Annotated in this window: 105 protein-coding genes, 6 tRNA genes and 1 other RNA gene (1 of these 112 running past the window's edge); 35 read left to right on the forward strand and 77 right to left on the reverse strand. The window is 50.0% G+C overall.

All coding sequences use genetic code 11. The features are described 5' to 3' along the window. Positions 1–221: 221 nt before the first annotated feature. The 9 genes from cirA to yiaK form a co-directional block, all read right to left on the reverse strand. On the reverse strand, positions 222–2,192 hold the full coding sequence (gene cirA / locus M977_RS04195; RefSeq protein ID WP_064512491.1) for a catecholate siderophore receptor CirA: 1,971 nt from the start codon (positions 2,190–2,192) through the stop codon (positions 222–224). Between the two features lie 221 nt (positions 2,193–2,413). Beyond that, positions 2,414–3,109 (reverse strand): L-ribulose-5-phosphate 4-epimerase, encoded by a 696-nt coding sequence (gene araD, locus M977_RS04200; protein WP_064512492.1) that lies wholly within the window; start codon positions 3,107–3,109, stop codon positions 2,414–2,416. Further along, positions 3,103–3,963: an L-ribulose-5-phosphate 3-epimerase gene (locus M977_RS04205; protein ID WP_064512494.1), complete on the reverse strand. Its 861-nt coding sequence runs from the start codon at positions 3,961–3,963 to the stop codon at positions 3,103–3,105. The genes araD and M977_RS04205 overlap by 7 nt, the downstream gene beginning before the upstream one ends. Next, positions 3,960–4,619, reverse strand: a complete 660-nt coding sequence (gene ulaD, locus M977_RS04210) for a 3-keto-L-gulonate-6-phosphate decarboxylase UlaD (RefSeq protein ID WP_064512496.1) — start codon at positions 4,617–4,619, stop codon at positions 3,960–3,962. Before ulaD ends, M977_RS04205 begins: the two co-directional genes overlap by 4 nt. After that, positions 4,616–6,133, reverse strand: coding sequence for an FGGY-family carbohydrate kinase (locus M977_RS04215; protein ID WP_064512498.1), 1,518 nt, complete (start codon positions 6,131–6,133; stop codon positions 4,616–4,618). Before M977_RS04215 ends, ulaD begins: the two co-directional genes overlap by 4 nt. 98 nt (positions 6,134–6,231) lie before the next feature. Continuing rightward, entirely contained in the window at positions 6,232–7,554 is a 1,323-nt protein-coding gene (locus M977_RS04220; RefSeq protein ID WP_064512501.1) for an MFS transporter, read from the reverse strand. A 95-nt stretch (positions 7,555–7,649) separates the two neighbouring features. Beyond that, positions 7,650–8,573 carry a DUF4862 family protein gene (locus M977_RS04225; RefSeq protein WP_064512503.1) on the reverse strand — a complete coding sequence of 308 codons (924 nt, stop codon included), beginning with the start codon at positions 8,571–8,573 and terminating at the stop codon, positions 7,650–7,652. Between the two features lie 19 nt (positions 8,574–8,592). Further along, positions 8,593–9,057 (reverse strand): NanQ anomerase/TabA/YiaL family protein, encoded by a 465-nt coding sequence (locus tag M977_RS04230; protein WP_064512507.1) that lies wholly within the window; start codon positions 9,055–9,057, stop codon positions 8,593–8,595. An 11-nt stretch (positions 9,058–9,068) separates the two neighbouring features. Continuing rightward, positions 9,069–10,067: a 3-dehydro-L-gulonate 2-dehydrogenase gene (gene yiaK / locus M977_RS04235; RefSeq protein WP_064512510.1), complete on the reverse strand. Its 999-nt coding sequence runs from the start codon at positions 10,065–10,067 to the stop codon at positions 9,069–9,071. Between the two features lie 228 nt (positions 10,068–10,295). Between yiaK and M977_RS04240 the strand changes: the two genes are divergently transcribed. Then, the gene (locus tag M977_RS04240; RefSeq protein WP_064512512.1) at positions 10,296–11,105 is read left to right on the forward strand and encodes an IclR family transcriptional regulator; all 810 of its coding nucleotides are present in this window, start codon (positions 10,296–10,298) and stop codon (positions 11,103–11,105) included. Positions 11,106–11,161: 56 nt separating this feature from the next. Here M977_RS04240 and M977_RS04245 read toward each other — a convergent pair whose 3' ends face one another. The 4 genes from M977_RS04245 to yieE all read right to left on the reverse strand — a co-directional run bounded on the left by M977_RS04245 (position 11,162) and on the right by yieE (position 15,676). Next, positions 11,162–12,631 (reverse strand): amino acid permease, encoded by a 1,470-nt coding sequence (locus tag M977_RS04245; protein WP_064512514.1) that lies wholly within the window; start codon positions 12,629–12,631, stop codon positions 11,162–11,164. Between the two features lie 207 nt (positions 12,632–12,838). Further along, entirely contained in the window at positions 12,839–13,948 is a 1,110-nt protein-coding gene (locus M977_RS04250) for an SDR family oxidoreductase (RefSeq protein WP_064512516.1), read from the reverse strand. 239 nt (positions 13,949–14,187) lie between these two features. Then, complete coding sequence (locus M977_RS04255; protein ID WP_064512518.1) at positions 14,188–14,739, reverse strand: hypothetical protein; 552 nt, start codon at positions 14,737–14,739, stop codon at positions 14,188–14,190. Between the two features lie 70 nt (positions 14,740–14,809). Continuing rightward, a complete protein-coding gene (gene yieE, locus M977_RS04260; RefSeq protein ID WP_064512520.1) occupies positions 14,810–15,676 on the reverse strand; it encodes a DNA-binding transcriptional regulator YeiE in 867 nt (288 codons plus the stop codon). Positions 15,677–15,833: 157 nt separating this feature from the next. Between yieE and M977_RS04265 the strand changes: the two genes are divergently transcribed. From M977_RS04265 to M977_RS04275, 3 genes are all read left to right on the forward strand, one after another. After that, positions 15,834–16,883: a YeiH family protein gene (locus M977_RS04265; RefSeq protein WP_064512522.1), complete on the forward strand. Its 1,050-nt coding sequence runs from the start codon at positions 15,834–15,836 to the stop codon at positions 16,881–16,883. Positions 16,884–16,960: 77 nt separating this feature from the next. After that, the gene (gene nfo / locus M977_RS04270; protein WP_064512821.1) at positions 16,961–17,818 is read left to right on the forward strand and encodes a deoxyribonuclease IV; all 858 of its coding nucleotides are present in this window, start codon (positions 16,961–16,963) and stop codon (positions 17,816–17,818) included. Between the two features lie 2 nt (positions 17,819–17,820). Then, the gene (locus M977_RS04275) at positions 17,821–18,915 is read left to right on the forward strand and encodes a sugar kinase (protein ID WP_064512524.1); all 1,095 of its coding nucleotides are present in this window, start codon (positions 17,821–17,823) and stop codon (positions 18,913–18,915) included. A gap of 35 nt (positions 18,916–18,950) precedes the next feature. Here the strand turns inward: M977_RS04275 and M977_RS04280 are convergent, their stop codons facing one another. The 6 genes from M977_RS04280 to fruB form a co-directional block, all read right to left on the reverse strand. Then, positions 18,951–20,201, reverse strand: a complete 1,251-nt coding sequence (locus M977_RS04280) for a NupC/NupG family nucleoside CNT transporter (RefSeq protein ID WP_064512526.1) — start codon at positions 20,199–20,201, stop codon at positions 18,951–18,953. 94 nt (positions 20,202–20,295) lie between these two features. Next, a complete protein-coding gene (locus M977_RS04285; protein WP_064512528.1) occupies positions 20,296–21,231 on the reverse strand; it encodes a pseudouridine-5'-phosphate glycosidase in 936 nt (311 codons plus the stop codon). Further along, positions 21,219–22,160: a pseudouridine kinase gene (locus M977_RS04290; protein ID WP_064512529.1), complete on the reverse strand. Its 942-nt coding sequence runs from the start codon at positions 22,158–22,160 to the stop codon at positions 21,219–21,221. Before M977_RS04290 ends, M977_RS04285 begins: the two co-directional genes overlap by 13 nt. Positions 22,161–22,445: 285 nt before the next feature. Beyond that, complete coding sequence (gene fruA, locus M977_RS04295; RefSeq protein ID WP_064512531.1) at positions 22,446–24,137, reverse strand: PTS fructose transporter subunit IIBC; 1,692 nt, start codon at positions 24,135–24,137, stop codon at positions 22,446–22,448. A gap of 16 nt (positions 24,138–24,153) precedes the next feature. Beyond that, entirely contained in the window at positions 24,154–25,092 is a 939-nt protein-coding gene (fruK, locus tag M977_RS04300) for a 1-phosphofructokinase (RefSeq protein ID WP_064512533.1), read from the reverse strand. Beyond that, positions 25,089–26,222, reverse strand: coding sequence for a fused PTS fructose transporter subunit IIA/HPr protein (fruB, locus tag M977_RS04305; RefSeq protein ID WP_064512536.1), 1,134 nt, complete (start codon positions 26,220–26,222; stop codon positions 25,089–25,091). The genes fruK and fruB overlap by 4 nt, the downstream gene beginning before the upstream one ends. Positions 26,223–26,593: 371 nt before the next feature. Here fruB and setB point away from each other — a divergent pair, with 371 nt between their 5' ends. Then, positions 26,594–27,775, forward strand: a complete 1,182-nt coding sequence (setB, locus tag M977_RS04310) for a sugar efflux transporter SetB (protein ID WP_064512539.1) — start codon at positions 26,594–26,596, stop codon at positions 27,773–27,775. Here the strand turns inward: setB and M977_RS24215 are convergent. Beyond that, positions 27,772–28,026: a YkgJ family cysteine cluster protein gene (locus tag M977_RS24215; RefSeq protein WP_074391982.1), complete on the reverse strand. Its 255-nt coding sequence runs from the start codon at positions 28,024–28,026 to the stop codon at positions 27,772–27,774. The two genes, setB and M977_RS24215, sit on opposite strands and share 4 nt — an antisense overlap. Positions 28,027–28,193: 167 nt before the next feature. On the opposite strand from M977_RS24215, the gene yeiP reads away from it, so the two are divergent. Further along, positions 28,194–28,766, forward strand: a complete 573-nt coding sequence (gene yeiP / locus M977_RS04315; RefSeq protein WP_064512540.1) for an elongation factor P-like protein YeiP — start codon at positions 28,194–28,196, stop codon at positions 28,764–28,766. Between the two features lie 75 nt (positions 28,767–28,841). Here the strand turns inward: yeiP and M977_RS04320 are convergent, their stop codons facing one another. After that, positions 28,842–29,306, reverse strand: coding sequence for an Lrp/AsnC family transcriptional regulator (locus M977_RS04320; protein ID WP_064512542.1), 465 nt, complete (start codon positions 29,304–29,306; stop codon positions 28,842–28,844). Positions 29,307–29,470: 164 nt separating this feature from the next. On the opposite strand from M977_RS04320, the gene M977_RS04325 reads away from it, so the two are divergent. Further along, positions 29,471–29,893, forward strand: a complete 423-nt coding sequence (locus M977_RS04325; protein WP_064512544.1) for a DUF2000 domain-containing protein — start codon at positions 29,471–29,473, stop codon at positions 29,891–29,893. 77 nt (positions 29,894–29,970) lie between these two features. Here M977_RS04325 and uxuA read toward each other — a convergent pair whose 3' ends face one another. Beyond that, positions 29,971–31,164: a mannonate dehydratase gene (gene uxuA / locus M977_RS04330; protein WP_064512545.1), complete on the reverse strand. Its 1,194-nt coding sequence runs from the start codon at positions 31,162–31,164 to the stop codon at positions 29,971–29,973. A gap of 211 nt (positions 31,165–31,375) precedes the next feature. Here uxuA and M977_RS04335 point away from each other — a divergent pair, with 211 nt between their 5' ends. The 9 genes from M977_RS04335 to yejF all read left to right on the forward strand — a co-directional run bounded on the left by M977_RS04335 (position 31,376) and on the right by yejF (position 43,188). Continuing rightward, complete coding sequence (locus M977_RS04335) at positions 31,376–32,839, forward strand: mannitol dehydrogenase family protein (protein ID WP_064512547.1); 1,464 nt, start codon at positions 31,376–31,378, stop codon at positions 32,837–32,839. Between the two features lie 133 nt (positions 32,840–32,972). Next, complete coding sequence (locus M977_RS04340) at positions 32,973–33,953, forward strand: CobW family GTP-binding protein (protein WP_064512549.1); 981 nt, start codon at positions 32,973–32,975, stop codon at positions 33,951–33,953. Between the two features lie 41 nt (positions 33,954–33,994). Then, on the forward strand, positions 33,995–34,702 hold the full coding sequence (locus tag M977_RS04345) for a phosphatase PAP2 family protein (RefSeq protein ID WP_064512550.1): 708 nt from the start codon (positions 33,995–33,997) through the stop codon (positions 34,700–34,702). Between the two features lie 421 nt (positions 34,703–35,123). Continuing rightward, positions 35,124–35,690 (forward strand): bifunctional murein DD-endopeptidase/murein LD-carboxypeptidase, encoded by a 567-nt coding sequence (gene mepS, locus M977_RS04350; protein ID WP_034458689.1) that lies wholly within the window; start codon positions 35,124–35,126, stop codon positions 35,688–35,690. A 236-nt stretch (positions 35,691–35,926) separates the two neighbouring features. Beyond that, on the forward strand, positions 35,927–37,504 hold the full coding sequence (locus M977_RS04355) for a cyclic di-GMP phosphodiesterase (RefSeq protein ID WP_083962903.1): 1,578 nt from the start codon (positions 35,927–35,929) through the stop codon (positions 37,502–37,504). A gap of 156 nt (positions 37,505–37,660) precedes the next feature. Beyond that, the gene (locus M977_RS04360; RefSeq protein WP_064512551.1) at positions 37,661–39,469 is read left to right on the forward strand and encodes an extracellular solute-binding protein; all 1,809 of its coding nucleotides are present in this window, start codon (positions 37,661–37,663) and stop codon (positions 39,467–39,469) included. An 8-nt stretch (positions 39,470–39,477) separates the two neighbouring features. After that, a complete protein-coding gene (locus tag M977_RS04365) occupies positions 39,478–40,575 on the forward strand; it encodes a microcin C ABC transporter permease YejB (protein WP_064512552.1) in 1,098 nt (365 codons plus the stop codon). Continuing rightward, complete coding sequence (locus tag M977_RS04370; RefSeq protein WP_064512553.1) at positions 40,572–41,597, forward strand: microcin C ABC transporter permease; 1,026 nt, start codon at positions 40,572–40,574, stop codon at positions 41,595–41,597. The genes M977_RS04365 and M977_RS04370 overlap by 4 nt, the downstream gene beginning before the upstream one ends. A gap of 1 nt (position 41,598) precedes the next feature. Beyond that, positions 41,599–43,188: a microcin C ABC transporter ATP-binding protein YejF gene (gene yejF / locus M977_RS04375; RefSeq protein WP_064512555.1), complete on the forward strand. Its 1,590-nt coding sequence runs from the start codon at positions 41,599–41,601 to the stop codon at positions 43,186–43,188. 16 nt (positions 43,189–43,204) lie between these two features. Here yejF and M977_RS04380 read toward each other — a convergent pair whose 3' ends face one another. The 3 genes from M977_RS04380 to rsuA form a co-directional block, all read right to left on the reverse strand. Then, complete coding sequence (locus M977_RS04380) at positions 43,205–43,552, reverse strand: YejG family protein (protein WP_064512557.1); 348 nt, start codon at positions 43,550–43,552, stop codon at positions 43,205–43,207. Between the two features lie 345 nt (positions 43,553–43,897). After that, complete coding sequence (locus M977_RS04385) at positions 43,898–45,094, reverse strand: Bcr/CflA family multidrug efflux MFS transporter (RefSeq protein WP_064512559.1); 1,197 nt, start codon at positions 45,092–45,094, stop codon at positions 43,898–43,900. A gap of 14 nt (positions 45,095–45,108) precedes the next feature. Further along, a complete protein-coding gene (gene rsuA, locus M977_RS04390; RefSeq protein ID WP_064512560.1) occupies positions 45,109–45,816 on the reverse strand; it encodes a 16S rRNA pseudouridine(516) synthase RsuA in 708 nt (235 codons plus the stop codon). Between the two features lie 185 nt (positions 45,817–46,001). Between rsuA and radD the strand changes: the two genes are divergently transcribed. Further along, positions 46,002–47,762, forward strand: coding sequence for a DNA repair helicase RadD (gene radD / locus M977_RS04395; RefSeq protein ID WP_064512562.1), 1,761 nt, complete (start codon positions 46,002–46,004; stop codon positions 47,760–47,762). A 125-nt stretch (positions 47,763–47,887) separates the two neighbouring features. Continuing rightward, entirely contained in the window at positions 47,888–48,172 is a 285-nt protein-coding gene (gene rplY, locus M977_RS04400; protein ID WP_034497069.1) for a 50S ribosomal protein L25, read from the forward strand. Between the two features lie 49 nt (positions 48,173–48,221). On the opposite strand, the gene yejK is transcribed toward rplY, so the two are convergent. Further along, the gene (gene yejK / locus M977_RS04405; RefSeq protein ID WP_064512564.1) at positions 48,222–49,229 is read right to left on the reverse strand and encodes a nucleoid-associated protein YejK; all 1,008 of its coding nucleotides are present in this window, start codon (positions 49,227–49,229) and stop codon (positions 48,222–48,224) included. 200 nt (positions 49,230–49,429) lie between these two features. On the opposite strand from yejK, the gene M977_RS04410 reads away from it, so the two are divergent. The 3 genes from M977_RS04410 to M977_RS04420 all read left to right on the forward strand — a co-directional run bounded on the left by M977_RS04410 (position 49,430) and on the right by M977_RS04420 (position 51,597). Next, complete coding sequence (locus M977_RS04410) at positions 49,430–49,657, forward strand: YejL family protein (RefSeq protein ID WP_034458713.1); 228 nt, start codon at positions 49,430–49,432, stop codon at positions 49,655–49,657. 19 nt (positions 49,658–49,676) lie between these two features. Beyond that, the gene (gene yejM, locus M977_RS04415; RefSeq protein ID WP_064512566.1) at positions 49,677–51,443 is read left to right on the forward strand and encodes an LPS biosynthesis-modulating metalloenzyme YejM; all 1,767 of its coding nucleotides are present in this window, start codon (positions 49,677–49,679) and stop codon (positions 51,441–51,443) included. A gap of 77 nt (positions 51,444–51,520) precedes the next feature. After that, positions 51,521–51,597: transfer RNA gene (locus M977_RS04420), tRNA-Pro, on the forward strand. A 38-nt stretch (positions 51,598–51,635) separates the two neighbouring features. On the opposite strand, the gene M977_RS04425 is transcribed toward M977_RS04420, so the two are convergent. Both M977_RS04425 and umuD read right to left on the reverse strand, forming a co-directional pair. Next, entirely contained in the window at positions 51,636–52,940 is a 1,305-nt protein-coding gene (locus M977_RS04425) for a Y-family DNA polymerase (RefSeq protein WP_064512568.1), read from the reverse strand. 2 nt (positions 52,941–52,942) lie between these two features. Next, positions 52,943–53,296, reverse strand: coding sequence for a translesion error-prone DNA polymerase V autoproteolytic subunit (gene umuD, locus M977_RS04430; RefSeq protein ID WP_245163485.1), 354 nt, complete (start codon positions 53,294–53,296; stop codon positions 52,943–52,945). A gap of 247 nt (positions 53,297–53,543) precedes the next feature. On the opposite strand from umuD, the gene M977_RS04435 reads away from it, so the two are divergent. Next, positions 53,544–54,824 carry a DUF445 domain-containing protein gene (locus M977_RS04435; RefSeq protein WP_064512571.1) on the forward strand — a complete coding sequence of 427 codons (1,281 nt, stop codon included), beginning with the start codon at positions 53,544–53,546 and terminating at the stop codon, positions 54,822–54,824. Positions 54,825–54,856: 32 nt separating this feature from the next. Here M977_RS04435 and M977_RS04440 read toward each other — a convergent pair whose 3' ends face one another. Further along, on the reverse strand, positions 54,857–55,006 hold the full coding sequence (locus M977_RS04440; RefSeq protein WP_064512573.1) for an AcrZ family multidrug efflux pump-associated protein: 150 nt from the start codon (positions 55,004–55,006) through the stop codon (positions 54,857–54,859). A 128-nt stretch (positions 55,007–55,134) separates the two neighbouring features. On the opposite strand from M977_RS04440, the gene modE reads away from it, so the two are divergent. The 7 genes from modE (at position 55,135) to gpmA (ending at position 62,928) form a co-directional block, all read left to right on the forward strand. Beyond that, a complete protein-coding gene (modE, locus tag M977_RS04445; protein WP_064512575.1) occupies positions 55,135–55,926 on the forward strand; it encodes a molybdenum-dependent transcriptional regulator in 792 nt (263 codons plus the stop codon). Between the two features lie 76 nt (positions 55,927–56,002). Next, a complete protein-coding gene (gene modF / locus M977_RS04450; protein WP_064512577.1) occupies positions 56,003–57,472 on the forward strand; it encodes a molybdate ABC transporter ATP-binding protein ModF in 1,470 nt (489 codons plus the stop codon). Positions 57,473–57,707: 235 nt separating this feature from the next. Next, on the forward strand, positions 57,708–58,724 hold the full coding sequence (gene galE, locus M977_RS04455; RefSeq protein WP_064512579.1) for a UDP-glucose 4-epimerase GalE: 1,017 nt from the start codon (positions 57,708–57,710) through the stop codon (positions 58,722–58,724). 9 nt (positions 58,725–58,733) lie between these two features. Beyond that, positions 58,734–59,780, forward strand: a complete 1,047-nt coding sequence (galT, locus tag M977_RS04460) for a galactose-1-phosphate uridylyltransferase (protein ID WP_064512581.1) — start codon at positions 58,734–58,736, stop codon at positions 59,778–59,780. A gap of 3 nt (positions 59,781–59,783) precedes the next feature. Next, entirely contained in the window at positions 59,784–60,932 is a 1,149-nt protein-coding gene (gene galK / locus M977_RS04465) for a galactokinase (protein WP_064512583.1), read from the forward strand. Then, positions 60,926–61,966, forward strand: coding sequence for a galactose-1-epimerase (gene galM, locus M977_RS04470; protein WP_064512585.1), 1,041 nt, complete (start codon positions 60,926–60,928; stop codon positions 61,964–61,966). Before galK ends, galM begins: the two co-directional genes overlap by 7 nt. Before the next feature lie 209 nt (positions 61,967–62,175). Beyond that, positions 62,176–62,928, forward strand: a complete 753-nt coding sequence (gene gpmA, locus M977_RS04475) for a 2,3-diphosphoglycerate-dependent phosphoglycerate mutase (RefSeq protein WP_064512586.1) — start codon at positions 62,176–62,178, stop codon at positions 62,926–62,928. 63 nt (positions 62,929–62,991) lie between these two features. On the opposite strand, the gene aroG is transcribed toward gpmA, so the two are convergent. Further along, positions 62,992–64,044 carry a 3-deoxy-7-phosphoheptulonate synthase AroG gene (aroG, locus tag M977_RS04480; protein WP_064512588.1) on the reverse strand — a complete coding sequence of 351 codons (1,053 nt, stop codon included), beginning with the start codon at positions 64,042–64,044 and terminating at the stop codon, positions 62,992–62,994. A 325-nt stretch (positions 64,045–64,369) separates the two neighbouring features. On the opposite strand from aroG, the gene M977_RS04485 reads away from it, so the two are divergent. Beyond that, positions 64,370–64,741 carry a YbgS-like family protein gene (locus M977_RS04485; protein WP_064512590.1) on the forward strand — a complete coding sequence of 124 codons (372 nt, stop codon included), beginning with the start codon at positions 64,370–64,372 and terminating at the stop codon, positions 64,739–64,741. A gap of 119 nt (positions 64,742–64,860) precedes the next feature. Further along, positions 64,861–65,793, forward strand: coding sequence for a CDF family zinc transporter ZitB (zitB, locus tag M977_RS04490; RefSeq protein ID WP_064512592.1), 933 nt, complete (start codon positions 64,861–64,863; stop codon positions 65,791–65,793). Here zitB and pnuC read toward each other — a convergent pair whose 3' ends face one another. The 27 genes from pnuC to sdhC form a co-directional block, all read right to left on the reverse strand. Further along, on the reverse strand, positions 65,794–66,510 hold the full coding sequence (gene pnuC / locus M977_RS04495; protein WP_064512594.1) for a nicotinamide riboside transporter PnuC: 717 nt from the start codon (positions 66,508–66,510) through the stop codon (positions 65,794–65,796). A 104-nt stretch (positions 66,511–66,614) separates the two neighbouring features. Continuing rightward, entirely contained in the window at positions 66,615–67,676 is a 1,062-nt protein-coding gene (nadA, locus tag M977_RS04500) for a quinolinate synthase NadA (RefSeq protein WP_064512596.1), read from the reverse strand. Between the two features lie 225 nt (positions 67,677–67,901). Then, positions 67,902–67,977: transfer RNA gene (locus tag M977_RS04505), tRNA-Lys, on the reverse strand. A gap of 3 nt (positions 67,978–67,980) precedes the next feature. Then, positions 67,981–68,056: transfer RNA gene (locus M977_RS04510), tRNA-Val, on the reverse strand. A gap of 33 nt (positions 68,057–68,089) precedes the next feature. Beyond that, positions 68,090–68,165 (reverse strand) — tRNA-Lys (locus tag M977_RS04515). Between the two features lie 195 nt (positions 68,166–68,360). After that, positions 68,361–68,436, reverse strand: a tRNA-Lys gene (locus M977_RS04520). A 44-nt stretch (positions 68,437–68,480) separates the two neighbouring features. Beyond that, positions 68,481–68,606, reverse strand: a non-coding RNA gene (locus M977_RS04525) — RtT sRNA. Between the two features lie 15 nt (positions 68,607–68,621). Beyond that, positions 68,622–68,697 (reverse strand) — tRNA-Lys (locus M977_RS04530). 164 nt (positions 68,698–68,861) lie between these two features. Further along, a complete protein-coding gene (gene cpoB / locus M977_RS04535; protein ID WP_064512603.1) occupies positions 68,862–69,659 on the reverse strand; it encodes a cell division protein CpoB in 798 nt (265 codons plus the stop codon). 9 nt (positions 69,660–69,668) lie between these two features. Then, positions 69,669–70,190, reverse strand: coding sequence for a peptidoglycan-associated lipoprotein Pal (gene pal / locus M977_RS04540; protein ID WP_064512605.1), 522 nt, complete (start codon positions 70,188–70,190; stop codon positions 69,669–69,671). A gap of 26 nt (positions 70,191–70,216) precedes the next feature. Continuing rightward, a complete protein-coding gene (tolB, locus tag M977_RS04545) occupies positions 70,217–71,509 on the reverse strand; it encodes a Tol-Pal system beta propeller repeat protein TolB (protein WP_034458746.1) in 1,293 nt (430 codons plus the stop codon). A gap of 126 nt (positions 71,510–71,635) precedes the next feature. Beyond that, positions 71,636–72,925: a cell envelope integrity protein TolA gene (gene tolA, locus M977_RS04550; protein ID WP_064512608.1), complete on the reverse strand. Its 1,290-nt coding sequence runs from the start codon at positions 72,923–72,925 to the stop codon at positions 71,636–71,638. A 28-nt stretch (positions 72,926–72,953) separates the two neighbouring features. After that, complete coding sequence (gene tolR / locus M977_RS04555; RefSeq protein ID WP_034497142.1) at positions 72,954–73,385, reverse strand: colicin uptake protein TolR; 432 nt, start codon at positions 73,383–73,385, stop codon at positions 72,954–72,956. 10 nt (positions 73,386–73,395) lie between these two features. After that, positions 73,396–74,082, reverse strand: a complete 687-nt coding sequence (gene tolQ / locus M977_RS04560; RefSeq protein ID WP_074391983.1) for a Tol-Pal system protein TolQ — start codon at positions 74,080–74,082, stop codon at positions 73,396–73,398. Continuing rightward, the gene (gene ybgC / locus M977_RS04565) at positions 74,079–74,483 is read right to left on the reverse strand and encodes a tol-pal system-associated acyl-CoA thioesterase (RefSeq protein WP_064512612.1); all 405 of its coding nucleotides are present in this window, start codon (positions 74,481–74,483) and stop codon (positions 74,079–74,081) included. Before ybgC ends, tolQ begins: the two co-directional genes overlap by 4 nt. Before the next feature lie 147 nt (positions 74,484–74,630). After that, positions 74,631–74,924, reverse strand: coding sequence for a cyd operon protein YbgE (gene ybgE, locus M977_RS04570; RefSeq protein ID WP_034458756.1), 294 nt, complete (start codon positions 74,922–74,924; stop codon positions 74,631–74,633). Further along, entirely contained in the window at positions 74,924–75,037 is a 114-nt protein-coding gene (gene cydX / locus M977_RS04575; protein ID WP_064512614.1) for a cytochrome bd-I oxidase subunit CydX, read from the reverse strand. Before cydX ends, ybgE begins: the two co-directional genes overlap by 1 nt. Positions 75,038–75,051: 14 nt before the next feature. Next, a complete protein-coding gene (gene cydB, locus M977_RS04580) occupies positions 75,052–76,191 on the reverse strand; it encodes a cytochrome d ubiquinol oxidase subunit II (RefSeq protein ID WP_064512618.1) in 1,140 nt (379 codons plus the stop codon). Between the two features lie 15 nt (positions 76,192–76,206). After that, positions 76,207–77,775, reverse strand: a complete 1,569-nt coding sequence (gene cydA, locus M977_RS04585) for a cytochrome ubiquinol oxidase subunit I (RefSeq protein WP_064512621.1) — start codon at positions 77,773–77,775, stop codon at positions 76,207–76,209. Between the two features lie 1,038 nt (positions 77,776–78,813). Further along, the gene (gene sucD / locus M977_RS04590) at positions 78,814–79,686 is read right to left on the reverse strand and encodes a succinate--CoA ligase subunit alpha (RefSeq protein WP_034458762.1); all 873 of its coding nucleotides are present in this window, start codon (positions 79,684–79,686) and stop codon (positions 78,814–78,816) included. Continuing rightward, entirely contained in the window at positions 79,686–80,852 is a 1,167-nt protein-coding gene (sucC, locus tag M977_RS04595) for an ADP-forming succinate--CoA ligase subunit beta (RefSeq protein WP_064512623.1), read from the reverse strand. The genes sucD and sucC overlap by 1 nt, the downstream gene beginning before the upstream one ends. A 108-nt stretch (positions 80,853–80,960) precedes the next feature. Continuing rightward, the gene (gene odhB, locus M977_RS04600; protein ID WP_064512625.1) at positions 80,961–82,187 is read right to left on the reverse strand and encodes a 2-oxoglutarate dehydrogenase complex dihydrolipoyllysine-residue succinyltransferase; all 1,227 of its coding nucleotides are present in this window, start codon (positions 82,185–82,187) and stop codon (positions 80,961–80,963) included. A 14-nt stretch (positions 82,188–82,201) separates the two neighbouring features. After that, a complete protein-coding gene (sucA, locus tag M977_RS04605; RefSeq protein ID WP_064512627.1) occupies positions 82,202–85,009 on the reverse strand; it encodes a 2-oxoglutarate dehydrogenase E1 component in 2,808 nt (935 codons plus the stop codon). Between the two features lie 205 nt (positions 85,010–85,214). Next, the gene (locus M977_RS04610) at positions 85,215–85,931 is read right to left on the reverse strand and encodes a succinate dehydrogenase iron-sulfur subunit (protein WP_064512632.1); all 717 of its coding nucleotides are present in this window, start codon (positions 85,929–85,931) and stop codon (positions 85,215–85,217) included. 15 nt (positions 85,932–85,946) lie between these two features. Further along, positions 85,947–87,713, reverse strand: coding sequence for a succinate dehydrogenase flavoprotein subunit (gene sdhA, locus M977_RS04615; protein WP_064512634.1), 1,767 nt, complete (start codon positions 87,711–87,713; stop codon positions 85,947–85,949). Next, the gene (gene sdhD, locus M977_RS04620; RefSeq protein WP_034458774.1) at positions 87,713–88,060 is read right to left on the reverse strand and encodes a succinate dehydrogenase membrane anchor subunit; all 348 of its coding nucleotides are present in this window, start codon (positions 88,058–88,060) and stop codon (positions 87,713–87,715) included. The genes sdhA and sdhD overlap by 1 nt, the downstream gene beginning before the upstream one ends. Further along, entirely contained in the window at positions 88,054–88,458 is a 405-nt protein-coding gene (gene sdhC, locus M977_RS04625; protein WP_064512637.1) for a succinate dehydrogenase cytochrome b556 subunit, read from the reverse strand. Before sdhC ends, sdhD begins: the two co-directional genes overlap by 7 nt. A 279-nt stretch (positions 88,459–88,737) precedes the next feature. On the opposite strand from sdhC, the gene M977_RS26075 reads away from it, so the two are divergent. Both M977_RS26075 and M977_RS04630 read left to right on the forward strand, forming a co-directional pair. Then, entirely contained in the window at positions 88,738–88,896 is a 159-nt protein-coding gene (locus tag M977_RS26075) for a hypothetical protein (RefSeq protein WP_422569040.1), read from the forward strand. Positions 88,897–89,234: 338 nt separating this feature from the next. After that, entirely contained in the window at positions 89,235–90,521 is a 1,287-nt protein-coding gene (locus tag M977_RS04630; protein WP_064512639.1) for a citrate synthase, read from the forward strand. 56 nt (positions 90,522–90,577) lie between these two features. Here M977_RS04630 and M977_RS04635 read toward each other — a convergent pair whose 3' ends face one another. The 20 genes from M977_RS04635 to lrhA form a co-directional block, all read right to left on the reverse strand. Beyond that, entirely contained in the window at positions 90,578–91,339 is a 762-nt protein-coding gene (locus M977_RS04635; RefSeq protein WP_064512642.1) for a hypothetical protein, read from the reverse strand. Positions 91,340–91,430: 91 nt separating this feature from the next. Beyond that, positions 91,431–92,222, reverse strand: a complete 792-nt coding sequence (gene nei / locus M977_RS04640; protein WP_064512646.1) for an endonuclease VIII — start codon at positions 92,220–92,222, stop codon at positions 91,431–91,433. Positions 92,223–92,239: 17 nt separating this feature from the next. Next, complete coding sequence (gene pxpC / locus M977_RS04645) at positions 92,240–93,172, reverse strand: 5-oxoprolinase subunit PxpC (RefSeq protein WP_064512647.1); 933 nt, start codon at positions 93,170–93,172, stop codon at positions 92,240–92,242. After that, positions 93,166–93,822, reverse strand: a complete 657-nt coding sequence (pxpB, locus tag M977_RS04650) for a 5-oxoprolinase subunit PxpB (RefSeq protein ID WP_064512649.1) — start codon at positions 93,820–93,822, stop codon at positions 93,166–93,168. The genes pxpC and pxpB overlap by 7 nt, the downstream gene beginning before the upstream one ends. Before the next feature lie 20 nt (positions 93,823–93,842). Continuing rightward, entirely contained in the window at positions 93,843–94,586 is a 744-nt protein-coding gene (locus M977_RS04655) for a type 2 GTP cyclohydrolase I (protein WP_064512651.1), read from the reverse strand. Continuing rightward, positions 94,576–96,015, reverse strand: a complete 1,440-nt coding sequence (phrB, locus tag M977_RS04660; protein ID WP_064512654.1) for a deoxyribodipyrimidine photo-lyase — start codon at positions 96,013–96,015, stop codon at positions 94,576–94,578. The genes M977_RS04655 and phrB overlap by 11 nt, the downstream gene beginning before the upstream one ends. Positions 96,016–96,160: 145 nt before the next feature. Beyond that, positions 96,161–97,618, reverse strand: coding sequence for an NADH-quinone oxidoreductase subunit NuoN (gene nuoN / locus M977_RS04665; protein ID WP_064512655.1), 1,458 nt, complete (start codon positions 97,616–97,618; stop codon positions 96,161–96,163). A gap of 6 nt (positions 97,619–97,624) precedes the next feature. Further along, positions 97,625–99,154, reverse strand: a complete 1,530-nt coding sequence (gene nuoM / locus M977_RS04670) for an NADH-quinone oxidoreductase subunit M (RefSeq protein WP_064512657.1) — start codon at positions 99,152–99,154, stop codon at positions 97,625–97,627. Between the two features lie 79 nt (positions 99,155–99,233). After that, entirely contained in the window at positions 99,234–101,075 is a 1,842-nt protein-coding gene (gene nuoL, locus M977_RS04675) for an NADH-quinone oxidoreductase subunit L (protein ID WP_064512659.1), read from the reverse strand. Beyond that, positions 101,072–101,374, reverse strand: coding sequence for an NADH-quinone oxidoreductase subunit NuoK (nuoK, locus tag M977_RS04680; RefSeq protein ID WP_034458791.1), 303 nt, complete (start codon positions 101,372–101,374; stop codon positions 101,072–101,074). Before nuoK ends, nuoL begins: the two co-directional genes overlap by 4 nt. Then, entirely contained in the window at positions 101,371–101,928 is a 558-nt protein-coding gene (nuoJ, locus tag M977_RS04685) for an NADH-quinone oxidoreductase subunit J (protein ID WP_064512664.1), read from the reverse strand. The genes nuoK and nuoJ overlap by 4 nt, the downstream gene beginning before the upstream one ends. Before the next feature lie 12 nt (positions 101,929–101,940). Beyond that, positions 101,941–102,483 carry an NADH-quinone oxidoreductase subunit NuoI gene (nuoI, locus tag M977_RS04690; protein WP_064512666.1) on the reverse strand — a complete coding sequence of 181 codons (543 nt, stop codon included), beginning with the start codon at positions 102,481–102,483 and terminating at the stop codon, positions 101,941–101,943. A 14-nt stretch (positions 102,484–102,497) separates the two neighbouring features. Then, complete coding sequence (nuoH, locus tag M977_RS04695; protein WP_064512669.1) at positions 102,498–103,475, reverse strand: NADH-quinone oxidoreductase subunit NuoH; 978 nt, start codon at positions 103,473–103,475, stop codon at positions 102,498–102,500. Next, positions 103,472–106,195: an NADH-quinone oxidoreductase subunit NuoG gene (gene nuoG, locus M977_RS04700; RefSeq protein WP_064512671.1), complete on the reverse strand. Its 2,724-nt coding sequence runs from the start codon at positions 106,193–106,195 to the stop codon at positions 103,472–103,474. The genes nuoH and nuoG overlap by 4 nt, the downstream gene beginning before the upstream one ends. Before the next feature lie 59 nt (positions 106,196–106,254). Then, positions 106,255–107,595, reverse strand: coding sequence for an NADH-quinone oxidoreductase subunit NuoF (gene nuoF, locus M977_RS04705; protein WP_064512673.1), 1,341 nt, complete (start codon positions 107,593–107,595; stop codon positions 106,255–106,257). Beyond that, positions 107,592–108,092, reverse strand: a complete 501-nt coding sequence (gene nuoE / locus M977_RS04710; RefSeq protein ID WP_064512676.1) for an NADH-quinone oxidoreductase subunit NuoE — start codon at positions 108,090–108,092, stop codon at positions 107,592–107,594. The genes nuoF and nuoE overlap by 4 nt, the downstream gene beginning before the upstream one ends. Positions 108,093–108,094: 2 nt before the next feature. Then, complete coding sequence (nuoC, locus tag M977_RS04715) at positions 108,095–109,906, reverse strand: NADH-quinone oxidoreductase subunit C/D (RefSeq protein WP_157092035.1); 1,812 nt, start codon at positions 109,904–109,906, stop codon at positions 108,095–108,097. An 89-nt stretch (positions 109,907–109,995) separates the two neighbouring features. Continuing rightward, positions 109,996–110,670 (reverse strand): NuoB/complex I 20 kDa subunit family protein, encoded by a 675-nt coding sequence (locus tag M977_RS04720; protein ID WP_064512680.1) that lies wholly within the window; start codon positions 110,668–110,670, stop codon positions 109,996–109,998. A gap of 96 nt (positions 110,671–110,766) precedes the next feature. Further along, positions 110,767–111,255, reverse strand: a complete 489-nt coding sequence (nuoA, locus tag M977_RS04725) for an NADH-quinone oxidoreductase subunit NuoA (RefSeq protein WP_064512682.1) — start codon at positions 111,253–111,255, stop codon at positions 110,767–110,769. 628 nt (positions 111,256–111,883) lie between these two features. Further along, entirely contained in the window at positions 111,884–112,819 is a 936-nt protein-coding gene (gene lrhA / locus M977_RS04730) for a transcriptional regulator LrhA (RefSeq protein ID WP_064512684.1), read from the reverse strand. Positions 112,820–113,832: 1,013 nt separating this feature from the next. On the opposite strand from lrhA, the gene M977_RS04735 reads away from it, so the two are divergent. Both M977_RS04735 and yfbR read left to right on the forward strand, forming a co-directional pair. After that, positions 113,833–115,047: a pyridoxal phosphate-dependent aminotransferase gene (locus tag M977_RS04735; protein WP_064512686.1), complete on the forward strand. Its 1,215-nt coding sequence runs from the start codon at positions 113,833–113,835 to the stop codon at positions 115,045–115,047. 78 nt (positions 115,048–115,125) lie between these two features. Next, positions 115,126–115,343, forward strand: partial view of a 5'-deoxynucleotidase gene (gene yfbR, locus M977_RS04740; RefSeq protein ID WP_064512688.1) — the beginning only. 382 nt of this gene lie beyond the right edge of the window; only the first 218 of its 600 coding nucleotides appear in the window; it begins with the start codon at positions 115,126–115,128; its stop codon lies off the right edge, out of view.

A 115,343-nucleotide genomic window follows, 5' to 3' on the forward strand; every position in this document is an offset into this window, starting at 1 on the left:
ACGAATCGCGAACGACCCTGAACGTTGGGGATAAGCTGGGGTTTACCGCGCAGCGGCAATTTAATGACCGGGCGCCAGGATTATCAAGGAGAGGGCGTTCTCTCCTTGATACGTTCACCGTTAACAACGGTTACAGAAGCCGTCAGACGTTCGGGTGAACGGAAAAACATCTCATCTTACAGATCTCACCCTGACAAGGGGGCCTGGGTGAGTCCAAACACTCAGAACCCGTAATCCACCGCCATAAAGTAACGACGACCATCTTCGTTGTAACTGTAATCGTCACGACTCAGATCTTTATCACCCAGGTTCATTACCCCGGCACGTAACTTAACGCTCTTCGTCACCTTCCACGCAGCACCGGTATTCCACACCACATAGCCGCCAGGCGTTGGCTCGCTGCTGGTTGTGGCACGCTGCTCGCCGGTATAGTTGGCGGAAACGTAGAATGACCAGTCATCCAGCGGCACCCAGTCCAGGGTACCGTTGGCTGTATGGAATGGCAGAGACGACAGCGGTTTATTGCCGCCGCTACTCAAATCTCGTCCATCGTTATAGGTGTAGTTCAGCGTCAATTTCCACCGATCGCTAAACGGCACCTTCACTTCGGTTTCCACGCCGCGAATACGCGCTTTGTTGACGTTGTAGTATTTGAAGATTGGGTTGCCCGCACTGTCAAAACCCACAAAGTTAGAGTAGGACGGGGCTTGCGCGCGGTTAGACGTCCGGTTGATATCAATCATATCTTCCAGGTTGTTCTGGAAGGTGGTGATACTGCCGCTCACGCCGTCCAGCAGACCTTCGTCGCCCGCGTAGTACAGCCCCAGCTCGAAGCTTTCGCTGGTTTCCGGTTTCAGATCCGGGCTGCCGACAATCTTACACGAGCCACGGCAGGAGTTGCTGGTCCAGTCCGGGCTTAACTGTAATAAAGAAGGCGCTTTAAACGCCGTCGCCCAGCCGCCTTTGACCGTCACGGTATCTGTCGCGCTGTATACCAGATAGGCACGCGGGCTCCAGTGGTCGCCGTAGGTTTCGTGGTCATCCATACGGATGCCGGTAGTCAGCGCCAGCGGTTCGAAAATCCGCCATTCATCTTCGAGGAACAGCGCGTACTGGCTGGCAGAAGTTTCAGAACTGCTGCCGCCGGTCAGGTTAACCGGGTCAGTCAGTTTATCGTGACGCCATTCCCCCCCGAAGGTCAGCAACTGGTTGATTTCGCCTAACGGCAACACCAGTTTGCCGTCGAGGCTGTTATTGCGCGAGGTGATTGGCGAGCTGTTGCCCGGATTGAGGTTATCAATTTTGTCGCCGTAGAAACGCAGTTCGGTATTGCCGTAATCCCAACGTCCATTGTGGGAAATTGCGTAATCCTGGCGCTCCATGCGGTTTTTATTCAGGGAGTCAGAATCTCGGTCCTGGCGGTCAAAACCGTAACCAAACGTCATATCCTGATTTTCAGCTGGCGTGAGAGCAAATTCAGCGCTGCCGCTGCGCGTGGTGAAGCCTTCAATGCGTGGCGTTTCACCCGTGGCGCTGGTACTGGAAGGTTCTTGCTTATCTTTTTCACGCTTGCCGAGGTTACCGTAAACCTTCACCCCAAGCAGATCATCAACGATCGGGCCGCTGACGAAGAAATTGCTGTTGTAAGAATCACCGCGATCGCGTTTTTCCTGAAGGGTGGTATCCGCCGTCACCGTGCCGTGCCAGGCCTTACCGACTTTACGGGTAATAATGTTAACCACGCCGCCCAGGGCATCGGAACCGTAGAGCGAGGACATCGGCCCGCGCACCACTTCGATACGTTCAATGGCATCGACCGGGATCCAGTTAAGATCGAAATCGTTGTGGCGGAAGACGGCATTGCGCGAGTTCACGCGCTTGCCATCCACCAGGATCAGCGTGTAGCTGCTGTCCAGGCCACGAATACTCACGCCCTGGCGGTTATCCCCTTCGTTAGTGAGTTGCACACCAGGGACTTCCTGCAGGACATCTTTCAGGTTCTGGATTGGTTTCTTTTTCAGGTCTTCCTGAGTGATAACGCTAATACTGGCGGGCGCATCTTTGAGGTTCTGCTCACTCGCAGACGCGGTGACAACCACGGTGTCTTCGTACTCAGAGGCGATAGCGGGATACGCAGCACTGATTATTGACGCGCAAAGTCCTCCCCGGACGATGGGATTCAACCTTAACATTCCTTTCTCCATGAGGTGAATGGCAAACAATACTTAACCAATAGATTGCGCTCACATTCCTGATGCGACGCCTGCTGCATTGGCAGGCGACTGCACGTTTACTCGCCGACTTCCAGCCGGGGTAAAACGTGGCGACACCATAAGATAAACGAGAATAGTTATCAATCAAATTGTTAAAAATTGTAATATTCGCCATGCCACTCAGGAGAAAGGTGTTTTATTTATTGACCGTAATAGGCGCTTTTGCCGTGCTTACGCAGATAGTGTTTATCGAGTAATTGCGGCTGCATATTGCCGAGCTGCGGCGTTAATTGAGTTGAAAACAGCCCCATATAAGCGCACTCCTCCAGCACTACCGCGTTATGCACCGCATCTGCCGCATCTTTTCCCCAGGCAAACGGGCCGTGAGCATTCACCAGCACCGCCGGAACCTGTAACGGGTCGATGTCCCGCTCAACAAAGGTCTGAATAATCACTTCGCCGGTCTGATGTTCATATTCCCCGGCGATTTCTTCCTGCGTCATTAAGCGCGTGCACGGAATGGTGCCGTAGAAATAGTCCGCATGCGTGGTGCCCCAGGCGGGCAAATCACGCCCGGCCTGTGCCCAGATAGTCGCGTGACGCGAATGGGTGTGGACGATGCCGCCAATGCCAGGGAAACGGCGATACAGCGCCAGATGGGTTGCGGTATCAGAAGACGGTTTTTTGCGCCCTTCCACCACTTCGCCGCTGTGCAAGTCCACCACCACCATATCTTCAGCGCGCATACCGTCGTATTCCACGCCCGACGGTTTAATCACCACCAGGCCCCGCTCGCGGTCGATGGCGCTGACGTTGCCCCAGGTAAAAGTCACCAGATGATGCGCCGGCAAAGCGAGATTCGCCTCCAGTACCTGCTGTTTTAGCTGCTCTAACATACGAATCCCCCTTCCTGCATACGTTGTTCAATCCAGCGCCGCGCTTCAATAATTTCCAGCACCGGCTCTTTGGCTTTTTCCGTCCACATTTCCACCAAAAACGCGCCGCGATAATTAAGCTGTTTTAACGTGCGGAACACGCCAACAAAATCGACACACCCTTCGCCAAACGGCACATCGCGGAATTGCCCGGCGCAGGTTTCGGTTACGCGCTGCGTGTCTTTGAGATGAATGGCGGCGATGCGGTCGATGCCGAGGGTTAATTCCGCCTGCACGTCATTGCCCCAGGCGCTCAGATTGCCGACATCCGGGTAAACGCTGAACCACGGCGACGACAGCAACTTGTCCCACTTCTTCCATTTGGTTATCGAATTCATAAATTCGGTATCCATAATTTCGACCGCCAGCATCACCTGAGCGCCTGCCGCCTGCTCCACCGCCCACGCCAGACCTTCGGCAAAGCGCTGTTGTGTACCTTCGTCGCGCTCTTCGTAATAGACGTCGTAACCCGCCAGTTGGATGGTGCGAATACCTAAATCCCGCGCCAGTTTGATGGCCTTACTCATCACCTCACGCGCCCGCTCGCGCACGGCTTCATCGTGGCTGCCGAACGGGAAACGGCGATGCGCAGACAGGCACATCGACGGGATCGTGACGCCGCTTTCCAGCATCGCTTCCACCAGCGATGCTCGTTGCGTGGTGCTCCACTCCAGGCGCGCGAGGCGTTCGTCGGTTTCATCAAGCGACATTTCGACAAAATCAAAACCGCAGCTTTTTGCCAGCGCCAGGCGCTCCGGCCAGGAAAGGTGTTTAGGCAACGCTTTTTCGTAAATCCCTAACGGATGAACTCTCATGCTTTTGCTCCCCAGATAGCGCGGATTTGCGTATGGAAATCTTGCGCAACCTGTTGCGGATTAGCCGCGCCAGAAAGTGCGCGCCCGGCGATAAACGCCTTCACGTTGATATCGCGGAACAGCGGTAAATCGGCGGGTGTGATGCCCCCGGTGATGGATAACTCCAGCCCGATATCCGACAGCACTTTCATCCGCGCTAAATCTTCAGCCCCCCAGGTTTGGCCGCTGGCCTGAGCATCGCGCCCACGGTGATAAATCGCCTGGCGGATGCCGGTTTTGTACCAGGCTCGCGCGTCGTCAAACGTCCAGTTGCCAAACAGCTCAATCTGGATTTCACCGCCCCGCGCTACCGCGACCTGGTGAGCTTTTTCCACCGTTGCCAGCGGGGCGGCACAAATTACCGTCATCCAGTTAGCGCCAGCATTAAACGCTTGCTCCGCGAGTGTTTCTCCCGCGTCGGCCACTTTCCAGTCGGCAACAATCAGTTTCTGCGGGCACAGTTTGCGTAGCTGGCGCAACGCCTCCAGCCCTTCGGTCAGACACAAAAGCGTTCCCGCTTCGATAATATCGACGCTATCACTTAGCAAAGCAGCATCGCGCAATGCCGGTTGAAGCTCGCTGTAATCAAGGGCGAGTTGTAATAATGGACGGCTCATAATGGGTATTCCCTGGTGTTATTCAGCAACGCGCAACGGGCATGAAAGCCCTGGAGCGCTTCAATCAGTAACTGATATTGTTGATATTTGGTTTGGTAGACCTGCCAGGCGGCGGGATCGGGATGAATTACCCGCGTGGCATGTGTAAGCTGCTGCTGCGCCTGGGTGAAACTGGCGAACACGCCGGTGCCAACCAGGGCGGCAAGCGCCGCACCCAGACAACCGGTTTCTTCAACCTGCGGCAGTTCCACCGCCAGGCCGCTGACATCCGCCAGCATCTGCATCCAGACGTCGGAATGCGCCGGCCCGCCGGTCACGCGCAGGGTTTTGGCATGGCTAAACCGCTGGCGTATCCGGTTAAGGTGCGTCATGTGGCTGAACACCACGCCCTCATAAACGGCCTGTAACAGGTGCCCGCGATGGTGCGCCGACTGCAAGCCATAAAAGCCGCTGGTCATTTCTAACCCGGCGTTACTGCCGTATAAAAACGGCAGAAACAGGACGTCACTCCCGGCTTTCGGCAAGGCAGAAACCGCGCGGTTGATGTCATCAAAACTCAGATCTCCGCACTGGGCCGTCAGCCATTCGAGGTTGGCCGACGACGTGGGGCTGGCTTCGTGAACAATGAACTGACCGGGTGACACGAAGCGCCCGTAAACATAAGGATGAGGTTCCTGGTCGCTGATTCCATGAGCAATGCCGCTGGTAACGGCCCAGGTTCCCATCACCGCATTGAGCGCCGTGTCATCATGCAGACCCGCGCACAATGCGGTAGAAACCACGTCGAACAGGCCGCCGACAACGGGCGTACCCGCCACCAGACCGGTTATGGCCGCCACGTCCGCCGTGATTTCCCCGCAAATTTGGCTTGAACCGACCACCGGAGGTAGCGCCGGAAAAACCTCTTCAATGCCCAGCCACGACAACAGTTGCGGGTCATACGTCCCCTGATTCATGTTGTAGAGATTGGACTCGGAAATATTGCTCTCTTCGCAGCCTTTCATGCCCGTCAGGCACCAGCGCAGATAGTCATGCGCCATCATCACCGTGCCAATTTGCGAGTAACGTTCCGGCTGGTGCTGCTTTACCCAGCGCAGCAATGAAACCGGATGCCCGGTCCACAAGGTCTGGCGCGTGTGCGGGTAAAGCAGTTCGGGGATCTTGTCCCGCTGCCAGTCACTGACAATATTCAGCGCGCGCCTGTCGGAAGAGAGCATCGCAGGCCCCAAAGGCTGGTCATTTTTATCCAGCAAAAACAGACCCTTGCCCTGAGCTGAAATGCCGATGCCTTTAACCTGATTGCCGCTGATGGCGCAACGCGTGAGCAAAGTGGCAATCGTGTCGGCACACGTTTGCCAAAGCCCTGGCATGTCGCGTTCAGCCCAGCCGGGTTTCTCGCCCACAGTGACTAACGCCTGGCGCTGAATGGCGAACTCCCGGCCCTGCTGGTCGTACAACCCTGCTTTGAGATAGGTGCCGCCGCAGTCGATGCCCAGCCAGAATGGTTGTTTCATTGTTTTCTCTCTTCAGTGCAAACCTGATGGTGGATGACGCTGCGCTTATCCCCCCTACAACTCGCATTCGTAGGGCGGCAGCGTCATCTGACAAACACTCAGTGCGTCGTTAAGCGGCCATCTGGCTCAGGCAGACTGCTGCTGCTCGGCGCATCACATTTCGCCGGTAACATCAGCGCCAGTAACGAGGCAATCGCCAGTGAAACCGCCAGGCAATAAACGCCCGCATCTTTGCTGTAGAAAGTAATCAACAAGCCGACGGCATACGGACCGCAGAACCCGCCGAGATTACCCAGGGCGTTGATCACCCCCCGCGCCCCACCGGCCATTTCCGCGCTAAACAGGCGGGCAGGTATCGTCCAGAACACGCCAGCGGCAGATTGTAAAAAGACTCCGCAACCCACCAGGGCAGCATAAGAAAGCCAGATGTGTTCTTTGAGAACCACGGACATAAACATGCAGAACGCGAAGCCCATCAGCGGCAGAGCGACGAACAATTTGCGCTTGCCTGTGCGGTCAGAAAGCGTGGAGAAAATAAACATGCCCGCCATCGCGCCGACATACGGCAGAATCGCTAACATGCCAACCTGCCCCATGGTGCTGTGGGTCAATTCTTTAAGGATGGTCGGCAGCCAAAGGGTGTAGCCGTAAATGCCGGTCTGGTAGAAGAAGTTGAGCGCGATGAGTTGCCACATGGTGCGGTCAGAAAGCACCGCGCTGAGTGACGCATTCTTCACCGCCGTTTTCGCCAGCTGTTTTTGTTCAGCGTTAAGCGTGTCGATCAGCCACTTTTTCTCACGCTCATCTATCCAGCGAGCTTCTTGCGGGCGGTCACAAACGGTCAGCGACCACAACACCAGGACTACCGCCGAGAGCAAACCTTCGATAATGAACAGCCAGCGCCAGTCCATCGCTGAAATAATCCAGCCGGAAAGCGGCGCCGTGATAATCCCGGCGATGGGCACGAACATGATCACAATTGCGTTAGCGCGCCCACGTTCGGCATCCGGGAACCAGTTGCTGATCATCGTCAGCACCACCGGCAGCATGCCCCCTTCCGCGACACCCAGTGCGAAGCGTAAAAATAACAGTTGGTATTGATTAGTAATCAAGCCGGTGAGGATGGAAATAATCACCCACGCCACCAGCGACCAGCCGATAAACTTTTTGCCGCTGCCGTGAACGGCAATTTTCCCACCGGGAACCTGGAGGAATAAATAACCAATAAAGAAGATGCCGCCCGCAAGGCCCGCCATGGTGGCGGAAATACCTAAATCACTGTCCATCCCACCCGGCATGGCGAAAGCAATATTCACCCGATCCATATAGGAAATAATACAGGTGATTAAAATGGGTGGAATTATCCTCAGCCAACGGCTTCGTGGAATATCATTTGTTTGGGTCACAGAGTTAGCGTTCATAAATTATTCTCGATAATAAAAAATGGGATCTAGCGTGTCCTTCAATAAAAAAGGAACGGTTTTTTCTTAGCTCGTCGAATAATGAATATTTATAATTATGTTAATGCGCTACGTAATGCAGAAATCCCGTCAGCTAAAATAGCCACCCGATGTTCAACAGAGGCTTCTGGGTTTATTTCTAATAATTTAATACCAATGAATTTAAACGATTCCAGCGGAGAAACACTCAACATTTCCCTGGCAATCTCTACCGTCAACAAGCTTTCATCAGTGAATGTGGAGAACGGAGCGTGTGAATCTTGCCATTCGCCGTACGGGCCATTTAGCGCGGTGCCAGAAAACATCAGCCCCGCCAGCTTCCCGGTTTGCTGGCAAAGCCGCGCGTGTTCCAGAGGAAGCGCCGTGTTGCGGCCTTCAATGGCCGATCTGGCCCAGTTCAGGCAAATTCCCAGGTCACTTTTCAGTTCCTGCTCAAGGGGCAAAAAACCCTTGCGTGCATCCGGCTGAGTCATCGCATCGCAATGTTCAATCACCAACTCACAGGGCCAGTCCCAGCTTTGCAGTTCTGTTAAAGATTGCGCAAAACGTTCAGCCGCTTGCGTCACAGACGGATTACCGATAGCGGGCGCCGCCTGTATCTCCAGCGCAATCACTTTTTGTTTAGCAAACCGGTCGTTAGTACGGCTAATTTTTTCCCACACGTGGCGATAGTACTCCACGCAGCTTTTGCGCTGGGCTTCATCGGTTGATGCCAGGCCAAATCCACCGTTAGCCCCTCTGCGGCGCATGGTTTCCATTATGGCTGTCACCACAATTTGCCAGTCATCCGGCGTATGTTTAAACAGATACTCATCGCCATAAGGATGTAAATGCTCAAGGCAAGGTTGTTCCAGCCCGCGAATACCTGGCACATCGGCTAATTTGCGCCAGAATTGTGTTTCCTTTTCTTCCCCTGACTGGTGAAACGAAGGTGCGCAGGGGTACGCGCCAATAATAAAACCGGCGTTATTCTCTTTCATTATGTGTCCCTTAAATGAATTAAAGCTCTTTTAAAGCAACTTTCACGACCACCTTTCTTATTTGCGTTTCTTTATTTTTATTACATGCGGGACGGTGAACATCCTGCGGGAAAAATATGGCATAATTTCCCGGTGACAGGGTTAAAAAAGATTCCCCGGCCATGTTCTGGTAAAAAAGAATATCGCGCTCTTCCTGGTAAGGTACCGCAATAATGTTTTCGCCGTTATCCGCAGCCACACCAATAATCTCTTCCCCCCATGCCAGAAACTGAATATCAATATATCGACGATGAACTTCCGGTAAATTGTCTTGCGCCGGGCAAGTGGTTAAATCCAGTATTTGGGCGTAAATATCACGCCCCTTTATTTCGATAACCCCAGGTTCAACCGCGCGAAAATCCGTGGTACGCAAAAACTCCAGCGCCTGTGTGATAGCGGATGGCAAAACGCAGGGATTTTTATGAGCAATATGTCCAAAAATCATGGTGTTCTCCGCTACAGCGCTTTAATTCTCGCCCAGACGCTGTCATCAATGGTGATGCCATCGCGACGGTTTTCGGCAAGGATGCGGGTAAATTCATGGCCAGGCAAACGTACCGCTTCGTCAGGATTCGCCCGTTCGGCGCTGGTGACGTAATCCACAATGCGTTGCAGTTTGGCATCACGCGTTGGGCCGTCGATGAGTTTATCCACTTCAATGGCGATAAATATCTGCGAAATTCCATATTCGTCGCTGTTGTCTTCGGTGACTTCGGCCACGGATGCGCCGTTGGAAAGCAGCGTGGCAATCATATCGAGCACAATCGACAAACCGGAGCCTTTCCAGTATCCCATCGGTAAGATGCGGCGGTTTTTCTCAACGATTCCCGGCTCGCGCGTGAGGTTGCCTTCGTCATCAAAGCCGCCATCAACCGGAAGCTGGCGCCCTGCCAGACGGTTCACTTCCAGCATGCCGTAGGAGAACATCGACATCGACATATCCACCATGGTGATAGGTTCCCCTGGGATCGCGACAATCAGCGGGTTGGTTCCGATACGGCACTCTTTTGCGCCCCACGGTGGCATGACGGCAATAGAGTTGGTCCAGCAAATTCCAATGTAGCCCTGCTCCGCCGCCTGCCAGCCGTAACTGCCCCCGCGCATCCAGTGGTTTGCATTACGCAGCGCCACCAGGCCAATACCGTGATCGGAGGCCAGCGAAATGGCGCGATCCATCATTTTCTTTGCCGTCAGATTACCAATCGAGCGATGCGCATCCCACTGTTCGATTGCCCCAAGACGGGTCACGCAGGTCGGTTTGGCTTCAGGAATAATATCGCCATTATCCAACTGCTGAATGAAGCGCGGGAAACGGTTAACGCCGTGGGAATAGACGCCCGATTCAGTGGTCTGGGCAAACATCTGCGCGCACTCGGCGGCGGTTTGCGGCTCCACGCCTCGCGCCAGCAATACTCTTTCGAATTCCTGCTTTAACTGCTCAAAGGTCACTTTCATGCCTGACTCCCGGTTTTCTCACCATCAATGTGAGTGATTTTAGATCTGCATATTTCACTATGCGAAATCTGATTTCAAAAATATACAGTTCAATTTTTAACAAGTCAAAGCAGGAGCGTTTTTTAAAAATCATTTAAATCAATGTGTTAATATTTACGTGTTGAGATCGTGAACTGAAACACACTTTGCGCTACCATCAATGCGCGGCGAAATTACGGGAAGGAAGAGATGAGCGATAAAGAAAGCGATGTGAGCAAAGAGAAGGACAGACCGGCTGGCAGCCAGAGTTTATTCCGTGGCCTACAGCTTATTGAGATCCTCAGCAACTACCCCAACGGTTGCCCGCTGGCGCATTTATCTGAGCTGGCTGAGTTGAATAAAAGTACCGTGCATCGACTGTTACAGGGGCTACAGTCCTGCGGATACGTGACGCCAGCGCCTGCAGCAGGAAGTTACCGTCTGACGACAAAATTTATTTCGGTCGGGCAAAAGGCGCTTTCCTCATTAAATATCATTCACGTCGCCGCCCCGCATCTGGAAACGCTGAACATCGTTACCGGTGAAACGGTGAACTTCTCGAGCCGTGAAGACGATCATGCAATTTTGATTTATAAGCTGGAGCCGACTACCGGAATGCTGCGTACCCGGGCATATATCGGCCAGCATATGCCGCTGTACTGCTCGGCAATGGGTAAGATTTATATGGCCTTTGGTCACGCGGAATATGTCGAAAATTACTGGCAAACACATCAGGATGAGATCCAACCCCTGACGCGCAATACCATCACCAGCCTGGAGCGGATGTATCAGGAGTTGGAGCAGATTCGCGAGCAAAAAATGGCGATGGACGCAGAAGAGAATGAGTTGGGCGTTTCGTGCATCGCGGTGCCGGTGTTTGATATTCACCATCGCGTGAGTTATTCGATTTCGATTTCGCTTTCAACGGCCAAACTGCGCCAGGTGGGTGAGAAGAAATTGCTTAAGCCGCTGCAAGAAACCGCCGCAGCGATTTCCCGAGAATTGGGGCTGAATGCCTGACCCTGATTCAGGGATAACACAGAGCAAAAGGGCGCGATCATCGCGCCCTTTGCATATTAATTTTTAAAGGTTTTCGGGAAGGTCATTTCGCTGTATTTCACGAAACGCGTTCCTTTAGTGATTTTGTAACCCAGCCAAATCGCCAGGAACAGCGGGATACCGATGTACGTCGCGGTCACGCCGGCCCAGTCAATTTTGTCTGCCAGGAATGCTTCGTAGTTCTGACCCAAAGTAATAATCAGGCACAGGACGAAAGCAAAGATTGGCCCCAGCGGGAAGAAGCCAGATACATACGGCAGGTCATTAAGATCAAGACCTTGCTTCACATAACCACGGCGGAAACGGTAGTGGCTGATGGCAATCCCCAGCCAGGCAATGAAGCCGGTCATACCGGAAGTATTCAGCAACCACAGGTAAACGGTCTGGTTCCCGAACATTGATGTCAGGAAGCACAGGCCCGCCACCACGGTAGTGGCGTACAGCGCATTACGCGGCACGCCGCCACGGGAAAGCTTAGAGAAAATGCGTGGCGCTTTGCCGTCGCACGCCAGGGTGTAAAGCATGCGCGTTGAGGCGTACATCCCGGAGTTACCCGCCGAAAGCACCGCCGTCAGAATAACCGCATTCATTACAGCCGCCGCAGACAGCAGACCCGCATGCTCGAAGACCAGCGTGAACGGGCTCACGCCGATGTCTTTTACATCGTTACGCAGCAGGCTCGGATCGGTATAAGGAATGATCAGGCTGATAATCAGAATCGCGAACACATAGAACAGCAGGATACGCCAGAACACCTGACGCACAGCACGTGGGATGTTTTTGCCTGGATCTTCAGATTCGCCCGCAGCCACACCGATAAGCTCAGTCCCCTGGAATGAGAATCCGACTATCATCGCGACACCAATCATCGCGGAGAATCCACCAGCAAACGGTGCATCACCAATTGCCCAGTTGCTCCAGCCAGCAGGTTGTGCACCTTTAAAGATGCCGAGGATCATCATCACACCGACAATGATAAAGATGACAACGGTGACAACTTTAATCAGTGAGAACCAATATTCTGCTTCACCAAAACCTTTAACGGAGATGTAGTTCAGCAAGAACATGATGCCGAGGAACAGTGCACTCCAGATCCAGCCAGGGGTATCAGGGAACCAGTAGTTCATCACCAGTTGTGATGCGACCAGGTCAACCGCGATAGTTACCGCCCAGTTGTACCAGTAGTTCCAGCCCAGCGCGAAACCGAAGCCTTCTTCAACGTATTGTTGCCCGTAAGTAGCAAAAGAGCCCGAAACCGGCATATATGCCGCAAGCTCACCCAAACTTGTCATCAGGAAGTACACCATCAGACCAATCAGCATGTAGGAGAGCAACGCGCCGCCAGGGCCCGCTTGAGAAATGGTTGCACCAGAGGCAACAAATAGCCCAGTACCGATGGAACCGCCGATGGCGATCATCGTTAAGTGGCGCGCTTTTAACTCACGGCGTAAGCCAGGCGCTTGTGTTGTTTTATCTTGAGAAACCATAGAAAATTGCGGTCCGTCCAAAAAATGAGGCGAGATTGTAGCAAACCAGAGTCAGACTTATAGTAGAAATACGCTGTTATAAGAGAGCTTCATAATCGGCGGTGGATTATAAGTAACGCACTTATACCAGGGAGTCTGTGAGAGGTTTTTTTCGACATTTGAATGAGATGTGGGAGTCCCTTCCCCTGCAGGTAATAGAAGTTACTGCTATTTAAAATCGACCTTCATTAATTCGGGGATAGTGACATCACGTGTCGTTTCAACACAGCGGTTGATGTAATCGACAAAACGCGGCGGCGGTGACATACCTAAATCCAACAGTTTCTTATTCGAGAAACGCACATTCAGCCTAGAAAATTCACCATATAAACGCATTGCTCTTAGCATCAGCCTTTCATTACAGGGGCCGTAAATTGTTTTGAAATCTCTGCGTTCTTTTACCAACTCGCTGTAATCCACTTGCTGATAAGTAGAATAGATAGGTTTTTGATTGAGTGCCGCGGCCATCGCTTTATCTATTTCGACAAACTGAGTACTACCTGTGTCACCCGCTGATATGTGATAAACCCTTTCGGTTAGCTTTGAGCGTTTTGTTAATAACAAAAGTGCCTCAGCACAGTAATCCACAGGAATAACATCGATTTTATCTTCCATTGAACACATGAACTTCCCAAGCATCAGCACCATGCGGAATACCCAGAAAATGCTGCTGGATGGACGGCAACCTTCTTCACTGTGCCCTACCACAATTGAAGGGCGAGCAATAACTAAAGGCAGTTGCGGGCAATGTTCTACCATCAATTGCTCAATGGTGGATTTAGACCACGTATATTGAACCAAATGCTCTTCTTCAGGCTTGCGCGCCATGCTTTCTGTTACCAGCGTCCCTGCATCCGGTACACATGACATTGCGGTTCCCACATGTACAAAACGGACCAAACCCGACACATCCGCCATCCGTTTGACGAATTTAAGTGTACCTTCAACGTTCACTTTCCAGATCAGCGCATTATCACCAAATGAAGCGACAGCGGCGGAGTTGATCACGTGGGTTACAAAAGAGAGCCTGGCATCATCCAAAAAATCTTCTGAAGCAGCTAAATCACCGAGTAATATGTTTTCTTCATTAATTTTATTAAGTAAGGCTTCACTGCAACCAAACTTAGCAAGGTTATTCCTGACCCTAACGACACCTTCTTTAGGCGAGTTAGCCCTTACTAATAACAAGTATGAGTTAATTGAAGAATCAGAAAGCGCTCGAGCTAATACAGCACCACCCAGAAAACCTGTGGCTCCGGTAATCAATAAATTGCTCATTTTAGAAACTCTGGATTTAAAAACGCCATACTACGTGGCGATTTATAAACAGCGCATCAATAAAAACAATAACAAAAAGCAGGGTTGAATTTTATTTGTAACTTACTGTATTCATGATTAATTTATAAAATCACAAATTAACTCCGTTTAAATACGGTATATTGATTTTATAATTTATTAATGTCTTGCGAGACCAAGCAGGCAACTTTAAATTAACAACAATTGTATAATTTATTTTATTAAAAAATGAGTTTATATATGTAACCGCTAGAAATCATAGCCAAAAGAGTGCCAGTCAAAATAATTAGCATGGTTGGTAGTACACGTGGCTGCGCAAACCAAAATGAATTCAGCCCCTTTTTAATCCGCATAGACTGCACCGATTCAACAAAACCCATGCAGAAAAAGGTGGAGCTGATTAGCGTAAACCAAGGGCTGATATCAAGCCCTTTCCAGGCAAAATAGGCATTAGAAAAGTGAAACTTTGCCAGCAAACAGGCTGAACAAAATCGAGGAAAGTAACGCCTCCCAATCAATAAAATTGTGGTGCCTACTGCGGCCCCCAACATCACCCACTGCATTGCAATGCCGTGTACTGTAACGATATCAAGCAGTAAAAATCCCGTGCCAACAACAATGGTTAAAATTGCGGCACAGTTTGCACAGAGTCGATAAAGATTCAGGTTGTCGGTGTAGCGAGCTGATGCAATTTCTTTAACATCCATTGATTCATAATCTCTGACGTCTATAAGGGTGGTAACAGCCTGTTTGCTGAGCAGCAGGATACCCAAAACAGCAAAGTCTTAATTGATTTTAAACAAGGACGCCTTGTAAACAACACCTGTGAATCCAGCTAGCCTGCTACTCATCGCAATATTTTAAAAAACGCTGTAAGGCATTAGAAATATGTTTCTGACGATGGTGAATCCGATACAAAGTACGCACCAGGCGCGGCAACGGTACTGGCACTTCCACCAGCGAGCCAGTTTCCAGTTGTTCCGCAATCACCCTTCGCGACAGGCAACTGATGCCAAGACCATGGCGCACCGCATGTTTAATGGCTTCCGAATTTCCCAATTCCATACCGAGATGAAATTGCGGCAGATGAGAAAGTAGCAAGTAATCGACAATTTCACGTGTACCAGAACCTTTTTCGCGCAGGATCCACTGCTGCTGTGCAAGACTTTCCAGAGTGACCGGCTGCTGCAATAAAGGTGCGCTTGGTGGCGAAAATACGACGAGCTCATCTTCCAGCCAGGGCTCGGTCACCAATTCTGTCATATGGCTCGGCCCTTCAATCAGACCAATATCAACCCGGAAGTCGGCAACAGCGTTAATCACATCCTGACTGTTGCCAACGCTCATTTCCAGCGGGAGATTTGGAAAATCGCGGCGATAATGAGCAATCATTTCCGGCAGAATATAATTGCCTATAGTGCTGCTGGCATAAACGCGAATGGCACCGTTATCCTCTTTAAACAGTTGTTCGACTTCTATTGCCTGCTCAAGCAAACCCACCACGCGCGGATACAGCAAACGGCCATGTTCATTAACAACCAGGCGTTTGCCTACCCTATCGAACAATTGCACGCCTAACTGCCCTTCAAGATCGGACAGCGCCGCACTTACCGCAGACTGAGACAACGCCAGCATTTGCGATGCCTGTGTAGTAGAGCCGCTTTTGAGAACTTCAGCGAAGACTTCAAGTTGCCGCAGTGTGATATGCATAGTGGACACGCCTTAACACTTATTCAGATTGATTATAAATATATAATCAATTTTATTTTTAAGCCAGCAGGCCTTACTCTTTTGCCAACAGCCAGGACAGTTCGAGTTACAGGAAAGCTGCAGCTTGAACTATGACGGGTACATAAAGGAGAAGGTTATGGCTACGCTATCAATTCCCGATCATCGACATACATTGTGGCATTTTCTGCCAGGTCTTGCTCTTGCTGCCAGTATTACGGCTCTGGCGCTTTGGTTGGGTAACATTCCTTCCGTTGCGGGCCTCGGCCTGGGTGCATTAACACTCGCGATTCTGTGCGGCATGGTGATTGGCAACACGCTTTACCCGAAAATCTGGCAACACTGTGATGGCGGTGTACTGTTTGCCAAGCAACATCTGTTGCGTCTTGGGATCATTTTATATGGCTTTCGACTGACGTTTTCTCAGATTGCGGATGTCGGCGCCAGCGGTGTCATTATTGATGTTCTGACATTAACCAGCACCTTCGCCCTCGCCTGCTGGCTGGGTCAGAAAGTGTTTGGTCTGGATAAACAAACCAGCTGGTTAATTGGCGCCGGTAGCAGTATTTGCGGTGCTGCGGCGATTCTGGCAACCGAGCCGGTTGTGAAAGCCGAAGCCAGCAAAGTAACCGTAGCGGTCGCAACGGTGGTGATTTTTGGCACGCTTGCGATCTTCATTTATCCAATGATTTATCCGTACGTTACACAATGGTTCACGCCAGAAACCTTTGGGATTTATACCGGTTCAACGATGCATGAAGTCGCTCAAGTGGTTGCCGCAGGGCATGCCATCAGCCCTGAAACTGAAAACGCGGCGGTAATTGCGAAAATGCTGCGCGTAATGATGCTGGCTCCATTCCTGATTTTCCTGGCAGCTCGCGTCAAACAACTGGCTCCGGCAGGCCAGGCGCAGAAAAGCAAAATCACCATTCCATGGTTTGCGGTGCTGTTTATTGTGGTTGCGATGTTTAACTCACTGCACTTACTGCCAGCTTGGGCGGTCAATGCTTTGATAACACTGGATACTTTCTTGCTAGCAATGGCGATGGCGGCTCTGGGTTTAACCACTCACTTCAGCGCGCTGAAAAAAGCTGGTGTACGCCCGCTGCTGATGGCTCTAGTGCTATTTCTCTGGCTGATCGTTGGCGGTGGCGCAATTAACCTTGGTATCCATCACCTGATGGCATAAAGAGGTACGGAAAATTCCTGTCTAACCCGCTATCATTGTCCGTTTCCCGATAGCGGGTTTTGACAGGAGTAAGAATGATGAAGTTTATTGGCGCACATGTCAGTGCTGCAGGTGGTCTGGAAAATGCCGCAATTCGCGCGCACGAACTCGAAGCCACTGCTTTTGCCCTGTTCACCAAAAACCAACGCCAGTGGCGTGCAGCTCCGCTTACTGACGAAGTTATCAGCAATTTCAAACGAGCCTGTGAAAAGTATCATTACGGGCCGGGACAAATCCTCCCTCACGACAGCTATCTCATTAACCTTGGCCATCCGGTTGAGGAAGCGCTGGAAAAATCCCGCGAAGCCTTTATTGATGAGATGGAACGTTGCATGCAGCTGGGCTTAACGCTGCTGAACTTCCACCCCGGCAGTCACCTGATGCAAATCCCTGAAGAAGAGTGCCTTGCCCGCATTGCTCAGTCGATAAACATCGCGCTGGATAAAACCGAAGGCGTGACTGCGGTGATTGAAAACACAGCGGGCCAGGGCAGTAATCTCGGTTTTCGTTTCGAGCATCTGGCCGCAATTATTGATGGCGTAGAAGACAAATCCCGAGTCGGTGTGTGTATTGATACCTGCCACGCCTTTGCAGCGGGTTATGACCTGCGAACCGAAGAAGACTGCGAAAATACCTTCGCAGAATTCGAGAGAATTGTTGGGTTCGAATATTTATGTGGCATGCACCTTAATGACGCGAAAAGTGCTTTTGGGAGCCGTGTCGACCGCCATAACAGTCTGGGTGAAGGCAATATTGGCCACACGCCGTTTGCCTGGATCATGCGTGATAACCGTTTCGATGGGATTCCGCTAATTCTGGAGACGACGAACCCAGATATCTGGGCTGAAGAGATAGCCTGGTTGAAAGCTCAACAAACTGAAAAGGCGGTTGCATAACCATGAACGACAGGGAAAAGCAGATACTCAAAATTCTGCGTCGCAATCCGCTTATTCAGCAAAATGAAATTGCTGATATTTTGCAAATCAGCCGTTCACGCGTTGCAGCCCACATTATGGATTTGATGCGTAAAGGGATGATTAAGGGCAAGGGCTATATCCTTACCGAGCAAGCGTATTGCGTAGTCGTCGGCGCGATCAATATGGATATTCGTGGTGTTGCGGATATTCATTATCCGCAGGCGGCCTCCAACCCTGGCAGCATTCACTGCTCGGCAGGTGGCGTGGGCCGCAATATTGCACATAACCTGGCGCTGCTGGGTCGTGATGTCCATTTGATCTCAGCAGTAGGCAGCGATTTTTACGGAGAAACGCTGCTGGAACAGACTCGCCAGGCGGGTGTCAATGTCTCCAGCTGTATCCGCCTGCATGGGCATAACACCTCAACCTATCTGTCCATCGCCAATCAGCAAGAAAAAACGGTGCTGGCGATTAACGACACCCACATTCTGCAACAACTCACGCCGCAATTGCTTAATAGCTCGCGAGATTTGATTCGCCACTCCGGTGTGGTGCTGGCGGATTGCAACCTGACGCCGGAAGCCATTGAGTGGGTCTTTACCATTGCTGATAATATTCCTGTCTTTATCGACACCGTTTCTGAGTTCAAAGCGGCAAAAATCAAGACTTGGTATTCGCGTATTCATACCCTGAAAACCACGCAAAAAGAGCTGGAGATTCTGTGGGGCCAGCCAATAAATTCAGACGCAGACCGCCTACAGGCGGTGAATGCCCTGCATCAGCAAGGTGTGCAGCAAATCTTTGTTTGCCTTGAAGATGAGTCTGTCTTTTGTAGTGAGCACAACGGTGAGCAATTCTTACTTTCCCGTCCTGCACATCCGGTGGTTGACAGCTTTGGTGCCGATGACGGCTTTATGGCAGGTCTGATTTACAGTTTTCTGGAAGGGAGCGATTTTCGCGATAGCGCAAATTTTGCGATGGCCTGCGCGGCATTATCACGCGCCAGCATTAGCATAAATAACCCAACACTTTCCGCCGATAACGCGCTTTACCTGTTACAAACCACGAAAGCATGATGTAGCGTGCCAGTCGCCACTGGCACGCATCGATGTTATGCCAGACCAATAAAGAAACCGGCAATGGTGGCGCTCATCAGGTTAGAGAGCGTAGCTGCGGCCAGTGCTCTCACTCCCAACTGCGCAATTTCTGGCGCACGCTTTGGTGCAATTGCTGAAAACGCACCAACCACCACACCGATAGAGCCAAAGTTTGCAAAGCCACAGAGCGCAAAAGAGATGATTGCGATCGTTTTTACATCCAGGGTACCGGCAGTTTGCAGATACGGAGAGAAGTTGAGATACGCAACAAACTCGTTAATGGCCAGCTTCTGACCAATCAGGCTTCCAGCCAGCGTCGCTTCACTCCAGTCTACGCCCATGAGCCAGGCCAGCGGGGCAAGAAGATAGCCAAAGATTCCTTCAAGTGTGGCATGTCCAAAGCCAAACCAGCCGCCAATGCCGCCGATAATGCCATTGATCATCGCGATAATAGCGACAAAGGCCATGACAACCGTCGCCACACCTGCTGCGATTTTCAGCCCGGTCATCGCCCCACTTGCCGCCGCTTCAATAATGCTTTTTGGCGGTGTTTCAGTGAATGACAGGTTCTCAAAGGTTACCTGAGATGCTTCTGTGGCCGGGCTCAACATTCGGGCGAACAGTATGCCGCCTGGGATTGCCATCAAAGACGCCGCCAGCAGATAATCGATCGGCACGCCCATTCCGGCATAGCCAATCATCATTGAGCCAGCAATAGAGGCCATCCCACTACAGATTGCGGTAAACAGTTCATTGCGGTTAAGGCGATCGATGAAAGGTTTCACGATAGCCGGGATCTCGTTTTGCCCGAGGAAGATGGTGGTGACGGCAACGAATGATTCGATCTTACTGATGTTCAGCGCTTTTTGGAAAATACCGCCAAGCACACGGATTAGCAGCCCCATTACGCCAATGTAGTAGAGCAAACTGATAAGCGCGGTAACAAAAATGATGGCAGGCAATACACGGAAGGCAAAGATAAATCCGGCGCCGTCAAACAGTACATCCATTTTTGGTCCCACCAGTGAACCAAAGATAAATGCGCTACCGGCATCACTGTAGGACATCACTTTGTGCACACCGAGTGCTGCCTGTTCAACAAGCCATTTCCCCGGAGGAAAATAGAGCATGATGCCGCCAATGGCGATTTGCAGTAATAACGCCGCGCCAACGGTACGCAAGCTGATACGTTTTTTATTTACTGACAGCAGAAATGCGATTGCCAGTAATACCGCCATACCCAGAACACTTCTCATTATGTCCATAATGATTTTCCCTTCATGCCAGGAAACCCGACGTTAACGCCAGGTTTTGGTATGTTTGATATTCGCGGGCGACCGCTCTGCCCATGGTTTTTTATCAGGCGAGCCGTTGATATTCTTTGGCAATCTCGCAGGCTAGTACGGCGTTGTTGAACACCAACTGAATGTTGGATTTCAGGCTGTCGCCACCGGTGAGTTCCGCCACACGTGCCAGCAGGAATGGCGTACTCTCTTTTCCTACAACGCCCTGCTCTTCAGCCTCCCTTACCGCCCGGTCGATTGCTGCGTTAATTTTCTCTTCCGCCATCGCAAACTGCTCTGGGATCGGATTCGCGACAACCAGACCACCGCTCAGGCCAGTTTTCCATTTCACCGCCATCGCGCGGGCTATTTCTTGCGCGCTATCCAAACGAATACTGACGTCAAATAAACTGGTGCGGCAGAAAAATGCTGGCAGAGCTTTGGTCTGATACCCAATTAATGGCACACCAAATGTCTCTAAATATTCAGTCGTTAACCCGAGATCGAGAATAGATTTCGCACCTGCACAAACAACCGCGACATTAGTATTTGCCAGTTCTTGTAAATCAGCAGAAATATCAAATGAATGTTCTGCCCCACGATGTACACCACCAATTCCACCTGTCGCAAAGACTTTAATTCCGGCAAGAGCGGCAATAATCATAGTGGAGGCAACGGTCGTGGCACCATTTTTCCCGGCTGCGACAACAAAAGGTAAATCTCGGCGACTGACTTTTGTCACGCTATGGCCTTCACGGCCCAATAATTCAATTTCATCTTTACTTAAGCCGACTTTCATTACGCCGCCAATAATAGCGATTGTGGCTGGAACGGCTCCGTGCTTACGAATAGTCTCTTCTACTTCAATTGCTGTTTGTGCATTTTGAGGGAAAGGCATGCCATGAGAAATAATCGTTGATTCCAGTGCGACAATCGGTTTGTTATTATTTAATGCTTCCTGTACTTCTGGTGAAATTTGCAATAATTCGGATGAGATATTTAATTCAGACATTCTGTGTTCTCCACTAACGATGTAACATTCGCAACAGATAAATCAGGGTTATTGGTATATTCACAGGCAAGTGCCATGGATGAACAACCCTGCGCAAATCGAACTGAATCTATAAATGGCAAACCATCCATCCAGCAGGAAACAAGCCCTGCCATCATGGCGTCACCGGCGCCGGTAACATTAATGACTTTGGTTTTAACGGGCGCAGACCAGCCGCTTTCCCCATTGATATCGCTGTAATAAACACCGTCTCCCCCCATACTGAGCACCAGACGGTTTAAGCCATGCTGATGAAACCAGGAGGCAACTTTTCCGACATCGTCCCGGCCGGAAAGCGTAATTCCGCTGAGGGTTTCCGCCTCAAGTCGATTGGGTTTCAGTGTGTGAATTTGATTGAGCCGCTCGCGAATTTTGACGCACTTCCAGGCTGAAACTGGGTCAACAAACACCGGCACATCGTGTGCATGTTCCAATACCCAAACCAGTGTTTCTTCGCTGAGATTACAATCAACGACGATCACTTTTGCTCTACGAATAAAATCAGCATGTTGTGTTAAAAATTCGGCGGAAATATGATTAGTAATACTCATGTCATTAATGGCGACTAGCATTTCACCGGTATTATCAAGAAGTGATAAATAACTTGATGTATTTTCCCCTGGCACAACAAGACACTTATCAATATGCACTCCAGATTTATTTGTTTGTGCCAACAATGACTGGCCATAAAAATCACCACCCACAGCAGTCAACAACCATGTATTTTTACCAAGAAGCGCCAAATTATGAGAAATATTTCGACCAACGCCGCCTGGCGTGAATTTTATCTTGCCAGGATTTGAGTCAGCATAATTTAAAGATGCATTTGAATACCCGGCAACATCCATATTGGCAGAGCCAATGATTACTATGTATTCCTTTTCACGCATAGCTCGTCCTCTGGCAATAAACTGCCATAAAATGAGTTTACCTGGTAGATAAACCACCATGATTTTATTTATTAGAGCACATGTTCATATTCAAACATGTGTTTATAGTAGGCGTGTTTTGAGCAAAGTAAATACATCACCCAGATCTAAAATGAATAGATATGAACAAAATCACAATTTTTTGTAGGTACAGTTTGCAAGGCAGGGGGAGATTTGAGACGTGGGATACAAAATATGGGCATAAAAAAGGGCAGAGAACTCTCTGCCCCGATTAGACTCGTTTACTTATGCAGCTTTTGCGACAACTTCTGCTTCCGGACGTTTCAGGAAGGCATAAGACAGACCCGCCAGCAATGTTCCTGCAATTATCGCAATCAGGTAACCCACAACCGGGGTAATCGCACCTGGGATTAACAGAACAAACAAGCCGCCATGTGGAGCCATCAGTTTAGCGCCTACTGCCATGGAGATTGCACCAGTCACCGCACCACCAACGATACAGCATGGAAGAACACGCATTGGATCACGTGCTGCAAACGGGATAGCCCCTTCGGTGATAAAGCACAGCCCCAGAACCATCGCTGCTTTGCCGCCTTCCTGCTGAGCTTTGTCGAATTTACGACGCGCAATAAATGTTGCCAGCCCCATCGCCAACGGTGGCACCATACCTGCAGCCATAATGGCGGCCATCGGTGCGTAAGTTTGGGTACTGAGTAACCCGACACCAAATGCGTAAGCCGCTTTGTTCACCGGCCCACCCATATCAGTACACATCATACCGCCAAGGATTGCGCCCAACAGTACCGCATTCGCGGTGCCCATGGTTTGCAACCAGTGAGTCAGACCTTCGAGGATTTTCGAAACCGGCGTACCGATCAGATAAATCATCGCCAGACCCACAATCAGGCTTGAGAACAGTGGAATGATTAGGATTGGTTTCAATGCTTCCATGCTTGGTGGCAGTTTCAGCTTAGTGCTAATCATCTTAGCAACGTAGCCTGCGAGGAAGCCCGCAATAATCCCGCCGATAAAACCAGAACCGGTGCTAACGGCTAACATACCGCCGATAAGACCCGGCGTCAGGCCTGGTCGGTCAGCGATAGAAAAAGCAATGTAACCCGCCAGAACCGGCACCATCAGCGCAAAGGCTGAACCACCACCGATTTGCATCAATGCCGCAGCCAATGTACCAGGCTCTTTAAATGCTTCGATACCAAAAGCGAATGACAGCGCGATACATAGACCGCCCGCGACTACCATTGGTAGCATGAAGGAAACACCGGTTAACAGATGGCGATAAGCACCTACCGACTCTTTTTTTCCTTCATTCGCGCTGGCTGCACTCTGCCCTGTCGCTGCAAAAGGCTTTGCCTCAACAACCGCTTTATCAAGCTCTTGTGCCGTTTTCTTCAGTGCCAGACCTGTTGAGGTGCGGTACATCGGTTTGCCCGCAAATTTTGCCAGGTCAACTTCGATATCGGCCGCAACAATGACCAAATCGGCCTCAGCCACTTCTTCAGGGGTAATTGCATTACCTGCTCCAACCGAGCCGCGTGTTTCAACCTTTACCCACCAGCCACGTTTTTTCGCCTCGGTTTCAATGGCTTCAGCAGCCATAAAGGTATGCGCGACGCCCGTTGGGCAAGCAGTTACTGCAACAATGCGTTTAGGCCCTTTAGCCAGCTCGACCGGTGCAGCACTAGCTGGAGCGGTATAAGGCTTCGCTTTATCTTTCGCTTCACCTAAAAACAGTTCCGGGTGCTGAACTGCACGGTCAATATCACCCAGATATACCTTTTTGCCATTCAGCGAGCTATCGGCAGGAATAGCGGTTCCCACAACGATTGCCATTTCGGCATCGTTCGGATTGTCGATAATCTGCAAGCGCGCTTTTTGCGCGGCTGAACCCAGCAATGTTTTCGCGAGGTACGCACGAGCTTGCCCAAGACCTGGTTCGATAATCAGCAGCGTTTTCATAGTTCCTCTCCTGCTGTCAGTTAAATGGTTTCAGATCAACACGGGCCATCATAGCCGCCAGTTGAGTACGATCTGTAATTCCGACATTGCTCTGACTTACAGCCAGCGCAGCCACTGCCGTCGCTAAACGCAGGGTATGTTCGCTAGATTCACGCATTAACAGGCCGTAGATAAGCCCGCCGACCATAGAATCCCCCGCACCAACGGTACTGACGACTTCGCATACTGGCGGTTTCGCTATCCACTCACCCGATGCGTTAACCCAAAGTGCACCTTCGGCACCCAGAGAAATCACCACATGAGCAATCCCCTGTTCACGCAGTGCGTGAGCCGCTTCAATGATGTCTTTCATTTCCGGTAATTTACGACCGGCCCAAATTTCCAGCTCGCGGCGGTTTGGTTTAACCAACCACGGTGCGGCTTTCAGACCTGCGACTAATGCTTCGCGGCTGCTGTCGAAAATAATGCAAGGGCACTGGCTACGCAGACGCTTCATCCAGTCAGTGAAAGCGTCAGGTGAAACGCCGGCAGGTAAACTGCCACTGACACACACCATGTCAAACTGACCAAGCCAGCTCAGGGAATCAGCAACAAAACGCTCCCAATCTGCAGGAGTTACATCAAAGCCTGAGAAATTAAAGTCGGTCACTTCGCCATCTTTCTCAGTCAGTTTTACGTTGATGCGGGTACGGCCTTGCACCACCTGAAAACGGTTGGCAATACCCAACTCGCTGAACAGTTGCTGAAAACCATCCTGGTTATCTTTACCCAGGAATCCACCTACCGTGACATCGATGCCAAGGTCTTTAAGAACTTTAGCAACGTTAATCCCTTTACCGGCGGCATGCAGACCCGTTGTACGCACGAGGTTTACTTCACCACGTTCAACTTCCGGGGTGTAACCGACCAGATCGTAAGCCGGGTTTAACGTAATTGTTGCGACACGACGACTCATGCTGCCCCCTCACCAAGACCGGCGGCAACCGCTTCACCAATGGCTTGCAGTGCAAGTTCAGCATCCTCACCTACGGCCGTAAAGCGCAGGTGGTGGCCTTTTTTCACGCCCAGTGCGACGACTTTCATCAGGCTGCGACCATTGGCTGGCTTCCCGGTTCCATCAAGGTTTGTCACGGTAATCTCGCTATTAAATTGTTTAATGGTATTCACCAGCACCGTACCAGGACGGGCGTGTAGACCATGTTCATTGCGAATCTGGAAATCAGCACTCAGGCTATTTTGTTCAGTTGGGACATCAGTGGTCAGCAGCATCAGCAACCCAGGTGCATCTGCGTTCAGCAAACGGTCAGCATTGTTGTTTATCAACATGTCGCTCAGGCGATTGAGAACTTGTAAGGGTTGGTCGTCGGCCACTGCAACCGTCATCAACAGCGATACCGGTTGGCCGTCTGCTTCAAAAACTGATGCTGGGCGGCTGATTGCCACAGCACTCGCAAGGTTGCCTTCGGTGCTGTCGTTAAGCCAGATACCCTGCCCGAGATAGAGTGGTTTGCTGGAAACTACATGGCTTACAAAAGCAGAGTTGGCAGCACCCGCCTGTTTAATGCGCCCGGCATTTAATGCCTGAAGCGTCATCAGGTCGGTGGCGGTAACATCCAGCGCTAATAATGAGTTATCAAACAGCAAAGATGCAGATTGTTTTTCGCCCATCAGCAATGCGCGAAGCTCTTCTGCTGAAGTCGCGGTTTTGAGTTGTTCAGCAACTTCGTCATCACTGAGCACATGTGTCAGCTGACGCAGTAAACCAAGGTGTTCGTCAGAACGAGCTGCAATGCCAATTACAATGTAAGCTTTCTGGCCCTCGCCCCATTCGATTCCTTGTGGAAACTGGAACACCTTAACGCCGGTTTTCAATACCAGATCACGGGTATCAGTAGTGCCATGTGGGATAGCAATACCGTTGCCTAAGTAAGTGGAGGTTTGCAGCTCGCGAGCCAGCATACCTTCTACATAGCCAATACTGACGTTCCCTGCCTGCGCGAGCGCAGTGGCAACCAGACGTATGGCTTCTTCTTTATTTCCGGCACTTTCGCCCGGATGAATATCCTGCACAGATAACTGGAACATGGTTCTCCTCTCCTGCTGAATTGAAACGATTCAGCTGCAATGAGAAAAAATGCGCCATCCCACTCCTGAAACTAAATAAGACGACGCTGAAACGTTTCAAGTAGTGTGGAGATCCTCCGCGATTCAGGCAAGATATGTTGTATTTTCGTTACCAGAATTTAGAGGTTACGCACATTTTCACTCCCATCCGAGCCGAAAAAGTGAGCAGTATCACGGTACGTTCAGCAGACAATTTATAAGCATCAGCTTTTGCTGAACATAGCCAGGAACAGCGTTTTAACTTTTCGTGTCGCTTTTGATTTGAACAACTGTTTATTTCCAGGCAAGGCGCGTAAAATCCGCGCGTTCATTGACCAGCCGACACTGAGAGCATGCAAAACTCCCCCATAGCAGCAACACGCAAGCCCCTTGACTTAACTTCTTCCGCCTTTTTGATTGTAGCTTTTTTAACCGGAATTGCGGGGGCATTACAAACCCCAACTCTGAGCCTGTTTTTGACGGAAGAAGTCCATGTTCGTCCTGCGATGGTGGGTTTCTTTTTCACTGGCAGCGCCATCATCGGTATTTTGGTCAGCCAGTTTCTTGCAGGGCGTTCTGACAGGAAAGGCGATCGCAAATCGCTTATTTTTGTCTGCTGCTTATTGGGTGCATTAGCCTGCGTGCTGTTTGCGTGGAACCGTAACTATTTTGTGTTGCTGTTTGTTGGCGTTTTCCTCAGCAGCTTTGGTTCCACTGCTAACCCGCAGATGTTTGCCCTGGCGCGCGAACACGCTGACAGTACGGGCCGTGAAGCGGTGATGTTCAGCTCTATTTTGCGTGCGCAGGTCTCCCTTGCATGGGTGATTGGCCCGCCTATCGCCTACGCGCTGGCTTTAGGTTTTGGTTTTACCACTATGTATCTGAGCGCGGCCTTCGCATTTGTGGTTTGCAGCGTGATGGTACGGCTGCTCCTGCCATCAATGCGTAAAGAGGTGGTAACTAAATCCACCACGCTTGAAGCTCCGCGCCGTAACCGCCGTGATGCCCTACTGCTATTCGTCGCCTGCACCATGATGTGGGGCTGTAACAGTCTCTACATTATTAATATGCCGCTTTACATCATTAATGAATTACATCTGCCGGAGAAGCTGGCGGGAGTGATGATGGGGACAGCCGCCGGGCTTGAGATCCCAACCATGCTTATCGCAGGCTATTACGCCAAACGTTTTGGTAAGCGTTTTCTAATGCGTATTGCGGGAGTCGCAGGTCTGCTGTTCTACATTGGTATGTTGACGTTACATAACGAATTCATGCTGCTGGGCCTGCAACTGCTGAACGCTATTTTCATCGGCATTCTGGCAGGTATTGGGATGTTGTATTTTCAGGATTTAATGCCGGGACAGGCGGGAGCGGCTACCACGCTATATACCAATACGACGCGTGTCGGTTGGATTATTGCCGGCTCGATGGCCGGCGTAGTCGCCGAAATCTGGAACTACCACACGGTGTTTTATATCGCGCTGGGAATGATAGCCATCACCGCTTATTGCATGATGAAAATTAAAGATATCTAGGGCGCAGTCGCAGCTTCCAGATAGATCAGGTAATCCATGGCTTGCTTGCGCGTTGTACCGCACATTTCCCGCGACGGTTGCAAGTTTGCGCAAACCTTTGGTCTTAGCGGTGAAAGAAAGATTTTACAGCGCATATCTGCGCCAAGCTGAACACATGGGGTATCTGCGGGCTTGCCATCTGGCATGCCAGGAATAGGACTTGATACAGAAGGCGCGGTACAACACGCGCCGCAATCGGGACGACAGTCCATCAACAAGACTCCAGTGGGCTGACAAGGATCAGGACTCTAGCAGTAGCAGTGCGGCTTTACTACGTAGATTTATGCACTATCTGCATTGAAATCCGCTTGCCTGAAAGACGCCTCCCGAGTAATTTGACGCAATATTTTCGCTCCTCAATTTTTTACAGGAAACACCGATGCCAAGAGCTAATGAAATCAAAAAGGGTATGGTACTTAATTACAACGGCAAGCTGCTGATTGTTAAAGATATCGATATCCAGGCACCTAGCGCCCGTGGCGCAGCAACGCTTTATAAAATGCGTTTTTCTGATGTCCGTTCTGGCCAGAAAGTTGAAGAGCGCTTCAAAGGTGATGATATTGTCGACACCATCACTCTGACCCGCCGTTACGTTGACTTCTCTTACATTGACGGCAACGAATACGTGTTCATGGATAAAGAAGATTACACGCCGTATATCTTCACCAAAGACCAGATTGAAGAAGAGCTGCAATTCATTCCGGAAGGCGGCATGCCAGACATGCAAGTTCTGACCTGGGATGGCCAGTTGCTGGCGCTTGAACTGCCACAAACTGTGGACCTGGAAATTGTTGAAACCGCACCTGGCATTAAAGGCGCGTCAGCAAGCTCCCGTACTAAGCCTGCAACAATGTCTACTGGCCTGGTCATTCAGGTTCCAGAATATATGGTGACCGGTGAGAAAATCCGCATCCATATCGCTGAAAAGCGTTCTATGGGTCGTGCAGACTAATACGTGTTTTGCGGTTTAACCGACAGACTTCCAAACCCGCTTCGGCGGGTTTTTATTTTGGGAAAAATATTTGTGCTATTTCTTAATGGGATAGCTTACCAGAGGTTTGATCTCCTTTAGCACAAACATACTCTGCATTTCTTTAATCCCCGGCAAACGACGTACCACTGACATGGCAAAGTCCGCATAAGAATCCAGATCGCGCGCGACGACTTGCAATAAGAAATCGGCATCGCCACCGATGCTGTAGCATGCAACCACATCCTCAAGAGCCGCGACCTCCTCTTCAAACTTCTTCGCTTCTGATTCACTGTGGCTGTCTATGGTGACACGAACGAACACCATCACTGCCAGGCCGATCTTGCGACGGTTAAGTACTGCGCGGTAACCCTGAATCACTTCGTCTTCTTCAAGCTTGCGTATTTTTCGCCAGCAAGGTGAGGCTGATAACCCAATTGAATCGGCTACAGACTGGTTCGTCATGCGCGCATCATTTTGTAAGAGAGCCAGAATCTTTACGTCTGTTGTGCTTAAGGTCATCTGGTCAGTTCCTTTTAATTTTAGATAATAAATGGGTCAATCCTGCCCTATTTTGTCCATTTTTCAAGCTATTTAGGCAGCAATTTCCCGTGAGCTTCCTGCATTATATTGTTCACAAAGAGCGACTCCATGAGCCATTTCAGATTCCCCTGCGAGGACAAAATATGAAGTTTGACGCCAGCCAACATCGAAGCACGATTATTATTGATAAAGACCTGAGCCCTGGGCTTGCCATCAACGCAGCCAGCGTTATTAGTATGAGTTTCGGCCATACGGTAGAAAATCTGGTGGGTCCTGACATGCAAAGTGCAGATGCCGTCAATTATCCTGGCGTTATTTATGCCCCTTTGCCGATTCTCCTGGCACCAGGCGCTTATATACAGGAGCTGCTCAACATTGCTGAAACAGACAAAGAGATTTACACGATGCCCTTCAGCGCTTTGGCGCAGTCATGTAAGACATACGATGAATATGGGGAACGTATTTCTGCTGTATCCAGCAATCATATTGAGCTGGTAGCAATAGGGTTAATTGGGCCGAAGAAAAAAATCACCAGGCTCACAGGGAACCTGGGTCTGTATAAATAGGCTTATGTTGCAGCCATAAAAAAACGCGCCAGGAGGCGCGTTTTTTACATCAATTTTTTACATCAATAATGTTCAGCTTACTTCAGCAAATCAGGGAACATAACTTGTTTCAGAGCCAGTTCCACACCGCGAACTTCAGCCAGACCTTTCAAACGACCAATCGCTGAATAACCTGGGTTAGTTTTCTTGTGCAGATCGTCAAGCATCTGGTGGCCATGATCCGGACGCATCGGGATCGGGCGCAGATCGCCGGCGTTTTTACGACGTTGTTCTTCAGTCAGAATCGCTTTCACTACCGCAACCATGTTCACATCACCTTGCAGGTGCGCGCCTTCATGGAAGGTTTTCGGGTTATCTTCGCGGCAAGTTGCGCGCAGATGGGTAAAGTGAATGCGATCGCCGAAGGTTTCAATCATGCGAACAAGGTCGTTGTCGGCACGAACGCCGTAAGAACCGGTACACATGGTGAAGCCGTTATAGATGCTGTCGACAGTTTCTTTCAGCCATTGCATATCTTCAATAGTAGAAACGATACGCGGCAGGCCCAGGATTGGACGCGGTGGATCATCCGGGTGAACTGCAAGGCGAACACCTACTTCTTCCGCTACCGCAACAATGGCGCGCAGGAAGTACGCCATGTTTTCGCGCAGCTGTTCTTTACTGATGCCGTCATATTCAGCAAGACGTGCACGGAACTGGTCAAGGGTGTAACCCTCTTCCGCACCTGGTAAACCAGCAATGATATTGCGGGTCAGTTTTTCTTTTTCGGCATCAGACATATTGTTGAAGTAGCCCAGCGCCTGGCGCTGCTCTTCTTCGCTGTAGTCAGCTTCAGCGCCTTCGCGCTTGAGGATGTGCAGCTCAAATGCTGCAAAAGCAATCTGGTCAAAACGCAGAGCGCGTGAACCATCTGGCAATTCATATTCCAGATCGGTACGTGTCCAGTCCAGAATCGGCATGAAGTTGTAGCACACGGTGTCGATGCCACATTCTGCCAGGTTACGAATGCTTTGCTGGTAGTTTGCGATATGCTTATCGAAGTCGCCGGAGTGAGTTTTAATTTCTTCGTGCACCGGAATACTTTCTACTACAGACCAGGTCAGACCTTTTTCCGCCAATACAGCCAGGCGCTCTTTGATGTCAGCAACCGGCCAAACTTCACCATTTGGGATGTGATGCAAAGCAGTAACGACACCGGTCGCGCCCGCCTGACGCACATCATCCAGAGATACCGGGTCTTTTGGGCCGTACCAACGCCATGTTTGTTCCATCGACAGTTCCTCAGTTTAAGTTGTCATACCAATTCTAGAATGCTGCATTGACTACTACCATACCGGATTCTCGCTTACGGTCAAATTTTGCAATGATATTGGTTGATCCAGCTCACATTAAAGGGATAAAGACAGCAGACCAATTTAATTTGCTGTCATATAACTTTAGACTGAGCCATGTTACCAATTAGTTAACCAGGATTTGCATTTTATGAACACAATTGCTTCAGTCACGTTACCTGCCGATATTCAACAGCCTAATTATGACCGCCGGGCGTTAAAAACTCGCATCGTCCACTTTGGTTTTGGTGCGTTTCACCGCGCACACCAGGCGCTGCTGACCGACCGGGTACTCAATAAATTGGGGGGAGACTGGGGCATTTGTGAAATTAGTCTGTTTAGCGGCGATAAACTAATGAGTGCGCTGCGTGCACAGGACCATTTGTATACCGTATTGGAAAAAGGTCGTGAAGGTAATCAGGCGATTATTGTCGGCGCGGTTAACGAATGCCTGAATGCAAAACTCGATGGATTGGATACCATTATTGAAAAGTTCTGCGAGCCACAAGTTGCGATTGTCTCCCTTACTGTGACTGAAAAGGGCTATTGCATCGACCCGGCGACCGGGAAACTGGATAGCAGTAACGAGCGTATTATTCACGACCTGCAAAACCCTGAAGAACCGCATTCGGCTCCGGGCATTTTGGTGGAGGCACTTAATCGTCGCCGCGAACGTGGACTGCGCCCATTTACCGTACTTTCTTGCGACAACATTCCCGACAACGGCCATGTCGTACGCAATGCGGTAATTGGCATGGCGGAAACTCGTAGCCAGGAATTAGCGGACTGGATTCGCGAGCATGTCACCTTCCCTAGCACCATGGTTGACCGAATTGTTCCTGCGGCCACACCTGAGTCATTGCAGGAAATTACTGATACGCTGGGCGTAGAAGATCCCTGCGCCATTGCTGGCGAGCCGTTTATCCAGTGGGTCATTGAAGATAACTTTGTTGCAGGCCGTCCGGCATGGGAAGAAGTTGGCGTCGAAATGGTGGACGACGTGATGCCATGGGAACAAATGAAGTTACGCATGTTGAACGGCAGCCACTCCTTCCTTGCTTATCTCGGCTACCTCGCCGGCTATCAGCATATTAATGATTGCATGGCAGATGAGAATTTCCGCAAGGCGGCGCATCGTTTAATGATGCAAGAACAAGCGCCAACACTGCGCGTTACGGGCGTAAATCTACAGCAGTATGCCCATAACCTGCTCGAGCGTTTTGACAACCCGGCGCTGAAGCACCGCACATGGCAAATTGCGATGGACGGTAGCCAGAAACTGCCACAACGGATGCTTGAGAGTATTCGCTGGCATCTGCAACAAGCCGATGAGTGGCCATGCCTGGCATTAGGAGTTGCCGCCTGGATGCGCTATGTCAGCGGTATTGACGACGCGGGCAACGAAATTGATATTCGCGATCCATTAGCTGAAAAAATTAAAACGCTGGTCGCAAACAGCTCTGTTAATGAACGCGTTAATGCCCTACTCAGCCTGCATGAAATCTTTGGCAGTGACCTACCTGCTGATGAACAATTCGTCGCGCGTATTACCGCTGCATGGAATGAGTTATGCAGCAAAGGTGCGCGAGCAACGGTCGCAAACCTTATCGATTAATTTAACAATCAATGCCTTTAAGCCCGCTTCACAAGGATGTGGAGCCGTCCGGGCTTCATTTTTTGGTAATTGTTGTTCAGGATAGTGATAATTGAACATCACGTAAGGTTCACTCAACCTGTCCGGAGCACTTGTGACTAAAACCAACCTGATTACCGGTTTCCTCGGTAGCGGTAAAACCACCACCATTCTGCATTTACTTGCCAATAAGCCCGAGCATGAAAAATGGGCTGTGCTGGTCAACGAATTCGGTGAAGTCGGAATCGACGGCGCGTTATTAGCCGACAGCGGTGCTTTGCTGAAAGAAATCCCCGGCGGCTGTATGTGTTGTGTAAATGGACTACCGATGCAGGTAGGGCTCAATACTTTGCTTCGCCAGGGCAAACCTGACCGTCTGCTCATTGAACCGACCGGGCTTGGTCACCCAAAACAAATCCTCGATATGTTGACCGCCGAAGTTTACCAACCCTGGATCGAACTCAACGCTACTCTGTGTCTGCTTGACCCACGTCAGTTGCTTGATGAGCGGGCAGTCAATAATGACAATTTCCGCGATCAACTCGCCGCCGCTGATATCGTCATTGCAAATAAAGAAGACCGTGCCAGCGATGAAAGCCGCGCGGCTCTTAACGAGTGGTGGCTGCGTGAGGGGGCTGGGCGGGAAATGATTACCGCACAAAATGGTCATATCGATATTAGCCTTCTTGATAAACCACGCCAAAACCTGCGCGAGGTGCCATCCAGTCCGGATCATAACCACAGCCATGCAGCAAAACGTGGGTTAGCGGCATTAAGTTTGCCTGAACATCAACGCTGGCGGCGCAGCATCAACAGTGGCCAGGGCTACGTGGGTTGCGGATGGATTTTTGATGCCGACACACTATTTGACACAGTAGGGCTTCTTGAATGGGCTAGACTTGCTCCTGTCGACCGCGTCAAAGGTGTACTGCGTATTGCGGAAGGTTTGGTTCGAATCAACCGTCAGGGCCTTGATTTCCATATTGAAACGCAAAATGCCGCACCACCTGACAGCCGCATAGAGTTAATACATAGCGGTGACGTTGACTGGAATGCGCTACAAACTTCATTGTTGAAGCTACGTTTAAGTTTGTGAGCCTACCCTTTCGTCTTTGTTAAAATATCTAATGATTTCGTATGAATAATATTCGATTACCTCTCATCCTTGTGCTCAATGCACTTGGATTAGTTCTATTTTTTAGTTGGTACCTGCCCGAGGGGCATGGTTTTTGGTTTAACCTGGACTCCGGGATCTTCCATTTTTTTAACCGCGAGTTGGTTAAGAGTCACGCCTTCCTGGTGTTTGTTGCCGTGACCAATAATCGGGTGTTCGATGGCATTTCGCTATTAGCGATGGGTTCACTGTTTTTCTGTTACTGGCGCAAAGAGTCAGCAACAGGCCGCCGACGCATGTTCATCATGGGTATTGTGATGTTATTTTGCGCAATCATTATCAATCAACTTGGCCATTTGATTCCCGAATCTCACGTCAGCCCAACGCTCTATTTCACGGATATTTACCGTGTCAGCGAATTGCTGCATTTCCCGACTAAAGACGCCTCTAAGGACAGTTTCCCTGGTGATCATGGATTAATGCTGCTGATTTTCACCGGTTTCATGCTGCGATATTTCGGCAAAAAAGCGTTTGCTATTGCTGTAATTATTTTCCTGATTTTCATCATGCCACGCATGATGATTGGCGCACATTGGTTCACTGATATCTTCGTCGGCTCGTTATCTATTGCTCTCGTTGGGTTGCCCTGGGTTCTATTAACCCCATTAAGCGATGGGTTAATTAATCTTCTGGATCGTTATTTACCTTGCAAAAAAAGAACAATTCAATAACACCAAATAAACATTATTTTCAGCAATCATCAGAAACCAGAAATGATTGCTGTCTATTTTTTAGACACCCGCATGGGGCGTGTAATATTTAACCTGTCATCTTCATCAGACAAATGAAGTACCTGCACAGATAAGCAACAGTTCTGGTTAACAACTATGCAATATTACTTTTTACCTTTTAACATCACAATTTCTTATAAAATTTCAGAGAAAACCGCTCGCCATGCCTGATTTGATGAGGTAACCTCGAATACGTTTTGCGCTGATGCCCAATTCATTTGTTATGTGAATAATTTTGTGCGACAAGCCACAGTTTTGTTCATTAACGTTTGTCTCAGGGCGCGCAGGTAATTAGTCTCGTCACGTTGGTATTTTGTATAACGATATTTATCGTAAAGGACATCAAGGGATAACAAACATAATGGTCAAGTCTCAGCCTATTTTGAGATATATCTTGCGGGTAATTCCCGCCGTTGCTGTAGCAGTAATGCTGTCAGCATGTAGTTCGACAAACACCGCAAATATGCATTCTGAGACGCATGCAGTCGGCAATAAAGATGGTTTTTTACTGCAAGCTTCTCAGGATGAATTCGAAGAGATGGTCCGTAATGTAGATGTGAAATCACGTCTTATGGATCAATATGCAAGTTGGAAAGGCGTTCGTTATCGCCTCGGTGGTAGTAATAGAAGCGGCATTGATTGTTCTGCATTCGTGCAGCGCACATTCCGTGAACAATTTGGTTTAGAGTTGCCTCGTTCAACTTCTGAACAGCAGGATTCAGGTAAATCGATTTCGCGTAGCAAATTACGTACTGGCGATTTAGTTCTGTTCCGTGCGGGTTCAACGGGTCGACATGTTGGAATCTATATCGGTAACAACCAGTTTGTACATGCTTCCACCAGCAGTGGTGTGACGATTTCGAGCATGGATGAGCCTTACTGGAAAAAGCGTTACAACGAAGCGCGACGTGTATTGAGCCGCAGTTAATGCGCACCTTGCAGACGGTTACTCCCTTGGCTGTTCTGCAAGACAACAATATGACGAGACAAAAGAACGCTGCTTATGCAGCGTTTTTTATTGCCTAAAATTCATCCAGTTAAATAATTCTAAAATGATGATAGTTTTCGTTCGAAACTTTATGACGTATCGATCGTTTTTGCGTTATAGTCCAAAAAAACGCAAATAAACAATCAGTCTCTTGCGCCTGCAGGAACCATTCATACATGTTTTCTAAAAATATTTTCTCACGTTACTTTACCTCTGTCCGGCAAATAGCCGCCTTCAGTATTTTGGCCGGCGTGCTTGCCGCGCTATTGATTGGCGGAATAACTAGCCTGACATTGCACAGCAAGCGTGAAGCCAGCTACGACACACTTACTGAAGATATGCGTGAATATCTCAGCATCTTTTTCCAGGACCTCCAGTCGACCATCAGCGGCATTCAACCATTAACTCTTTCAGACTGCCATCAAGTCTCCGGCGAATTGACTTCGCGCGCAGCCTTTAACGCCAACGTTCGCGCCTTTGTTTTAGTTCGTAACGGCAACGCCTACTGTTCTTCGGCTACGGGCAGCATGTTGATGGAGATGAGCCAGCTCTCCCCGGATATCGATATCAATAAAAATATCGATTTGGTTATCATGCTCGGTACCCCAATGATGCCCGGTAAGCCGACTATTGCCGCATGGTTTAAAAATCCGGTAATTGAGGGGCGTGGGGTTTTCGCCACCCTGAACGTAAATCTTACACCGTATCTATTATTCACTACTCGCCAGAGCGATATGGTGTCGATGGCGATCATCGCTGGCGATAAAGCGCTAACCACAATATCCAGCAATGTGATGAATGCTGCGAACCTCCCGAAGCATCCTACGCGCGTAATATCCATGGAAGATTTTCCCATCAAGATAGCGTTGTATGGCAAAACCTGGCCTGTAGAAGATATTCAAATCTCGATTCTGACCGGGCTCATATTCGGCATACTCGGTGGTGCGTTATGTGCCTACTTCCTGACGGTGCGCCTTCGTTCCGGTAAAGAGATTTTGATGGGGATTAAACGCGGGCAATTTTATGTTGTGTATCAACCGGTAGTTGATGCCAAAGAATTAAAAATGTCAGGCGTAGAAGTATTGATGCGCTGGAACCACCCAATTGCAGGGCCTATTCCTCCCGATGCGTTTATCGCGTTCGCCGAAGCACAGCAATTGATCGTTCCCCTCACCCGCCATTTGTTTGACTTGATTGCACGCGATGCCAAAAAGCTCCAGCATATCTTACCGGCTGGTGCGCGCCTCGGCGTTAATCTGGCTCCTAGCCATTTACATTCACCAACCTTTAAAGAAGATATTCAAGCCTTTGCCGCCTCATTGCCCCCTCATCATTTCCAGTTAATTTTCGAAATCACTGAACGAGATATGGTGAAAGAAAATGAAGCCAGCTGCCTGTTTACCTGGATGAATGAGCAAGGATTTCAAACTGCAGTCGATGATTTTGGCACCGGGCACAGCGCACTTATCTATCTGGAACGCTTTAAGCTGGATTATCTGAAGATCGATCGTGGCTTTGTTAATTCTATAGGTTTAGAAACTGTAACATCCCCAGTACTTGACGCCGTATTAACCCTTGCCCGCAAGCTAAGCATGACGACGGTTGCAGAAGGTGTGGAAACACCTGAGCAAGCCAAATGGTTAATTGACCGAGGGGTAAATTATTTACAAGGTTACTATTTCGCCCGCCCACTCACTCTTGAGCAATTGCAGTCATGGGGCGGTCAGCAAAAAACCTACGATGAGCTTGCTTGATCCCAGCGAACACCAATGCTGCTTGAAGTATGGCAGCTATAACTTATGATTTATCATCATGGCGTTATAACGCGGCGGGGCGTTGCCTGGACACTGATATTGTTTCGGGATGAAACAATTAGGTAAGCTCCTCCCCAACAAGGATTGATCTATACGATGTTTGCCCGCATTCTCACCCTGCTGAGCCTTTGCCTGATTGCAGCCCCAGGCCTTGCTGAAAACATCAAGGAAAGCTACTCCTTTGCCGTTTTAGGGGAACCTAAATACGCCATCAATTTCACTCATTTTGATTATGTTAACCCTGCGGCTCCGAAAGGCGGGGATATAACGCTATCAGCCATTGGCACCTTTGATAACTTCAACCGCTATGCTCTGCGCGGCAATCCTGGTGTAAGCACCGAAACCCTATATGACACGCTTTTTACCAACTCGGATGATGAGCCGGGAAGCTACTACCCGCTGGTCGCTGAGATGGCGCGCTACCCAGATAACTTTGCATGGGCTGAAATCGAAATTAATCCGCAGGCGCGTTTTCATGATGGGACGCCCATAAAAGCCAGCGATGTGGCCTTTACCTTCAATAAATTTATGACCGAAGGCGTACCGCAATTTCGTCTGGTTTATAAGGGCGCAAAAGTGAGATCTATTGCCCCTTTAACGATACGCATTGAACTAGCAACACCCAGTAAAGAACGAATGTTAGGTTTGTTCTCACTACCCGTGTTCCCTGAAAAATTCTGGAAGAATCATAAACTCAGCGATCCTCTGTCTGCTCCCCCTCTGGCAAGTGGCCCTTACAAAATAACGGCCTGGCGCATGGGGCAATACATCACCTACTCACGTGTCAGGGATTACTGGGCTGCCAATTTGCCAGTTAACCGGGGGCGCTGGAATTTTGACTCTATTCGGTACGACTATTACCTCGACGACAACGTCGCTTTCGAAGCTTTCAAAGCCGGTGCGTTCGATTTTCGTAACGAAGTTTCAGCCAAAAACTGGGCCACGCGCTACACAGGAAAGAATTTTGCTAACCATTTCATCGTAAAAGAAGAACAACCCAACGATGCAGCGCAGGATGCACGCTGGCTGGCATTTAACATTCAGCGCCCAATTTTTGAAGACCGGAAAGTGCGCGAAGCGATTGGCCTGGCCTTTGATTTTGAATGGATGAACAAAGCGCTTTTCTATGGTGCTTACAGCCGGGCAAACAGTTATTTCCAGAATACGGAATATGCCGCTCGTGATTATCCACATGCAGATGAACTCATCCTGCTGGCACCCATGAAAAAGGATTTACCGCCAGAAGTGTTCACCAGCATCTATAACCCGCCAAAATCGAACGGCAATGGTTTTGACCGAGAAAACCTGCTCAAAGCCATGACGTTGTTAAAAGAGGCTGGATGGGAGCTGAAAGACCAGAAGCTCATCAATGTTAAAACAGGTAAACCCTTCACCTTCGAATTGCTAATAGGGGCTACCGGTAACACACAATGGGTTTTGCCATTCCAGCATAATTTACAACGGCTGGGGATCACGATGGAGATTCGCCAGGTCGACAACTCGCAACTCACCAACCGCATGCGCAAGCGGGACTACGATATGATATCAACGCTTTACAGCGCCATGTCATATCCCAGCGCTGACGTGCAAATCGCATGGGCTTCAGAATATGTTGATTCCACATATAACTCCCCCGGAGTGAAAAGCCCGGTGGTTGACGAACTGATTTCTCAGATTGTGGCTAATCAAGGCGATAAACAAAAACTGCTTCCCTTAGGCCGGGCTCTGGATCGTGTACTGACATGGAATTACTACATGATCCCGATGTGGTACATGGCCGCAGATCGTTTCGCATGGTGGAACAAGTTTTCAAAGCCGGCTATTCATCCGTTATACGCAACCGGGTTTGATACCTGGTGGTACGACGTCAATAAAGCCGCACAATTACCAGCTAACAGGCGTTAAGGGAATATATGGGAAGTTATCTGTTACGTCGCTTGTTGCTGATAATCCCCACGTTGTGGGCAATTATCACCATCAACTTTTTCATCGTACAGATAGCACCAGGCGGCCCTGTAGATCAGGCTATTGCAGCAATTCAGTTTGGCCATGGTTCAGGTGTGCCCGGTATGACCGCTGACACTATGGGCAGCGGCCACGCGCGTGTTGGCGTGGGTAACGTTGGTGACAGCCAGTACCGAGGTGCGCGCGGTCTCGACCCGGAAGTGATTGCTGAAATCACTCATCGCTATGGTTTTGATAAACCGATCCATGAACGTTACTTCAAAATGCTTGGCGATTATTTGCGTTTTGACTTCGGTGACAGCCTGTTTCGCAGCGCATCCGTTATCCATCTGATTAAAGAGAGCCTGCCGGTTTCTATCTCGATTGGCCTATGGAGCACGCTGATTATCTATATTGTGTCGATCCCACTCGGCATACGAAAAGCCGTCAGCAATGGCAGCAGTTTTGATATCTGGAGCAGCACTTTTATTATCATTGGCTACGCCATTCCCGCATTCTTATTCGCAATTTTGCTGATTGTATTGTTTGCCGGCGGCAGTTATCTGGACTGGTTCCCGCTACGCGGGTTGGTGTCGACCAATTTCGATACCTTACCGTGGTACGGCAAAATTTTTGACTACCTCTGGCACATCACCTTGCCGGTGGTGGCAACCGTGGTAGGTGGCTTTGCGACCTTAACCATGCTGACGAAGAACTCGTTTCTTGATGAAATTCGTAAACAATATGTGGTTACAGCCCGCGCCAAAGGGCTGAGTGAAAAGAAAATCCTCTATCGCCATGTGTTCCGCAACGCCATGCTATTAGTTATTGCCGGTTTTCCTGCCACGTTCATCAGTATGTTTTTTACTGGTTCGCTGCTAATCGAAGTGATGTTCTCGCTAAACGGCCTGGGTTTATTAGGCTATGACTCAACCATTTCACGCGATTACCCGGTGATGTTTGGCACGCTATACATATTTACGCTCATTGGTTTGCTGTTGAACATTTTGAGCGACATTACTTACACGCTGGTCGATCCGCGTATTGATTTTGAGGGGCGTGGATGAGCCGTTTAAGTCCTGTGACTCAGGCCCGTTGGGCTCGATTTTGTCAAAACAAACGCGGCTATTGGTCATTATGGGTTTTCGCCGTTCTGTTTGTACTTAGTCTCGGATCAGAGCTTATTGCTAACGATCGTCCATTGATCGTTCACTACCAGGAACGCCTCTATTTCCCCTTTATTGCCAATTATAGTGAAAGTGATTTCGGCGGGCCTCTAGCAACCCCTGCTGATTATCAGGACCCGTGGCTTGCAGAACGTCTGAGCCAAAAAGGTTGGATAATCTGGGCACCGATTCGCTTTGGATCTAGCGCCATTAACTTTGCCACCACGGTCCCCTTCCCTTCACCGCCAAGTTCCCAAAACTGGCTAGGAACTGACGCCAACGGTGGCGATGTCCTGGCACGCATTCTCTACGGCACACGCATTTCTATTCTTTTCGGCCTGATGCTGACACTCTTTTCCAGCGTGATTGGGATACTTGCCGGTGCGGTTCAGGGCTATTACGGCGGGCGGGTTGATTTATGGGGGCAGCGATTTATCGAAGTGTGGTCTGGAATGCCGACACTGTTCTTGATAATCCTGCTTTCAAGCGTCATTCAGCCTAATTTCTGGTGGCTGTTGGGGATTACGGTGCTGTTTGGCTGGATGAGTCTGGTGGGAGTGGTACGTGCAGAGTTTCTGCGCACCCGGAACTTCGATTACATTCGCGCGGCACAGGCAATGGGTGTCAGCGACAGGTCGATAATCACACGTCATATGCTGCCCAACGCCATGGTCGCCACCCTCACTTTCTTACCGTTTATTCTTTGCGGTTCGATTACCACCCTCACCTCACTGGATTTCCTGGGCTTCGGTTTGCCACTTGGTTCCCCATCCCTCGGTGAGCTGTTGCTGCAAGGCAAAAATAACCTTCAGGCTCCGTGGCTTGGCATCACCGCATTTCTCTCGCTGGCAGTATTGCTGACGTTACTTATTTTTATCGGCGAAGCAGTGCGCGACGCCTTCGATCCGAGCAAGGCGCACTGATATGACGACTCCACTGCTGTCCATAAAGAATTTATCCGTGGCTTTCCGAAGCGGCGACACCATTGTGCAAGTGGTGGACGATTTATCCCTTGAGGTGAATGCCGGTGAAACACTCGCATTAGTCGGTGAATCAGGATCAGGGAAAAGCGTCACGGCGTTATCGGTGCTGCGTCTGTTACCGGCACCGCCAGTTGTTTATCCGGCGGGTGAGATTCTCTTTAAAGGGCAGGAGTTATTACATGCTCCTGAACGCACGCTTCGAAGTGTACGTGGCAACAAAATCGCCATGATTTTTCAAGAGCCTATGGTTTCACTAAACCCTCTGCACAACATTGAAAAGCAGCTTTATGAAGTGTTATCGCTACATCGTGGAATGCGCCGTGAAGCCGCTCGTGCCGAAATGTTAACGTGCCTGGACCGAGTTGGTATTCGTAATGCGGCAAATCGCTTAACTGATTTCCCCCACCAGCTTTCTGGTGGTGAGCGCCAACGCGTGATGATTGCCATGGCGCTGCTGACTCGCCCAGAATTACTTATTGCCGACGAGCCAACAACTGCTCTGGATGTCACGGTGCAGGCACAAATTCTGCAACTGCTCAAAGAACTCAAACAAGAGCTGAATATGGGGCTGTTGTTCATTACCCATAATCTGAATATCGTCAAAAAGCTGGCGGATAACGTTGCTGTGATGCGCAACGGTAAATGTGTTGAACAAAACTCCGCAACTAAACTGCTCTCCGCACCGCAGCACCCTTACACGCAACAACTGCTGGACGCCGAGCCCACGGGTAGTCCACGTCCCGTAGAGGATAGCATCAAGCCGCTATTGACCGTTCAAGGATTGCAGGTCGCCTTCCCTATTCGTCGCGGGTTGCTTAAGAAAACCATCGGTTATAACTACGGAATAAAAGACCTAAGTTTTACGCTGCGTGCCGGTGAAAGCATCGGTTTGGTTGGAGAGTCAGGATCAGGTAAAAGTACGACCGGGCTTGCGTTGCTACGCCTAATTAATTCCAGTGGTGAGATATGGTTTGATGGCAAACCGCTCCATGAGCTTAATCGCAAAAAGCTGCTGCCACTGCGTCACCGCATACAGGTCGTTTTCCAGGATCCGAACTCATCGTTGAATCCACGTCTGGATGTTTTGCAGATAATTGAAGAAGGTTTACGCGTGCATCAGCCTGCGTTAACTGCGGCAGAACGTGAGCAAAAAGTCATCGTGGCAATGCAGGAGGTGGGATTAGATCCGCAAACAATGCATCGTTATACGGCAGAATTTTCTGGCGGACAAAGACAGCGTATCGCCATTGCCAGAGCGCTGATTTTACAACCAGAGTTAATCATTCTTGATGAGCCGACTTCTTCGCTCGACCGCTCCGTACAAGCACAAATACTCGCATTGCTGAAGTCGTTACAAGAAAAGCATCAGTTGGCCTACATTTTTATCAGCCATGACTTGCGAGTAGTGAAGTCGTTATGCCACCAGGTAGTGGTACTGAGGCAGGGAGAAGTCGTTGAGCAAGGAGCATGCCAGCAAATTTTTGCAGCACCTCAGGCGGAATATACACGCCAGTTACTCGCGCTTGCTTGATTTGCAAGCTTAAGAATCAAAAGGGATTAGTGCTGGAGAAAGATTCAGCAATAGCCACGCCGAAGTTCTTAAGCCTGCACGTTGCAGTTTGCTCATCCTGACGGTTAACAAACAGGCATGGCTGACCTTCGCATTCCACGACGGCAGAATCCACTTCGATATCTCTCAGCGCCAGGCTCAATTTGTGCATGGTCGGCCAGGCTGAATCACTATTGTTGTCGCTAAGCAATTTCAGGCCAATCAGACAATTTTCAGCGTTCTGACCATTTTGCGGAATCGGTTCAACTCTGGAACCTGCAAAACCAGCCAACCAGCGATATCTATGTGGTAAGCGATGAACAATAGAAAGCTGTAACGTATTCACTGTGGTGTCCCCAAAAAATCCAAAATTATTTCACAAAAAGTTTACATAAAGGTTAACACAATGTTGATGCTTTGTGTGTAAACAACCTGGAAACCGCTTACATCCGTTGTAATTATTTGTCTACCATTTCATATTTAGTGTTTTATTTTTGTGGTACCGCACACATTTCGGCGCTATATGTAACGCTTTCTGCGATGTAACTCAACCTTTTTAACTACAAGAATATGACTTTTTGTTGTTGATACGTTTACATTTGAGAAACAAATTGTAGGCGTTTGTGAGAGGATTTCGTTGATTTGGATTAAAGAACGGGTACCTGGCGATACCCGTTTTCATACTTTAGGATTATTTAGTGGTTAAGCGCGGGCGGCTGGCGTAGAGATAGAACACAATGGAGCAAGTCGCGCACACGGCAATCGACCAAATCATCGGCCACGCAGAATTAAAAGTCGCAAAGGATAGCAGCGCGCCGGTTAATGCGCCGATACCGAAACGAAACGTGCCAGCCAGCGAAGAAGCTGTTCCCGCCATATGTGGAAACTCATCAAGAATGACCGCCATCGCGTTTGACGACACCATTGAAACGCAACCAACAAATGCCGCCACACCCAATACCATCGACCAAAAACCGAACCCCAGCATCGTACTAAGTACCAGCCAGATAGCCATAGCAAACTGGACAAACAACCCAAAGCGGAACATCGCCAGCGGGCCGAAACGGCGTACGAAGCGGCTATTAATTAGCGTCATCACAATCAAGAACAAGATGTTAAGCGCGAAGTAGTAACCAAAATGCTGTGGCGCAACGTGATTGAGTTCAATGTAAACAAACGGCCCGGCACTCAAAAATGAGAACATTGCCGCGAAGCTAAAACCACTCGCCAGCATGTAACTGAGCACGCGTTTATGGCGGAACAGCGTCGCAAAGTTGCCTATCGTGGTTCGTAAGTGAAACTTCTGACGGCGTTCAACAGGTAGCGTTTCGTGGATCAGGAAGAAAATCATCGCTGATGCAAGCAGTGCTGCCAGTGCCAGGATCCAGAAGATTGCATGCCAGCTAAACCATACGAGCACTGCCCCGCCGACCATCGGTGCAACAAGCGGTGCAATAGTGGTGATCAGCATGACAAACGACATCATGCGCGAGAACTCTTCTTTTGGATAAATATCGCGCATCAAGGCGTTGATCACCACGCTTGCAGCAGCAGCAGAAAGGCCATGCAGAAAACGCATTGCAATCAGGTGATCAATCGTTTGTGAGAGCGCGCAAGCAATTGCTGCCGCCGCAAAGACAAGCGTACCGCCAAGTACCACCGGCTTACGGCCAATGCTGTCTGCCATCGGGCCATAAAATAGCTGCCCAATAGCAAAGCCAAGAATATAGGTACTTAACGTCATTTGTGCGCTGCCCGCTGGCACGCCAAATTCCGAGGCAATAACCGGCAGGGCCGGTAAATACATATCTATTGATAACGGCATTAACATGGCCAGCAGGCCAAGTATCACCACAATACCAATTGACGAGTTTTGCTTACTGCTCAAGCTTCCTCCTGGAATTAACGTGGCGGCATGCCAACGCTGGCAACTTCTTCTTCGGTTAATGTGCGGTATTCGCCGGGTGCGAGATCTGCATCCATAGCAATTGCGCCAATGCGTTCACGATGCAAGCCAACCACATGGTTGCCTACCGCCGCAAACATACGTTTTACCTGGTGGTAACGGCCTTCGCTGATGGTCAAACGCACTTCAAGCGGAGTAATCACTTCAAGTGTTGCAGGCAGCGTCAGATCTTTTTCATTATGCAATTGAACGCCAGCGGTGAATTGTTCTGCTGTGTCGTCGGAGATCGGATTCTCAAGTGTCACCAGATAAGTTTTTTCACAATGGTGACGCGGAGAAGTAATACGGTGTGACCATTGACCATCATCAGTCATCAATACCAGACCGGTGGTGTCGATATCCAGACGCCCAGCAGCATGCAGTTTGTGCGCCATTGGTTCGTCGAGGAAATAGAGCACGGTTGGGTGATCCGGGTCTTCCGTTGAGCAGACGTAACCTTGTGGCTTATTAAGCATAAAGTAACGCGGGCCAACTTGCTGAGTCAGTGAACGACCATCAAACTCCACCTGGTGCTCAGGGTTCAGTTTAAATGAAGCGTCACGCACCACTTCACCGTCAATCGTGACACGGCTTGCGCGGATTTCACGGCCAGAGATAGCACGGCTCACGCCAAGCTGCTGAGAGATAAATTTATCGAGTCGCATTAAATATTGCCTGTTTCTAAGAGGTACCAGGACAAAACCGCTGGCCGGGCATCAGCCCGTTTATATGGGTAAAATTCGTTTGCCTGTTAATTAGTTTGCCAGTATAGCCGGATAGAAAAGTCTCTCAAGCTAAAACCCTGTTTCATGCCATAATCGCCGCTGATGTTTCACAGACCTGATCAATAATGTCCTTTACCTTACGCCCCTACCAACAAGAAGCAGTAGACGCCACGCTGCACTACTTCCGTAAAAACATCACCCCAGCGGTGATTGTGCTGCCTACGGGCGCGGGAAAAAGTCTGGTGATTGCCGAACTTGCCCGTGTGGCGCGAGGGCGAGTGTTAGTACTTGCACACGTTAAAGAGCTGGTCGCGCAAAACCACGCTAAATATTGCGCGCTTGGCCTGGAAGCCGATATTTTCGCCGCCGGTCTGCAACGCAAAGAGAGCAACGGCAAAGTCGTTTTCGGTAGCGTCCAGTCCGTAGCCCGCAATCTTGAGCAATTCCACGGCGAGTTCTCGTTGTTGATTGTCGATGAATGCCACCGTATCGGTGATTCTGACGACAGCCAATATCAGCAAATTCTCGCCCATTTACGCACCGCGAATCCTAAACTGCGTCTGCTTGGCCTGACCGCAACACCTTATCGGCTCGGGAAAGGCTGGATCTACCATTTTCACTATCACGGCATGGTTCGTGGCAATGAAAATGCCCTTTTCCGTGACTGCATTTTCGAATTACCGCTGCGTTACATGATTAAGCACGGCTATTTAACGCCACCCGAGCGCCTCGATATGCCCGTGGTGCAGTACGATTTTAGCCGCTTGCAGGCACAATCGAACGGTTTATTCAGCGAAGCCGACCTTAACCGTGAACTGAAACAGCAAAAGCGTATTACCCCACATATCGTCAGCCAGATTGTTGAGTTTGCCGCCGACAGGCGCGGCGTGATGGTTTTTGCCTCAACCGTTGAGCACGCCAAAGAAGTCACCGCGCTGCTGCCCGCAAACGATGCGGCTCTGATTACCGCAGATACCCCGGGCCCTGCCCGCGATACTTTAATCGAAGCGTTTAAAAACCAGCAATTCCGTTTTCTGGTGAACGTGTCGGTACTTACCACAGGCTTTGACGCGCCCCATGTTGATTTAATCGCCATTTTGCGCCCGACAGAATCCGTCAGCCTGTATCAGCAAATTGTAGGTCGTGGCCTGCGCCTGGCTCCCGGTAAAAAAGATTGCTTGATACTGGATTACGCCGGAAATCCCCACGATCTGTTCACTCCAGAAGTCGGTGCTGCGAAAGGTAAAAGCGATAACGTGCCCGTGCAGGTTTTCTGCCCTTCATGCGGTTTTGCCAACACGTTCTGGGGCAAGACCACCAGCGACGGCAAGTTAATTGAACACTTTGGCCGCCGCTGCCAGGGCTGGTTTGAAGATGATGACGGAACCCGCGAGCAGTGCGATTACCGCTTCCGCTTTAAAAATTGCCCGCAATGTAATGCAGAGAACGATATTGCCGCCCGTCGTTGCCATCAGTGTGACCATGTTCTGGTCGATCCCGACGATATGTTAAAAGCCGCGCTGAAATTGAAAGATGCCCTGGTGCTGCGCTGTGGCGGAATGACGCTGCAACACGGTGGCGACGAAAAAGGTGATTGGCTGAAGATTACCTATTTTGATGAAGACGGTGCAGATGTTAGCGAGCGCTTCCGCCTGCAAACACCCGCCCAACGTATGGCTTTCGAGCAGCTATTTATTCGGCCACATAGCCGTGCACCCGGCGTGCCGCTACGTTGGATAAACGCCGCTGATGTTGTGGCTCAGCAATCTGCGCTCCGCCACCCGGATTTTGTCGTCGCACGTAAGAACGGCAACTTCTGGAATGTACGGGAAAAGGTATTTGATTATGAAGGACGCTTCCGCCGGGCAAATGAATTACGTGGCTAAAGGTTCTTTTAATTGCTGATGTCGCGTGGAATGGCTATAATGCGCCCGCTTTTGCATCCGCAAAGCAGATCACTTACCTGTTGCTGGGTCGCCTGTAACAGGATTATTTAAGAGAGAAACAGTTAATGTTTACTATCAATGCAGTAGAACGCAAAGAGCAGGGCAAGGGTGCGAGCCGCCGCCTGCGTGCAGCTAACAAATTCCCGGCAATCATCTATGGTGGTTCCGAAGCTGCGATCTCTATCGAACTGGATCACGACAACGTAATGAACCTGCAAGCTAAACCAGGTTTCTACGAAGAAGTTCTGACTCTGGTTGTAGACGGTAAAGAAGTTAAGGTTAAAGTTCAGGCTGTTCAGCGTCACCCGTTCAAGCCAAAACTGAGCCACATCGACTTCGTTCGCGCTTAATCGCGAATTTAGTTCGAAAAAAAACCCGCTTCGGCGGGTTTTTTTATGGCTATTTTCCAGAACTGCGACGTTGTAACTGGTCACGCAGATTCGGTGGCGTGCCCTTAATGGTCAGCGTGTCAGTCGCTGGATCCCAGTAAATACGCTCGCCAAGTAGCATAGCATCAAAACTAATCGTTAACCCGCCACCGCTACCGGCGAATTTGGTTAACTGGCGCAGCGTGCTGCGATCGGCCGGGAAGCTTTCTTCAAGTTCATAGCCTTTATCCGCCGTGAACTGCTGGAAGTTTTTATCATCAACCGCCCACGGTAGCTCATCAGCCAGCGAAGAAAGCTCAATCTCTTCCCCGGACTGGAGTTGCTCGTTGCAGTATGCATAAACCTGCTGACGCGCGGCCTGACGCTCATTTTTATCCAGCTGCGCTTCGTTGGTGAAATCATCCAGCGCTTGCAACAAACCTTTGTTTTGCGCTTTGGCGTTTAAACCTTCGCTGGCACCAAGGAAATCCATAAAGAAATCGGACACTTTGCGCCCCACTCGCCCTTTCAGGAAAGTCAGGTAACGCGTGGACTCCGGGTTGGTTTCCCATTCTGTCAGATCGATACGCGCCACAATATCGGCGTGGTTGATGTCCAGATGATGCGTGGAACTAATATCCAGCTCTTCGTTGACGCGCATACTGCTTAAATTATTCAGCACCGCTACCAGTAAATATTCCACCGCCAGGTAGCGATATTCGCAAAACAGCACAATGCCGCCATCAGCAAATGGATATTTTGCCAGCTCATCACGCAAACGACCGGTCGCAGCACGGCTGAAGGCGAGGAAATCCTCATCACCTTTTCGCTGTGAACGCAGGGCTTGCGCTAATTCACTCTCTTCGCTGAACAGACCATATGCTTTATTTTTTGCACTATATACGCGGTGCAATTCGGCCATCATTTCTTCTACGGCGCCGTTCGTTGCCAACAGAGAATCACGCAGCACGACTTCAAGTGTCTGTTCGCCGCGTTTGATCAACTGGTGTAAGGCAATCTGGTTGATATCCAGACTCATGATAAACTCTCCTTTTAAACTCGGCGGTATTCAACCATTGCCAGAAGCCTTGTGCAACCTCCCCTAAATAATTCGGGCGGCAAGAAGGCAGCTAACGCACGTGCAGCTTGAAGTATGAAGGGGAAAGATAAAAAAGCAGAAAAACAGGTCCTTCTACGGTAAGATAACGCCCTTTCCTGAATCTAATTGATTGTTAATTTATGCCACAAATATCCCGTTATAGTGACGAACGCGTCGAAGAACTGTTGAGTGAACTGGCGAGCGTGCTGGAAAAGCACCAAACGCCAACCGATCTTTCCCTGATGGTACTGGGAAATATGGTCACCAACCTGATTAATACCAGCGTAGCTTCTGCTCAACGCCGCTCGCTGGCTCGCTCTTTCGCAGAGGCACTGCAAGCCTCCGTGAGCGAAGACAAAGCTCATTAAGGGATTGTAGTTACACGTTATGGTGACTAATCGTCAGCGCTACCGCGAAAAAGTTTCCCAGATGGTCAGTTGGGGACATTGGTTCGCCCTGTTCAATATCCTGCTGGCAACGCTGCTGGGTAGCCGCTATCTATTTGTCGCTGACTGGCCGGCAACACTCACGGGTCGTATTTATTCCTGGCTGAGTGTTATCGGTCATTTTAGTTTTGTGGTTTTCGCCACTTATCTACTGATTCTCTTCCCGCTGACCTTCGTTGTCATGTCACAGCGCCTGATGCGCTTTATCTCGGCAGCGCTTGCTACCGCAGGCATGACACTCCTGCTTATCGACAGCGAAGTCTTTACTCGCTTCCATCTCCATCTTAATCCAATTGTCTGGGAACTGGTGATTAACCCAGACCAGAGTGAAATGGCGCGAGACTGGCAGCTGATGTTTATCAGCGTACCGGTAATTTTATTGATTGAAATGCTGTTTGCGACCTGGAGCTGGCAGAAACTGCGCAGTCTTGGGCGTCGTAAACACTATGCAAAACCTGTTGTTGTGCTGTTTTTTGTCGCATTTTTCAGCAGCCATATTATGTATATCTGGGCTGATGCCAATTTCTATCGCCCGGTTACCATGCAGCGTGCCAACTTGCCGCTCTCCTATCCAATGACAGCCCGTCGTTTCCTCGAAAAACATGGCTTGCTGGATGCGAAGGAGTATCAACGTCGACTGGTGGAACAGGGTAATCCTGAAGCTGTATCAGTACAGTACCCGCTTAGCGATCTGCAATTCCGTGATATGGGCGCGGGCCACAATGTATTGCTGATTACCGTCGATGGTCTGAACGCTGAATACGCGCCAAAAAACTTGCCGAATCTCAACGAGTTTGCTGCCAGCAACATTAGCTTCAAGCAACATATGAGTGCAGGTAACGGTACCGACAGCGGTATTTTTGGCCTGTTCTATGGGATTTCGCCTGCGTATATGGACGGTGTTTTATCCGCCCGAATCCCAGCAGCATTAATTACTGCATTGAACCAGCAAGGTTATCAATTGGGGCTGTTCGCTTCCGATGGTTTTGACTCATCGATGTACCGCCAGGCTCTGTTGTCTGACTTCTCTTTGCCTTCAGCGCAGAGCCAATCTGACGGACAAACAGCCTCGCAATGGATTAACTGGCTGACGCAGTACGCATCTGATGACAATCGTTGGTTCTCGTGGGTTGCCTTTAACGGCACCAGCATCACGGCAGATACTAATCAGCAAGCCTTTGCTCGCCGCTATGCGCGTGCAGCTGGTAACGTTGATGAGCAAATCAAACGTGTGCTTGATGCGCTGGAAGCCTCAGGCAAGCTCCAGAATACAGTTGTGATTATTACCGCAGGCCACGGTGTGCCTCTTGGCAAAGAGCAGCAAGATTCCTTCGCATGGTCACGTTCACGAATTCAGGTGCCACTGGTTATCCATTGGCCGGGCACACCTGCACAGACCATTACGAAACTCACCGATCACCAGGATGTCATGACAACGCTGATGCAGCGCCTGCTTCATGTCAAAAACCCAGCGAATGAGTATTCACAAGGTGAAGACTTGTTTGCCGCAACACGCCGTAATAACTGGGTAGTAGGTGCTGATAACAACAGTCTTGCGATTACTTTGCCAACCATGACGCTAGTGCTTGATAACAATGGCAACTACCGGATGTACGATTTGAAAGGCGAAATCATCAAAGAAACCAAGCCTCAACTTGGGTTATTGCTGCAAGTGTTGACTGATGAGAAGCGCTTTATTGCCAATTGATTGTATATTTATGAAACAGTTAGCAATAAGCCGTCTTGCAAACGATCGCCAGATAAGTAGTATTATTTTTTATGCTTCGGCACGTAGCGCAGCCTGGTAGCGCATCGTCATGGGGTGGCGAGGGTCGAGAGTTCGAATCTCTCCGTGCCGACCAGAAATATCTTAGAAAGCAGCCTACTATGGCTGCTTTTTTTATGTTTGTATTTTGAATGGGGGTAAACGCCCACTCCTTTTCATCACCAGCACATCTGACCAACGTGTCGTATAACGTGGTGAAAGCATGTCTCTTTTCATCTGCCAGGGTTGCTCTATCCCTTGCCCGGCAAAGTACAACGTTCCTTTGCCTTTCTTCTGATTAATACCATCAATGGTCTGCATCAGAGCGTCACTGTTGGCTCGAGGTGGGTTTTCATCAAAGAGATTTAGCTGGGCAACGCCCTGGCTAAAAAAGTCGCAAAGCATAATTCCAGCTTTTTGATAGTGGTGACCGTTTCTCCAGATAACGTTCAGGCAACGCGTGGCTGCAGCGATAATATCGCGGGTGTCCTGGGTGGGTGTCAGCAGTTTCACCATCGCCTGATTGCCATAGTAAGGTTCACTTGCTGAGAATGGCGATGTTTTGACAAAAGCCGAAATATGGCGGCAATACTGATGCTCGGCTCTTAACTTTTCTGCGGCACGTGCAGCATAACTACATAGAGCCTGGCGCATGTGTTCATACTCAGTAAGACGCTCCCCAAACGAACGTGAACAAATGATCTCCTGTTTCGTGGGAGCAAATTCTTCAAACCCCAGGCAAGATTCACCACGCAGTTCACGAACCGTACGTTCGAGCACCACGCTAAAGTGCTTACGTATAAAACGGGTATCAGTATCTGCAAGTTGCAGTGTGGTTTGAATGCCCATGGCATCAAGTTTTTTGCTGATACGACGACCGATTCCCCACACTTCATTAACCGGTAATGCATGCATGAGTTTGCGCTGGTGATCAACATTGGATAGGTCAACCACGCCACCCGTTTTCAGCGGCCACTTCTTCGCCGCGTGATTAGCAAGCTTCGCCAGTGTTTTAGTTTGGGCGATCCCCACTCCCACGGTTAAATGCGTACGCTGTAAAAGAGTAGTACGTATTTCCCGGCCAAAATCCGCCAGATTGCGACAATTATTCACGCCAGATAAATCACAGAATGCTTCGTCGATGGAGTAAATCTCCACTCGCGGGCAGATTTCTTCCAGCGTCATCATAACCCTACGCGACATATCAGCGTACAACTCGTAATTGCTACTAAAAGCGATAACGCCCTTTTGTCGGAAGAGCTCTTTCTGCTTAAAGTAAGGGCCGCCCATTTGTACACCGCAGTTTTTAGCCTCGGCGTTACGCGCAATAACACAGCCATCATTGTTACTGAGAACCACAACTGGCTTACCTTTCAGGTCTGGCCTGAATATGGTTTCACAGCTTGCGTAAAAGCTGTTTACATCAACCAGAGCAAACATGGTTACCTCAATGATTTCACGATGTAAGTGACGACACCAAATATCTCAAGCGCCTCATCGCTGCCAATGCGAACAGGTTTGTAAGCGCGATTGAGCGGTATTAAATGGATAATGGCCCCGAGTTGTAGCTGCCTGACGATAAACTCGCCATTCATTGCTGCAATCACAATATCGCCATGTACCGCCGTTATTGCGCTATTGATCACCAGTAAATCGCCATTGCTGATACCACCCTCAATCATCGAATCGTCAGATGCACGCATGTAGTACGTGGCGGTTGGGTGAATGAACAGCAGTTGGCGAACATCAATGCTCTGTTCTGCATAATCCTGCGCGGGTGATGGAAATGCCCCCACAGTCATGCTCCATACGTCGTTGATTGGCAAAAAATAAAACGAGTTAGCGGTGCCATAAATTCCCTCACGAACAAATACTGTATATATATACAGTATCGTTAAATGCATGGGTCGATCAAGTCACTTGCAGGCAGATTCTTATAACGATTTGAAGACGTGGAGAATTTAATTAGCAGAAAAAGAGCAAGATGAATCGCACCCCAAATTTGCCCTACCGCTTCAGTCCTCACCGTTCTATGCTTAGTTGATGGAGAAAATGACTGAACTGAAACGCACCAAGCGCCTTGCGCTTTCCTTGCTGCTGATTGCGGCAGTGACTTTTGTGATAACCCTCTTTTTGCCACCGGGATTCTGGGTTAGCGGCTTAAAAGCGATTGCTGAAGCTGCTATGGTCGGTGCACTCGCTGACTGGTTTGCCGTTACCGCGTTGTTTCATCGCGTGCCGATTCCTTTTATTTCCCGCCATACGGCGATTATTCCGCGTAACAAAGACCGCATTGGTGACAATCTGGGCATCTTTGTGCAGGAAAAGTTTCTTGATACTCAATCACTCATAGCACTGATTCGCCGCCACGAACCGGCACATATGATTGGCCAGTGGTTCAGCAAGCCCGATAACGCCCAGCGCGTTGGCCAGCATCTGTTGCAAGTGATGAGCGCATTTTTGGATCTGACAGACGATGCGCGTATTCAGCGGTTGATCCGCCAGGCGGTACACAAAGCGATTGATAAAGTCGATTTAACACATTCAAGCGCTCTATTGCTGGAAAGCCTGACCAAAAATAACCGCCATCAGGAATTGCTCGACGCAGTGATTGCTCAAATGCTCACACTGATTAAACGTGAGAGTACGCGGGCGTTTATTGCCCACCAAATTGTCCGCTGGCTGGAAACGGAGCACCCACGTAAAGCCAGCATTCTGCCGACAGAATGGCTGGGGGAACATAGCGCTCAGCTGGTTTCCAATGCGGTCAACTCGTTCCTTGATGATGTCAGCCACGATCAAGGCCACCAGATCCGCCAGGCATTCGATCGAGCCACATTAAAGCTTATCGAGAATCTTAAGCACTCGCCGCAAATGGCGGAAAATGCAGACAGCATCAAGAGTTATTTGAAAGAGGATGAGGCATTTAACCGCTATCTGGGCGAACTTTGGGGCGATTTGCGGCAATGGCTGAAGGTTGATGTTAATGCTGAGGACTCGCGCGTGAAACAGCGAATTGCTGAGGCTGGACAGTGGCTTGGGGAAACGCTAGTTGCCGACAGCGCGTTACGCGCTTCATTAAACGAGCATCTGGAGCAGGCAGTACAAAAGATCGCACCTGAGTTTGCTACGTTCCTGACGCGTCATATTAGCGACACGGTCAAAAGTTGGGATGCGCAGGATATGTCGCGGCAAATCGAGCTGAATATCGGTAAAGACTTACAGTTTATCCGTATTAACGGCACGCTGGTTGGGGGATCAATCGGGCTGGTGTTGTACCTGCTATCGCAGATACCGGCGGTGCTGCCGTTACTGAACTTCTAAAGAAAACGCCCGCATCAGCGGGCGTTAGAGAATCAATGGTTTTGTTTCGGTTGGTCGTTGTGACCGACTTTTGAGAAGACGTTAAAGACTTCACCCAATCCATAGATAAGACCGAGAATCACCGCCATAACGATTGGCACCATGACCACGGCAAACACCAAGCTTTTCAATAACTCTAACATGGATGCCTCCAACAAAAGTGAGAACGGCTATTCTAACGACCTGACAGAAAAACGCACTCTCCTTTTGTGCGATTTGCCCAACCCCGCGCAATAGAGGAAAATGGCGTTTTCATTATTGCGGAGAGGTTATGCAAGCTGAAATTTTACTGACGCTGAAACTCCAGCAGCGGCTGTTCGCCGATCCACGTCGTATCGCGCTACTTAAACAAATACAACATACCGGCTCAATTAGCCAGGGTGCGAAGCTTGCAGGCATCAGCTACAAAAGTGCCTGGGATGCCATCAATGAGATGAATCAGTTAAGCGATGAGACATTAGTTGAACGAGCGACAGGCGGTAAAGGCGGTGGCGGCGCGATACTTACACGCTATGGTGAGCGTCTTATCCAACTGTATGAACTGCTCGCGCAAATCCAACAAAAAGCCTTTGATGTGCTGCGTGATGACGCATTGCCGCTCGATAGTCTGCTCGCAGCCATTTCACGATTCTCATTGCAAACCAGCGCCCGTAATCAGCTTTTCGGCACGGTATTGCATCGGGATGGCGAACAAGTACAACAGCACGTGGATATCTTACTGGCTGATGGCACAACACGTTTGCAAGCAGCAATTACGCGTCAAAGCGCAGAACGCCTGGGTTTGAGCGAAGGCAAAGAAGTCCTTGTGCTGATTAAAGCGCCGTGGGTGGAAATTACCTCCGATGCAAAACGTGCCAGCGGCGCAGACAACCAACTCACCGGCATTGTCAGCAATATTCAGCAAGGTGCGGAACAAAGCGAAGTTCTGGTGCAATTACCTGACGGGCAAACGCTGTGTGCTACCGTTCCAAATAACGTGGTGGAAATCCAGAAGCTGGTAGAAGGTGCTGAAGTCATAGCATTTTTTAATGCCGATCGCGTGATTATCGCAACTCTGTGCTAAAAAAACCTGGCGAATTGACAACAAGACAGGCAATCCGTAAATCTGAATTTAATGACTGCAAAAAATGGGATGTTCTATGTCGACGTTGCAAATTTCGCAAGGGGTCTTTCACCTTAGCGATACCCGAACTCTGGCCCTTAATGATTTAACCGTTAACGCCGGTGAAAGCTGGGCGTTTGTGGGCGCTAACGGTAGTGGGAAATCAGCCCTCGCCCGCGCACTTGCGGGTTCCCTACCTATACAGAAAGGCGAGCGCCAGTGCTCGTTTTCTCGCATTGCTCATCTTTCCTTTGAACAACTGCAAAAATTAGTCAGCGATGAATGGCAGCGCAATAACACTGACCTGTTGAGCCCGGACGAAGACGACACTGGCCGCACGACGGCAGAAATTATTCAGGATGAAGTCAAAGATGAAAACCGCTGCCAGAAACTTGCCCAGCTTTTTGGCATTACCCCGTTACTGACTCGCCGTTTTAAATACCTTTCAACCGGAGAGACGCGCAAAACGCTGCTCTGCCAGGCGCTGATGTCACAACCTGATTTGCTGATTCTCGACGAACCGTTTGACGGTCTGGATGTGCATTCCCGTGTACAACTGGCAGAGCTATTGGGTGAACTAAGCACGCAGGGTTACACCGTGGTGCTGGTGCTTAACCGCTTCGATGAAATCCCTGATTTTGTACAGCATGCTGGCGTGCTGGCAGATTGCGCGCTGATTGAAGTGGGCGAAAAACAAAAACTACTGGAACAGGCGTTAATCGCGCAACTTGCCCACAGCGAAAAACTAGCAGGCGTTGCGCTGCCGGAAGCTGATGACCCAAGCGCTCGTTACACTCTGCCTGCCGATCAGCCGCGCATTGTTCTGCGTGATGGCGTGGTGGAATATAATGACCGGCCTATCCTGCACAAGCTTTCCTGGACGGTAAACCCTGGTGAACACTGGCAAATTGTTGGCCCCAATGGGGCGGGCAAATCGACATTATTGAGCCTGGTAACTGGTGATCATCCCCAGGGATACAGCAACGATCTAACGCTGTTTGGCCGTCGGCGAGGCAGCGGTGAAACCATCTGGGATATCAAAAAACATATCGGTTACGTCAGCAGTAACTTACATCTGGATTATCGCGTGAGCACCACAGTAAGAAACGTGGTTCTTTCGGGATATTTTGATTCGATTGGTATTTATCAGGCCGTTTCCGACCGCCAGCAAAAACTCGCCAGTGAATGGCTGAACATGCTCGGCATGGACAATGCCATCGCTGATGCACCGTTCCACAGCTTATCCTGGGGCCAACAACGCCTTGCACTTATTGCCCGTGCGTTAGTTAAACACCCGACATTGTTAATTCTGGATGAACCGTTGCAGGGCCTGGATCCGCTGAACCGCCAGTTAGTGCGCCGTTTCATTGATATTTTGATTGGCGAAGCAGAAACCCAGTTGCTGTTTGTCTCTCACCATGCCGAAGACGCGCCTGAATGCATCACTAAGCGGCTGACTTTCGTTGCCAGTGACGATGCGTATCGCTACGAGTTTGAAGATTTATAGCGCCTGAACGACAAAGCTCTTTCCGTCGGGGTGGCTATGTTTTCGTTTAGCCACCCTACTTTCAGACAACCCGCAACATCCTCGTAGCTACCATTTGTTTTATAATCATTTTTACTGCTAAAGGTTGCTGTTGATATATCAGTGTAAACGATTCCACTAATTTATCCCATGTCACACTTTTGCCATCTCTGTTATGCTATGTTTAATACATACCATACGCGTAATGGAGAGCAAAATGAAAGTATTGGTAACAGGTGGTAGCGGTTACATAGGCAGTCATACCTGTGTGCAATTACTACAGAATGGTCATGACGTCGTCATCCTGGATAATCTATGCAACAGTAAGCGTAGCGTATTGCCAGTCATTGAGCGCCTTGGTGGCAAACACCCTTTGTTCATTGACGGCGATATCCGTGATGAAGCATTGCTGGCTGAAATTTTCCACGATCACCAGGTTGATGCGGTTATCCATTTTGCCGGGCTCAAAGCCGTTGGCGAATCGGTTAACAAGCCGCTGGAATATTACGACAACAATGTTACTGGCACCTTGCGCCTGATTTCTGCCATGCGCGCGGCTAATGTCACCAACTTCATCTTCAGCTCATCTGCCACAGTTTATGGCGACCAGCCGCAAATCCCTTACGTTGAAAGCTTCCCAACCGGCACACCTGCAAGCCCATATGGCCGCAGCAAGTTAATGGTTGAACAGATTCTGGCTGATTTGCAAAAAGCCCAGCCGAACTGGAGCGTGGCGCTGCTGCGTTACTTCAACCCGGTAGGTGCGCATCCGTCAGGCGATATGGGTGAAGACCCGCAAGGTATTCCAAACAACCTGATGCCTTATATCGCGCAGGTTGCAGTAGGACGTCGTGATTCACTGGCAGTCTTTGGTAACGATTACCCAACCGAAGACGGTACTGGCGTGCGCGACTACATTCACGTGATGGATCTTGCCGATGGCCATGTTGCAGCAATGCAAACACTACAAGGCAAGCCTGGCGTGCATATCTATAACCTCGGTGCAGGTATCGGTAGCAGCGTGCTGGACGTTATCAACGCTTTCAGTACCGCTTGCGGAAAGCCGGTGAATTATCACTTCGCCCCGCGCCGTGAAGGCGATCTCCCCGCTTATTGGGCAGATGCCTCCAAAGCCGACCAAGAACTTAACTGGCGTGTCAGCCGGACTCTGCAAGAAATGGCAGATGATACCTGGCGCTGGCAGTCTCGCCATCCTCAAGGTTATCCAGACTAAGGAAATGTGATGGAGCAGTTTAACCCGGTGGATCATCCACATCGCCGTTTTAACCCACTAACTGGACAATGGATTCTGGTCTCTCCGCATCGGGCTAAGCGCCCATGGCAAGGGGCCCAGGAAACACCATCACAGGAAACATTACCGGCGCACGATCCGGATTGTTTCTTGTGTCCCGGAAATACGCGCGTCACTGGCGATAAAAATCCGCAATATACCGGCACTTTTGTTTTTACTAACGACTTTGCCGCGTTGATGACGGACACCCCAGACGCACCTGAAAACAGCGATCCACTTTTACGTTGTGAAAGCGCTCGCGGTACCAGCCGGGTTATCTGCTTCTCCCCAGATCACAGCAAAACGCTACCGCAACTTTCCGTAACAGCACTTGAAGAAGTGGTCAAAACCTGGCAGGAACAGACTGCGGATCTGGGTAAAACCTATCCGTGGGTGCAGGTTTTTGAAAACAAAGGCGCTGCTATGGGCTGCTCCAACCCCCATCCGCACGGCCAGGTTTGGGCAAACAGCTTCCTGCCAAACGAAGTGGCGCGTGAAGATGTGCTGCAACTTGAATACTTTGCCGAAACAGCCTCGCCGATGTTGGTCGATTACGCACAGCGTGAGCTTAAAGACGGCAGCCGTACGGTGGTAGAAACCGAACACTGGATTGCCGTAGTGCCTTACTGGGCCGCGTGGCCGTTCGAAACGCTGCTGCTGCCAAAAACACATATTCTGCGTATTACCGATCTTAGTGCCGAACAGAGCAGTGATTTGGCGCTGGCATTGAAAAAACTGACCAGCCGTTACGACAACCTTTTCCAGTGCTCATTCCCGTATTCCATGGGTTGGCACGGTGCACCGTTTAACGGTGAGGAAAATGGTCACTGGCAGTTGCACGCTCACTTCTATCCGCCACTGCTGCGTAGCGCAACAGTGCGTAAATTTATGGTCGGCTATGAAATGCTGGCCGAAACGCAACGTGATTTAACCGCAGAGCAAGCCGCAGAACGCTTGCGTGCCGTATCCGATATTCACTTTCGCCAATCCGGAGAATAAAAAATGAGTCTGAAAGATAAAACCCAACACATCTTTGCCGAACAATTTGGTTATCCGGCGACCCACACAATTCAGGCTCCGGGCCGGGTTAACCTGATTGGCGAGCACACTGATTACAATGATGGCTTTGTTCTGCCGTGCGCTATCGATTACCAGACGGTTATCAGCTGCGCGAAGCGTGATGACCGCATGGTGCGTGTTATCGCAGCCGATTACGATAACCAGACAGATGAGTTTTCGCTCGATAAACCCATCATGAGCAACGACACCCAGCAGTGGTCCAACTATGTTCGCGGTGTGGTTAAACATCTGCAAAAACGCGATAAAAACTTCGGCGGTGCAGATTTAGTGATTAGCGGTAACGTGCCACAAGGTGCAGGCCTGAGTTCATCGGCATCGCTGGAAGTGGCAGTGGGCACGGTGTTCCAGAAGTTATATCACCTGGCACTTGATGGTTCGCAAATTGCCCTGAATGGACAGGAAGCAGAGAACCAGTTTGTGGGCTGTAACTGCGGCATTATGGATCAGCTGATTTCAGCATTAGGCAAAAAAGATCATGCATTGCTGATCGACTGCCGCACGCTCGGCACCAAAGCCGTTTCAATGCCAAAAGGTGTGGCTGTGCTCATCATCAACAGTAACTTCAAACGCACTCTGGTTGGCAGTGAATACAATACTCGTCGCGAGCAATGCGAAACCGGTGCGCGTTTCTTCACTCAGAAAGCACTGCGCGATGTTGAGCTCTCCAAGTTTAATGAAGTCGCTCATGAGCTTGACCCGATTGTTGCGAAACGCGTACGCCATGTCCTGACTGAAAATATCCGCACCGTAGAAGCTGCTGATGCGTTGGCAAAAGGTGATTTGAAACGTATGGGCGTGCTGATGGCTGAATCTCACGCTTCTATGCGCGATGATTTCGAAATCACCGTGCCGCAAATCGACACCTTAGTTGAAATCGTCAAAGCCACTATCGGTGACAAAGGCGGCGTGCGTATGACCGGCGGCGGCTTCGGTGGTTGTATCGTAGCGCTGATTCCGGAAGATTTGGTTCCAACGGTTAAACAGGCTGTCGAAAAACAGTACGAAGCGAAAACCGGTATCAAAGAAACCTTCTATGTATGCAAACCTTCGGAGGGTGCAGGCCAATGCTAAAAGAAACACCACAGCTCGCACCTGACGGGCAGCCCTTCCGCATCTCCACTCTGCGCAATAGCGCGGGGCTGGTGGTCACAGTAATGGACTGGGGCGCAACCTTGCTGTCATGCCGCGTGCCGATGAAAGATGGAACGGTGCGTGAAACGCTGCTTGGCTGTGAAACGCCAGAAGATTATCTGAATCAGGCCGCTTATCTGGGCGCCACTGTCGGCCGTTATGCCAACCGCATTGCGAACAGCCAGTTTGAGCGCGATGGCGTCACTATTAACGTGACAGCAAATCAGGGTGCACATCAGTTGCATGGTGGACCTGATGGTTTTGACAAACGCCGCTGGCGGATTGTGCGCCAGAATGAGCATGAAGTGCTATATACACTTGATTCTCAAGATGGCGACCAGGGATTCCCCGGCGAGTTGCGCGCAACTGCGCGTTATGCGCTTACCGAAGATAACTGCATCACCGTCGAATTCCGTGCCAAAACCAGTAAACCATGCCCGGTAAATCTGACTAATCACGCTTATTTCAATCTCGATGGTAAGCAAAATGATATTCGCCAACATCGTCTTCAATTGCTCGCGGATAGCTATTTACCAGTCGATAGCAACGGTATCCCGCAAGCTGGACTTGCCGATGTTACGAATACAGGCTTTGATTTCCGCACGGTAAAAACTATCGCCGATGATTTCCTACATGACAACGACCAGCTGTTGGTGAAAGGCTACGACCACGCTTTCTTGTTGCAGGCGCAAGGCGATGCCAGCCAACCAGCTGCACACGTCTGGTCGAGCGATAATAAACTGCAAATGACGGTCTATACCACAGCTCCTGCCCTGCAGTTTTATAGTGGCAATTACCTGGAAGGAACGCCAGCAAGAGAGCAAGGTACCTATAGTGCTTATCAGGGCCTGGCGCTCGAAAGCGAGTTCCTGCCGGACAGCCCAAATCACCCTGAATGGCCACAACCCGATTGCTGGTTACAGCCAAATGAAGAGTATTTAAGCGTTACGGAATACGAGTTTATTGCACTTTAAATTTCTCGCCCTCCGCAATGGAGGGCGATTCTTATCCTGATCGCTGGATTTCCCACCATTTAGCGACAAAAATATAACAACCATTCACATCCACCTTACACTCCACACTCTTTTTCGCTATGTTAAACGTTTAGCATTGCCGCTTGCCCCTTCGCGGCAATATAATGATAATCGTTATCATTAATCGCAGGCTTATTAAGGAGTAAACTATGGCTGTTACTAAGCTGGTTCTGGTTCGTCACGGTGAAAGCCAGTGGAACAACGAAAACCGCTTCACAGGTTGGTATGACGTTGATCTATCTGAGAAAGGCAAAACTGAAGCGAAAGCTGCAGGTAAACTGCTGAAAGATGAAGGTTACTCTTTCGATTTTGCTTATACCTCAGTGCTGAAACGTGCCATCCATACACTGTGGAATATCCTCGATGAACTTGATCAGGCATGGCTGCCAGTTGAGAAGTCCTGGAAGTTGAACGAGCGCCACTACGGTGCACTTCAGGGTCTGAACAAAGCTGAAACTGCTGAGAAATACGGTGATGAGCAAGTTAAGCAATGGCGTCGTGGCTTTGCGATCACACCTCCAGAACTGACGCGTGATGACGAACGTTTCCCAGGCCATGACCCACGTTATGCAAGCCTGAGCGATAAAGAGTTGCCGGTAACTGAAAGCCTGGCGCTAACTATCGATCGCGTTATCCCTTACTGGAACGAAACCATTCTGCCACGCATGAAAAGCGGTGAGCGTGTGATTGTGGCCGCTCACGGTAACTCACTGCGTGCATTGGTTAAATTCCTCGATAACCTGAGCGAAGACGAAATTCTTGAGCTGAATATCCCAACTGGCGTGCCGTTGGTATATGAGTTCGATGAGAACTTCAAACCGCTGAAGCGTTACTATCTGGGCAATGCTGATGAAATCGCAGCAAAAGCCGCAGCGGTAGCAAACCAGGGTAAAGCGAAGTAATTCGTTAGATGTGGAAAAGGCGTGGTTCTCACCACGCCTTTTTTATTGTTATCGCGTTAAAACTTAGCCGCGGCGTGCTTTTACTGCATCAGCTAACTGGCGCAGTACAGTTTCGGTATCTTCCCAACCAATACATGCATCGGTCACGCTCTTGCCATAAACCAGCGGCTCACTACCTTCCAGGTTCTGGTTGCCTTCTACAAGGTGACTTTCAATCATCACACCAGTAATCGCGGCATCACCACCAGAAATTTGCTGGCAAACATCTGCGCACACTTCCATTTGCTTCTTAAATTGCTTGCTGCTGTTCGCGTGGCTGAAGTCGATCATCACTTGGGCAGGCAGGCCAGCTTTTTGCAGATCGGTTTTCACCTGAGCCACATGCGCTGCGCTGTAGTTTGGCTCTTTGCCGCCGCGCAAGATGATGTGGCAGTCGCCGTTTCCGCTGGTAGTCACGATAGCAGAGTGGCCCCATTTGGTCACAGACAGGAAGCAGTGCGGCGCACCAGCTGCATTGATCGCATCGATCGCAACTTTCATGGTCCCGTCTGTGCCATTTTTGAAGCCAACCGGGCATGAAAGGCCAGACGCCAGTTCACGGTGAACCTGAGATTCTGTAGTACGTGCACCAATGGCACCCCAGCTCATCAAGTCCGCCAGATACTGCGGGGTGATCATATCCAGGAACTCACCTGCCGCTGGCAGACCAGAGTCGTTGATATCCAGCAATAACTTACGGGCAATACGCAAGCCATCGTTGATCTGGTAGCTGCTGTCCATATGTGGATCGTTGATCAAACCTTTCCAGCCCACCGTTGTACGTGGTTTTTCGAAGTAGACACGCATAACGATTTCCAGCTCACCTTGCAATTCTTCACGCAGTGTCAACAAGCGCGCGCCATACTCTTTCGCCGCTTTGATATCGTGAATTGAGCAAGGGCCAATGACAACCAGCAGACGATCATCATTTCCTTTCAGAATCTTATGAATCGCTTTGCGCGCACCAGATACAGTTGCGGCGGCTTTTTCAGTGGCGGGGAATTTTTCGAGCAGCGCTACTGGCGGTAAAAGTTCGTTGATTTCTTTAATGCGTAAGTCGTCATTCTGATAATTCATGATATTTCCGGGAATGGCCTTGAGATTTAGCTTAGTTGCAATCCCTTCAATCTATCGCTTCAGACCTGAAGTGTAAACGGGCTTTTACACTTCAGGCAGAATATTCCTGGAAATGACCTAAAAAGCGTCAAAAAATGGTAAAAACCCGGTTTCCCGCTACAATTTTTAATTGTTAACACTGAAAAACACTCAATTAGCAAAATTGTATTCTGATGCGGCTTTCATGGCTGACATATTAAGCCGACAAAAGTACCAGGCACAGAATAAAGCCAGTGCACTGTTGGAAGAAGTTATCCAGCAATAACGACCATAACAGGAGCATTAAATGAATAAATTAACTGCACTTTTCCTGACAGCAACCCTTTCTGTAGCAAGCAGTCTTGCAATGGCCGCTGAAACCAGCGGGAGCAATAACGGCCAGGCAAATGCAAGTGCCGAAGCAGGCCAGGTTGCGCCCGATGCGAATCAGAATCTCGCACCCAAAAACGTCGATAATAGCAATATCAGTAATGGCGGCACTATGCTTCATCCTAATGGCTCAACCAGCAGCAGCGGGATGAGCAACGATGGAATGAGCAAAGAGGAAATCCATAAAAATTCGATGTGTAAGGACGGGAAATGCCCGGATATGAACAAAAAGGTAGAAACCGGTAGCGGAGATGACGTGAACACGAAAGTGGACGGCACCTCGCAGTAAATTAAGCCCGGAAAATTAAGGGGAGCTTAGGCTCTCCTTTTTTATGAGCGTTATTCAACAAGTTAACAATGTTAGTGTTTATAATTAGCGCATTGTTGCTTTACGGATACAGAGGAACCATGGCGCATACACATCAACATAACCCGAGTGATTCCAACTCCAGGCGCCTTCTGTGGGCTTTTGCCGTCACAGCGCTCTTTATGGTGGCCGAAGTCATCGGTGGTGTGCTTTCTGGCTCGCTTGCCCTACTCGCTGACGCGGGTCATATGCTGACAGATGCAGCGGCATTACTGGTAGCTTTGCTGGCAGTACAGTTTGCGCGCCGTCCACCAAATACTCGCCATACCTTCGGTTGGTTAAGGTTGACGACACTTGCTGCCTTTGTGAATGCCATTGCTCTGGTGGTAATTACGATTCTGATTGTCTGGGAGGCAGTAGTCCGTTTTTATCATCCGCAACCCATAGTCGGCTGGACGATGCTGATTATTGCGTTTGCCGGGTTACTGGCGAATCTATTTTCGTTCTGGATATTGCATCGCGGAAACGAAGAAAAAAATATTAACGTTCGCGCCGCAGCCCTGCACGTTTTAGGAGATTTGTTAGGTTCGGTAGGAGCCATTGCTGCGGCACTGATCATTCTTTGGACAGGCTGGACACCTATTGACCCTATCCTTTCCATCCTGGTTTCGTGCCTGGTGCTACGTAGCGCATGGAGTTTGCTTAAAGAGAGCGTCAATGAGCTTCTCGAAGGCGCACCTCATGCTTTTGATATTCCGGTACTAAAGCGCAAACTGGCCAGAACTATTCCGGAAGTAAGGAATGTTCATCATGTCCATATCTGGTTAGTTGGTGAGAAGCCGTTGATGACTCTGCATGTTCAGGTGGTACCTCCACACGATCATGATGCTCTGCTAGAACGCATCCATCATTTTTTAAAAGAGGAATATCAGATTGAACATGCCACGGTGCAGATGGAGTATCAGCTTTGCCATGGGCAGGATTGCGATTTAAACGAGCATGACCATCCTGGCCATGCTCATCATCACCACTGATTAGGAAAAGGCGCGTGAGCCACGTTCATGCGCACTTTTGATCCACATGCGGCTACCGTTGAGCGCAATAAACGTCAGGATCAAATACTCCAGCGACATTGCATAGACGCCCTGCAAGGCAAAAACAACCACGCTAATCATGTTAATGATCACCCAAAGTAGCCAGTTTTCGACGTACTTACGAGTCATCAGAATCATCGCCACGATGGACAGTACCATCATGCAAGAGTCCCAGAATGGGAAAGCGTCAGGTTGAAGATCAGGCATCGTTACATTCATGCCTAAAGCCTGCATAACGGAAACCGCCGTATGAGTCAGGAAAGCAAATACTGGGTCGATGAAGATTGTCATCAGTCCAATAGCACCGACGCAGAATACAATCCAGGCCAGCGCCTTAGGTAATGGTAACCAACGGATATGGAGTGCAGCCTGATTGTCACTGGTCTGTCTCGACCAGGCATACCAGCCATAAATATTAGCCGCAAAGAAGAACAGTTGTAGCAGAAGGCTCGCGTAGAGTTGAATCTGGAAGAAAATAATCGCAAATAGAGTGACGTTAATTAAACCAAATGCGTAGTTACTGATTTTCTCAAGGCTTGCCAGCCAGATACAGAGTAAACCCGCTAGTGTCCCGACTGCCTCAATCCACGATAAATCATACCCGCCAGCCCCGATGGGTATGTGAACCAAAATGTTCTGCGTGCTAAAAAAGTCCATATTCGCTCCTTTTTAAGGTATTCCCAAAATAATTGAAGCTGCATCAAGGATACGTGAACGTAGCCAACGCAGATGCAGCTTCAAATATGACAGGATAAAAACCCTTACGCATTACCCTTAACATTGCGTCGCAACTCAGCGGCAAAATCTAACATTCGATTTAAAGGCACCAGCGCGCCCTCACGCAGCGCAGCATCAACATGGATCTCGTGTGCCGCTCCGCCTTGTTCTAGCCCCTCAGCGATGGCTTTAAGGCCGTTCATCGCCATCCATGGGCAATGTGCACAGGTCCGGCACGTTGCACCTTCTCCTGCGGTTGGCGCTTCAAACAATTCTTTATCCGGGCATGCCTGCTGCATTTTGTAGAAAATGCCACGATCTGTGGCCACTATCAGTTTCTTGTGGGGCAACGTTTTCGCTGCAGCAATCAGCTGGCTGGTAGAACCGACAGCATCGGCCAAATCAACGATTGCTTGCGGTGATTCCGGGTGAACCAATACAGCTGCATCAGGATAAAGTGCCTTCATGCGCGTTAGCGCCTGAGTTTTGAACTCGTCATGTACGATACACGCGCCCTGCCAGCACAACACGTCAGCGCCAGTCTGCTTTTGAACGTAATTTCCCAGATGACGATCCGGAGCCCAGATAATTTTCTCGCCCAGACTGTCCAGATGTTCAATTAATTCAACTGCAATGCTGGAAGTCACAACCCAATCCGCACGCGCTTTTACCGCTGCGGAAGTATTAGCATAGACCACCACTGTGCGATCAGGATGTTGATCGCAGAAGGCGTTGAACTCTTCGATTGGGCAGCCGAGATCCAAAGAGCACTCTGCATTCAGAGTTGGCATCAGAACGGTTTTTTCTGGGCTGAGGATTTTCGAGGTTTCCCCCATAAAGCGTACCCCGGCAACCAACAGCGTGGTTGCTGGATGATTGGCTCCGAAACGCGCCATCTCCAGCGAATCAGAGATACACCCCCCCGTCGCTTCAGCCAGAGCCTGAATTTCAGGATCAGTGTAGTAATGAGCCACCATCACAGCATTCCGCTCTTTCAGCAGACGCTTGATTTTCTCACGGTAAAATTGCTTTTCATCCGCGCTCAAAGGCTGTGGTTTAGGTGGGAAGGGATAAATCGCTGCTTCTGGATCGAACATTACGCTCATAGTGCTTTCTCGTTTGACTGACTTAACCAAATTAGCACTATTCTGGCGAAGACCTACCAGAAATGGCCACGGTTGTTTTGTATGCTAAACAAGATAGCGAATTACGGAGGAATTGTCGTGGGGAATTTACAGTTACCTCAGCCCAATGCCTTCCCCCTGCAGCAGGAGGAACTCGTTCAGGCTGTAGAAACGAAAAAAGCGCCAAAAGGCGCTTTTTTCTGAATTTGGTGGGGCGTGCAGGATTCGAACCTGCGACCAATTGATTAAAAGTCAACTGCTCTACCAACTGAGCTAACGCCCCGAATGGTGGGTGATGACGGGCTCGAACCGCCGACCCCCTCCGTGTAAAGGAGGTGCTCTACCAACTGAGCTAATCACCCAAACTTCGGTACTACTTCGCACTACTTAAATATTGGTGGGGCGTGCAGGATTCGAACCTGCGACCAATTGATTAAAAGTCAACTGCTCTACCAACTGAGCTAACGCCCCGCTATGCGGTTTACTGCTTCTTCAAACACTTACTACATCGAAATTGGTGGGGCGTGCAGGATGATTACTCGTCTCTTCCTGAGACTCGCCCTCCGGGCCGCCGCGAGCGGCGTTCAAAATCGTTCCCGACGATTTTGTCGACCTGCTGCAGGTTCAAACCCTACACGATTCACTTACTTCGTACTGCTTCGAAATTGGTGGGGCGTGCAGGATTCGAACCTGCGACCAATTGATTAAAAGTCAACTGCTCTACCAACTGAGCTAACGCCCCGCAATGCGGTTTACTGCTTCTTCAGGCACTTACTACATCGAAATTGGTGGGGCGTGCAGGATGATTCGGCCTTTGGCCTCACCCTCCGGGTCGTTGCTACGCAACGCTGTTTCGCTTTCGCTCAACTCGAACCTGCTGCAGGTTCAAACCCTTCACGATTCACTGACTTCGTACTACATCGAAATTGGTGGGGCGTGCAGGATTCGAACCTGCGACCAATTGATTAAAAGTCAACTGCTCTACCAACTGAGCTAACGCCCCAATTTCGTGTCACTTTCGGTTTGTTTGATATCCCTTGGCAACGGCGGCATATATTACTGATTTAAGATTTTGACGCAACAAGAATTTCGATCAAGATCACCTAATGGCTTGTGTTTTGTCCGGCTTGACCAGAAAAGCAGCAATATCTGGTCAGGCCGCACACACTACATCGCATTCAGACGTTTTTGAGCCTGCTTTGCGCCATCGGTATTTGGGAACTGTTTGATCACTTGTTGATACACAGCTTTCGCTTTTGCGGTATCGCCTTTGTCTTGCATGATCACACCGACTTTATACATTGCATCTGGAGCCTTAGGTGATTTCGGGTAATTTTTCACCACAGAGGCAAAATAAAACGCCGCATCATCCTTTTTCCCCTTGTTGTAATTCAACTGACCTAACCAATAATTTGCATTTGGCTGGTAAGTTGAATCCGGGTACTTTTTAACAAAACTCTGAAATGCAGCAAGGGCTTCATCCTGACGGGACTTATCCTGCACCATGGCAATAGCCGCATTGTAGTCGCTGTTAGCGTCACCACCTTGCGCAGGGGCGGCTGCTGCAGGTGTCTGAGCTGCCGCACCAGCATCCGGTGTAGCTGCCGCTGCAGCCCCCTGATCGGTACTACCAGCCGCTTGTCCTGCTGCACCACTACTACCAAGGCTGTCTATCTGCAATAAAATTTGCTTCTGACGCTCAACAACCTGATTCAATTGGTATTGGCTTTCCTGAATTTGACCACGCAGGGAATCAATATCATTTTGATTATCAGAGAGTTGTTGTTGGAGTTGGGTTAAAAGTTGACTATGAGCGTTAGAAATACGCTCGAGTTGAGTGACACGGTCTTCGACCGAGCCTGAGCCGACACTACTGATTGGCGCCTGAGCAGTAGCGGCCCAGGGGGCCGCTATGCCAACCAGTAACGACAGACTCAACAAGTGATGTCTGAGGTTACTGTTCATGCAGTTCTCTTAGTAAACCAGTACGGCACGACGGTTTTTAGCGTAAGCCGCTTCGTCATGACCCAGTACTGCTGGTTTTTCTTTACCGTAAGAAACGATGGAGATCTGGTCTGCAGAAACGCCTTTACCTTGCAGGTACATCTTAACAGCGCTAGCACGACGCTCACCCAAGGCAATGTTATATTCCGGGGTACCACGTTCGTCCGCATGACCTTCTACGGTCACTTTGTAAGATGGGTTGCTACGCAGGAAGTTAGCGTGTGCATCCAGCATTGCAGCGAAGTCAGAAGAAACATCATACTTATCCAGACCGAAGTATACGATGTTGTTCTGTTGCAGCTGTTGCATCTGCAGGCGAGCCTGTTCTTCAGATGACATGTTGCCATTGCTACCGTTAGCGTCCATACCAGTGCCGGCGCCCAGCATACCTTCGCCGCTCTCGTTGTTGGCGCTCTTGTTAGAACTACACGCAGCGATTGCCATAACAGGCAGTGCCAGCATCAGCCCTTTCAGCACTTTGTTCAGTTGCATTTCTTTGATCCTTTAATATTTTATTATCACAGATACGGCGACCAGGCAGGAGATTTAACCTGACCATCGGTTGCCGGAAGACGCGCTTTGAAACGCCCATCTGTTGAGACCAGATTCAGCACAGATCCCATCCCCTGAGAAGAGCTGTAGATTACCATCGTGCCGTTAGGTGCCAGACTTGGCGTTTCATCCAGGAACGTTGACGATAAAGTTTGTACGCCACCCGCTACCAGATCCTGTTTGGCGATGTGTTGCTGCCCACTATTGGAGCTCACCATCACCATAAACTTACCGTCGGAACTCACATCAGCATTCTGGTTCTGAGGACCTTCCCAGGACAGACGCTGTGGAGCACCACCGTTGATATTCACTTTATAAATCTGCGGACGTCCAGCCTGGTCAGAGGTATAAGCTACATTCTGGCTATCCGGGAACCACGTTGGTTCAGTATTGTTGCTGCGTCCATCAGTTACCTGACGAATCTGACCAGAAGCTATGTCCATAACATACAGGTTCATACTACCGGTTTTGGATAGCGTGAAGGCCAGTTTGCTGCCGTCTGGAGAAAACGCTGGCGCACCGTTATGACGAGGGAACGAAGCTACCTGACGAATTGCACCATTTGCCAGAGTCTGGATAACCAGAGCAGAACGGCCACTTTCAAATGTTACATAAGCCAGTTTGCTGCCGTCAGGAGACCATGCTGGTGACATCAGCGGTTCAGGAGAACGTTTGACAACATTGGTGTTGTAGCCATCGTAATCAGATACGCGCAGTTCATACGGGAACTGGCCGCCGTTAGTCTGCACCACATAAGCGATACGAGTACGGAACGCACCTTTAATGCCTGTCAGCTTCTCAAACACTTCATCACTTGCGGTATGACCAGCATAGCGAATCCACTGTTTGTTCACCTTGTAGGAGTTCTGCGCAAGCACAGTACCAGGTGCACCAGAAGTATCAACCAACTGGTAAGCAACGGTATAGCTGCCATCACCGTTTGGTGTAACCTGGCCTACAACAACGGCATCAATACCCAGAGCAGTCCACGCGGCCGGTTGCACTTCCTGAGCGGAGCCAGGCTGCTGCGGTAAGCGGGAACGATCCAGTGGATTGAATTTGCCGCTGTTACGTAAGTCTGCTGCAACGATGCCACCAATATCTTCTGGCGCGGCACCAGGGCCTCCCCATTTAAATGGCGCAACACCAATTGGACGTGCTGAGTCTACCCCTTGGGTGATCTCAATACGGACTTCTGCGTGCAGTACTGCTGCCCACAGCATTAAAAAACTTAAAGCTACTCGAAATGCCTGCTTCATCATATCTCCCTTATCTGGACCCAAAGCCCACGATAATTTAGCAGAATGTTAACAAACTCAAATACACAAAACTACCAAAACCCTGTGACAGATCTTAGCCTGGTGTACAACTTTATAGAGCATCTATCATTGAGGCTTAAAGTCTAATGGAACATTTCTGAAAACCTCATATACCGCTTTAGTTGGAGGCTTAGGAAACTTAGACATACGATTCGTAGCTTGTAGCATTGCCTGGCAAAACGTAGGATCACCACCTTCCTGAGTCACACCCAGCAATGTTCCATCCTGGCCAATTTTCACTCGCAGCGTACAAGTCTTACCTTTGTAAGTATCCCAATCATAAAGATGACCTTTAATTGCTGCCTGCACTAAGGCTGAATAAGCAGCAATGTCACTTTGTGACGCACCACTAGCACCAGCTGCTGCTCCAGTTGTACTACCTGAACCTGCTTTTCCGCTATTAGCTGATTTCGGTGCATTCTTACCATCGCTTAAACCATCAAGCAGATCGTTTACACCAGCAGCGGCAGCTTTATCGGCAGCAGCTTTCTCAGCAGCAGCCTTTTTCTTAGCATCTGCTGCAGCTTTCTTATCAGCAGCAGCCTTATCAGCCGCGGCTTTTTCAGACGCAGCTTTCTCGGCTGCGGCAGCTTCTGCTGCTGCTTTTTTCTCAGCATCAGCAGCCTTTTTAGCGGCTTCAGCGGCAGCTTTCTTCTCAGCATCTTGCTGAGCTTTCTTCGCTGCAGCATCTGCGGCTTTCTTCTCGGCTTCCTGCTGAGATTTTTTCGCAGCAGCAGCGGCGGCTTCAGCAGCTGCCTTTTTCTCTGCGTCAGCGGCTTTTTTAGCTGCTTCCTCAGTCGCTTTCTTTTGTGCATCTGCAGCAGCTTTCTTCGCCGCTTCTTCCGCAGCCTTCGCCTGAGCGTCAGCCTGAGATTTTGCCTGAGCATCAGCTTGAGCTTTGGCGTCTGCTTTGGCTTTCGCCGCCGCTGCTTCGGCTTGCTTCTGTTGCTCCTGCGCTTCTTTCGCTGCTTCTTGCGCTTGCTTCTGCTGATCTGCTTGTTGCTTCGCTTGTTCCTGCGCTTCGAGGCGTTCTTTCTCCAGTTGCTTCAGACGCTGTTGTTCGGCAGCCTGTTTTTCCTGAAGTTCTTCAGCCTGTTGTTGCGCTTGTTTCTCGCGTTGCTCCGCTGCACGTTTGCTGCTCGACTGCTGTTGCTGCTGGCGATTGTACTGTTGAACAACTGCACCAGGGTCGACCATGACCGCGTCAATAGCCGAACCCCCACCGCCGCCAGCACTGGCGTCGATGTGCTCGTCAAACGAACTCAAAATCAGGACTGCAATCAAAATGATATGCAGGATCACTGAGACGATTATCGCGCGCTTGAGCTTATCGTTTTCTATGGTTGCCTTTGACACTATCGGTTCCCAAATATCGCGAGATGGATCAGATTGGCTGCGTCATCAGACCGACGGATTTCACACCTGCGCTATGCAGCATGTTAAGTGCCTTGATGATTTCCTCATAAGGAACATCTTTAGCACCCCCGATCAAAAAGACCGTTTTCGGATTTGCCTGCAAACGACGCTGTGCTTCCGCAATAACCTGTTCAGATGGCAACTGGTCCATACGGTCTTTCTCAACCACCACGCTGTACTGCCCTACCCCGGACACTTCAATAATGACCGGCGGTTCATCGTTACTGCTCACCGTCTGCGAATCTGTCGCATCCGGCAAATCTACCTCAACGCTCTGTGTAATGATGGGAGCCGTTGCCATAAAAATAAGCAACAACACCAACAGTACGTCCAGCAGAGGAACGATGTTAATTTCGGACTTTAATTCCCGACGACCACGCCCACGTCCACGTCTGGCCATGACTTACCCCTTACTGCTTATCGCTGCTGGTAAAAGCCTGACGGTGCAGGATAGCCGTGAACTCTTCCATGAAGTTGTCGTAATTCAATTCCAGTTTGTTCACACGTTGGTTCAGGCGGTTATACGCCATAACCGCTGGGATTGCAGCGAACAGGCCGATTGCAGTTGCAATCAGTGCTTCTGCAATACCTGGAGCAACCATCTGCAATGTCGCTTGTTTCACCGCACCGAGTGCGATAAAGGCGTGCATGATCCCCCAAACCGTACCAAACAGACCGATATACGGGCTGATGGAACCCACGGTTCCGAGGAAAGGAATGTGCGTTTCTAGCGTTTCCAACTCACGGCTCATGGAAATACGCATGGCGCGAGATGCCCCTTCAACGACCGCTTCAGGTGCGTGTGTGTTAGCACGATGCAGTCGGGCAAACTCTTTAAAGCCTGAATAGAAAATTTGTTCAGAGCCAGCAAGACTGTCACGGCGGCCCTGGCTTTCTTGATAGAGACGGGACAATTCAATGCCCGACCAGAACTTATCTTCAAAGGCTTCTGCTTCACGAGTAGCAGCATTGAGGATTCGCGTTCGCTGAATAATGATTGCCCATGATGCAATGGAAAAACCAATCAAAATCAACATGATAAATTTGACCAGAAGGCTTGCCTTCAGGAACAAATCAAGGATATTCATGTCAGTCACTGCTTGAACTCCGCGACAATAGACTTGGGAAGCGCACGAGGCTTCATTAGGTGTGGATCAACACAGACGATCAGGACCTCAGCTTCGTTGAGTACCTGATTACCGGCATTGACGATTCGCTGTGTAAATACCATAGAGGTACCACGCATCGATGTAATTTCACTTTGGATTTCGAGTAAATCGTCGAGTCGGGCAGGCGCCAAATAATCCACCGTCATTCTGCGGACAACAAAGGCGACGCGCTCTGCCAACAAATCTTGCTGGCTAAAATGGTGATGGCGCAACATCTCAGTGCGTGCTCTTTCATAGAAAGCAACATAACTGGCGTGGTATACCACACCACCGGCGTCAGTGTCTTCGTAATAGACACGAACCGGCCATCGAAACAGCGTTGTACTCACAATACATCCCGGTAATGCAATTTAACGTTGCTACTATACGCAAGAGGATGGGGGTTGGGAATGGGTTGCATTAAACGTTAGGTAAATATTTATGGGCTTGTTAAAGCCCATAAATCTTGTGTGAAAATCTTTGAGGTTAAAGAAGCATCAGAAGAAAAAAATAGCCAGTCCTGCCAGCAAGACTAATTGTGCAGGTAAGGGGCTAAAAACCCCCTGCCACAGCACTTTGCGAGGGCGAAAACCCACGCCATGAATTACGCCAGTGCATACAGCCCACATCAGCAAAAAACCATGCCAGATTTCAAGACTGCTGGTTTTCGCCGCAAAGCGGGACGGGTCCCAAAATATACACACGGCAAGAACTAATGCCATTATCAAGGAAAGAGCCCTTAAAGGGCTCTTATCCATTACCGCATAAAGCTTCGCGATAATTGCTTCCATCAAATTTCTTCTTTACCAGCTTTAGCAGCTTCAACATGCTCAAGTGCCAGGGCGGTAATGATGCCAAAAGCACAGGCAAGAAGCGTCCCCAGAATCCATGCAAAGTACCACATAATCAGCTCCTTACTTAGTACAGAGAGTGGGTGTTGCTTTCGATATGCTCTTTGGTGATTCGACCGAACATCTTCCAGTAACACCAAGTGGTGTAGATAAGAATGATCGGTACAAATACCGCAGCAACATAGGTCATCACATTCAGAGTTAACTGGCTGGATGTTGCATCCCACATAGTGAGACTAGCGTTCAACATGGTGCTCGAAGGCATCACGAACGGGAACATCGCCACACCGGCAGTCAGAATGACACAAGCCAGAGTCAATGAGGAGAACACGAATGCCATCGCGCCTTTCTCAAGACGAGACATCAGCACAGTCAACAGTGGCAGAACCACACCCAGAACCGGGATGAGCCACAGAATCGGCATATTATTGAAGTTCACCATCCAGGCACCAGCCTGACGAGCGACTTCTTTAGTCAGCGGATTCGATGCTGCATGGTGGTTCAGCTCTGAAGTCACAACGTAACCATCGATGCCGTAAATCACCCAAACACCTGCAAGTGCGAAGCACACCATCATCACCAGTGCTGAAATTTGCGCAGCGGCTTTAGCACGCAGATGCAGTTCACCCACAGTACGCATTTGCAGGTAAGTTGCACCCTGAGCAAGGATCATGGAAACGCTCACGACACCAGCCAACAGACCAAACGGGTTCAGCAACTGGAAGAAGTTACCGGTGTAGTACAGACGCAGATACTCATCAACGTGGAACGGCACGCCTTGCAGCAAGTTGCCGAACGCCACACCGATAACCAACGGCGGCACAAAACTACCGATGAAAATGCCCCAGTCCCACATGCCACGCCAACGCATGTCTTCAATCTTCGAACGGTAGTCAAAACCTACCGGACGGAAGAATAATGAAGCCAGCACCAGAATCATTGCCACATAGAAACCAGAGAACGCTGCTGCATAAACCATCGGCCAGGCAGCGAACAATGCGCCACCAGCGGTGATGAGCCATACCTGGTTACCATCCCAGTGAGGGGCGATGGAGTTCACCATGATGCGGCGTTCAACATCTGTTTTGCCAATGACACGGGACAACATACCTACGCCCATATCAAAGCCATCGGTGACTGCAAAACCAATCAGCAAAATGCCAACCAGCAGCCACCAGATAAAACGCAATACTTCATAATCGATCATTTGACGACTCCTGTCTTAGCGTGCCGGCTGAGAGGTCACATTGGACTGCTCAAAGTGATAGCGACCTGTTTTCAGACTGCTCGGCCCAAGGCGAGCAAATTTGAACATCAGGAACAGTTCCGCCACCATAAACAGCGTATAAAGGCCGCAAATCAGTACCATGGAGAAGATCAGATCGCCCACAGTCAGAGAGGAGTTAGCAACCGCAGTTGGCAATACCTCACCAACAGCCCAGGGCTGACGACCATATTCGGCAACAAACCAACCAGATTCAATCGCAATCCACGGCAACGGGATACCATAGAGCGCCGCACGCAACAGCCATTTTTTCGAGCCGATTGCATTACGCGTCACAGTCCAGAACGAAGCCGCGATGATGAACAGCATCAGGAAGCCACAGCCAACCATGATACGGAATGCAAAGTACAGCGGAGCTACACGAGGAATTGAGTCTTTCGTTGCTTTCTGAATTTGCTCTTCCGTCGCATCAGCAACGTTCGGGGTATAGCGTTTGAGCAGCAGGCCATAACCCAGGTCTTTCTTAACAGACTCAAAGTTATCGCGAACGGCCTGGTCTTTAGAACCTGCACGTAACTGTTCCAGCAGGCTATAAGCCTTCATGCCGTTACGAATACGTTCTTCGTGCTGCACCATCAGGTCTTTCAAACCAATAACTTGCTTATCCACAGAACGGGTGGCGATGATGCCAAGCGCGTATGGGATCTGAATCGCATAGCTATTTTCTTGCTTGTCCTGGTCCGGGATACCAAACAGCGTAAACGCAGCTGGAGCTGGTTGAGTTTCCCACTCAGCTTCAATAGCGGCCAATTTGGTTTTCTGCACGTCACCCATTTCGTAACCGGATTCATCACCCAGCACGATGACAGACAGGATTGCCGCCATACCGAAGCTTGCAGCGATTGCAAAAGAACGCTTCGCAAATGCAACGTCACGGCCTTTAAGCAAGTAGTAAGAACTCACACCGAGGATGAACATCGCGCCACATACGTAACCAGACGCTACGGTGTGAACGAATTTCACCTGCGCAACTGGGTTAAGGACCAGTTCGGAGAAACTGACCATCTCCATACGCATGGTTTCGAAGTTGAAGTCGGAAGCAATCGGGTTCTGCATCCAGCCGTTAGCGACCAGAATCCACAGTGCGGAAAGGTTGGAGCCAAGTGCCACCAGCCAGGTTACCGCCATGTGCTGAACTTTGCCCAGACGATCCCAACCGAAGAAGAACAGACCTACAAAGGTGGATTCAAGGAAGAATGCCATCAAGCCTTCGATGGCCAGTGGGGCACCAAAAATGTCACCCACGTAGTGTGAATAGTAAGACCAGTTTGTACCGAACTGGAACTCCATGGTTAAACCGGTAGCCACGCCCAAAGCAAAGTTGATACCAAACAACTTGCCCCAGAACTTGGTCATATCTTTATAAATTTGCTTACCTGACAGAACGTACACTGTTTCCATGATGGCCAACAAAAACGCCATACCGAGCGTTAGTGGCACAAACAGAAAGTGGTACATCGCGGTCAAGGCAAACTGTAAGCGCGACAGTTCGACAATATCCAACATCTTGACTCCTTGCTCTTCGCATGAAGACTTCGACCGTGGCTCACCGTAAGGAAAACCACAACGCATGCCCTAATACAAAAACATTAGCTTCCAGACTTCATCCCTTCGTCATTTTATTTGCATGTAACGAAGAAAGATGAAAGGTTACAAACACGTTAATAAAAACCAAAAATAATCCGCAAATATATTACCCTGCAATTTCCCTACAATAAATAGGTAATTGCTTAGTGTTATTTACGTTTCTCGACAGTGATCAATTTATAGCGAAAATGTCCCTTAACAGCCAGTTTGATCTGCAACAATTTACGCTGTTTTGCATACCACTATCCAGTTTTAGATATTGATCTAGCGCAATTTATTCCCTGATTGTTAATTTAGTTTCCCGCTTAAATTAATAGTAAATTTGATGTTAATGATATGTTTTGGAGATATCACTAAGGTTAATGGAAAAGTGATATCCATAAACAAAAACCATTTATTGCAGATAAGTTAAAAAATAAATTCCGAACGTTAACAGCGATGGTTTTTTATCTTCACGCGCTATTTTCATCAGGCCGTCTCTTCCCCCATCCGAAATTAACAATTGATTTACTTTTAATGTTCCATTATTTAACAAGGCGCTGTTTTTGATAAGGTTAGTAGTCAGTAGTGTAGTCTTTTAAAACATAAACCACTTAAAAAATCCGACCTTAAAAAAAAGCAGGATTACGCTCGGCGTGCCATTACCAGATGCGATTCTTACGGTAGGTGAGAGTGGAAAGGTTAGTGCTTCCCTCCCCTTGCTGATTGTTGTTACAGTGAATTTTCATCCATTTGCACTTTTTGATATTCAACACGCTGGTAATAAGGCTCAAACAGCGATGCCAGCAGTTGAAGTGAGAGGCTTTCGGCTTTTTAAGCTACTCAGGCAGCCAAATCACTCAAGGTGCCATAAGTGGCTGTTATGTGAATACAGTAATCAATGACCGCAAATTTTGGCCATAAAAAAGGCCGCTCATTGAGCGGCCAACCATGTCGAACAATTTTTATTAGTTCTGCTTACTGAGGCAAAATAGCTTTCAGTGCGTCACCGATGTCAGCCAGGCTGCGAACGGTTTTCACGCCTGCGGCTTCCAGCGCTGCGAATTTCTCATCCGCAGTACCTTTACCACCCGCGATGATGGCGCCTGCGTGGCCCATACGCTTGCCTTTCGGCGCAGTGACACCCGCGATATAACCAACAACTGGCTTGGTGACATGCTCTTTGATGTAGGCCGCTGCTTCTTCTTCAGCGCTACCGCCGATCTCACCGATCATCACGATAGCTTCAGTCTTCGGATCTTCCTGGAACATCTTCAGAATATCGATGAAGTTAGAGCCAGGGATCGGGTCACCGCCGATGCCTACGCAAGTAGACTGGCCCAGACCGATATCAGTCGTCTGTTTAACGGCTTCATAGGTCAGTGTGCCTGAGCGGGAAACGATACCCACTTTGCCTGGCAGGTGAATGTGGCCTGGCATGATGCCGATTTTGCACTCGCCCGGGGTGATAACGCCTGGGCAGTTTGGCCCAATCATGCGCACGCCAGCTTCGTCCAGTTTCACTTTCACAGTCAGCATATCCAGCGTCGGGATGCCTTCAGTGATAGTGATAATCAGCTTAATGCCTGCGTCGATTGCTTCCAGAATGGAGTCTTTGCAGAACGGTGCTGGAACGTAGATTACAGATGCGGTCGCACCAGTTGCTTCTACGGCTTCACGCACAGTGTTAAATACTGGCAGGCCGAGGTGCTCAGTGCCGCCTTTGCCTGGCGTAACACCGCCAACCATTTGCGTACCGTATGCAATCGCCTGCTCGGAGTGGAAAGTCCCCTGGCTGCCGGTGAAACCCTGGCAAATAACCTTGGTATTTTTATCGATCAAAATGGACATTATTTCCCCTCCACTGCAGCAACAACCTGCTGCGCTGCGTCCGTCAGACTTTTCGCTGCAATAATATTCAGGCCACTATCTGCCAGTTTCTTCGCGCCCAATTCAGCGTTGTTACCTTCCAGACGTACTACCACTGGAACGTTAACACCCACTTCGGCAACCGCACCGATGATACCGTCTGCGATCAGGTCACAACGTACGATACCACCGAAGATGTTCACCAGAACCGCTTTCACTTTATCGTCAGACAGAATGATTTTGAATGCTTCGGTAACGCGTTCTTTGGTTGCGCCGCCGCCAACGTCCAGGAAGTTCGCTGGTTCGCCGCCGTGCAGTTTAACGATGTCCATGGTGCCCATTGCCAGGCCCGCACCGTTAACCATGCAACCAATATTGCCATCAAGCGCAACATAGTTCAGTTCCCACTGTGCCGCCTGCGATTCACGTGCATCTTCCTGGCTTGGGTCACGCATTTCGCGCAACTCTGGTTGACGGAACAGTGCGTTGCCGTCAGCGCCCAGTTTGCCATCGAGACAAATCAGGTCGCCCTGCTTAGTGATGACCAGCGGGTTGATTTCGATAAGTGCCAGGTCACGCTCAAGGAAGATGTTCGCCAGACCCATAAAGATCTTAGTGAACTGCTGAACCTGCTTACCTTCCAGACCCAGTTTGAATGCCAGTTCACGGCCCTGGTAAGGCATTGGGCCTGCCAGCGGATCCAGTGCAACTTTGTGGATCAGGTGCGGGGTTTCTTCCGCAACTTTCTCAATTTCAACGCCACCTTCGGTAGACGCCATAAACACAACGCGACGGGAGCTACGATCAACCACCGCGCCAAGATACAGTTCTTTATCAATGTCAGTCGCAGCTTCAACCAGAATCTGGTGAACTGGCTGGCCATTTGCGTCTGTCTGGTAGGTAACCAGGCGTTTGCCCAGCCAGTGCTCAGCAAAAGCACGGATGTCTTCTTTGCTGTTGACCACTTTCACGCCGCCCGCTTTACCGCGGCCACCAGCATGAACCTGACATTTTACCACCCACGGACCTGCACCAATTTTTGATGCCGCTTCTTCCGCTTCACGCGGTGTATTACAGGCGTAACCGACTGGAGCCGGCAGGCCATATCGAGCAAACAACTGTTTCGCCTGATACTCGTGTAAGTTCATGAGTTCTATCCATCCTTCAGGGTAATCGTTATAAACCTGTAGGCCGGTGCGCTATTGATGCCAGATGGCGCGCAGCTTTCGGCCTACAGTGCAGGTGATGCTTTAAAACTAAACGTCCAGCAACAGACGAGTCGGGTCTTCGAGCAATTCTTTGATTGCTACCAGATAACCCACTGATTCACGGCCATCGATCAGGCGGTGATCGTAAGACAGTGCCAGATACATCATCGGCAAGATCTCAACTTTACCCTCAACCGCCATCGGACGGTCTTTGATAGCGTGCATACCTAGGATCGCGCTCTGCGGCGGGTTGATGATCGGCGTTGACATCAGGGAACCAAACACACCACCGTTGGTGATGGTGAAGTTACCGCCAGTCAAATCTTCAACGGTCAGTTTGCCGTCACGGCCTTTCACTGCCAGCTCTTTGATGCGTTTTTCGATGTCAGCCATACCCAGGGTGTCAACATCACGCAGTACTGGTGTTACCAGGCCACGTGGAGTAGAAACCGCGATGCTCACGTCGAAGTAGTTGTGGTAAACCACGTCTTCGCCATCGATAGAAGCGTTCACTTCTGGATAGCGTTTCAGCGCTTCAACCACCGCTTTGATGTAGAAGGACATGAAGCCCAGACGTACACCGTGGCGTTTTTCGAAAGAATCACCGTACTGCTTACGCAGATCCATGATTGGCTTCATGTTCACTTCGTTAAACGTAGTGAGCATGGCGGTGGAGTTTTTCGCTTCTAACAGACGCTCAGCAACGCGTTTGCGCAGGCGAGTCATTGGAACGCGTTTTTCGCTACGGCCAGCAATTGGTGCAACCGGAGCTTTAGTTTCAGCAGCCGGTTTCGCTGCCGCAGGTTGAGCCGCTTTCGCCTGAGTCAGATGCTTATCAACATCCTCACGGGTGATACGGCCACCGACGCCGCTGCCTTTAATGGCATTAGCATCCAGAGAATGCTCTGCAATCAGGCGGCGAATAGCTGGGCTGAGTGCGTCATTGCTCTGCTCTTCCAAAGAAGCCTGCTGGCGCTGTGCCGGGGTAGACTCTTTGCTTTCTGTTTTCGCAGAAGTCTCTTTACCGGCGCTGTTACCTTCACGCAGGCGGCCCAAAATTTGACGAGAAGTTACGGTTGTACCTTCATCTTCCAGTACAGCATCCAGAATACCATCTGCAGACGCCGGTACTTCCAGTACCACTTTGTCAGTTTCGATTTCCACCAGCACTTCGTCACGGGTAACGGTGTCACCCGGTTTTTTATGCCAGGTAGCAACGGTTGCATCGGCAACGGACTCAGGCAGGTCAGGAACTAGAATATCTACGCTACTCATTTTTTATCCTTTAATTAATCGACGTTCAGCGCGTCATTAACCAGATCTTGCTGCTGCTTCTGGTGAACGGACAAGTACCCTACCGCAGGTGAAGCGGAGGCTGGGCGACCTGCATAACGCAGACCTGATCCAAATGGAACTACTTCACGGAAATGGTGTTGGCTGCAGTACCAGGCGCCCTGGTTAAGCGGCTCTTCCTGGCACCAGACAAAATCATGTACGTGAGCAAATGGTTTCAACACTTCCTGCATAGCCTGATGCGGGAATGGATATAACTGTTCGATGCGCACAATTGCCACATCTTTCTGGCCGTTCTTACGACGCTGTTCCAGCAAATCGTAATAAACCTTACCAGAACACATTACCACGCGTTTCACGCCAGCAGGATCCAGCTCGTCAACTTCGCCAATTGCAGGCAAGAAGGTTCCGTTAGCCAGTTCATCCATGGTGGAAACCGCCAGTGGGTGACGCAGTAAAGATTTCGGTGACATCACCACCAACGGACGGCGCATACCACGCAGCGCCTGACGACGCAGCATGTGGTAAACCTGTGCTGGAGTCGAAGGGACGCAAACCTGCATGTTCTGTTCCGCGCACAGCTGGAGATAACGTTCCAAACGCGCAGAGGAGTGCTCCGGTCCCTGGCCTTCGTAGCCGTGTGGCAGCAGCATAACCAAGCCACACATACGGCCCCACTTCTGCTCACCGGAACTGATGAACTGGTCAATCACAACCTGAGCCCCGTTGGCGAAGTCACCAAACTGAGCTTCCCAGATGGTCAATGTGCGCGGTTCAGCCGTCGCATAACCGTATTCGAATGCCAGTACAGCTTCTTCAGACAGCACGGAGTCCCATACTTTGAACTCGCCCTGGCTGTTGTGAACGTGTTGAAGCGGCGTGTAAGTGGAACCGTTAGTCTGGTTGTGAATCACAGCGTGACGGTGGAAGAAGGTGCCACGACCCACGTCTTCACCAGACAGACGCACTGAAACGCCTTCATCAACCAGAGTTGCGTACGCCAGATTTTCAGCAGCACCCCAGTCGAATTTCTTCGCGCCGTTCGCCATTTCCATACGGTCACTGTAGATTTTCGCCACACGTGACTGCATCTCAACGGTTTCAGGTGCGCTGCTAATACGCTTAGCCAGCTCCTGCAAACGCTTCATCTCTACCTTGTTCGGATAGCTCTCATCCCACTCGTGGTTGAGGTATGGCGACCAGGTAAATGAGTGCATGTTCATTGGGCGATATTCTTCAACCACACACTCGCCAGCATCCAGTGCGTCACGGTACAGATTCACCATTTCGGTGGCATCTTCAAGCGTCGCCAGCTTTTGCTGCTCCAGACGGTCTGCGTAAATCTTACGCGGAGTCGGGTGTTTCTTGATTTTCTGGTACATCACTGGCTGAGTTGCACTTGGCTCATCAGCTTCGTTGTGACCATGGCGACGGTAGCAAACCAGGTCGATAAACACGTCGCGCTTAAAGGTGTTACGGAAATCCAGTGCCAGACGGGTCACAAACGCGACCGCTTCCGGGTCATCCGCATTCACGTGGAAAATCGGTGCCATCACCATCTTACCGATATCGGTACAGTACGGCGTGGAGCGCGCATCCAGTGGGTTAGACGTGGTGAAACCAATCTGGTTATTGATAACGATGCGAACGGTACCGCCCACTTCGTAACCACGCGCTTTGGACATGTTCAGGGTTTCCTGAACCACGCCCTGCCCGGCAACCGCTGCGTCACCGTGAATGGTGATTGGCAGGACCTGGTTAATGCCTGGTTTTTCCAGACGGTCCAGACGCGCACGCACAGAACCGATAACCACTGGGCTTACGATTTCAAGGTGCGACGGGTTAAACGCCAGCGCCAGGTGAACCAGGCCGCCTTCGGTTTCAACGTCAGATGAGAAGCCCATGTGGTACTTCACATCGCCAGTGCCGAGGTGCTCTTTATGTTTACCAGCAAATTCGTCGAACAACTCCTGCGGCTTTTTACCCAGTACGTTGATCAGTACGTTCAGGCGGCCACGGTGTGCCATGCCCAAAACCACTTCACGTGTGCCGCTCTTACCCGCGTGGCGGATCATCTCTTTGAGCATTGGCACCAGTGCGTCACCGCCTTCAAGCGAGAAGCGTTTCGCGCCCGGGAATTTCGCACCCAGGTAACGCTCAAGGCCTTCTGCTGCGGTCAGCTCGCTCAGGAAGCGTTTCTTTTCTTCAACGGTAAACGTTGAGTGCCCCACCACTGATTCAATTCGCTGTTGAATCCAGCGTTTCTCTTCAGTGTTGGTGATGTGCATATATTCCGCACCGATCGAACCGCCATACGTCTGCTTGAGTGCATCAATCAAGTCAGCAAGCTTCATGGTCTCTTTGCCGCTGGCAAAAGAACCCACATTGAAGGTTTCCTGGAGATCGGCTTCAGTCAGGTTGTGGAATGCTGGGTCAAGATCGGGAACCGCGTCCTGTTTCCACAAGCCAAGCGGGTCAAGGTTTGCTGCCTGATGGCCACGGAAACGCCATGCGTTGATAAGCTGCAACACTTTGACTTGCTTAACGTCGGTGTCAGGGTCGGTGATTGCGGTGGAATAACGTGAGGCATCCTTCGCCAGACGACGGAAATAATCACGTGTTTTGGAATGGAATTGATCCGGTCTGGCCCCGGTTCCAGGTAATTGCTGGAACATTGAGCGCCAGTGCGCATCAACAGAGTCAGGATCGGTTAAGAAGTCTTCATAGAGCTGCTCTATCCAGGACTGGTTTGCACCTGCCAGGTAAGAGGAATCCAGCCAGGCTTTCATTTCGCCGTTCTGCATCGTGATCCCTTAAGCATTTTTATGCTTATTTCGCCGTGAATAACTATTGCGTACAGAATATGTACGCATTACCGGGGTCCACAACTACGAGCCTTTTCCTTTCCAGGCGGCTCAAGAAGGAACCTTTAAAAACTGTCACAACAGGGCAGTTTTTAAAGATTTCCTGCGATTTATTCCCCTCTCCCACGGGAGAGGGGACGAAAAGCTAGGCACTCTTTTGCAGCAACATCGACTTAATGTGGCCGATAGCCTTCGTCGGGTTCAATCCCTTAGGACAAACACTGACGCAATTCATAATGCTATGGCAGCGGAATACGCTGAAAGCATCACTGATTCCGTCAAGACGACTTGCGGTTTCAGTATCACGGCTGTCAATCAAGAAGCGGTATGCCGCCAGTAAACCTGCCGGACCAATGAATTTGTCCGGGTTCCACCAGAATGATGGGCAGGATGTCGAGCAGCACGCACACAGAATACACTCGTACAAACCATCCAACTTCTCACGCTGTTCAGGTGACTGCAAATGCTCACGAGCCGGTGGATTTTGCCCATTATTCAACAGGTAAGGCTTAATCTTCTCATATTGGGCATAGAATTGCCCCATGTCCACAACCAGATCGCGCACAACCGGTAATCCAGGCAGTGGACGGATGACAATCTTCTGCTTTCCGTTACCCAATGCGGAGATTGGCGTGATACAAGCCAGGCCATTCTTGCCGTTCATGTTCACACCATCGGAGCCACAAACCCCTTCACGGCATGAACGACGGAAAGACAACGTCGGGTCTTTTTCTTTAAGTTGCATCAGCGCGTCAAGCAACATCATGTCGCGCCCTTCTTCCCCTTCCAGGGTGTACTCCTGCATACGCGGAGCATCGTCAACATCCGGGTTGTAGCGATAAATAGAGAATTCGAGTTTCATCACTTTGCTCCGCTATTAATAAGTACGCACTTTCGGCGGGAATGCCGGACGCAGTTTCGGCTGCATGTTCACCTCACGGCGCGTCATGCTTTCCGACTCAGGCAGATACAGGCTGTGGCACAACCAGTTTGCATCGTCACGGTCCGGGTAGTCGAAGCGGCTATGCGCGCCACGGCTTTCGGTGCGGAAGTTAGCGGAAACAGCGGTAGCAAAAGCGGTTTCCATCAGGTTATCAAGCTCAAGGCACTCAACACGCTGGGTGTTGAACTCGCTTGAAGTATCATCCAGACGGGCATTTTTCAGGCGTTCGCGGATTTGTTTCAGTTGCTCAAGGCCTTTAGCCATCGCGTCACCTTCACGGAATACCGAGAAGTTGTGCTGCATACATTCCTGAAGCGCTTTACGGATTAGTACCGGATCTTCGCCGTTACGGTTGCCATTCCAGCGGTTCAGGCGTTCCAGCGCGGCATTAATTTCGTCTTCGGTGGCATCACGCAGTTCGCCTTGCTCGGCGATAGACTCCAGCAGATGCATGCCCGCAGCGCGGCCAAATACCACCAGGTCGAGCAGAGAGTTACCGCCCAGACGGTTTGCACCGTGAACGGATACACAAGCGATTTCACCTACCGCAAACAGACCTGGAATCAGAACGTCTTCGCCCTGCTCATTCACAGTCAGCGCCTGGCCCGTTACTTTGGTTGGAATGCCGCCCATCATATAGTGGCAGGTTGGGATAACCGGAATAGGCTCTTTAATTGGGTCGACGTGTGCAAAGGTACGAGACAACTCGAGGATGCCCGGCAGACGAGATTCGAGAACCTCTTTACCAAGGTGGTCGAGTTTCAGTTTAGCGTGTGGACCCCATGGGCCGTCACAACCGCGACCTTCACGGATTTCAATCATGATGGAGCGAGCAACAACATCGCGTCCAGCAAGGTCTTTAGCATTTGGCGCGTAACGCTCCATGAAACGCTCGCCGTGTTTGTTCAGCAGATACCCGCCTTCACCACGGCAACCTTCTGTGACCAGAACCCCTGCCCCGGCGATACCGGTTGGGTGGAACTGCCACATTTCCATATCCTGCACCGGAACACCGGCACGCAGCGCCATACCAACACCGTCACCAGTATTGATGTGGGCATTAGTCGTGGACTGATAAATACGGCCTGCACCACCCGTTGCCAGGATGGTCGCTTTCGCTTTGAAGTAAACCACTTCGCCAGTTTCGATACACAGCGCGGTCGTACCGACCACTGCGCCATCAGCGTTTTTCACCAGATCAAGCGCATACCATTCAGAGAAGATGGTGGTTTTGTTCTTCAGGTTTTGCTGATAAAGCGTGTGCAGTAATGCGTGACCGGTACGGTCAGCCGCTGCCGCAGTACGTGCCGCTTGCTCGCCGCCAAAGTTTTTCGACTGGCCGCCAAACGGACGCTGATAAATAGTGCCATCATCAAGACGGGAGAACGGCAGCCCCATGTGCTCCAGTTCCAGAATCGCTTCCGGGCCGGTTTTACACATATATTCAATGGCATCCTGGTCACCGATATAGTCGGAACCTTTTACCGTGTCATACATATGCCATTCCCAGTTGTCTTCATGGGTATTACCGAGAGCTACGGTAATACCACCCTGCGCAGACACGGTATGGGAACGGGTTGGGAAAACTTTAGATAACAAGGCACAAGTCTGGCCGCCTTGTGAAATTTGCAGTGCGGCGCGCATACCTGCACCACCAGCACCGATCACAACTGCATCAAACTCTCTGACTGGTAAACTCATTACACACCCCACACCACAACGAATCCATAAATGACGTAAACCAGCAGTGCAACAACAATAACAAGTTGCAGCCCAAGACGAATCGCCACTGGTTTAACGTAGTCGGTCAACACCTGCCACATGCCAATCCAGGCATGGATCAAAATTGAGAACAATGTCAGCAGAGTGAACACTTTGGTGAAGGCGGAGCCGAAGAAACCACTCCAGACCTCGTAGGTTAAATCGCCGGTAACAGCGAAGAACCCGATCATATAAATGATGTACAGGGTGATTACGATGGCGGAGGCACGGACCAATATATAGTCATGCACACCATTGCGACCTAATGCGGAGGCGTTGCTTACCATACGAGGACTCCTGCGAGAAGTGAAAGCACGACAGTAATAACAAATGAAATCATCGCGGATCGTTTGCCCGCTATCAGGGTTTCTTCCAGCAAACCGGTGTCCATCATGATGTGGCGGATGCCCACAACAACGTGATAAGCCAGTGCTGTGAGGATGCCCCACATAATGAATTTAACAAAGAAGCTACTCATTATTGCTGACGCAACAAGGAAGCCTTCTGGAGACGAGAGTGACTGGCCTAACAACCACAGTAGGATGCCTACAGCCACAAAGGTGATCACGCCGGATACACGATGGAGGATGGAAGCGATTGCAGTGACGGGGAACCTCATCGTTGTGAGATCGAGGTTTACAGGTCTTTGTTTTTTCGCATTTTTTATCATGAATAGCGCCCACATGCTGTTCTTATAGTTTCCTTCCTCCGGATCTGCAGGCGGGGTCAGACAGCGTGAACTTTCTATAACTGTGCGTCATGCAAAAACAGCTACATCCAGATGCCAAAAAACTGGCTACAACGCTGGGTGGCGCCCGGTGGCAGGGTATTCCGGAGACCTGGCGGCAGTATAGGCGCTTCACAAATTCATTACAATTAACCTACATATAGTTTGAAGGGCTTTTGGTCTGAACAGTGAGCAGGATCACGATAACAACATTATTTTAAATTTTAATCATCTGATTTGACAAAAGTTAAACATTCTTGTTACAAACAATGCCAGAAAAGCCGTATAATTCGCAAAAGTTATAGGGTCAGCCTTTCACCTGAGAATAAGTTATGTAACAGTGTATCGGTATTGACCCAATCAATCAGGACCGTTATTAGTGGTACACAGATTTGAATGATATGGACTGCTAACACCCTGATTTGCTGTTTTTTCGCCTGCGTGACTCGTGTTACCTGCAAGCGCCCATTGCTCTGTACCCTGCGTTACACTGATATCAAAACAGAGCTGAGAGCCAAATAAAAAACTGGTAGAGAGTCGCGATTGGTTTGAATGTATTTCCTAAATAATTCGAGTGGCATCGAGGCGGCAACGCGGCGAATCCCCAGGAGCTTACATAAGTAAGTGACTGGAGTTAGCGAGGAAAGCCAACAAAGATGCAACTTGAAGTATGACGGAAATAGGCAAGTCGGGCATCCCGCAGTCTGATGAATAAGGCGCTAAGGAGACCGTAAATGTCTGATAAAAAAGCAACTCTCACCTATAACGGTGATGATGCTCTGGAACTGAATGTGCTAAAAGGCACTCTCGGTCAGGATGTAATTGATATCCGTAGTCTTGGTTCTAAAGGTGTATTTACTTTTGACCCGGGTTTTACCTCTACCGCATCATGCGAATCAAAAATCACCTTTATCGACGGTGATGAAGGCATCTTGCTGCACCGTGGTTTCCCGATAGATCAACTGGCAACACACTCCAATTATCTTGAAGTCTGCTATATCCTGCTGAACGGCGAAAAACCGACCCAGGAACAATACGAAGAATTTAAAACCACCGTCACCCGTCACACCATGATCCACGAACAAATTACACGTTTGTTCCACGGTTTCCGTCGTGACTCCCACCCGATGGCTGTGATGTGTGGTGTGACCGGTGCACTGGCGGCGTTTTATCATGACTCCATGGACGTGAATAACCCACGCCACCGTGAGATTGCCGCGTTCCGCCTGTTGTCCAAAATGCCGACCATGGCAGCCATGTGTTACAAATATTCAATAGGGCAACCGTTCGTTTATCCACGCAACGACCTGTCTTATGCCGGTAACTTCCTGAACATGATGTTCTCCACGCCGTGCGAGAAATACGAAGTTAACCCTATTCTGGAACGCGCCATGGACCGAATTCTGATCCTGCACGCAGACCACGAGCAAAACGCTTCCACATCAACCGTTCGTACTGCTGGCTCAAGTGGCGCTAACCCATTTGCTTGTATCGCAGCCGGTATCGCATCCCTGTGGGGACCTGCGCACGGTGGTGCTAACGAAGCAGCACTGAAGATGCTTGAAGAGATCAGCAGTGTTGAACACATTCCTGAATTCGTTCGTCGTGCGAAAGATAAGAATGACTCTTTCCGTCTGATGGGCTTCGGCCACCGCGTGTACAAAAACTACGACCCGCGTGCCACAGTAATGCGTGAAACCTGCCATGAAGTTCTTAAAGAGCTGAATCTGAAAGATAACAATCTGCTTGAAGTGGCGATGGAACTTGAGCATATCGCGCTTAACGACCCGTACTTCATCGAGAAGAAACTCTACCCGAACGTGGACTTCTACTCAGGCATCATCCTGAAAGCAATGGGTATTCCATCTTCCATGTTTACCGTTATCTTCGCGATGGCGCGTACTGTTGGCTGGATTGCTCACTGGAACGAAATGCACGATGACGGCATTAAAATTGCCCGTCCACGTCAGTTGTATACTGGCTACGAACAGCGTGATTTCAAATCTGATTTGAAAAAATAAGTTCGTTTCTGGAAAGTAAAGAACGCGCCGAAAGGCGCGTTTTTTTTGAGTCAGCGTTATGCCTGTGGGTTATCCGTCAGATTGGTGATGCCCACGCCCTGCGGTGCCGATGTTTGTGTTTCGGTCTGCGACTGGGTTGTTGGCGTCAGTTCGGTGACTTTCGGCGATTGAGTTTCCTGCGTCGCTGCTGGCGCAGCAGGTGGTGTAACCTGCGTCTGTTCGGTCGTGGCAGATGGTGTAACCTGCGTCTGTTCGGTCGTGGCAGGTGGTGTAACCTGCGTCTGTTCGGCCGTGGCAGATGGTGTAACCTGCGTCTGTTCGACCGTGGCGGATGGTGTAACCTGCGTTTGTTCGACCGCGGCAGGCTCTTCAATTTGCTGTTGTATAACAGGAACAGATTCTACCGGAATCGTTTCTGACTTCGGTTTCGGAACCGGGGTTGATGCGCGGACGGTAAATGTCGGTTTACTATTCGCAATGGAATATGTCACGTGGCTGACAACATCGCTCGATGTCGACACTTCAACAGGCGATATGGTTACGCGACCAATCAGCGTACGGGCATAGCCGCCGACTGTATGTTTGCCCTCTGGCAGTTGTAGTTCAAGACTTTTACCCGTCCCCAGCGCACCAGCATCCTTGCTATCAATGGTCACATATATTGTGGTGCCATCGTCGGTTTTCGTTGGGACATGCGTCACGGTCACGCGCGAGGAGCCAAAATCGAAAGCCGATGTCGGGTCTGCGGTTTTCGATTTTGCGCATCCTGTCAGGGCTAAAACGGCTGCTATGGCAGCCAGGGCGAAACGAGAACTCATAGTGCAACGTCTTCCTTTAAATTTTTTTGTGATCTACGTCTCAATATACCCGATCTCCGCGCCATGCGATAAACGCTATCTTCAGGATTATTTAATGCTGACAGCCAGGGCACCAATAAAATGGCCTGGATGAAAGCATTGTTTTCTCAATAATGGCACCGCAGCGTTCGCATTTCTCCCCTGCACGATGAAACACCTTAAAGCTGAAAATAGCCCCATGGTGTTTATTCTCATCCACAGTGCCACGCGTACTGTATGAAAAACGTGGGATATCCAGCAGTGCATGAGACAGTTTATCGAGTTGTTCAGGAGTTAAACTCTGTGCATTATGGTGCGCTAATATCCCAACTGCCCAGAGAATCTCAACGCGCAGATAATTTCCCAGCCCTGCCAGGAAAGCCTGATCCAGCAACAAACTACTGAACTGACGCCTACGAAACCTTGCCGACAACAAGCGTGCTTTCACCTGTTCTGCCGTTAGCGTCATATCAAGGACATCCGGCCCGACACGCAATAAAAACGGATGCTTCAATAGTTGATCGCCATTGAGTATTTCAATATCTGAAGCGCTGTAGAGCAAAATGGCTTTATCAGCAGTCTGCAATCTGACGCGTAAAACACGTGTCGTGTCTGTCGTTTCACCTGCATCAACCACACGCCACACGCCATAAAGTTGGTTGTGGCTGTACATGGTTAACCCATTAGAAAAATGCAACAGCAATGCTTTTCCACGCGTTTCGATACGCTCGATGCTTTGACCAACTAATGTTTGCTCAAACGGCTTCAACTGAGGAAATGCAAACCAGATTTCGGTTAACGCTTTATTTAAAACGGCGGCTTCAAGTTTATCTGCCGCTCGCCTTATTTCTGGACCTTCTGGCATCTCTTTGCCCTTGAAAATTAGTCTTCGTTATTCAGCCGCCAGGCCAGTTGCTCAAGATAGATTTGCTGCTCACGACGCGCTTTAAGGGCTTCTTCCAACGTGCATTGCACGAAATGAACCGGCTCCCCTAAGCGTAATTGCGCAAGGTTAAACATGTCAGCTTCGATCACGCAGGCAATCCTTGGATATCCGCCGGTTGTCTGCGCATCGTTCATCAGCACAATAGGCTGCCCATTGTGCGGCACCTGTACCACTCCCGGCAGTAGCCCATGCGACAACAACTCGCGATCGGTAGTGCGCTCAAGCCGCTGCCCCTGCATGCGATAACCCATGCGGTTACTTTGCGGGCTTAACTGCCACGGTAAACGCCAGAATGCATCTTGCGAAGTGTGCGTAAACTCCTGATATTCCGGGCCCGCCAGCGCACGAATGCGGTTCCCCCACAAGAGCTGCTTTACACCGCGCGACTCCCGGAACCGTCGAGTTGCCGGTAATAGCGGTATTTCATCGCCATCTTTGAGCAAACGCCCTTCGATGCCGCCAATTTGCGCTTTAAGATCGGTACTATAAGAACCCAGGATTTCAGGTACATCCAACCCACCGGCGACAGCAAGATAGCTACGCATCCCGCGATCAGGCACTTTTAGCCTTAATTGCTGGCCCGCTTTCACCGGTAGTCGCCAGCCAGTCCAGACTGTGCGCCCATCCAGTTCAGCGTGGCTTCCTGCACCAGTTAACGCAAACCAGCCATCTCTGGTGAACTCAACAACGCAATGGCCAAGCGTGATTTCCAGCGCGGCACTATCTGGTGCATTACCCACCAGCAAATTAGCAATTTTCAACGCTGGGGTATCAAGGGCACCGCAACGGCTAACACCCAACTGCCGGTAACCAAAACGCCCTGCGTCTTGTATCGACATATGCATTCCAGCACGGATTATTTTCAGCACACCCCCTCCTTTTGAGGCACAAAGCGGACGGTATCTCCCGGCGCCAGTAGTGTTGGCACGTTATCAGCCGGATTAAAGAGCCTCACGGGCGTCTGGCCGATAAGCTGCCAGCCACCAGGCGTTGCCAGCGGATAAATACCCGTCTGGCTGCCGCCAATACCTACCGAGCCTGCAGGAACCATCAAGCGTGGCTCAGCCCGACGCGGCATAGAAAGAGTGGGAGCAAGGCCTGCAAGATAGGCAAAGCCTGGTTGAAAACCGAGAAAATAGACAATGTAATCAACGGATGAGTGCAGCTCCACAACCTGGCTTGCCGATAAGCCGCAATGCCCTGCGACTTCGGCTAAATCAGGGCCAACACTGCCACCATATATTACTGGAATATCAATGCGGCGAGATTCAACCACCATGGCCTCGCTCTCTTCCCACCAGCGCTGGAGCCGCTCAATACCATCCAGTGCCAGGCTTTGCGGTTCACGTAGCACCACAGTGATATTGTTCATCCCCGGAATGACTTCTGAAACAGCGGAAGATTCCAGTAGACGCTGGGTTAATCCCCAGATCCGTTGCTGACTTTCCAGCGATAAAGGTGGTTCCAATTCAAGAACTACCGCACTTTCGCCTAACAGATAACACCGCGCTCTTTGCACTTTTACTCCTCGGTCTGACGTTATGCCGGGTTCGGAATATCGATAAAGGTCACTTCCAAATCTGTCTCACTATTCAGCCAGTCGCTTAATGCCTGAATACCGCCGCGCTCGGTGGCGTGATGCCCGGCCGCATAGAAATGTAGACCTTGTTCACGTGCGGAATGAATAGTCTGCTCTGAAACCTCACCGGTAATAAACGCATCAACGCCAAAACGTGCCGCGCTATCAATAAAACTTTGCCCCCCCCCAGTACACCAGGCGACACGGCGAATTTGTTCAGGACCCGTATCACCGCTCCAAAGCGGTGTACGACCAAGTCGCATCTCAATCCATGAAGCCAGTTCTACGCCAGAAAGCGGTGTTGGAAACTCTCCCCAAGGCACCAGCGGCTCGACTTCCCCTTTGGTTTCAATCCCCAGCAACGCGCCTAATTGCGCGTTATTGCCAAGCTGCGGATGCGCATCGAGCGGCAAATGCCAGCCGTATAAATTGATGTCATTGCTGAGCAGCGCTTTCAGGCGATTGCGTTTCATACCACGAATCACCGGAGACTCACCTTTCCAGAAGTAGCCATGGTGAACAATCACTGCATCGGCATTTTGGCGCACAGCTTCGTCAATCAGCGCCTGGCTTGCGGTCACACCGGTAACGATTTTGCGGACTTCTTCACGCCCTTCGACCTGTAAACCATTCGGCGCGTAATCGCTGATAGCAGCGCTGTTGAGTTTTTCGTTAATTAGGCGTTCCAGTTCGCTATTTTTCATTATCTTTCTCTTCAGATTTACGGGCCGCTTCATAAGCGGCGAGTGTCACGATACGTGCTTGTTTATGGTCAACAATTGGGCGCGGATAGTCCAGTTTCAGTTGTTGTTTGTCCGCCCAGACCCAAGGGGTGTGGATATATTTATCCGGTATATCACTCAATTCAGGCAACCACTGGCGTATAAATTCACCTTTTCCATCAAAGCGCTCGCCTTGGGTGGTTGGGTTAAAGATTCTAAAATAAGGTGCTGCATCAGTGCCGGTCGAGGCCGCCCATTGCCAGCCGCCATTGTTAGCAGCCAGGTCACCATCAATCAGTTGTGACATAAAGTAGCGTTCGCCGCATCGCCAATCGATCAATAAGTCTTTGACCAAAAAGCTCGCCACCACCATACGTAAACGGTTGTGCATCCAGCCAATTGTGTTTAGCTGGCGCATCGCAGCATCCACAATAGGAAACCCCGTATTGCCCTGCTCCCAGGCTATAAGCTGTGATTTATCTTGCCGCCAGATAACGTTATCTGTCCATGAGATAAACGGCTGATAACGGCACAGTTTCGGGTAAGCCACCAGCAAATGGCGATAGAACTCACGCCAGATTAACTCATTTAACCAAACCGAACCTGCGCCTCCATCCAGTGCCTGGGGGTGATTTCTCAGTAAACGGTGCAAACATTGGCGTGGCGAAAGTACGCCAATCGCCAGATAAGCCGACAGGCGACTGGTCCCGTCGATTGCGGGGAAATCACGTTGCTCTGCGTAATCAACCACCGGCTGGCAGCAAAACTGGCGTAGTTGGTGAATAGCCTGCTGTTCGCCGATGGGGAACAGGCGTTCATCGACAGGCTGGCGGGGATAATCAATTTCCGCGAGTGTGTTCGTTTCCGGCAAGGTAATCCCACGGCTTTTCGGGGCCGATACACATTCCGGCAACCCTTCATGCAGCCGCTTGATGAACGCTTTACTAAATGGCGTAAAGACTTTGTACATCTCGTTATTGCCGGTGGTAACGCTTCCCGGCGCCAATAAAACGCTGTCATCAAAACCCTGGCAAACCACCTCGCGGCCCAGCATCTTTTCTACAGCCGCATCACGCTGCCGCTCATTGAACTCGTACTGATAGTTGTAAAACAACGCGTTGACTTTCTGCGCTTCACAAAAGTTTTTCAGGTATTCGACTGAGTCATCAAAACCATCAACCTGGTGAATAAAAAGTTCGATGCCACGCTCAGCAAGAGAGGTATGCAAGCACTGCAAGTGCTGCCATATGAATTCAGCCTGGCGTGGCGACATTTCATGCTGTCGCCATTGACGCGGAGTCGCGATAAAAATGGCTATCACATGCGCGTGTGGGTCACGGCACGCCGCAGCCAGCGCCAGATTGTCATTCACCCGTAAATCATTGCGAAACCAGACCAGATGCGTGGCCATACAACTCCATGTTTAATTAGCAGAATACGATTGTTGAGACGGCATTTAACTAAGTGTAGCAAAGCTGTAAATCAAAAAGGCTACCCGATTGGGTAGCCTTTACGTTAGTCGTGTTAGTCGGGAAGCAACCCGACAAATCTGACTACTACATCATTGGTGTTGCCATACGCACCAGCGTGATGAGTGGTTGTGGGTATACACCCAGTAACAGCACCAGCACGGCGGAGATCAGAACCACTACACCGCCTGCAGTAAACGCCCAGTTAGTTGGCGCATCACGACCTGGTTGTTGCGGTGCGTTCAGGTACAAACTCACCGTCACACGCAGGTAGTAGTACAAACCAATCGCACTACCCAGTACCACAGCACCGGTCAGCCACCACAGGTGAGACTGTACACCTACCGCAATAATGTAGAACTTACCGATGAAGCCGAGCGTCATTGGAATACCTGCCAGTGACAGCATCATCACGGTCATGACCGCAGACAAAATTGGCTTGTGCCAGAACAGGCCACGGTAAGAGTACAGAGAGTCTGCATCCGGGCCACGGTATGGGCTGGACATAAGGCTGACCACGCCGAACGCGCCGAGGCTGCTGAACAGATAACCTGCCAGATAAACACCGACCGCTTCCATCGACATGTTGCCGCTTTGCAGCGCAATCAATGCCACCATCAAATAACCGAGGTGTGAGATAGACGAGTAACCAAGCAGACGCTTGATATTGGTCTGGCTCAATGCCATCAGGTTACCGAAGATGATAGAGATAAAGGCGATAATACCCAGTACCACACGAACTGCTTCGCTATCGCCAACTGGCGCGTAGAGGAACAGACGCATTACCACACCAAAGATGGCGATTTTGCTGGCGGTTGCCAGGAAAGTGGAAACTGGAGCCGGTGCACCCTGGTAAACATCTGGTGTCCACAAGTGGAATGGAACCAGTGACAGTTTAAAGCCAAGTCCAACAATCATCAGACCCAGACCCGCAAGCAGCAGAGGTTCATGCAGCATGTTGTCTGCCAGGCTCTTACCGAGGCTCACAAACGACAGGTCACCTGATTCTGCGTACACCAGCGCCATACCGAACAGCAGGAATGAAGAGGCTGCAGCAGACAGAATGGTGTATTTGATACTCGCCTCAAGCGACCTTTTCTGGCGGAAGGCGTAGCCAATCAAACCGAATAACGGCAGCGAGATCAGCTCAATACCCAGGAACAATGCTGCCAGGTGATTTGCGTTTGCCAGCAGAATACCGCCCAGTGCTGCAATCAACACCAGCAGGTAAAACTCTTCGCGGTTGTCGGTGTAACCCTGAAGCCACGGGTAAGCAAACGTACAGGTCGCAAGGCTCGCCAACAGAACCAGTCCAGTATAGAGCATCGCATAGCCATCAACGCGCATCAGAGGCGTGACATCCATCGCCCCAGCCTGACCCACAAACCACAGTGAAACGAGTGCGGCGTTAAGGCCAATTACTGCCAGTGTTGCATTGACAAAATGGTCGCGTCGCCACGCTATGGAGAGCATCACAACCACCACCGTCAATCCGACGACGAGCAGCGGTAGCAGCGCGATCAATTGTTGAGGAGTTATAGTCATGGCGAATTACGGCCTTGTAGTTGGAATTGAACTGGTAAACCACTGCTGAATATTGCTCATCGCGGCATGCGAAGTATCCAGAATTGGCTGCGGGTAGAAGCCCAACAGGACTAACAACACCACCAGCAACAGGATGATAAAGAACTCGCGCAGCGACATGCCTGCCAGTTGTTTATCACTGATTTCGCTTTTAGCTTTACCGAAGTAAGCACGATGAATCATCGCCAGAGAATAAACTGAGGCAAAGACCAGACCGAAAGTCGAGATAATAGTAATCATTGGCACGACATGGTAACTGCCGAACAGAATCATGAATTCGCCAACAAAGTTACCGGTGCCCGGCATACCCAGCGTTGCCACTGCAAAGAATAACGACAGGCCTGGCAGCCATTTAATTTTGTTCCACAGGCCGCCCATCAGACGCATATCACGAGTGTGCAAACGCTCGTAAATCTGACCACAGATGATGAACATACCGGCCGCAGAAAGACCGTGAGCAATCATCTGAATCACCGCACCCTGATAAGCCAGTTGGCTGCCGGTATAAATGGCAATCAACACAAAGCCCATGTGGGAAACGGATGTGTAAGCAATCAGGCGTTTAATATCAGTTTGTGCGAAGGCCATCCACGCGCCATAGAAGATGCCGATAACACCCAGCCACATGGCAATCGGTGCAAATTCAGCAGACGCTTCTGGGAACAGCGGCAGTGCAAAACGCAACAGACCGTAGGCTGCGGTTTTCAGCAAGATACCTGCGAGGTCAACAGAACCTGCCGTTGGTGCCTGGGAGTGCGCATCCGGCAACCAACCATGCAATGGAACCACTGGCATTTTCACCGCAAACGCAATGAAGAAGCCCAGCATCAGCAACCATTGAACGCTGCTGGACATTTCAGTGTGCAGCAATTGCTCATAGTTAAACGTCCACACACCGGTTGAATTGTAGTGCACGAACACCAGACCAAGAATCGCAATCAGCATCACCAGGCCGCTTGCCTGGGTATAGATGAAGAACTTGGTTGCAGCGGTGATGCGTGTCTTCCCGTCGGAGGCTTTATGGCCCCACAGTGCGATCAGGAAGTACATCGGCACCAGCATCATTTCCCAGAAGAAGAAGAACAGGAACATGTCGATGGCAAGGAACACGCCGATAACGCCACCGAGGATCCACATCAGGTTGAGGTGGAAGAAGCCCTGATATTTTTCGATTTCATTCCACGAACAGAGTACCGCCAGCACGCCGAGCAGACCGGTGAGCACCACCATCAGTAAAGATAAGCCGTCCAGCGCAAGGTGGATGGTTATCCCAAAGCGTGGGATCCACGGCAGGATAAATTCAGACTGCCACTGCGGCAAACCAGCGGATTGCGTCAGTGAATAGCCACCGGCTAACCACAGTTGCAGCGAGAGAGCCAGTGTCAGTCCCATCGTTACCAGCGCAATCCAACGTGGCACTTTTACGCCGAAGCGCTCTGTTTGCCAGCAGAAGAAGCCGCCAATAAAGGGGATTAGTATCAGCCAGGGTAATAGCATGGCATTTGTGTCCCTAAGTCAAAATAAACCAAAACATCACTCACATTCCCTCCCCTTAGCTAGAGGAGGGAATGTTGAATTAGCGCAATACCAGCAGCAAGCCTACAACCACGACCGCACCGATACTCATTGATGCCACATACCAGCGCAGGTAACCGTTCTCGCTCACCAACAGGCCGCGACCTGCAAAGCGTGAAAGAATTGCCGGAATGTTCATCAGTGAATTCAACGGATCGCTCTTGATAAGCCAGGCGATACCCAGGAATGGCTTAACGAAGACTTTGTCATAAAGCCAATCGAAGCCCCAGGCATGGAACCACCAGGTACCAAAGAAGCGACCCGGTGCGCTGTTGGCAATCGCTGTTACCAGAGTACGTTTGCCCAGCCACAGCCATGCTGCAATCAGGATACCGGCGATGGCGACAACACCGGAGGTAATCTCAAGTGCCAGCACGCTACCGTGCGCAAGTTCAGTAGCCGCTGGCAGAACACCAGCAAGCGGCGGAACAATCATTGCGCCAACGAAGGTGGACAACACCAGCAGCACAATCAGCGGCAAGTTATGAGTGATGCCTTTAAGTGGATGCGCGTGAATCTGCTCTTTACCGTGGAAGACGATGAAGATCATACGGAAGGTGTACAGTGAGGTCATAAACGCACCGACCAGACCCGCAACCATCAGGTTCACATGACCATTCGCCATCGCACCGGCCAGAATCTCATCTTTACTGAAGAAGCCCGCAGTAATGAGTGGCAACGCAGACAACGCGGCGCCGCCGACCAGGAAGCAGATATACACCAGCGGAATGGACTTACGCAGGCCACCCATTTTGAAGATGTTTTGTTCGTGGTGGCAGGCAAGAATCACCGAACCAGACGACAGGAACAGCAACGCTTTGAAGAAGGCGTGCGTCATCAGGTGGAAAATCGCCGCATCCCACGCTTGTACGCCCAGCGCCAGGAACATGTAGCCAATCTGGCTCATGGTCGAGTACGCCAGCACACGTTTGATATCGGTTTGCACAAGTGCTGCGAAGCCCGCCATCACCAGCGTGACCGCACCCACGATACCCACTAAATGCAGCACTTCAGGCGTTAGCAGGAACAGGCCGTGAGTACGGGCAATCAGGTAGACACCCGCGGTAACCATGGTCGCTGCGTGGATCAGCGCTGAAACAGGCGTTGGGCCTGCCATTGCATCCGCAAGCCAGGTCTGCAAAGGCAACTGAGCAGATTTACCCACCGCGCCGCCTAACAGCATCAGGGTTGCCCACATCAGCATTTGGTTGCCCGCCGCAAAGTGCTGCGGTGCCAGTTCAACCATTTCGCGGAAGTTCAGCGTGCCCAGTTCGTTGTAAAGAATGAACAATGCGAAAGCGAGGAACACATCACCCACGCGAGTCACAACGAAGGCTTTCATAGCCGCAGCGCCGTTCTTCGGATCGGTATAGTAGAAACCAATCAGCAGATACGAGCATAGACCTACGCCTTCCCAACCGAGATACATCAGCAACAAATTATCGCCAAGCACCAGCACGACCATGCTTGCAATAAACAGGTTGGTGTAAGCGAAGAAGCGAGAGTAGCCCTCTTCCCCACGCATATACCAGGATGCGTACATGTGGATCAGGAAACCAACGCCGGTCACCACCGACAGCATGGTCAATGACAAACCGTCGAGGATCAGGTTGAAGCCGATATTAAAATCGCCAACTGACATCCAGGTCCATAACGGCTGGGTGAACGCTTCTCTTCCGTTGTTAAAGAAATCAACCCCAACAATCGCGGTGACTAACGCCGCAAGACCGATTGAGCCGACCCCAACCGTTGCAGAAAGGTTTTCTGACCAACGACCGCGAGAGAACGCCAACAATAAAAAGCCAATAAAAGGCAAAAGAATGGTTAACCAGAGAAGGTTCATCCACGCATCTCACTTACTGAATCGATATTCAGGCTCTGGCGACGACGATGGAGCTGCAGTAACAGTGCGAGGCCAATACTGGCTTCGGCGGCAGCTAAGCTAATCGCAAGAATATACATCACCTGGCCATCAGCCTGGCCCCAGTAACTGCCAGCTACCACAAACGCCAGGGCAGCAGCGTTGATCATCACTTCCAGGCTAATCAGCATGAAAAGCAGGTTGCGACGAATCACAAGCCCCGTCAGCCCCAATACGAACAAAATGGCAGCGAGGATTAGTCCATGTTGCAGCGGAATCATACGTGCTCCTCCGTTTTTCTTTTCGCGGCTGCGTCAGCCTGGCGATTGCTCAGCACTTCACCCTGACGGTCTTCACGACCCAAGTGGAATGCAACAACCAGACCCGCCAGCAGCAGCATTGAGGCTAATTCCACTGCCAGAACATACGGTCCGAACAGCGCAATACCTACCGCTTTTGCACTCACTGGCGTACCGTCAATCCCCTGGTCATTCAGACCCAGGATTGCGTAAACCAGCACTGAAAGCAGAACGGCTGACAAAATGCCAGGGCCAATCCACAACTGCGGTTTCAGCCAGTTACGCTCTTGTTCAACGACCGCACCGCCGAGGTTGAGCATCATTACCACAAAGACGAACAACACCATGATGGCGCCGGCGTAGACGATAATCTCAAGCGCTGCGGCAAAGTAAGCTCCCAGGGAGAAGAACACCCCGGAAATAGCCAACAGCGAGATAATCAAATACAGCAAGGCATGCACCGGGTTGGTATGCGTGATCACCCTTAGGGTGGTCCCGACCGCGATGATTGCGCATATATAAAAAGCGAATTCCATTGCCTTGCTCCTTTAAGGTAATAGGCCTTTGACGTCGATAGGCTTGGCTTCGTTTTCCGCTTCGCCCTTATCTTTGCCGTCGATTGCCATACCTGCCATCCGGTAGAAGTTATATTCCGGGTATTTGCCCGGACCGGAGATCAACAGATCCTCTTTTTCGTACACCAAATCCTGGCGCTTAAACTCACCCAGTTCGAAATCAGGTGTGAGCTGAATAGCCGTTGTTGGGCACGCTTCTTCGCACAGACCACAGAAGATGCAGCGCGAGAAGTTGATACGGAAGAACTCTGGATACCAGCGGCCGTCTTTCGTTTCTGCTTTTTGCAAAGAGATACAGGCTACCGGGCAAGCTACTGCACACAAGTTACAGGCAACACAGCGCTCGGCACCGTCCGGATCGCGAGTTAACACGATGCGACCACGGTAGCGCGGCGGTAAATATACTGGTTCTTCCGGATACATCTGCGTTTCACGTTTGGCAAACGCGTGCAGACCGATCATCCAGATACTGCGTACCTGGGTGCCGAAACCAACCGCTAACTCTTTCAATGTCATGGTTTTTTCACCCCTTATGGTGCCTGATAGAGAATGACCGCGGCGGTCACCAGCAGATTAACCAGTGTCAACGGCAGGCAAATTTTCCAGCCGAAGGACATCACCTGGTCATAACGCGGACGAGGCAATGCTGCACGGATCAAAATGAACATCATCATGAAGAATGCAGTTTTCAGCGCAAACCAGATGAAAGGTGGTAACCACGGACCATGCCAGCCACCAAAGAACAGGGTGACAATCAGGGCTGAAACCGTAACGATGCCGATGTATTCACCAACGAAGAACAGGCCAAACTTCATGCCTGAATATTCGATGTGATAACCATCTGCCAGTTCTTGCTCAGCTTCTGGTTGGTCAAACGGGTGACGGTGACAAACTGCAACACCAGCAATTGCGAACGTAACAAAGCCGAAGAACTGCGGAATCACGTTCCACAGGTTGGCTTGGTTATCAACGATATCGCCCATATTGAATGAACCCGCCTGCGCAACAACGCCCATTAGCGACAGACCAAGGAACACTTCGTAGCTGAGTGTCTGCGCAGACGCACGCATCGCACCCAGCAATGAGTATTTGTTGTTACTCGACCAGCCAGCGAACAGCACCGCGTAAACCGCGAGACCTGCCAGCATCAGGAAGAACAAAATACCAATGTTCAGATCGGCGACTACCCAGCTTGGGCTGACCGGCACAATCGCAAAGGCCAACAGCAGCGAGGTAAAAGCAATCATCGGAGCCAAGGTAAAGATGACGCGGTCCGCAAAGCGTGGAGTCCAGTCTTCTTTAAAGAACATCTTGATCATGTCCGCGACTAACTGGAGCGAGCCGCCCCAGCCAACACGGTTCGGTCCGTAACGGTTCTGGAACAGGCCCAGCAAACGACGCTCACCAAAACTCATGAACGCACCGCAGGTCACCACGACCAGCAGGATAACGACCGCTTTGAGAATGCTCAGCAGAATGTCGATAACATCCGGTGTTAACCAACTCATTGGCCAGCCTCCTGAAGATTTTCAATACGAGCACCCGCCAGTACCGGAGCAATGCCAGGCATACCCATCGGTAAACCAACCTGCCCTGCTGCCAGCCCTTCGGAAAGTTGCAGCGGCAGACTTAACGTCTGGCCTTCATAGCTAAACGAAATCAGGCTTCCCGCGTTCACGCCCAGTTTTGCAGCATCAGCCGGATTCAGCTTGATATACGGCTCGGCCATACGGCTCTGGAAAACAGGAGAACGTTGAGACATTTCATCACTGCCAAACAGATGGTAGTAAGGCGCAATACGCCATTTCCCTTCTTCTGCCTGGAAGATTTCCGGCACATCGGTGAAGTAATCGATACCCGTTTCGGACGCTTCAATCAGACGCACACCCGGATCGCCGTGACGCAGTTTGCCACCCACTTCAGCCTGGAATTTGTTCCATGCCTGAGGTGAGTTCCAGCCTGGTGCCCATGCGAATGGGATTTGCTGACGATTTGCAGACGGGCTGTTATTCCCTTCCATAGAGAAGGCGAACATAGTGTCTTTATCCTGCGGCTGGCGCGGTTCATGCACACTGATGTTCGCACGCATTGCCGTACGACCACTGGAGCGGATTGGGGAACGCGACAGTTTCTGACCACGAATACGGAAGCTGGCATCAGGTGCCGCCTCTTTAATTCCGGCCAGTTGTGGCAACGCCTTCACGCACGCATCAATAACATCATCTAACTGCGTCCAGTCCACTTCACGGCTTTCAACTGTGCTGTGCAGTGAATGCAACCAGCGCCAGCTTTCCAGCATCACAATGGAGTGGTCGTAGTAAGACGGGTCATAAACCTGGAAGAAACGCTGTGCGCGGCCCTCGTTGTTGATAACCGTACCATCGCTTTCAGCGAAGCTTGCGGTGGAGAGCACCAGATGGGCTTTATCCATAATCGCAGTGCGCTGATGGTCGATAACCATCACCAGCGGAGCTTTACTGAGTGCTGCGTCAACACGTGCCGCAGAGGCATGGCGATGAAGATCGTTTTCCAGCACGACTACCGCATCGGCAGAACCGCTCTCCAGTTCGCTCAGTGCTTCTTCAAGAGAACCACCGCCGATAAGGCCTAGCCCAACACTGTTGACTGCGCGAGCAACCATAGTGATACCAACATCGGCACCACGGCCTTTCAGTGCTTTAGCAACGTTTGCTGCCGCCTGAATCACCGCTTCGCTTCCGGCGTTAGTACCGGATACGATCAATGGTTTTTTCGCACCCGCCAGCGCTTGAACAATCACGTCGACTTTATTTTTCAGGTCGCGATCAAGTTCAACAGCGGGAGAGTTGCTGTCCAGTGCGTTGGCGATAGCAAAGCCCAGACGCGCCTGATCTTCAACCGGCGCACGGTAAGTCCATGCGGCGATATCATCCAGACGAGTGCTGTCGATATTGGTGACAAACAACGGGTGTTTCGCGTGCTGGCCAATGTTCATGATCGCCGCGATTTGCCAGTCAGCAACTTTCTGTGCTGCTGCCATTTCACGTGATTTCCCTTTCACTGCCTGACGCACAGCCAGTGCAACACGTGCGCCGGTCTGAGTAATGTCTTCGCCCAGCACCAGAACCGCATCGTAGGTTTCGATTTCACGCAGTGCCGGAGTGTGAATGCCACTTTCTTGCAGTACTTTGAGCATCAGTTGCAGACGTGCTTGTTCACCTGTTGCAATACCGGTGTAGAAATTATCTGCACCCACCAGTTCACGCAGCGCGAAGTTGCTTTCAACGCTGGCACGTGGGGATCCGATACCGATCACTTTCTTCGACTGGCGCAAAATATCTGCCGCGCCCTGCATCGCTTGTTCAGCGTTCAGGGTGATCAGATCGTCGCCACGGCGTTGGATCGGCTGACGTGGACGATCCTTCAGGTTGACGTAGCCATAACCGAAGCGGCCACGATCACACAGGAAATAGTGGTTCACGGTACCGTTGTAACGGTTTTCGATACGACGCAATTCACCGTAACGCTCACCAGGGCTTGTGTTACAGCCGATGCTGCACTGCTGGCAAATGCTAGGGGCGAACTGCATATCCCACTTACGGTTATAACGCTCGGAGTGAGTTTTATCAGTGAATACACCGGTCGGGCAGATTTCTACCAGGTTACCGGAGAATTCGCTCTCAAGCGTACCGTCTTCAGGGCGGCCGAAGTAGACGTTGTCATGAGCGCCGTAAACACCCAAATCGGTGCCGTCAGCATAATCTTTGTAGTAACGCACACAGCGGTAACAAGCGATACAGCGGTTCATTTCGTGAGAGATGAATGGGCCGAGGTCCTGATTACGGTGAGTACGCTTGGTGAAACGATAGCGACGGAAGCTATGACCGGTCATTACCGTCATATCTTGCAAGTGGCAGTTGCCGCCTTCTTCACAAACCGGGCAGTCGTGTGGGTGGTTGGTCATCAACCATTCCACTACGCTTTCGCGGAATTCTTTAGCTTCGCCGTCATCAATAGAGATAAACGTGCCATCAGAAGCTGGTGTCATACAAGACATCACCAAGCGACCACGAAGATCTTCTGCGTTCTGATATTGCTTCACCGCGCACTGGCGGCAAGCACCGACGCTACCAAGCGCCGGGTGCCAGCAAAAATAAGGAATATCAAGGCCGAGCGACAGACATGCTTGCAGCAGGTTGTCTGACCCATTTACCTCATATTCTTTGCCGTCTACATGTATCGTAGCCATAGTCAGCATGCTTCCAATTAATTATAAAATTTTATAACCTGCAAACTTGTTGTCAGGTATCACCAGCGCGCTTTTAATAAGTTCGGTTGGATGCCAGCAATGGCACGCGTGTTACCGAAATCTTGTTTGGCAATGCCTGCTTCGAATTCGTCGCGGAAATATTTAATCGCACTCTGTAATGGCTCAACCGCACCTGGCGCATGCGCACAGAAGGTTTTACCCGGACCGAGGAAACGACACAGTTGCTCAAGTGTCTCGATATCCCCAGGCTGGCCTTCGCCACGCTCCAGCGCACGCAGAATTTTCACACTCCACGGTAGGCCATCACGGCAAGGTGTACACCAGCCGCAAGATTCACGGGAAAAGAACTCTTCCAAATTGCGCACCAGCGGAACCATACCAATTTCATGGTCAACCGCCATCGCCAGCGCCGTACCTAAACGACTGCCTGCTTTACCGATGCTTTCGAATTCCATCGGCAGGTCAAGATGCGATTCGGTCAGGAAGTCTGTCCCTGCCCCGCCCGGCTGCCAGGCTTTGAATTTCAGGCCATCACGCATACCACCGGCGTATTCTTCAAGAATCTCACGTGCGGTGGTACCGAACGGTAATTCCCAGACGCCTGGGTTTTTCACACGCCCGGAGAAGCCCATCAGCTTGGTGCCAGCATCTTTGCTGGTCGAAATGCCCTGATACCATTCCACGCCGTTGGCCAGAATCGCTGGCACGTTGCACAGAGTTTCAACGTTATTAACACACGTTGGTTTACCCCACACGCCGCTTGAGGCAGGGAATGGTGGTTTTGAACGTGGGTTCGCGCGGCGGCCTTCCAGGGAGTTAATCAATGCGGTTTCTTCACCACAGATATAACGCCCGGCACCGGTGTGCACGATAAGCTCAAAATCAAAACCAGAACCGAGAATGTTTTTGCCCAGCAAACCTGCTTCGGTTGCTTCAGCAATCGCGCGGCGCAAATGCACAGCCGCTTCGATGTACTCACCTCGCAGGAAGATATAACCGCGGTAGGCTTTCAGCGCGAATGCAGAAATCAGCATGCCTTCCACCAAAAGGTGCGGCAGTTGCTCCATCAGCAAACGGTCTTTATAGGTGCCGGGTTCCATTTCATCGGCGTTACACAGCAGGTAACGGATGTTCATAGACTCGTCTTTCGGCATCAGGCTCCACTTCAGACCGGTGGAGAAACCTGCGCCGCCACGCCCTTTCAGACCTGAGTCTTTAACGCGGGTAACGACTTCGTCTGGTGCCAGGCCTGTCAAAGCAAGACGCGCACCTTCGTAGCCGTTTTTGCTGCGATATTCATCCAGCCAGACAGGCTGTTTGTCATCACGCAACCGCCAGGTCAGCGGATGGGTTTCGGCAGTACGAATAATCGTCTTCATTTATACTGCTCCAGCAAATCAGGGATTGCTTCCGGCGTCAGATAGCTATGAGTGTCCTCATCAATCATCATGGTCGGCCCTTTGTCGCAGTTACCCAGACAGCAGGTTGGCAGCAGGGTAAAGCGACCATCAAACGTGGTTTGACCCGGTTTGATGTCCAGTTTTGCTTCAATGGCAGACTGAATGCCCTGATAGCCCGTAATGTGGCAAACCACGCTATCGCAATAACGAATGACATGGCGGCCTACCGGCTGGCGGAAAATCTGGCTATAGAATGTGGCAACACCTTCTACGTCGCTGGCTGGAATACCCAGAACTTCAGCGATGGCATAAATAGCGCCGTCTGGCACCCAGCCACGCTGCTTCTGAACAATTTTCAGCGCTTCGATAGAGGCTGCGCGAGCATCTTCGTAATGATGTTTTTCGTGCTCAATCGCATCACGCTCGAATTGACTCAGCTCAAAGGCTTCTGCCTGGGGTTGTTGTTTATCGTGCATAGTTAGCGATCCACATCAGACATTACAAAATCGATACTACCCAGATAGACAATCAGGTCAGAAACCAGACTGCCGCGAATCGCCGACGGGATTTGCTGCAAGTGCGCAAAGCTCGGGGTACGAATACGGGTACGGTAGCTCATGGTGCTGCCGTCGCTGGTCAGGTAGTAACTGTTAATCCCTTTCGTCGCCTCAATCATCTGGAAGGATTCGTTAGCCGGCATAACCGGGCCCCACGAAACTTGCAGGAAGTGAGTGATCAGGGTCTCGATATGTTGCAGCGTGCGTTCTTTCGGTGGCGGCGTTGTCAGCGGGTGGTCAGCTTTGAACGGACCAGCAGGCATGTTTTTCAGGCACTGGTCAAGAATGCGCAAGCTCTGGCGAAGCTCTTCAACTTTCAGCATCACACGGGTGTAGCAGTCGCTGATGCCACCGCCGACCGGGATTTCGAAGTCGAAGTTTTCGTAACCAGAGTAAGGACGAACTTTACGGATATCGAAGTCAACGCCAGTTGCGCGCAGGCCAGCACCCGTTGTGCCCCACTCCAGTGCTTCTTTCTTGCCGTAAGCAGCAACGCCCTGTGAACGACCTTTCAGAATGGTGTTACGCAGCGCAGCTTTCTCGTAGGAATCCAGACGTTTTGGCATCCAGTCGAGGAACTCTTTAAGCAGGCGTTCCCAACCGTTTGGCAAGTCATGTGCAACACCACCGATACGGAACCAGGCCGGGTGCATACGGAAACCGGTAATCGCTTCGACAAGGTCATAGATTTTCTGACGGTCGGTAAAGGCGAAGAACACCGGAGTCATCGCGCCCACGTCCTGAATAAACGTAGAGATGTAAAGCAGGTGACTGTTGATACGGAACAGTTCGGACAGCATGACGCGGATAACGTCAACACGTTCAGGAACCTTGATACCCGCCAGTTTTTCAACCGCCAGCACGTATGGCATTTCGTTTACGCAGCCGCCGAGGTACTCGATACGGTCGGTATACGGAATGTAGCTGTGCCAGGACTGACGCTCACCCATTTTCTCAGCACCACGGTGGTGGTAGCCGATATCCGGTACGCAATCGACAATCTCTTCACCGTCGAGTTGCAGAACGATACGGAATGCACCGTGCGCGGATGGGTGATTTGGACCGAGGTTCAGGAACATGAAATCTTCATGCTCGCTGCTGCGCTTCATGCCCCACTCTTCAGGCTTGAAGGTCAGCGCTTCCATCTCGAGGTCTTCTTTCTGTTTGGTCAATTCAAACGGATCGAACTCGGTGGCACGCGCCGGATAATCTTTACGCAGCGGATGGCCTTCCCACGTTGGCGGCATCATGATGCGCGTCAGGTGCGGGTGACCATTAAAGGTGATGCCAAACATTTCCCAGGTTTCACGCTCATACCAGTTAGCGTTCGGGAACAGTTTGGTAATTGTTGGCACGTTCAGGTCGTTTTCAGACAGCGCCACCTTGAGCATGATATCGCGGTTGCGATCGATGGAAATCAGGTGGTAGAAAACGGAAAAATCCGCAGCCGGTAAACCGTTGCGGTGAGTACGGAGACGTTCATCCATGCCGTGTAAGTCGAACAACATCACGTAGGGCTTCGGTAATTTCTTTAAGAAATCGACCACTTCCAGTAATTGTTCACGCTTAACCCAAGCCACCGGAACTCCGGTGCGGGTTGGCTGAACAGTAAAAGCATCCGGCCCAAAACGGTTACGCAGTTCGCCAATAACCGGATCATCTAAATGGTCACGGGTTTGCCAGGCTTCCTGGTTGGCATCATGCGCAGTTAAATCGGTCATAATTCTCACCATTGCAAATGGTACGTGGTGACTGTTGGTCAGCGGCTTCGCGCTAATATTATTGATATGCGAAGTAAACTCACGCGGACCACAGGCGCAAATTAAATCTCGTCTGGCGACCTAAGATTAGTGACTGCAATACGCTCGCCGCGTTTACGCTCGCGCTCTGATTGCATGTTGGCGCGATACACGCCCTGATCACCAACCACCCAAGACAGTGGACGACGCTCTTTACCAATAGATTCTTGCAGCAACATCAGAGCCTGCATATAGGCTTCCGGGCGCGGCGGACAACCTGGGATGTAAACATCGACCGGCAGGAATTTATCCACGCCTTGCACTACAGAATAGATGTCGTACATGCCGCCGGAGTTGGCGCAGGCACCCATTGAGATAACCCATTTTGGCTCAAGCATTTGGTCATAAAGACGCTGAATAACGGGAGCCATTTTGGTAAAGCAGGTTCCTGCAATAACCATCAGGTCAGCCTGACGCGGGGAAGCACGCAGAACTTCGGCACCAAAACGTGCCACGTCATGTACGGCGGTAAACGAGGTCACCATCTCAACGTAGCAGCACGAAAGACCAAAGTTATAAGGCCAAATTGAGTTTTTACGACCCCAGTTCACCATATCGTGCATAGCATGTTCGAGCTTGCCCATGTACACACTACGGTTGATTTCTTGGTCAAGAGGATCGGTTACGATCTCCTGTTTTTGCAGGGGGTAACGGTCGTTCTCACCGTCGGGGTCTATGCGGGTGAGCGTATAGTCCATCTTATTGCCTCATTTTATGCTCGTTATAATTCAATTTACAGCGGTGTTGGCTGCGTTCATAAACCCCAATCACTTACCTAAGTAAGCTCATGGGATTTACTCGCTTGCCGCCTTGCTGTAATCCGAATTCTTTAGAGCATCTTGCGTATGACGGTTAGTGAGACTGTCGGTTTCCGGGTTGATTTGGGCGCGGCGCGAACGCGCAGGAGTCCAATCAAGCGCGCCAATGCGCACCAGATACACCAGGCCTGCCAGTAGCACTAAAATGAAAATTGCGGCCTCGACGAAGCCTACCCATCCGCTTTCACGGATAGAAACTGACCACGCATAGAGATACAAGGCTTCCACGTCAAAAATAACAAAGAACATGGCAACCAGGTAAAACTTGGCGGAAAGACGTAAGCGCGCTGTACCAACTGAGTCGATACCTGACTCGAAGGGAGTGTTTTTGTGCCGACCCTTAGCTCTCCCGCCAAGGAACCAGGCCCCGAGAAGCATTACGCAACACAGGCCTATGGCAACAATAAGAAAGACTGCGAACGCCCAATGGTGAGCGATAACTTCAGTGGATGTTGACATACTCATTGCTTACTCATCAAAAGTGGCGCCAAAATCTCTGCTCTTGTTGGCAGATGATCACCACATCGATTCATGGGGAGGAACAATAAACCTTACAATAACTGCTGGAATCAAAACTTTACCAGCAAATTGATGGGGTTTTTTACTCCTTTCTATAACCTTTTGTCAACTTTAACAAAAGTATCCACACATTAATTTACATGAGCCCAACTTCATTAACATTTAGTGCGTTAAAAATCAGTAATGCCGAATTATTAACCCTACTTTAATGAAGGTGAATCGTGTCCGTTAACGAGGAAAAAAATATCTACCGTTCTATTTTGGCAGGAAATCTCAACTATTCATCCCCCTAAGAGGGAGTATTTTCTTGATCTGAGACACGCTTCTGTTAATCCATCTCGGAAACTAACAACATTGCGGCGTATTTTTTAACATTTAAACGAGTAATGACTCGAAGGATGTACGTAGAAGGTAGGTATCTAGGGCGCTATGAAGCAGATTGTTTTAAAACATGTTTTTACAAATTAGTAATAAACACAACTTGCAGTGATTAAAAAACAGGCCATTGAGTCAAAAATTGACCTCAACGACCTGTTTTCGAATTTCATATTTTGTTACTAACAAACCGAAGGCATTACTCGAAATCACGCTCCATTAGCACGGTATCACCATCTTCATCTGACGAAGTCATGTAACGGTATGGATTAGGGTTTGATTCCAGAGCACTAAAGATAGCCTGAGCCAAATCATTACTGGTCTGCACATTACGGCACAACAAGTATTGAGTATCTGGCATAACCGGTAAGCCATCAGCATTACCCAGCACACGCAATTCAGGGCTCATCATTTCAACAGGCCGAGCAGTCACACCCAGTCCGGCTTTCACAGCAGCACGCACTGCCGAAAGAGTGGAAGCAACATACGCAATACGCCAGGGAATACGCTCTGCATTCAAATGCTCAAGCATCATATCCCGGTAAGGACTCGGATCGTCGAGCATGACTAAAGGTACGGTTTCACCTTTCTGGAAGACGTAGTCCGATGCGCAATACCATAAAGTTGGCGAGGTACGTAACACGATGGATTCAAAATGCGCGGGTTTTGATGTGGTGACAACCAAATCAACTTCCTGCTGATTAAGCATTTCAACCATAAATGGATTACGTTTAACTCGGACATCCAATGCCAGCTTTGGGTAAACCGAGCTTATTCGGTTAAGCAAGAAAGGCAGAATGGTATCCGCGGTTTCATCAGATGCACCAATCGTGAGCACACCTTGCAAATTACTAAACATCAGTGACGTACATGCTTCATCATTAAAGCGTAGAATTTTTCGCGCATAACCCAGAAGCTGAATTCCATGCTCGGTCAGCAGCTTATTACGACCATGACGGGCAAAGAGCTCTTTTCCTACTAACTGTTCAAGACGCTGCATCTGCTGGCTTACAGCCGATTGCGTACGGCAAACCGCAACTGCCGCCGCAGCAAAAGTATTCAAATCCGCTACGGCAACAAAAGTCCTTAGCAGATCGAGGTCGAGATTTAGTATCGGACGATTTGCGTTAATCATAATTTTTTCACTAGTAGGTTGCTCTTACGAGTCTGCCTTAGTTTTATTGCTGTGATTTATCAAAAAGATAAAGCAATTCCCTTTTACAGAACGTCTCCCGAGGGGCCATACCGTCATCCTGACAGTCGTTCTGACTTTTTATTTTTCATGCATCCCGGTGCATGCAGGCCAATAATGTAGCTCACATATTCCAGGAAATATTATACCGCCATAACCAACATACAAACATTCGTCTTATTGTTCTAGTCACTTAAATTAAAACTGAGTAATTATTGTAAGCCTACTTCAGTACTGAGTTTTAATTATTCAACTTTTTGCGGTTACGAGGGTAAGTGCGATGAAAGTTATCTCTATGTCATTTTTGCTGCACGGACAATTACCAAAGTGCAATGGTTATATACTAACCCGCAGTAAAACATAGAGTTTCATTATGTCCAAAAATAGACACTCATCATTTACAGTGACATATCTTACCGCAAATCATGCCAGTCCATAAGTTTTGTTGCGAATTATCTGATCTCATTCTCTTTTTTCATTTCACTCTTCAACAGGTTATTCATAAAACCCCCTGAAGCTATACCAGGTAAAAGAGAAGTAACTTAACTCTATTCTTTAGTTATATTAATGACACTCACAGTTATTTTTATATACATATTATTAACTCACATTAGTGAACCTCTTTTAACCTCAAGCATAAACATTCAATTTTCCTTAACTATCACTCAATTTAATTCTCAAATCACTCAGCATTACCCACTACAACACCAGTGCCACAGCAGTTAATGGGATTGCAAAATGGCCAAATATTTACATATTTCACTAATTTAAATAAAATAATCAATACATTATGCCAATCATTAGCTATTCAATTGGTTTTTCTGCTTGTACCTAAATTGAAAGATAAATTACAGTCTGGCGCCTCGACCGCCTTCAAATCTGAGCTTGGCAGGAGTACATTTGTTGCCTGGTCGCTTCCACGGCAGGAAGTGGCGTTAACATTAAAGGTCAGGTTCATGTCCCCTATCGAAAAATCCAGCAAACTTGATAACGTCTGTTATGACATCCGTGGCCCAGTACTCAAGGAGGCTAAGCGTCTTGAAGAAGAAGGGAATAAAGTCCTCAAGCTGAATATTGGCAACCCCGCGCCATTTGGCTTTGATGCCCCGGATGAAATTCTTGTCGATGTGATTCGTAATCTGCCTACTGCTCAGGGTTACTGCGACTCGAAAGGACTCTATACCGCACGTAAAGCCATCATGCAGCATTATCAGGCTCGTGAAATGCGGGACGTGACAGTTGAAGATATTTACATCGGCAACGGTGTTTCTGAGCTGATTGTTCAATCGATGCAAGCATTGCTGAACAGCGGTGATGAGATGCTGGTACCAGCACCTGATTACCCTTTGTGGACCGCGGCAGTTTCGCTTTCTAGTGGTAAAGCCGTTCACTATTTATGTGATGAGTCGGCAGGCTGGTTCCCAGACCTTGACGATATTCGCGCTAAAATCACACCACGCACTCGCGGCATCGTGATTATTAACCCGAACAACCCAACCGGTGCCGTTTACTCTAAAGAGTTGTTGCTGGAAGTTGTAGAAATTGCGCGTCAGCATAATTTGATTATTTTTGCTGATGAAATCTACGACAAGATTCTGTACGACGCGGCACAACACCATTCAATTGCAGCACTGGCCCCAGACCTGCTAACAGTGACCTTTAATGGGCTGTCCAAAACTTATCGTGTTGCCGGGTTCCGCCAGGGCTGGATGGTTCTGAATGGGCCGAAGAAGCACGCCAAGGGTTATATCGAAGGGCTGGAGATGCTCGCGTCGATGCGTCTGTGCGCGAACGTGCCTGCTCAGCATGCAATTCAGACTGCTTTAGGCGGTTATCAGAGTATCAGCGAATTTATCGCACCCGGCGGGCGTCTATACGAACAGCGTAACCGTGCGTGGGAGCTGATTAACGATATTCCTGGTGTTTCATGTGTGAAACCGCAGGGCGCGCTCTATATGTTCCCGAAAATCGATGCTAAACGTTTTAATATCCACGATGACCAAAAAATGGTGCTGGATTTCTTATTGAAAGAAAAAGTGCTTTTGGTTCAAGGAACAGCATTTAACTGGCCGTGGCCTGATCACGTACGTATCGTGACTTTACCGCGTGTTGATGAGCTGGAAATGGCCATCAATAAATTTGGTCGTTTCCTCGGCCATTACCACCAATAATTCTCACGGGGGAGATGTTTGCATCTTCCCCCGACTCCCCGCACAATGGTTTTCTTTGCTTACGTACCGAGTGTATCTATGAGCCAAAGCCATTTCTTTGCCCACCTTTCACGCCTGAAATTAATCAATCGTTGGCCGCTGATGCGTAATGTGCGTACCGAAAATGTTTCGGAGCATAGCCTGCAAGTTGCAATGGTCGCTCATGCATTAGCCGTGATTAAGAATCGTAAATTCAACGGCCAAATTAACGCCGAACATGTCGCCCTGCTTGCAATGTATCACGATGTCAGTGAGGT

This window comes from Buttiauxella gaviniae ATCC 51604, assembly GCF_001654835.1.
Taxonomy (GTDB): Bacteria; Pseudomonadota; Gammaproteobacteria; order Enterobacterales; family Enterobacteriaceae; genus Buttiauxella; species Buttiauxella gaviniae.

Coding starts and splice junctions, on each gene's coding strand:
- lrhA (WP_064512684.1), bottom strand. CDS start 112,819: ATGATTAACGCAAATCGTCCGATACTAAATCTCGACCTCGATCTGCTA.
- nuoL (WP_064512659.1), bottom strand. CDS start 101,075: ATGAACCTTCTCTGGTTAACCATTCTTTTGCCTTTTATTGGCTTTTTA.
- nuoA (WP_064512682.1), bottom strand. CDS start 111,255: ATGAGTATGTCAACATCCACTGAAGTTATCGCTCACCATTGGGCGTTC.
- sucC (WP_064512623.1), bottom strand. CDS start 80,852: ATGAACTTACACGAGTATCAGGCGAAACAGTTGTTTGCTCGATATGGC.
- M977_RS04215 (WP_064512498.1), bottom strand. CDS start 6,133: ATGAAACAACCATTCTGGCTGGGCATCGACTGCGGCGGCACCTATCTC.
- M977_RS04245 (WP_064512514.1), bottom strand. CDS start 12,631: ATGGTTTCTCAAGATAAAACAACACAAGCGCCTGGCTTACGCCGTGAG.
- tolB (WP_034458746.1), bottom strand. CDS start 71,509: ATGAAGCAGGCATTTCGAGTAGCTTTAAGTTTTTTAATGCTGTGGGCA.
- M977_RS04225 (WP_064512503.1), bottom strand. CDS start 8,573: ATGAAAGAGAATAACGCCGGTTTTATTATTGGCGCGTACCCCTGCGCA.
- M977_RS04370 (WP_064512553.1), top strand. CDS start 40,572: ATGAGCCGTTTAAGTCCTGTGACTCAGGCCCGTTGGGCTCGATTTTGT.
- sucD (WP_034458762.1), bottom strand. CDS start 79,686: ATGTCCATTTTGATCGATAAAAATACCAAGGTTATTTGCCAGGGTTTC.
- nfo (WP_064512821.1), top strand. CDS start 16,961: ATGAAGTTTATTGGCGCACATGTCAGTGCTGCAGGTGGTCTGGAAAAT.
- M977_RS04290 (WP_064512529.1), bottom strand. CDS start 22,160: ATGCGTGAAAAGGAATACATAGTAATCATTGGCTCTGCCAATATGGAT.
- M977_RS04220 (WP_064512501.1), bottom strand. CDS start 7,554: ATGAACGCTAACTCTGTGACCCAAACAAATGATATTCCACGAAGCCGT.
- M977_RS04610 (WP_064512632.1), bottom strand. CDS start 85,931: ATGAAACTCGAATTCTCTATTTATCGCTACAACCCGGATGTTGACGAT.
- nuoK (WP_034458791.1), bottom strand. CDS start 101,374: ATGATTCCGCTGCAACATGGACTAATCCTCGCTGCCATTTTGTTCGTA.
- uxuA (WP_064512545.1), bottom strand. CDS start 31,164: ATGGAACAAACATGGCGTTGGTACGGCCCAAAAGACCCGGTATCTCTG.
- M977_RS04735 (WP_064512686.1), top strand. CDS start 113,833: ATGTCCCCTATCGAAAAATCCAGCAAACTTGATAACGTCTGTTATGAC.
- radD (WP_064512562.1), top strand. CDS start 46,002: ATGTCCTTTACCTTACGCCCCTACCAACAAGAAGCAGTAGACGCCACG.
- zitB (WP_064512592.1), top strand. CDS start 64,861: ATGGCGCATACACATCAACATAACCCGAGTGATTCCAACTCCAGGCGC.
- yejM (WP_064512566.1), top strand. CDS start 49,677: ATGGTGACTAATCGTCAGCGCTACCGCGAAAAAGTTTCCCAGATGGTC.
- rsuA (WP_064512560.1), bottom strand. CDS start 45,816: ATGCGACTCGATAAATTTATCTCTCAGCAGCTTGGCGTGAGCCGTGCT.
- M977_RS04435 (WP_064512571.1), top strand. CDS start 53,544: ATGGAGAAAATGACTGAACTGAAACGCACCAAGCGCCTTGCGCTTTCC.
- M977_RS04250 (WP_064512516.1), bottom strand. CDS start 13,948: ATGAGCAATTTATTGATTACCGGAGCCACAGGTTTTCTGGGTGGTGCT.
- M977_RS04655 (WP_064512651.1), bottom strand. CDS start 94,586: ATGAAAAATAGCGAACTGGAACGCCTAATTAACGAAAAACTCAACAGC.
- M977_RS04335 (WP_064512547.1), top strand. CDS start 31,376: ATGAACACAATTGCTTCAGTCACGTTACCTGCCGATATTCAACAGCCT.
- M977_RS04230 (WP_064512507.1), bottom strand. CDS start 9,057: ATGATTTTTGGACATATTGCTCATAAAAATCCCTGCGTTTTGCCATCC.
- nuoM (WP_064512657.1), bottom strand. CDS start 99,154: ATGCTATTACCCTGGCTGATACTAATCCCCTTTATTGGCGGCTTCTTC.
- fruK (WP_064512533.1), bottom strand. CDS start 25,092: ATGAGTCGTCGTGTCGCAACAATTACGTTAAACCCGGCTTACGATCTG.
- mepS (WP_034458689.1), top strand. CDS start 35,124: ATGGTCAAGTCTCAGCCTATTTTGAGATATATCTTGCGGGTAATTCCC.
- pnuC (WP_064512594.1), bottom strand. CDS start 66,510: ATGGACTTTTTTAGCACGCAGAACATTTTGGTTCACATACCCATCGGG.
- galM (WP_064512585.1), top strand. CDS start 60,926: ATGCTAAAAGAAACACCACAGCTCGCACCTGACGGGCAGCCCTTCCGC.
- M977_RS04355 (WP_083962903.1), top strand. CDS start 35,927: ATGTTTTCTAAAAATATTTTCTCACGTTACTTTACCTCTGTCCGGCAA.
- M977_RS04265 (WP_064512522.1), top strand. CDS start 15,834: ATGGCTACGCTATCAATTCCCGATCATCGACATACATTGTGGCATTTT.
- galK (WP_064512583.1), top strand. CDS start 59,784: ATGAGTCTGAAAGATAAAACCCAACACATCTTTGCCGAACAATTTGGT.
- sdhC (WP_064512637.1), bottom strand. CDS start 88,458: ATGTGGGCGCTATTCATGATAAAAAATGCGAAAAAACAAAGACCTGTA.
- M977_RS04325 (WP_064512544.1), top strand. CDS start 29,471: ATGAAGTTTGACGCCAGCCAACATCGAAGCACGATTATTATTGATAAA.
- fruA (WP_064512531.1), bottom strand. CDS start 24,137: ATGAAAACGCTGCTGATTATCGAACCAGGTCTTGGGCAAGCTCGTGCG.
- yejK (WP_064512564.1), bottom strand. CDS start 49,229: ATGAGTCTGGATATCAACCAGATTGCCTTACACCAGTTGATCAAACGC.
- rplY (WP_034497069.1), top strand. CDS start 47,888: ATGTTTACTATCAATGCAGTAGAACGCAAAGAGCAGGGCAAGGGTGCG.
- fruB (WP_064512536.1), bottom strand. CDS start 26,222: ATGTTCCAGTTATCTGTGCAGGATATTCATCCGGGCGAAAGTGCCGGA.
- M977_RS04320 (WP_064512542.1), bottom strand. CDS start 29,306: ATGACCTTAAGCACAACAGACGTAAAGATTCTGGCTCTCTTACAAAAT.
- M977_RS04410 (WP_034458713.1), top strand. CDS start 49,430: ATGCCACAAATATCCCGTTATAGTGACGAACGCGTCGAAGAACTGTTG.
- nuoH (WP_064512669.1), bottom strand. CDS start 103,475: ATGAGTTGGTTAACACCGGATGTTATCGACATTCTGCTGAGCATTCTC.
- nuoG (WP_064512671.1), bottom strand. CDS start 106,195: ATGGCTACGATACATGTAGACGGCAAAGAATATGAGGTAAATGGGTCA.
- yiaK (WP_064512510.1), bottom strand. CDS start 10,067: ATGAAAGTGACCTTTGAGCAGTTAAAGCAGGAATTCGAAAGAGTATTG.
- M977_RS04440 (WP_064512573.1), bottom strand. CDS start 55,006: ATGTTAGAGTTATTGAAAAGCTTGGTGTTTGCCGTGGTCATGGTGCCA.
- cydA (WP_064512621.1), bottom strand. CDS start 77,775: ATGTTGGATATTGTCGAACTGTCGCGCTTACAGTTTGCCTTGACCGCG.
- nuoI (WP_064512666.1), bottom strand. CDS start 102,483: ATGACATTGAAAGAGTTAGCGGTTGGTTTCGGCACCCAGGTACGCAGT.
- M977_RS24215 (WP_074391982.1), bottom strand. CDS start 28,026: ATGGACTGTCGTCCCGATTGCGGCGCGTGTTGTACCGCGCCTTCTGTA.
- galE (WP_064512579.1), top strand. CDS start 57,708: ATGAAAGTATTGGTAACAGGTGGTAGCGGTTACATAGGCAGTCATACC.
- M977_RS04365 (WP_064512552.1), top strand. CDS start 39,478: ATGGGAAGTTATCTGTTACGTCGCTTGTTGCTGATAATCCCCACGTTG.
- M977_RS04205 (WP_064512494.1), bottom strand. CDS start 3,963: ATGAGAGTTCATCCGTTAGGGATTTACGAAAAAGCGTTGCCTAAACAC.
- cydX (WP_064512614.1), bottom strand. CDS start 75,037: ATGTGGTACTTTGCATGGATTCTGGGGACGCTTCTTGCCTGTGCTTTT.
- phrB (WP_064512654.1), bottom strand. CDS start 96,015: ATGGCCACGCATCTGGTCTGGTTTCGCAATGATTTACGGGTGAATGAC.
- M977_RS04630 (WP_064512639.1), top strand. CDS start 89,235: ATGTCTGATAAAAAAGCAACTCTCACCTATAACGGTGATGATGCTCTG.
- nuoJ (WP_064512664.1), bottom strand. CDS start 101,928: ATGGAATTCGCTTTTTATATATGCGCAATCATCGCGGTCGGGACCACC.
- sucA (WP_064512627.1), bottom strand. CDS start 85,009: ATGCAGAACGGCGAAATGAAAGCCTGGCTGGATTCCTCTTACCTGGCA.
- M977_RS04635 (WP_064512642.1), bottom strand. CDS start 91,339: ATGAGTTCTCGTTTCGCCCTGGCTGCCATAGCAGCCGTTTTAGCCCTG.
- M977_RS04275 (WP_064512524.1), top strand. CDS start 17,821: ATGAACGACAGGGAAAAGCAGATACTCAAAATTCTGCGTCGCAATCCG.
- nuoF (WP_064512673.1), bottom strand. CDS start 107,595: ATGAAGACGATTATTCGTACTGCCGAAACCCATCCGCTGACCTGGCGG.
- yeiP (WP_064512540.1), top strand. CDS start 28,194: ATGCCAAGAGCTAATGAAATCAAAAAGGGTATGGTACTTAATTACAAC.
- M977_RS04285 (WP_064512528.1), bottom strand. CDS start 21,231: ATGTCTGAATTAAATATCTCATCCGAATTATTGCAAATTTCACCAGAA.
- yieE (WP_064512520.1), bottom strand. CDS start 15,676: ATGCATATCACACTGCGGCAACTTGAAGTCTTCGCTGAAGTTCTCAAA.
- nuoC (WP_157092035.1), bottom strand. CDS start 109,906: ATGGTGAGAATTATGACCGATTTAACTGCGCATGATGCCAACCAGGAA.
- cydB (WP_064512618.1), bottom strand. CDS start 76,191: ATGATCGATTATGAAGTATTGCGTTTTATCTGGTGGCTGCTGGTTGGC.
- pal (WP_064512605.1), bottom strand. CDS start 70,190: ATGCAACTGAACAAAGTGCTGAAAGGGCTGATGCTGGCACTGCCTGTT.
- M977_RS04425 (WP_064512568.1), bottom strand. CDS start 52,940: ATGTTTGCTCTGGTTGATGTAAACAGCTTTTACGCAAGCTGTGAAACC.
- yejF (WP_064512555.1), top strand. CDS start 41,599: ATGACGACTCCACTGCTGTCCATAAAGAATTTATCCGTGGCTTTCCGA.
- nuoN (WP_064512655.1), bottom strand. CDS start 97,618: ATGACTATAACTCCTCAACAATTGATCGCGCTGCTACCGCTGCTCGTC.
- modE (WP_064512575.1), top strand. CDS start 55,135: ATGCAAGCTGAAATTTTACTGACGCTGAAACTCCAGCAGCGGCTGTTC.
- M977_RS04345 (WP_064512550.1), top strand. CDS start 33,995: ATGAATAATATTCGATTACCTCTCATCCTTGTGCTCAATGCACTTGGA.
- sdhD (WP_034458774.1), bottom strand. CDS start 88,060: ATGGTAAGCAACGCCTCCGCATTAGGTCGCAATGGTGTGCATGACTAT.
- nadA (WP_064512596.1), bottom strand. CDS start 67,676: ATGAGCGTAATGTTCGATCCAGAAGCAGCGATTTATCCCTTCCCACCT.
- M977_RS04485 (WP_064512590.1), top strand. CDS start 64,370: ATGAATAAATTAACTGCACTTTTCCTGACAGCAACCCTTTCTGTAGCA.
- sdhA (WP_064512634.1), bottom strand. CDS start 87,713: ATGAGTTTACCAGTCAGAGAGTTTGATGCAGTTGTGATCGGTGCTGGT.
- odhB (WP_064512625.1), bottom strand. CDS start 82,187: ATGAGTAGCGTAGATATTCTAGTTCCTGACCTGCCTGAGTCCGTTGCC.
- aroG (WP_064512588.1), bottom strand. CDS start 64,044: ATGAATTATCAGAATGACGACTTACGCATTAAAGAAATCAACGAACTT.
- M977_RS04280 (WP_064512526.1), bottom strand. CDS start 20,201: ATGGACATAATGAGAAGTGTTCTGGGTATGGCGGTATTACTGGCAATC.
- nei (WP_064512646.1), bottom strand. CDS start 92,222: ATGCCAGAAGGTCCAGAAATAAGGCGAGCGGCAGATAAACTTGAAGCC.
- cpoB (WP_064512603.1), bottom strand. CDS start 69,659: ATGAACAGTAACCTCAGACATCACTTGTTGAGTCTGTCGTTACTGGTT.
- M977_RS04720 (WP_064512680.1), bottom strand. CDS start 110,670: ATGGACTATACGCTCACCCGCATAGACCCCGACGGTGAGAACGACCGT.
- M977_RS04240 (WP_064512512.1), top strand. CDS start 10,296: ATGAGCGATAAAGAAAGCGATGTGAGCAAAGAGAAGGACAGACCGGCT.
- cirA (WP_064512491.1), bottom strand. CDS start 2,192: ATGTTAAGGTTGAATCCCATCGTCCGGGGAGGACTTTGCGCGTCAATA.
- nuoE (WP_064512676.1), bottom strand. CDS start 108,092: ATGCACGATAAACAACAACCCCAGGCAGAAGCCTTTGAGCTGAGTCAA.
- araD (WP_064512492.1), bottom strand. CDS start 3,109: ATGTTAGAGCAGCTAAAACAGCAGGTACTGGAGGCGAATCTCGCTTTG.
- ulaD (WP_064512496.1), bottom strand. CDS start 4,619: ATGAGCCGTCCATTATTACAACTCGCCCTTGATTACAGCGAGCTTCAA.
- tolR (WP_034497142.1), bottom strand. CDS start 73,385: ATGGCCAGACGTGGACGTGGGCGTGGTCGTCGGGAATTAAAGTCCGAA.
- galT (WP_064512581.1), top strand. CDS start 58,734: ATGGAGCAGTTTAACCCGGTGGATCATCCACATCGCCGTTTTAACCCA.
- gpmA (WP_064512586.1), top strand. CDS start 62,176: ATGGCTGTTACTAAGCTGGTTCTGGTTCGTCACGGTGAAAGCCAGTGG.
- M977_RS04360 (WP_064512551.1), top strand. CDS start 37,661: ATGTTTGCCCGCATTCTCACCCTGCTGAGCCTTTGCCTGATTGCAGCC.
- modF (WP_064512577.1), top strand. CDS start 56,003: ATGTCGACGTTGCAAATTTCGCAAGGGGTCTTTCACCTTAGCGATACC.
- ybgE (WP_034458756.1), bottom strand. CDS start 74,924: ATGGAAGCAATTATCGCGAAGCTTTATGCGGTAATGGATAAGAGCCCT.
- setB (WP_064512539.1), top strand. CDS start 26,594: ATGCAAAACTCCCCCATAGCAGCAACACGCAAGCCCCTTGACTTAACT.